91 protein-coding genes and 1 riboswitch are annotated in these 91,443 nt (G+C 68.5%); of the genes, 52 read left to right on the top strand and 39 right to left on the bottom strand.

What is annotated here, in order from left to right:
- The first annotated feature begins 165 nt into the window (after window positions 1-165).
- The 4 genes from ACEN2M_RS13485 (at window position 166) to acs (ending at window position 5,448) form a co-directional block, all read left to right on the top strand.
- Window positions 166-972: an ABC transporter ATP-binding protein gene (locus ACEN2M_RS13485; protein ID WP_441648649.1), complete on the top strand. Its 807-nt coding sequence runs from the start codon at window positions 166-168 to the stop codon at window positions 970-972.
- Window positions 973-1,047: 75 nt separating this feature from the next.
- Window positions 1,048-2,094, top strand: coding sequence for an aliphatic sulfonate ABC transporter substrate-binding protein (locus ACEN2M_RS13480; protein WP_441648643.1), 1,047 nt, complete (start codon window positions 1,048-1,050; stop codon window positions 2,092-2,094).
- A gap of 78 nt (window positions 2,095-2,172) precedes the next feature.
- A complete protein-coding gene (locus ACEN2M_RS13475) occupies window positions 2,173-2,979 on the top strand; it encodes an ABC transporter permease (RefSeq protein WP_441648642.1) in 807 nt (268 codons plus the stop codon).
- Window positions 2,980-3,258: 279 nt separating this feature from the next.
- Window positions 3,259-5,448 (top strand): acetate--CoA ligase, encoded by a 2,190-nt coding sequence (acs, locus tag ACEN2M_RS13470; RefSeq protein WP_441648641.1) that lies wholly within the window; start codon window positions 3,259-3,261, stop codon window positions 5,446-5,448.
- 661 nt (window positions 5,449-6,109) lie between these two features.
- Here the strand turns inward: acs and ACEN2M_RS13465 are convergent.
- The 5 genes from ACEN2M_RS13465 to ACEN2M_RS13445 all read right to left on the bottom strand — a co-directional run bounded on the left by ACEN2M_RS13465 (window position 6,110) and on the right by ACEN2M_RS13445 (window position 12,476).
- On the bottom strand, window positions 6,110-6,946 hold the full coding sequence (locus ACEN2M_RS13465; RefSeq protein ID WP_441648640.1) for a hypothetical protein: 837 nt from the start codon (window positions 6,944-6,946) through the stop codon (window positions 6,110-6,112).
- Complete coding sequence (locus ACEN2M_RS13460; protein ID WP_441648639.1) at window positions 6,943-9,603, bottom strand: DUF4062 domain-containing protein; 2,661 nt, start codon at window positions 9,601-9,603, stop codon at window positions 6,943-6,945. Before ACEN2M_RS13460 ends, ACEN2M_RS13465 begins: the two co-directional genes overlap by 4 nt.
- A 211-nt stretch (window positions 9,604-9,814) precedes the next feature.
- Entirely contained in the window at window positions 9,815-10,552 is a 738-nt protein-coding gene (locus tag ACEN2M_RS13455) for an esterase/lipase family protein (protein WP_441648638.1), read from the bottom strand.
- Window positions 10,549-11,436 carry an alpha/beta fold hydrolase gene (locus tag ACEN2M_RS13450; RefSeq protein ID WP_441648637.1) on the bottom strand — a complete coding sequence of 296 codons (888 nt, stop codon included), beginning with the start codon at window positions 11,434-11,436 and terminating at the stop codon, window positions 10,549-10,551. Before ACEN2M_RS13450 ends, ACEN2M_RS13455 begins: the two co-directional genes overlap by 4 nt.
- Before the next feature lie 35 nt (window positions 11,437-11,471).
- A complete protein-coding gene (locus ACEN2M_RS13445) occupies window positions 11,472-12,476 on the bottom strand; it encodes a diacylglycerol/lipid kinase family protein (RefSeq protein ID WP_441648636.1) in 1,005 nt (334 codons plus the stop codon).
- A 164-nt stretch (window positions 12,477-12,640) separates the two neighbouring features.
- Here ACEN2M_RS13445 and ACEN2M_RS13440 point away from each other — a divergent pair, with 164 nt between their 5' ends.
- The 4 genes from ACEN2M_RS13440 (at window position 12,641) to ACEN2M_RS13425 (ending at window position 16,251) form a co-directional block, all read left to right on the top strand.
- Entirely contained in the window at window positions 12,641-13,240 is a 600-nt protein-coding gene (locus ACEN2M_RS13440) for a signal peptidase II (RefSeq protein WP_441648635.1), read from the top strand.
- Between the two features lie 30 nt (window positions 13,241-13,270).
- Complete coding sequence (locus ACEN2M_RS13435) at window positions 13,271-13,675, top strand: VOC family protein (protein ID WP_441648634.1); 405 nt, start codon at window positions 13,271-13,273, stop codon at window positions 13,673-13,675.
- Between the two features lie 44 nt (window positions 13,676-13,719).
- The gene (locus ACEN2M_RS13430; RefSeq protein WP_441648633.1) at window positions 13,720-14,712 is read left to right on the top strand and encodes an LLM class F420-dependent oxidoreductase; all 993 of its coding nucleotides are present in this window, start codon (window positions 13,720-13,722) and stop codon (window positions 14,710-14,712) included.
- Window positions 14,713-14,991: 279 nt separating this feature from the next.
- Entirely contained in the window at window positions 14,992-16,251 is a 1,260-nt protein-coding gene (locus ACEN2M_RS13425) for a methyltransferase (protein ID WP_441648632.1), read from the top strand.
- A gap of 41 nt (window positions 16,252-16,292) precedes the next feature.
- Here the strand turns inward: ACEN2M_RS13425 and ACEN2M_RS13420 are convergent, their stop codons facing one another.
- Window positions 16,293-16,673, bottom strand: coding sequence for a DUF1622 domain-containing protein (locus ACEN2M_RS13420; protein WP_441648631.1), 381 nt, complete (start codon window positions 16,671-16,673; stop codon window positions 16,293-16,295).
- A gap of 194 nt (window positions 16,674-16,867) precedes the next feature.
- Here ACEN2M_RS13420 and ACEN2M_RS13415 point away from each other — a divergent pair, with 194 nt between their 5' ends.
- Window positions 16,868-18,139, top strand: a complete 1,272-nt coding sequence (locus ACEN2M_RS13415) for an MFS transporter (protein ID WP_441648630.1) — start codon at window positions 16,868-16,870, stop codon at window positions 18,137-18,139.
- Between the two features lie 98 nt (window positions 18,140-18,237).
- On the opposite strand, the gene ACEN2M_RS13410 is transcribed toward ACEN2M_RS13415, so the two are convergent.
- From ACEN2M_RS13410 to ACEN2M_RS13395, 4 genes are all read right to left on the bottom strand, one after another.
- Window positions 18,238-19,278, bottom strand: a complete 1,041-nt coding sequence (locus ACEN2M_RS13410) for a hemolysin family protein (protein WP_441648629.1) — start codon at window positions 19,276-19,278, stop codon at window positions 18,238-18,240.
- Window positions 19,271-20,620 carry a hemolysin family protein gene (locus tag ACEN2M_RS13405; protein ID WP_441648628.1) on the bottom strand — a complete coding sequence of 450 codons (1,350 nt, stop codon included), beginning with the start codon at window positions 20,618-20,620 and terminating at the stop codon, window positions 19,271-19,273. Before ACEN2M_RS13405 ends, ACEN2M_RS13410 begins: the two co-directional genes overlap by 8 nt.
- A 133-nt stretch (window positions 20,621-20,753) precedes the next feature.
- A complete protein-coding gene (locus tag ACEN2M_RS13400) occupies window positions 20,754-21,425 on the bottom strand; it encodes a hypothetical protein (RefSeq protein ID WP_441648627.1) in 672 nt (223 codons plus the stop codon).
- A gap of 43 nt (window positions 21,426-21,468) precedes the next feature.
- A complete protein-coding gene (locus ACEN2M_RS13395; protein WP_441648626.1) occupies window positions 21,469-21,924 on the bottom strand; it encodes a MarR family winged helix-turn-helix transcriptional regulator in 456 nt (151 codons plus the stop codon).
- A gap of 58 nt (window positions 21,925-21,982) precedes the next feature.
- On the opposite strand from ACEN2M_RS13395, the gene ACEN2M_RS13390 reads away from it, so the two are divergent.
- From ACEN2M_RS13390 to ACEN2M_RS13380, 3 genes are all read left to right on the top strand, one after another.
- Complete coding sequence (locus ACEN2M_RS13390) at window positions 21,983-22,348, top strand: VOC family protein (RefSeq protein WP_441648625.1); 366 nt, start codon at window positions 21,983-21,985, stop codon at window positions 22,346-22,348.
- 103 nt (window positions 22,349-22,451) lie between these two features.
- Window positions 22,452-23,255, top strand: a complete 804-nt coding sequence (locus ACEN2M_RS13385) for a sugar phosphate isomerase/epimerase family protein (RefSeq protein ID WP_441648624.1) — start codon at window positions 22,452-22,454, stop codon at window positions 23,253-23,255.
- A complete protein-coding gene (locus tag ACEN2M_RS13380) occupies window positions 23,252-24,358 on the top strand; it encodes a Gfo/Idh/MocA family protein (protein WP_441648623.1) in 1,107 nt (368 codons plus the stop codon). The genes ACEN2M_RS13385 and ACEN2M_RS13380 overlap by 4 nt, the downstream gene beginning before the upstream one ends.
- 5 nt (window positions 24,359-24,363) lie before the next feature.
- Here the strand turns inward: ACEN2M_RS13380 and ACEN2M_RS13375 are convergent, their stop codons facing one another.
- On the bottom strand, window positions 24,364-24,969 hold the full coding sequence (locus ACEN2M_RS13375; RefSeq protein ID WP_441648622.1) for a TetR/AcrR family transcriptional regulator: 606 nt from the start codon (window positions 24,967-24,969) through the stop codon (window positions 24,364-24,366).
- Between the two features lie 57 nt (window positions 24,970-25,026).
- On the opposite strand from ACEN2M_RS13375, the gene ACEN2M_RS13370 reads away from it, so the two are divergent.
- Entirely contained in the window at window positions 25,027-26,112 is a 1,086-nt protein-coding gene (locus tag ACEN2M_RS13370; protein ID WP_441648621.1) for a D-2-hydroxyacid dehydrogenase, read from the top strand.
- Between the two features lie 22 nt (window positions 26,113-26,134).
- Window positions 26,135-26,332 (top strand): hypothetical protein, encoded by a 198-nt coding sequence (locus tag ACEN2M_RS13365; RefSeq protein ID WP_441648620.1) that lies wholly within the window; start codon window positions 26,135-26,137, stop codon window positions 26,330-26,332.
- A 43-nt stretch (window positions 26,333-26,375) separates the two neighbouring features.
- Here the strand turns inward: ACEN2M_RS13365 and ACEN2M_RS13360 are convergent, their stop codons facing one another.
- Window positions 26,376-27,527 carry an ROK family protein gene (locus ACEN2M_RS13360; RefSeq protein WP_441648619.1) on the bottom strand — a complete coding sequence of 384 codons (1,152 nt, stop codon included), beginning with the start codon at window positions 27,525-27,527 and terminating at the stop codon, window positions 26,376-26,378.
- A 237-nt stretch (window positions 27,528-27,764) separates the two neighbouring features.
- Between ACEN2M_RS13360 and ACEN2M_RS13355 the strand changes: the two genes are divergently transcribed.
- From ACEN2M_RS13355 to ald, 14 genes are all read left to right on the top strand, one after another.
- Window positions 27,765-29,894: an alpha-galactosidase gene (locus tag ACEN2M_RS13355; RefSeq protein ID WP_441648618.1), complete on the top strand. Its 2,130-nt coding sequence runs from the start codon at window positions 27,765-27,767 to the stop codon at window positions 29,892-29,894.
- Window positions 29,895-29,928: 34 nt separating this feature from the next.
- Window positions 29,929-31,254, top strand: coding sequence for an ABC transporter substrate-binding protein (locus ACEN2M_RS13350; protein ID WP_441648617.1), 1,326 nt, complete (start codon window positions 29,929-29,931; stop codon window positions 31,252-31,254).
- Window positions 31,255-31,256: 2 nt separating this feature from the next.
- On the top strand, window positions 31,257-32,195 hold the full coding sequence (locus ACEN2M_RS13345) for a carbohydrate ABC transporter permease (RefSeq protein WP_441648616.1): 939 nt from the start codon (window positions 31,257-31,259) through the stop codon (window positions 32,193-32,195).
- Window positions 32,192-33,103 carry a carbohydrate ABC transporter permease gene (locus tag ACEN2M_RS13340; RefSeq protein WP_441648615.1) on the top strand — a complete coding sequence of 304 codons (912 nt, stop codon included), beginning with the start codon at window positions 32,192-32,194 and terminating at the stop codon, window positions 33,101-33,103. The genes ACEN2M_RS13345 and ACEN2M_RS13340 overlap by 4 nt, the downstream gene beginning before the upstream one ends.
- A 102-nt stretch (window positions 33,104-33,205) precedes the next feature.
- Window positions 33,206-33,676, top strand: a complete 471-nt coding sequence (locus ACEN2M_RS13335) for a hypothetical protein (protein WP_441648614.1) — start codon at window positions 33,206-33,208, stop codon at window positions 33,674-33,676.
- 60 nt (window positions 33,677-33,736) lie between these two features.
- A complete protein-coding gene (locus tag ACEN2M_RS13330; protein WP_441648613.1) occupies window positions 33,737-34,561 on the top strand; it encodes a siderophore-interacting protein in 825 nt (274 codons plus the stop codon).
- A 54-nt stretch (window positions 34,562-34,615) separates the two neighbouring features.
- Entirely contained in the window at window positions 34,616-35,041 is a 426-nt protein-coding gene (locus ACEN2M_RS13325; RefSeq protein WP_441648612.1) for a universal stress protein, read from the top strand.
- Window positions 35,042-35,051: 10 nt separating this feature from the next.
- A riboswitch (Fluoride riboswitch) is annotated at window positions 35,052-35,124 on the top strand.
- Window positions 35,125-35,195: 71 nt separating this feature from the next.
- Window positions 35,196-35,906, top strand: coding sequence for a 2,3-bisphosphoglycerate-dependent phosphoglycerate mutase (locus ACEN2M_RS13320; protein WP_441648611.1), 711 nt, complete (start codon window positions 35,196-35,198; stop codon window positions 35,904-35,906).
- Window positions 35,906-36,361 carry a CrcB family protein gene (locus ACEN2M_RS13315; RefSeq protein ID WP_441648610.1) on the top strand — a complete coding sequence of 152 codons (456 nt, stop codon included), beginning with the start codon at window positions 35,906-35,908 and terminating at the stop codon, window positions 36,359-36,361. The genes ACEN2M_RS13320 and ACEN2M_RS13315 overlap by 1 nt, the downstream gene beginning before the upstream one ends.
- Window positions 36,358-36,735 carry a fluoride efflux transporter CrcB gene (crcB, locus tag ACEN2M_RS13310; protein ID WP_441648609.1) on the top strand — a complete coding sequence of 126 codons (378 nt, stop codon included), beginning with the start codon at window positions 36,358-36,360 and terminating at the stop codon, window positions 36,733-36,735. Before ACEN2M_RS13315 ends, crcB begins: the two co-directional genes overlap by 4 nt.
- Window positions 36,736-36,906: 171 nt before the next feature.
- A complete protein-coding gene (locus ACEN2M_RS13305; protein ID WP_441648608.1) occupies window positions 36,907-37,332 on the top strand; it encodes a YciI family protein in 426 nt (141 codons plus the stop codon).
- A 23-nt stretch (window positions 37,333-37,355) separates the two neighbouring features.
- The gene (locus ACEN2M_RS13300; RefSeq protein ID WP_441648607.1) at window positions 37,356-38,591 is read left to right on the top strand and encodes an RNA polymerase sigma factor; all 1,236 of its coding nucleotides are present in this window, start codon (window positions 37,356-37,358) and stop codon (window positions 38,589-38,591) included.
- 88 nt (window positions 38,592-38,679) lie between these two features.
- Window positions 38,680-40,341: a cation:proton antiporter gene (locus ACEN2M_RS13295; RefSeq protein ID WP_441648606.1), complete on the top strand. Its 1,662-nt coding sequence runs from the start codon at window positions 38,680-38,682 to the stop codon at window positions 40,339-40,341.
- A gap of 232 nt (window positions 40,342-40,573) precedes the next feature.
- Entirely contained in the window at window positions 40,574-41,680 is a 1,107-nt protein-coding gene (gene ald, locus ACEN2M_RS13290) for an alanine dehydrogenase (protein ID WP_441648605.1), read from the top strand.
- Between the two features lie 121 nt (window positions 41,681-41,801).
- Here ald and ACEN2M_RS13285 read toward each other — a convergent pair whose 3' ends face one another.
- The gene (locus tag ACEN2M_RS13285; protein WP_441648604.1) at window positions 41,802-42,287 is read right to left on the bottom strand and encodes a hypothetical protein; all 486 of its coding nucleotides are present in this window, start codon (window positions 42,285-42,287) and stop codon (window positions 41,802-41,804) included.
- On the bottom strand, window positions 42,284-42,559 hold the full coding sequence (locus tag ACEN2M_RS13280; RefSeq protein ID WP_441648603.1) for a helix-turn-helix transcriptional regulator: 276 nt from the start codon (window positions 42,557-42,559) through the stop codon (window positions 42,284-42,286). Before ACEN2M_RS13280 ends, ACEN2M_RS13285 begins: the two co-directional genes overlap by 4 nt.
- 43 nt (window positions 42,560-42,602) lie before the next feature.
- On the opposite strand from ACEN2M_RS13280, the gene ACEN2M_RS13275 reads away from it, so the two are divergent.
- The gene (locus ACEN2M_RS13275) at window positions 42,603-43,229 is read left to right on the top strand and encodes a DUF7010 family protein (protein ID WP_441648602.1); all 627 of its coding nucleotides are present in this window, start codon (window positions 42,603-42,605) and stop codon (window positions 43,227-43,229) included.
- Window positions 43,230-43,382: 153 nt separating this feature from the next.
- On the opposite strand, the gene ACEN2M_RS13270 is transcribed toward ACEN2M_RS13275, so the two are convergent.
- The 6 genes from ACEN2M_RS13270 to ACEN2M_RS13245 form a co-directional block, all read right to left on the bottom strand.
- On the bottom strand, window positions 43,383-44,042 hold the full coding sequence (locus tag ACEN2M_RS13270; RefSeq protein WP_441648601.1) for a response regulator: 660 nt from the start codon (window positions 44,040-44,042) through the stop codon (window positions 43,383-43,385).
- Window positions 44,030-45,256 (bottom strand): sensor histidine kinase, encoded by a 1,227-nt coding sequence (locus ACEN2M_RS13265; protein WP_441648600.1) that lies wholly within the window; start codon window positions 45,254-45,256, stop codon window positions 44,030-44,032. The genes ACEN2M_RS13270 and ACEN2M_RS13265 overlap by 13 nt, the downstream gene beginning before the upstream one ends.
- Window positions 45,257-45,520: 264 nt before the next feature.
- Window positions 45,521-46,120: a TetR/AcrR family transcriptional regulator gene (locus tag ACEN2M_RS13260; protein WP_441648599.1), complete on the bottom strand. Its 600-nt coding sequence runs from the start codon at window positions 46,118-46,120 to the stop codon at window positions 45,521-45,523.
- 20 nt (window positions 46,121-46,140) lie between these two features.
- Window positions 46,141-46,731: a sugar O-acetyltransferase gene (locus ACEN2M_RS13255; protein ID WP_441648598.1), complete on the bottom strand. Its 591-nt coding sequence runs from the start codon at window positions 46,729-46,731 to the stop codon at window positions 46,141-46,143.
- Between the two features lie 48 nt (window positions 46,732-46,779).
- A complete protein-coding gene (locus ACEN2M_RS13250) occupies window positions 46,780-47,331 on the bottom strand; it encodes an isochorismatase family protein (protein ID WP_441648597.1) in 552 nt (183 codons plus the stop codon).
- Window positions 47,328-47,687, bottom strand: a complete 360-nt coding sequence (locus tag ACEN2M_RS13245; RefSeq protein WP_441648596.1) for a winged helix-turn-helix transcriptional regulator — start codon at window positions 47,685-47,687, stop codon at window positions 47,328-47,330. The genes ACEN2M_RS13250 and ACEN2M_RS13245 overlap by 4 nt, the downstream gene beginning before the upstream one ends.
- 120 nt (window positions 47,688-47,807) lie before the next feature.
- On the opposite strand from ACEN2M_RS13245, the gene ACEN2M_RS13240 reads away from it, so the two are divergent.
- From ACEN2M_RS13240 to ACEN2M_RS13215, 6 genes are all read left to right on the top strand, one after another.
- The gene (locus ACEN2M_RS13240) at window positions 47,808-48,212 is read left to right on the top strand and encodes a TOBE domain-containing protein (RefSeq protein WP_441648595.1); all 405 of its coding nucleotides are present in this window, start codon (window positions 47,808-47,810) and stop codon (window positions 48,210-48,212) included.
- Window positions 48,213-48,214: 2 nt separating this feature from the next.
- On the top strand, window positions 48,215-49,009 hold the full coding sequence (modA, locus tag ACEN2M_RS13235) for a molybdate ABC transporter substrate-binding protein (RefSeq protein WP_441648594.1): 795 nt from the start codon (window positions 48,215-48,217) through the stop codon (window positions 49,007-49,009).
- A 4-nt stretch (window positions 49,010-49,013) separates the two neighbouring features.
- The gene (locus ACEN2M_RS13230; protein ID WP_441648593.1) at window positions 49,014-49,832 is read left to right on the top strand and encodes an ABC transporter permease; all 819 of its coding nucleotides are present in this window, start codon (window positions 49,014-49,016) and stop codon (window positions 49,830-49,832) included.
- Window positions 49,829-50,914 carry a sulfate/molybdate ABC transporter ATP-binding protein gene (locus ACEN2M_RS13225; protein WP_441648592.1) on the top strand — a complete coding sequence of 362 codons (1,086 nt, stop codon included), beginning with the start codon at window positions 49,829-49,831 and terminating at the stop codon, window positions 50,912-50,914. Before ACEN2M_RS13230 ends, ACEN2M_RS13225 begins: the two co-directional genes overlap by 4 nt.
- A 23-nt stretch (window positions 50,915-50,937) precedes the next feature.
- Window positions 50,938-51,411, top strand: a complete 474-nt coding sequence (locus ACEN2M_RS13220; protein ID WP_441648591.1) for a MepB family protein — start codon at window positions 50,938-50,940, stop codon at window positions 51,409-51,411.
- Window positions 51,412-51,487: 76 nt separating this feature from the next.
- Window positions 51,488-51,928 carry an SRPBCC family protein gene (locus ACEN2M_RS13215; protein WP_441648590.1) on the top strand — a complete coding sequence of 147 codons (441 nt, stop codon included), beginning with the start codon at window positions 51,488-51,490 and terminating at the stop codon, window positions 51,926-51,928.
- Between the two features lie 5 nt (window positions 51,929-51,933).
- On the opposite strand, the gene ACEN2M_RS13210 is transcribed toward ACEN2M_RS13215, so the two are convergent.
- The 3 genes from ACEN2M_RS13210 to ACEN2M_RS13200 form a co-directional block, all read right to left on the bottom strand.
- On the bottom strand, window positions 51,934-52,995 hold the full coding sequence (locus ACEN2M_RS13210) for an EAL domain-containing protein (protein ID WP_441648648.1): 1,062 nt from the start codon (window positions 52,993-52,995) through the stop codon (window positions 51,934-51,936).
- A gap of 35 nt (window positions 52,996-53,030) precedes the next feature.
- Entirely contained in the window at window positions 53,031-53,207 is a 177-nt protein-coding gene (locus ACEN2M_RS13205) for a DUF1059 domain-containing protein (RefSeq protein ID WP_441648589.1), read from the bottom strand.
- Window positions 53,208-53,300: 93 nt separating this feature from the next.
- Window positions 53,301-54,923 (bottom strand): peptide chain release factor 3, encoded by a 1,623-nt coding sequence (locus ACEN2M_RS13200; RefSeq protein ID WP_441648647.1) that lies wholly within the window; start codon window positions 54,921-54,923, stop codon window positions 53,301-53,303.
- Between the two features lie 262 nt (window positions 54,924-55,185).
- On the opposite strand from ACEN2M_RS13200, the gene ACEN2M_RS13195 reads away from it, so the two are divergent.
- A complete protein-coding gene (locus ACEN2M_RS13195; protein WP_441648588.1) occupies window positions 55,186-55,800 on the top strand; it encodes a nucleotidyltransferase domain-containing protein in 615 nt (204 codons plus the stop codon).
- A 637-nt stretch (window positions 55,801-56,437) separates the two neighbouring features.
- Window positions 56,438-57,193: a phosphotransferase gene (locus tag ACEN2M_RS13190; protein ID WP_441648587.1), complete on the top strand. Its 756-nt coding sequence runs from the start codon at window positions 56,438-56,440 to the stop codon at window positions 57,191-57,193.
- Window positions 57,194-57,284: 91 nt separating this feature from the next.
- On the opposite strand, the gene ACEN2M_RS13185 is transcribed toward ACEN2M_RS13190, so the two are convergent.
- The gene (locus tag ACEN2M_RS13185) at window positions 57,285-57,806 is read right to left on the bottom strand and encodes an HXXEE domain-containing protein (RefSeq protein WP_441648646.1); all 522 of its coding nucleotides are present in this window, start codon (window positions 57,804-57,806) and stop codon (window positions 57,285-57,287) included.
- Between the two features lie 175 nt (window positions 57,807-57,981).
- On the opposite strand from ACEN2M_RS13185, the gene ACEN2M_RS13180 reads away from it, so the two are divergent.
- The gene (locus tag ACEN2M_RS13180; protein ID WP_441648586.1) at window positions 57,982-58,338 is read left to right on the top strand and encodes a hypothetical protein; all 357 of its coding nucleotides are present in this window, start codon (window positions 57,982-57,984) and stop codon (window positions 58,336-58,338) included.
- 660 nt (window positions 58,339-58,998) lie between these two features.
- On the opposite strand, the gene ACEN2M_RS13175 is transcribed toward ACEN2M_RS13180, so the two are convergent.
- Window positions 58,999-59,715 carry an alpha/beta fold hydrolase gene (locus ACEN2M_RS13175; protein ID WP_441648645.1) on the bottom strand — a complete coding sequence of 239 codons (717 nt, stop codon included), beginning with the start codon at window positions 59,713-59,715 and terminating at the stop codon, window positions 58,999-59,001.
- Between ACEN2M_RS13175 and ACEN2M_RS13170 the strand changes: the two genes are divergently transcribed.
- The 3 genes from ACEN2M_RS13170 (at window position 59,692) to ACEN2M_RS13160 (ending at window position 61,140) form a co-directional block, all read left to right on the top strand.
- Window positions 59,692-59,856: a hypothetical protein gene (locus tag ACEN2M_RS13170; protein ID WP_441648650.1), complete on the top strand. Its 165-nt coding sequence runs from the start codon at window positions 59,692-59,694 to the stop codon at window positions 59,854-59,856. The genes ACEN2M_RS13175 and ACEN2M_RS13170 overlap by 24 nt on opposite strands.
- A 187-nt stretch (window positions 59,857-60,043) precedes the next feature.
- A complete protein-coding gene (locus ACEN2M_RS13165; protein WP_441648585.1) occupies window positions 60,044-60,466 on the top strand; it encodes a nucleotidyltransferase domain-containing protein in 423 nt (140 codons plus the stop codon).
- Between the two features lie 407 nt (window positions 60,467-60,873).
- Window positions 60,874-61,140, top strand: coding sequence for a hypothetical protein (locus ACEN2M_RS13160; protein ID WP_441647803.1), 267 nt, complete (start codon window positions 60,874-60,876; stop codon window positions 61,138-61,140).
- 391 nt (window positions 61,141-61,531) lie between these two features.
- Here ACEN2M_RS13160 and ACEN2M_RS13155 read toward each other — a convergent pair whose 3' ends face one another.
- A complete protein-coding gene (locus ACEN2M_RS13155; RefSeq protein ID WP_441648584.1) occupies window positions 61,532-62,197 on the bottom strand; it encodes a DUF6226 family protein in 666 nt (221 codons plus the stop codon).
- Between the two features lie 328 nt (window positions 62,198-62,525).
- On the opposite strand from ACEN2M_RS13155, the gene ACEN2M_RS13150 reads away from it, so the two are divergent.
- Window positions 62,526-62,963 carry a hypothetical protein gene (locus ACEN2M_RS13150; protein ID WP_441648583.1) on the top strand — a complete coding sequence of 146 codons (438 nt, stop codon included), beginning with the start codon at window positions 62,526-62,528 and terminating at the stop codon, window positions 62,961-62,963.
- A 1,139-nt stretch (window positions 62,964-64,102) separates the two neighbouring features.
- Here ACEN2M_RS13150 and ACEN2M_RS13145 read toward each other — a convergent pair.
- Window positions 64,103-64,408: a hypothetical protein gene (locus ACEN2M_RS13145; protein WP_441648582.1), complete on the bottom strand. Its 306-nt coding sequence runs from the start codon at window positions 64,406-64,408 to the stop codon at window positions 64,103-64,105.
- Window positions 64,409-64,921: 513 nt separating this feature from the next.
- Here ACEN2M_RS13145 and ACEN2M_RS13140 point away from each other — a divergent pair.
- Together ACEN2M_RS13140 and ACEN2M_RS13135 are read left to right on the top strand one after the other, a co-directional pair.
- Window positions 64,922-65,260 (top strand): PadR family transcriptional regulator, encoded by a 339-nt coding sequence (locus ACEN2M_RS13140; RefSeq protein ID WP_130177348.1) that lies wholly within the window; start codon window positions 64,922-64,924, stop codon window positions 65,258-65,260.
- Window positions 65,257-65,877 (top strand): HAAS signaling domain-containing protein, encoded by a 621-nt coding sequence (locus ACEN2M_RS13135; RefSeq protein ID WP_441648581.1) that lies wholly within the window; start codon window positions 65,257-65,259, stop codon window positions 65,875-65,877. The genes ACEN2M_RS13140 and ACEN2M_RS13135 overlap by 4 nt, the downstream gene beginning before the upstream one ends.
- 325 nt (window positions 65,878-66,202) lie before the next feature.
- On the opposite strand, the gene ACEN2M_RS13130 is transcribed toward ACEN2M_RS13135, so the two are convergent.
- Both ACEN2M_RS13130 and ACEN2M_RS13125 read right to left on the bottom strand, forming a co-directional pair.
- Window positions 66,203-66,973: a DNA alkylation repair protein gene (locus ACEN2M_RS13130; protein WP_441648580.1), complete on the bottom strand. Its 771-nt coding sequence runs from the start codon at window positions 66,971-66,973 to the stop codon at window positions 66,203-66,205.
- Window positions 66,974-66,996: 23 nt separating this feature from the next.
- Entirely contained in the window at window positions 66,997-67,245 is a 249-nt protein-coding gene (locus ACEN2M_RS13125) for a hypothetical protein (protein ID WP_441648579.1), read from the bottom strand.
- Between the two features lie 121 nt (window positions 67,246-67,366).
- Between ACEN2M_RS13125 and ACEN2M_RS13120 the strand changes: the two genes are divergently transcribed.
- Window positions 67,367-67,975 carry a helix-turn-helix domain-containing protein gene (locus ACEN2M_RS13120; RefSeq protein ID WP_441648578.1) on the top strand — a complete coding sequence of 203 codons (609 nt, stop codon included), beginning with the start codon at window positions 67,367-67,369 and terminating at the stop codon, window positions 67,973-67,975.
- Here the strand turns inward: ACEN2M_RS13120 and ACEN2M_RS13115 are convergent.
- The gene (locus ACEN2M_RS13115) at window positions 67,972-68,619 is read right to left on the bottom strand and encodes a nucleoside/nucleotide kinase family protein (RefSeq protein ID WP_441648577.1); all 648 of its coding nucleotides are present in this window, start codon (window positions 68,617-68,619) and stop codon (window positions 67,972-67,974) included. The genes ACEN2M_RS13120 and ACEN2M_RS13115 overlap by 4 nt on opposite strands.
- Window positions 68,620-68,716: 97 nt before the next feature.
- On the opposite strand from ACEN2M_RS13115, the gene ACEN2M_RS13110 reads away from it, so the two are divergent.
- Window positions 68,717-69,391 (top strand): GAP family protein, encoded by a 675-nt coding sequence (locus ACEN2M_RS13110; RefSeq protein WP_441648576.1) that lies wholly within the window; start codon window positions 68,717-68,719, stop codon window positions 69,389-69,391.
- Window positions 69,392-69,399: 8 nt separating this feature from the next.
- Here the strand turns inward: ACEN2M_RS13110 and ACEN2M_RS13105 are convergent, their stop codons facing one another.
- Window positions 69,400-70,401 carry a zinc-dependent alcohol dehydrogenase family protein gene (locus ACEN2M_RS13105; protein ID WP_441648575.1) on the bottom strand — a complete coding sequence of 334 codons (1,002 nt, stop codon included), beginning with the start codon at window positions 70,399-70,401 and terminating at the stop codon, window positions 69,400-69,402.
- A gap of 208 nt (window positions 70,402-70,609) precedes the next feature.
- Here ACEN2M_RS13105 and ACEN2M_RS13100 point away from each other — a divergent pair, with 208 nt between their 5' ends.
- Complete coding sequence (locus tag ACEN2M_RS13100; protein WP_441648574.1) at window positions 70,610-72,001, top strand: DUF6421 family protein; 1,392 nt, start codon at window positions 70,610-70,612, stop codon at window positions 71,999-72,001.
- Window positions 71,994-72,716, top strand: a complete 723-nt coding sequence (locus ACEN2M_RS13095; protein WP_441648573.1) for an SDR family NAD(P)-dependent oxidoreductase — start codon at window positions 71,994-71,996, stop codon at window positions 72,714-72,716. Before ACEN2M_RS13100 ends, ACEN2M_RS13095 begins: the two co-directional genes overlap by 8 nt.
- Window positions 72,717-72,774: 58 nt before the next feature.
- Here ACEN2M_RS13095 and ACEN2M_RS13090 read toward each other — a convergent pair whose 3' ends face one another.
- From ACEN2M_RS13090 to ACEN2M_RS13080, 3 genes are all read right to left on the bottom strand, one after another.
- On the bottom strand, window positions 72,775-75,747 hold the full coding sequence (locus tag ACEN2M_RS13090) for a glycoside hydrolase family 3 C-terminal domain-containing protein (RefSeq protein ID WP_441648572.1): 2,973 nt from the start codon (window positions 75,745-75,747) through the stop codon (window positions 72,775-72,777).
- Window positions 75,748-75,924: 177 nt separating this feature from the next.
- A complete protein-coding gene (locus ACEN2M_RS13085; protein ID WP_441648571.1) occupies window positions 75,925-76,335 on the bottom strand; it encodes a hypothetical protein in 411 nt (136 codons plus the stop codon).
- A gap of 141 nt (window positions 76,336-76,476) precedes the next feature.
- A complete protein-coding gene (locus tag ACEN2M_RS13080; RefSeq protein WP_441648570.1) occupies window positions 76,477-78,870 on the bottom strand; it encodes a glycoside hydrolase family 3 N-terminal domain-containing protein in 2,394 nt (797 codons plus the stop codon).
- A gap of 250 nt (window positions 78,871-79,120) precedes the next feature.
- Here ACEN2M_RS13080 and ACEN2M_RS13075 point away from each other — a divergent pair, with 250 nt between their 5' ends.
- A complete protein-coding gene (locus ACEN2M_RS13075) occupies window positions 79,121-79,834 on the top strand; it encodes a LytR/AlgR family response regulator transcription factor (RefSeq protein WP_441648569.1) in 714 nt (237 codons plus the stop codon).
- Window positions 79,834-81,180 (top strand): ATP-binding protein, encoded by a 1,347-nt coding sequence (locus tag ACEN2M_RS13070; protein ID WP_441648644.1) that lies wholly within the window; start codon window positions 79,834-79,836, stop codon window positions 81,178-81,180. The genes ACEN2M_RS13075 and ACEN2M_RS13070 overlap by 1 nt, the downstream gene beginning before the upstream one ends.
- On the opposite strand, the gene ACEN2M_RS13065 is transcribed toward ACEN2M_RS13070, so the two are convergent.
- From ACEN2M_RS13065 to ACEN2M_RS13045, 5 genes are all read right to left on the bottom strand, one after another.
- Window positions 81,144-82,160, bottom strand: coding sequence for a glycosyltransferase family 2 protein (locus ACEN2M_RS13065; protein ID WP_441648568.1), 1,017 nt, complete (start codon window positions 82,158-82,160; stop codon window positions 81,144-81,146). The two genes, ACEN2M_RS13070 and ACEN2M_RS13065, sit on opposite strands and share 37 nt — an antisense overlap.
- A 7-nt stretch (window positions 82,161-82,167) precedes the next feature.
- Window positions 82,168-82,815, bottom strand: coding sequence for a hypothetical protein (locus tag ACEN2M_RS13060; protein ID WP_441648567.1), 648 nt, complete (start codon window positions 82,813-82,815; stop codon window positions 82,168-82,170).
- A 46-nt stretch (window positions 82,816-82,861) separates the two neighbouring features.
- Window positions 82,862-85,267, bottom strand: a complete 2,406-nt coding sequence (locus tag ACEN2M_RS13055; RefSeq protein WP_441648566.1) for a glycoside hydrolase family 3 C-terminal domain-containing protein — start codon at window positions 85,265-85,267, stop codon at window positions 82,862-82,864.
- 310 nt (window positions 85,268-85,577) lie between these two features.
- Window positions 85,578-88,118, bottom strand: a complete 2,541-nt coding sequence (locus ACEN2M_RS13050) for an MMPL family transporter (protein ID WP_441648565.1) — start codon at window positions 88,116-88,118, stop codon at window positions 85,578-85,580.
- Window positions 88,119-88,213: 95 nt separating this feature from the next.
- Window positions 88,214-88,858: a TetR/AcrR family transcriptional regulator gene (locus tag ACEN2M_RS13045; protein ID WP_441648564.1), complete on the bottom strand. Its 645-nt coding sequence runs from the start codon at window positions 88,856-88,858 to the stop codon at window positions 88,214-88,216.
- Window positions 88,859-88,976: 118 nt separating this feature from the next.
- On the opposite strand from ACEN2M_RS13045, the gene ACEN2M_RS13040 reads away from it, so the two are divergent.
- Window positions 88,977-90,413, top strand: a complete 1,437-nt coding sequence (locus ACEN2M_RS13040; protein ID WP_441648563.1) for a sensor histidine kinase — start codon at window positions 88,977-88,979, stop codon at window positions 90,411-90,413.
- 5 nt (window positions 90,414-90,418) lie between these two features.
- Entirely contained in the window at window positions 90,419-91,159 is a 741-nt protein-coding gene (locus ACEN2M_RS13035; RefSeq protein WP_441648562.1) for a response regulator, read from the top strand.
- Window positions 91,160-91,443 lie beyond the last annotated feature (284 nt).

The following is a 91,443-nucleotide window of genomic DNA, read 5'->3' as shown; positions in this document are numbered from 1 at the left end:
CCCCCCCCCCCCCCCCCCCCCCCCCCCCCCCCCCCCCCTTTTCAATGATACGGCGACCACCGAGATCGACACGAACTTGTGGTCGTCGGCAGCGTAAGGTGTGGAGAAGAGACAGCGGCCGGCCACACCGGCACCGGCACCCGCACCGGCACGTCGACCGGCGCCATCAGTACGACCGCATCCGCCGGCGCCCGCCCGGTGCTGCGCGACGTGTCACTCACGGTGCACCCCGGCGAGGTGCTCGCGATCCTCGGCACCAGCGGTTGCGGCAAATCCACGCTGCTCCGCATCGCCGGCGGGCTGGACTCCCCCAGCGCCGGCTCGGTGCGGATCGACGGCTCCCCCGTCACCGCCTTCGACACCCGCTGCGCCGTGGGCTTCCAGGAGCCGCGCCTGCTGCCCTGGCGCACCGTGGCCGCCAACGTTGCCCTCGGCCTGCCGCGCGGCACCGCCCGCGAGTCCGGCCGCGCCCGGGTGGCCGAGCTGCTCGACCTCGTGGGCCTCACTGCCTTCGCCGGGCACCGGCCCGCCGCGATCTCCGGCGGCATGGCGCAGCGCGCCTCGCTGGCCCGCGCCCTGGCCCGCAACCCCGGCGTGCTGCTTCTCGACGAACCGTTCGGCGCCCTGGATGCCCTCACCCGGATGAAGATGCAGGACCTGCTGCTCGATGTGCACGCCGCCGCCCCCACCACGGTGCTGCTGGTCACCCACGACGTCGACGAGGCGTTGCAACTGGCCGACCGCGTCATCCTGCTCGGCCAGGAGCCGGCCCCGAGCGAGGCCGACGGCTCCAGCCGGCCCGGCGCCACGATCGTGCAGCAGCTCACCGTGCCGGGCAACCGGCCCCGCGACCGCGGCTCGGCGGAACTGGCCGAACTGCGCGGGCGCCTGCTCGCCGGCCTCGGCATCAACCGGCACGGCGATGCCCGCGGGGTCGCCACCGGAACGAGCATCCCGCACTTCCCCTACTGACCAGCCCGACCGCACCACATCCACAGCACGGATGCCCGCCTCACGTCCAGACCCGCACCCAACGAGAGACCTGTCATGAAGAATCGCTTCACAGCCACCGCCCTCATCGCGTCGGCCGCCGCCGCGGCCCTGCTGCTCACCGGCTGCGTCGCCGGTGAGAACCAGCCCGCCGCCGAGGCCGCCGCGAGCACCGACGATGCCGGCATCGTCACCCATGGCGGCACCCTCAACATCGACTTCGCCACATACAACCCGCTCAGCCTGGTGATCAAGGAAAAGGGCTGGCTCGAAGATGCCCTCGCCGACCAGGACATCACGGTGAACTGGGTGCAGTCCGCCGGCTCGAACAAGGCCAACGAGGCCCTGCGGGCCAACGCCATCGACGTCGGCTCCACCGCCGGTTCCGCGGCGCTGCTCGCCCGCTCGAACGACTCGCCCATCCAGGTGATCGACATCTACTCGCAGCCCGAGTGGGCCGCGCTCGTCGTGCCCGAGGGCTCGGACATCACCTCGGTCGAAGACCTCAAGGGCAAGCAGATTGCCGCCACCCAGGGCACCGACCCGTACTTCTTCCTGCTGCAGTCGCTCGAAGAGGCCGGCCTGAGCCTGGACGACGTCACCGTGCAGAACCTGCAGCACGCCGACGGCTGGGCCGCCCTGCAGAACGGCTCGGTCGACGCCTGGGCCGGACTCGACCCGATCATGGCCGGCGCCGAAGCCGCCGGTGCGGAGCTCGCCTACCGCAACGTCGACTTCAACAGCTACGGCTTCCTCAACGCCACCGAGTCCTTCATCGCCGAGAAGCCGGATGTGGCCCAGACCGTCGTCGACGTCTACGAGCACGCCCGCGCCTGGGCCCTGGCGAACGAAGAAGAGACCGCCCAGATCCTCGCCGACGTGGCCGGCCTCGACCTCGCCGTCGCCACCAAGGTCATCACCGAGCGCTCCAACCTCGGTGTCGACAACGTTCCCGGCGACGCCCAGATCGACGTGCTCACCACCATCGGCCCGATCTTCGTCGAGACCGGCGACGTGCTCAACCAGGGCAAGGTCGACGACGCTCTCGACACCATCGTGAACGACACGTTCGCCACGAAGGCCGACCCGACGATCGTCGAGTAACCACCGGATGCCGCGGCGGCCGCACGCCGGCCGTCCCGGCATCCGTCTCATCACATTCACCCGCACGGAAGGCCCCCGATGACCGAGACCCTCGCCCCGAGCACGGCACCAGCCGTGCGCCGGCCGCTGACCTCGCGGCGCGGGGTGCGCATTCTCGGCGGGCTGCTGCTGCCGGTGCTGATCCTCATCGCGTGGCAACTCAGCAGCGTCCTCGGCCTGGTCACCGTCTCCCAGCTGCCGTCACCGGCCATGGTCTGGATCGCCGCAGTCGACCTGTTCGACCGTGGTGAACTCACCCTCTACGTGGCGATCTCCACCCAGCGGGTGCTCATCGGATTCGTCACCGGCGCGGCCCTCGGCCTCGTCGCGGGCGCGCTGGTAGGGCTCTCCCGAGCCGCCGACGTGCTCTTCGCCCCGACCCTCGGCGCCATCCGCGCGGTGCCGTCGTTGGCCTGGGTGCCACTGCTGATCATCTGGCTCAAGTACGGCGAAGAGTCCAAAATCGTCCTGGTCGCCATCGGCGCCTTCTTCCCGGTCTACACAACAGTGGCCTTGGCGCTGCGGCATGTCGACCGTCACCTCGTCGAAGCAGGCCGCGCCTTCGGACTGCGTGGCGTTAAACTCTTCACCGCCGTGCAGCTGCCCGCCGTGGTCCCGTCGGTCATCTCCGGGCTGCGGCTCGCGCTCGCCCAGGCCTGGCTGTTCCTGGTGGCCGCTGAGTTGCTCGGCGCCTCGATGGGACTGGGCTACCTGCTCTCGATCTCGGGCACCAACGGCCGAATCGACCGCATCCTGGTCGCCATCATCCTGCTCGCCCTGCTCGGCAAGCTCACCGACGCCATCCTGGGCGTCTTCGAGAAGTGGGCCATCACCAAGTGGGCCTGACCAACGCTCGCGGCGCAGGTTCGTGCTCGCAGCGCAGGTTCACGCTCGCGGCGCAGGTTCATGCTCGCGGCGCAGGTTGTAGTGCCAGTTAAGGTGCGCCACGAGAAATATGGTGCGCCACGAACAGTAAGGTGCGCCACCAGCGAGCAATCCACACCGACGGGGCTGCCCGCCCCGCAGGTTACGCCGCGTTGCGCCGCCCCCCGCACCGGATGCCCACGCTGCGTAGCGTCGAACATGACCACCAGCCCCATCCCGAATCACCCCCGGAGTGTGCCCATGCCGAACACCGACACCAGCACGGACACCGACACCGCCGTCAGCACCAGCACCAGCACCAGCACCAGCACCCGCACCCGCACCAGCACCAGCACGCACGCCCACGCCGAGACCCACGCCCCGGACACCCACACCCCGGCCACCCGCGCCGCCACCGCCGACTGGACCGACACCAGCGCCACCATCCGCAACCTCTCCACCGAGCACCGCCGCTACCCGGCTCCCGCGGCCTTCGCCGCCCAGGCCAACGTCGACGCCTCCTGGTACGAGAAGGCCGCCGCCGACCCGGTCGCGTTCTGGACCGAGCAGGCCAACCGGCTCGACTGGGCCGAACCCTGGCACACCGACCACAGCTGGCAGCCCACCAGCCCGGATGCCGACGGCGTGCTGAGCGTGCCGCAGGCGGAGTGGTTCGCCGGCGGCAAGCTCAACGTGGCGGTGAACTGCGTCGACCGGCATGTGGCCGCCGGCCGCGGCGACAAGGTCGCGTTCCACTTCGAGGGCGAACCCGGCGACCGGCGCACCCTCACCTACGCCGACCTCGAGAAAGAGGTCGCCCGGGCCGCCAACGCGCTCACCGACCTCGGCATCGTGCAGGGCGACCGGGTGGTCATCTACCTGCCGGTGATCCCCGAGACGATCATCATCACCCTCGCCGTGGCCCGCATCGGCGCCATCCACTCGTTGGTGTTCGGCGGGTTCTCCGCCGAGGCGCTGCGCTTCCGGGTGGAAGACACCGGCGCCAAGCTGCTCGTCACCACCGACGGCCAGTTCCGCCGCGGCAAGGCGGTGCCGGTGAAGGCGGCCGCCGACGAGGCCGTGGCGAACGTGGACTCGATCGAGCACGTGCTGGTGGTGCGCCGCACCGGCGACCTGACCCCGGACATCCCCTGGACCCCCGGCCGCGACGTGTGGTGGCACGACACCGTCGACACGGCATCCGACAGACACGAGCCCGAGTTCTTCGACGCCGAGACGCCGCTGTTCATCATTTACACCTCCGGCACCACCGGCAAGCCCAAGGGCCTGGTGCACACCAGCGGCGGCTACCTCACGCACGCCTCCTGGAGCCACTGGGCGGTTTTCGACGCCAAGGAGGACGACGTGCACTGGTGCACCGCCGACCTCGCCTGGGTCACCGCGCACAGCTACGTGCACTACGGGCCGCTCTCCAACGGCACCACCTCGGTGATCTACGAGGGCACCCCGAACACCCCGCACCCCGGCCGGCACTTCGAGATCATCCAGCGGTACGGCGTCACCACCTATTACACGGCGCCCACGCTCATCCGCACCTTCATGACCTGGTTCCCCACTGGATTGCCCGCCGAACACGACCTGTCCAGCATCCGCCTGCTCGGCTCGGTCGGCGAGGCGATCAACCCGGAGGCCTGGGTATGGTTCCGGGAGAACGTCGGCGCGGGCTCCGCCCCGATCGTGGACACCTGGTGGCAGTCAGAGACCGGCGCCGCCGTGATGGCGCCGCTGCCCGGCGTGAGCACCCTCAAGCCCGGCAGCGCCCTGCGCGCCCTGCCGGGGCTCAGCACCCTGGTGGTGGATGACGCGGGCCAGCCGGTGCCGCACGGCACCGGCGGGTACCTGGTGCTGGCCGGCACCTGGCCGGGCATGGCCCGCACGGTGTGGGGCAACCCGGAGCGCTACCGGGACTCCTACTGGGCGCGCTTTAGTGAGCAGGGCTACTTCTTCTCGGGCGACGGCGCCAAATACGACGACGACGGCGACATCTGGCTGCTCGGCCGGGTAGACGACGTGATCAACGTCTCCGGACACCGGCTCTCCACCATCGAGATCGAGTCGGCGCTGGTGTCGCACCCGGCCGTCGGCGAGTCCGGCGTCGTCGGGGTGGCGGATGCGACCACCGGCGACGGCATCGCCGCGTTCGTGATCCCCGCGGTGGCCCCGGCCACGGATGAACCGGCCGCCTGGCTGGCCCTGGCCGCCGAGCTGGCCCCGCAGCTGCGGGCGCACATCACCCACGAGATCGGCGCGGTGGCCAAGCCGCGCGACGTGTTCCTGGTGCCGGACCTGCCCAAGACCCGCTCGGGCAAGATCATGCGCCGGCTGCTCGGCGACATCGTGGACGGCCGCCCCCTCGGCGATGTCACCTCGCTGCAAGACGACACCGTGCCCGGCCGCATCCAGGCCATCGTGCAGGCCGCCCGCCCCTAACCCGCCCCGCCGGCCCACCCACATCCCCTCCTCCCCTCCTCCCCGAGCCATGACTGGCCCGAATTCGCTAGTGCCCCGACGGCTCCGACTAGCAAAACTGGGCCAGTCCGGGTGACGCAGATCATGACTGGCCCACAATTGCTAGTGCCCGGACAGCTCCGACTAGCAAAACCGGGCCAGTCACGGCACCCAACTTGACTGGCCCACATTCGCTAGTGGCAAGACGGTTTCAACTAGCAAAACCGGGCCAGTCACGGCACCCAACTTGACTGGCCCATATTCGCTAGTGGCAAGACGGTTTCAACTAGCGAAACCGGGCCAGTCCCGGTGACGCAGATCATGACTGGCCCGAAATTGCTAGTGCCGGGACGGCTGGGACTAGCAAAACCGGGCCAGTCATGGCCGGGGACTTCTGGATGTGTGGGGCGAGGTCTGGAGGGCGAGGTCAGGATGCGCGGGGTGCCGAGCGGCACGGGCGGTCAGGCAGCTCGGGCAGCACGGACGATCGGCGACACGGGCGCGCCAGACGGTCAGGCGACACGGGGCGCGCCGCACGGTCAGCTGACACGGGCGCGCCGGAGGGCCAGGCGACACGGGCGCGCCGGACGATCAGGCGACACGGGCGCGCCGGCGGGTCAGGCGACACGGGCGCGCCGGTCGGTCAGGAAACGCGGCGGCGACGCTCGCAGTAGACGTAGAAGGTGACGTAGGCGAGGAACGAGACGCACAGCCCGACCACCACCGGCACGGCGCCCGGCCCGGTGAGGGCATCGCGGCCGATAAACAGGGCCAGCAGGATGAAGGCCAGGCTCACGATCTGCGCCTGGAACACCTCGCGGAAGGCGCTCCAACGCGCATCCCGCACCAGGAACAGGTTCACCATGCCGGGCAGGGTGAGCACCGCCCCGACCACCCGGGCCGTCAGCGGGGTGAGGTCCCAGGCCCAGGACTGCCCGAACTGCACAGGGAAGAGGAACAGCGCCAGCCCGGCGGCGAGCGCGGCCAGGCCCACCGCCACCAGCACCGCCCGCACGCCGCCGGGCAGCAGGTAGTCCCGTTCCTCCGGCCTGCCACTGTCGACACCCCGGTGCAACCACAGCACGGCCGCGGTCAGGAACGGGGTCGTCACGTACAACGTGGCCCAAACCGCGAAGATGAAGGTGCCCTGATGAAACCGGTCCCAGTGCAGAAGCGTGGCCACCAGCAGCAGCGACGCGAACACCAGCACCGCCACGAATCCGCGATGCACCCGGTGCCACCGCGTTTCCCGCGCCACCCTGGCGAAAAACCAGATGCCCCCGATGTAGGCGCAGGCCAGGAACAGGGCGCTGAGCGGCGGGGCGATGGTCCAGGCGAAGAGCACCTCGGTGCGGGTGGGGAAGAGGTAGAGCAGCACGCTGGCCACCACCAGGAACGGCACCAGCAGCACCGCCAGCCATCGGGCGGCGGGGCGCAGCCGGTCGGGGCCCTGCCGGGTGAGGGCCGCCGGGCGGGTCACTCGGTGTCCTTCGACACCGACAGCCGCTCCTCGAACAGGTCAACCGCCCCGCCCTTGGCCGGCGGCAGCGCGTACGACACCGCGGCACGCACATTCAGGCGACGCCCCTCCGCCTCGCCTTTGGCGAACTCCGCCCCCTGCGCGCCGCCCTGCAGCGGACCAACCCAGGCCCGGTGGAACGAGATCGACGGCGCGTTGAACAGCCCGGTCTGTTCCCGCAGCGACAGGGCGGCACCGAACAACCGCCCGGCGCGCACCACATCACCGGTCTGGGCGGCGATCGCCGTCAGCGCCTCCAGCCCGTACGCGACCCCCTCGTTGTGCCCCACGTCCCGCGACCGCACCAGGGCGTCCTCGAACTCGACGGTGGCCGCCGGCACGTCGCCGAGGAACAGATGCGCCCAGCCGCAGTGGTGCAAGGCGATGGTGGCGCCGAGTTGGTCCTTCTGGCGGAGGGTGAACGCGAGGCTCTCCTCGAAGCGGTTGAGGGCTCGGGTCAGTTTCTGCTGCAGTACGGCCGCGAGCCCCAGCGACACCAGCGCCATCGCCTCTCCCCAGCGGTCGCCAGCGCTGCGGAAGAGGTGCAGGCTGGTCTCCAGCACCGACTCGGCCTCCTCCGCGTTGCCGTGTTCCAGTGCCGCCAGAGCCACCGACACCAACGTCAGCGCCTGCGCGCGCGGCAGCCCCTCCTGCGCGAAGAGCTCGGCGCTCTCGGTGAGCGTCTGGGTGATGCCCTCGACAGGGTCCTGCCAGAACCGGATGGCGCCGGTGAAGTACAACGCCCGGGCGCGCGCGGCCGGCGACAGCTCGGCATCCGCGGCCAGAACCTCATCCATCCAGCCGCGCACCTCGCCCAGGTGGCCGCCGATCCACCAGTAGAGGTAGAGCGACCACGCGAAGGCCGTCGCGCTCTCCCACTCGCCCTTGTCGAGGTAGAAGCGCTCGCAGGCGCGCAGGTTTTCCCGGTCGTCGACGAGCCTGGACATCCATTCGCCCTGCTGTTCGCCGTCGAGCAGCCGGTCGGCCGCGGCCGCGACACCCACGTAGTACTCCGCGTGGGCCCGCCGCAGGGCGTCGAGGCTGCCGGAGGCCTCCAATTGCTCCAGCGCGTACTCCCGCACCGTCGCCAGCATTGTGAAGTAGGTCTGCCGGGGCCGCTCCTCCTGCCGCACCAGGCTGCTGTCCACGAGCACGCCGAGCATGCTCAACACGTCGGTGTCGGCGTCATCGTCGGCGGAGCAGACACTCTCCACGGCCTCCAGGGTGAACCCGCCCACGAAGACGCCCAGTTGGGCGAGCAGTTGGCGTTCCTCGTCGCCGAGCAGCTGGGTGCTCCATTCGATGGTGCGGCGGAGGGTTTGCTGGCGGGCCGGCAGGTCTGTCATGCCGCCGGAGAGCAGCGGCAGGCGACGGTCCAGGCGGGCGAGCATCAGGTCGGGCGAGAGCAACCGGATGCGCGCGGCCGCGAGCTCCAGCGCCAGCGGCACCCCGTCCAGCGCGACGCAGATCCGCACAACGGCCTCCACGTTCTCCCCGGTCAACTCGAAATCGGGCCGTACCGCCCTGGACCGCTCCACGAACAGGGTCACCGCCGGCGAGCGCCGGGCCGCGGCGAGGTGCACGGCGCCCGCCCGGTCGTCGCCGTTGGGATGCGGTTGGGCGAGCGGGCCGAGCTCGAAGTTGTGCTCCCCGTTGACGCGCAGCAGGGCGCGGCTGGTGACCAGCACGTTCAGGCTGGGCAGGGCGGCCAGCAGCCGGGCCACCACGGCGCCGGCGGGCAGCACCTGCTCGAAGTTGTCGAGCACGAGCAACACCCGGCGATTACGCAGGGCCATGACGAGCTTGTCCTCCACCGGGCCGTCGCCGGTGTTGCGCACCCCGAGGGTCTGCGCGATCGCGGTGGCCACGTTCGCCGGGTCCTGCACCGGCGCGAGGTCCACGAAGTACACCCCGTCCGGGTACTCCGGAGCCAGGTCTTCGCCCACGTCGATCGCCAGCCGGGTCTTGCCCATTCCGCCGGGGCCGGTCACCGTCACCAGCCGCACGGACTCCCGGGCCAGGGTGCGCTTGAGGCCGGCCACCTCCCGGGACCGGCCGATCAGCTCGGTGACGGGCGACGGAAAGGTGCTCAGCGCCTCGTCGGCCGGGGCATCCTGGTCGGGCGGAGCAGCCGCGGTGCCGGCGGTGAAGCGCTCGGCCAGCAGGATCGCGAGGTCGGCCTCGAGCAGCCCGGTGAGGGCATCCGCGTCGGAGAAGTACTTGAACGACGCGGTGTCGTCGGTTCGGATGCGATCGAGCAACTCGTTCAGCCTGGGCTCCCTCTCACCGTCGGTTTCGCGAATATAGATGAGCTTGGGCAGCGCCCCGGAGAGGTTGAACTCGTCCTCCAGACCGGAGACGGACTCGGTGGGCGCCACCCAGCCGTACCTGTCGCCGTAGATGCCCACGAAGATATTGCTCTGCTCCAGGTACGCCCGGTACAGGTCGCGGGGCGGATGCGGGCGGGCGCCGAGCTCGAACATCACCGGCGCCAGATGCAGCCGTTCCACCGCCACGCGGGCGCTCTTCCGCTCCGGAGCGAGTTCCCGCAGGGTCGAGCTGATGAACACCCGCAGCTTCTGGTCGGGGGTGCGGATAGCCGATGACAGCCCGGTCATGGGTGCCCTCCTGCTCAGGAGACGATCATGGACGAACCGGCCGTCCGCGCGGGAGCTGCTGGTTCCGAAGACGCACTTTGCGCCAAAAATACCCGGATTCGCCCGGTCCCGCGCGCCCCCTCGCTCGCCCCCTCACGCCCGCCATCTCGCGAGAGCGGTGGTGTGGCTGCCACGCTGCGCTGAGGCAGCACCATGGCCGCTTTCGCGGGCTCTAGGGCTCTGGATGCTCGGGCGGGTCGGGGCGAGCGGCGGCGGCGGCGAGCACCTGCCGGAGCGTGTCGGGGTGGCTGAGGATGCGAAAGTGGCCGCCGGTGTTGATCAGCACGTTCTCGGCGCCGGGCAGCAGGCTGCCCTCGGGAATGTGCGGGTCGAAGCGGCCGAAGATCGACACCACCCTGCTGTTCAGCCGTTCGTCGGCGCCGAGGGCCACCAGATACGGGGTGGTGCCCACGAATGCGCGCAGGCTCGGCATGAGCATGTAGCGGGCGTAGCTCGAACCCGAGAACGGGGTGCTGATGGCGATCAGGCGCACGACCCGGCCGCGGGGGTCGAGCTGCGTCATCAGGTATTTGCCGATCAGGCCGCCCTTGCTGTGGGCCACGATCACCACATCGTGCAGGTCACGGCCGCGCAGGTAATCGGCCACGACCTCGGCCGACGGCACGACAGGGCGCCGATTGGTGCCGAGCCTGGGTACCACGTGCACCGGATGCCCCTGCTCGTGCAGGGCGTCGATCAGCGGGCGCATGAACCGCCAGTTCTCGTAGATGCCCGGAATGATCAGCACCGGCGCCAGGTCGCCGGTGCCGAAATCCTCCGGTCGGGCGCTGGACAGCGCGGCCCTGGCCTGCGCGATCACGGCATACCGGTAGTCGAGCAGCCAGGAGCCCGCGTTGCGCAGCCCGCCACGCAGGCGGGGCCACAGCGAACCAGCGGGCTTGCGGGTCATGGCGCGACGGGCTCGGCGGGCCGGAGGGGAGTTGCCGGCAGGCCGGGCGCACCGCCAACGACGGGCAGGACGGGCACGACCGGCAGGCCGAGGGCCGGCACAGTCGGCACCGGCGCAGGGGGCACCGGCGCCAGGAGGTGCGCACGGATCGCCCCCGCCGTGGCCGTGGCCGCGCTGAACTGCACGAGGTGCCGGCCGGGCAGCTCCAGCATCGTCCCCCGCGGCGCCTGCGCCGCGAGGTGCACGCCCCACTCGTGGCGGGACACCGGGTCGTCCGCCCCGCGCAGCACCAGGGTCGGCGCGCGCACGTCCCGCAGCCGCAGGTCGGTGCGATACGACAGCATCGGCCGCAGCGTGGCGAGGTACCAGCGCGGACCGCAACGCAGGTAGTCGCCCAGCACGATCAGGGTGCCGCTGATCGGTTCCTTGAGGGTGTCCCTGGCCAGCGCCAGTCCCTGGCGGAGCGCCGAGTCCCGGGTGGGGTCGGTGACGCCGCCGATCAGCACCAGGTGCCCCACCAGGGCCGGATACCGCACGGCGGTTTCGGTCACGAACTGGGCGCCCATGGAGTGCCCGACGAGCACGACCGGCCGGCCGTTGAGCCGCGGCAGCAGTTCGCCCAGGTAGTCGGCGTATTGCTCGATGGTCACCCCGTTGTCGGGTTTGGGCGAGCGGCCGAAGCCGGGCAGGTCCACCGAGTGAACGGCGCCCGCTTGCGCCAGCTCGCCGTGCAGCCGGTTGAGGTAGCGGTGCGACATGCCGATGCCGTGCACGAGCACGAACACCGGCGCCTCCGCGATGCCGGGGCCCGGGGTGGAGAAGACGTGCACGGTGACGCCGGTCGAGGGCAGTCGCACCTCGCGCATCCGCTCGCCGCGGGGCATGCCGGTAGCGGAATACGCTCCGCGGGGCACCGCCGTCACTCCTGCGGCACCCGCACGCGCAGGCCGCCGGGCAGCACCCGCGCCTTGAAGGCGGTCGCGGCGCCGAAGCCGTCGCCGTCGAGCTCGATCTCCTCGGGGCGGCTGAGCTTGGCCGTGACCTCGCGACCCTTGACGTAGTTGAGGGCCTCGACCTCCTTAGTCATCATGCGCCGGCCCAGCGGGGTGCGGCGCAGCACGCCGTTCTCCCAGAACACCTTCACGATGATCTGAACCCAGTGCACGAATCCCTCCGGGCGCAGCATGAGCATCTCGAACTGGCCGTCGTCGATCACGGCTTCGGGCAGCAGCAGCACGTTGGCGGTGAGGGTGCCGGTGTTGCCCACGATCACGGTGTGCGCCCGCACCGACTTGGTGGGGCCGCCATCGAGGCTGTAGCGCAGGCGCAGCTGGTTGCGGTCGCGCAGGGCGGTGATGATCGCGCCCACGTAGGCGAGCCAGCCGATCTTGGCCTTGAGCTCGTCGTTGGTGCTGGCCAGCATCTTGGCGTCCAGGCCCAGTCCGGCCATCACCAGGAAGGCGTGCTTGCTGATGCTCTCGTCCTCGTGCCGGATCTCGATCCGCCCGATGTCGACCTGGCGGTCGGTGCCGCTGAACGCCGTGTGGATCGAGTGTTCGAGGTTGTCCAGCGAGAGGTTCAGGTTGCGGGCCAGCAGGTTGCCGGTGCCCGACGGCAGCAGCGCCAGGGCCGCGTCACTGCCGTGCACGATCTCGGCCACGGCGCGCACGGTGCCGTCGCCGCCGGCGGCGATCACCACGGTGGCGCCGGCGTCGATCGCGGCCTGGGCGGCGCCCTGGCCCGGGTCTTCCTTGGAGGTTTCGAACCACAGGGTCTCGCCCCAGCCGGCCTGGGCCTCTTCGGCGGCGACGGCCTTCTTGATGGCGTCGAGGTTCACCTTGATGGGGTTGTACACGACGGCGGCCACGCCGGTGCCGGCAGCGGTGTCGCCGGTCGTGGCCTCGGTGTCGGTCGGTGACGACATGCGCGGTCTCCTCAGGCAGGTGAGCGGATGGTCACGCTCGGGTCGGTCCCGCTGCGGCCGGCAGCGTACGGGTGCATCTACGCTACACGGCCCGTCCGGCGGATTGTCAGCGAAGCAGGCGCATTCTTGCGCGGGGCCGGGCCAAAGCCTGAGACCATATTCAGGTGACCTCTGCCACCCCGACCCCGCCGTCGACCTCACCGTCGACTCCCACCCGCCCCTTTCGCGCTTCCCGGCTGGCCTGGCCGGCCTTCGCCATCGCCGTGGTGGTGATCCTGCTCGACCAGGGCAGCAAGTGGTGGGCGGTGTCAGCGCTCGGCGACGGCCAGACGATTCCCCTGATCGGCGACCTGATCCGCTTCGTGCTCGTCTACAACCCTGGCGCCGCGTTCTCGATCGGCTCCGACTTCACCTGGGTGTTCGCGGTGCTCGCCGCCGGCGCCGTGGTCTGGATCACCATGCTCACCTGGCGGGTCGAATCCCGCGGCTGGATGATCGCCCTCGGCCTGCTGCTCGGCGGCGCCACCACGCACCTGGGCGACCGCCTCTTCCGCGAGCCCGGCTTCGCCCGCGGCCACGTGGTGGACTTCATCGGCTACGGCAACCTCTTCATCGGCAACGTCGCCGACATCGCCATCTTCGCCGGGGCGATCATGCTCGCCATCCTCACCGTGATGGGCGTGCACCTGCGCCAACCGGATGCCGAGCCCGCCGCCGCCTCCACCGGCTCCGCCGCACCGGAGGACCAGGGCCCCACGGCCTGAGCCGACCGGCCCGATGCTAGCGTCTGACGTATGGACGCGATGATGCTCGAGGGTGTGACGTTGCTGGCCGACGACGTGGCCGGCATGGCCGACTTCTACGAGCATGCGCTCGGGTTCGAGGTGACGGTGCGGGAGCCTGACTACGTGGCCCTCGGCGGCCCCGTCGGGGTGCGGCTGGCCATCTTCCGGCGCGCGGGTATGGGAGCACACACCCACGACCATCCGTCGTTCACGACACCGCGCAGCGGCCAGGCCGTGGAACTGAACTTCCAGTGCGCCAGCCCGGACCAGGTGCGCACCCGGTTCGCCGAGCTCGTCGAGCACGGAGCGGTGGCCATCGCCGCGCCGATGGAGCGCGACTGGGGGCACCTCACCGGCTTCTTCGCCGACCCAGAGGGCAACATCCACTCGCTGTTCGCGGTCCTGCCCGCCTGACACCGCTTCCGCGGCCGCGCGGCCGCCGCCCCTAGGCTGGGCCCATGCGATTCGGACTCTTCATTCCCCAAGGCTGGCGTCACGACCTCGTCGGCATCGACCCCGCCCAGCAGTGGGCCACCATGAGCGGCCTCGCCGCGCACGCGGATGCCGGCGCCTGGGAATCGATCTGGGTCTACGACCACTTCCACACCGTGCCGGTGCCGAGCGAGGAGGCCACCCACGAGGCGTGGACCCTGATGAGCGCCTTCGCCGCCACCACCACGCGGGTGCGGCTCGGCCAGATGTGCACCTGCATGAGCTACCGCAACCCCGCCCACCTGGCCAAGGTCGCGTCCACGATCGACATCATCTCCGGCGGCCGCGTGGAGATGGGCATCGGCGCGGGCTGGTACGAGCACGAGTGGCGCGCATACGGCTACGGCTTCCCGCGCGCGGGCGAACGCCTGGCCCGCCTCGACGAGGGTGTGCAGATCATGCGGCAGGCCTGGACCACCGGTACCGCCACCCTGGCCGGCGAGCACTATCAAGTGGACGGCGCCATCGTGCGGCCGCTGCCGCTGCAGGATGGCGGCATCCCGATCTGGATCGCCGGCGGCGGCGAGAAGGTGACGCTGCGGATCGCGGCGCAGTACGCGAACTACACCAACTTCGACGGCTCCCCCGGGGGTTTCACGCACAAGAGCGACCTGTTGCGCGAACACTGCGCCACGCTCGGCACCGACTTCGACGCCATCGTGCGCTCGGCCAACTACAACACCGTGATCGGCCGCGACGAGGCCGAGGTGGCCGAGCGGCTGGACGCCATCGAGGCCCGCGTCACTCCGTACCTCGGGGTGGAGGGCGCGGCCGGTTTCATGGCCGAGTACCGCAGCGGCACCGCGCAGGGCGTCGGCACGCCCGAGCAGATCGTGGAGCGCCTGAACGGTATGAAGGCGCGCGGCCTCGGCTACGCGATCCACTACTTCCCCGAGGCGGCCTACGACAGGTCGGGCCTGGAGTTGTTCGAGCGGGAGGTCATGCCGGCGCTGCTCTAGCGCGGCGGCAGCGCCCGCCCCCGCCGCCGCCGCCGGCTCCCGACCGCGACCTGCCCGCAACTGTTGCCCATGCGGACATCTGCACCCGGCGTACCGGGTGCACATGTCCGATTCGGGAACAGTTGCCTTCATCTGGGCTCCTGACGGCCGGAGCGGTGGTCGCGGAGACGGATGCGATAATCGAACGGGCGCGAGAGCTTCCGCCCCGCAGTTCCCGGCCCGCATTCCCGTGTGCACAGCCCGGGCAGACACACTCCCAGCGGCACAAGATCGGACACCATGTCCAGCAATACCCCCGCCGACACCGGCGCCACGGAATCCGGCACGGCAGTCCCCGGCGGCGCATCGGCGGCAGCCGACGGCTCGTCAGCGCCCGCCGCGCACACCGCGCCCGCCGCGCACACCGCGCCCGCCGCGCACACCGCACCCGGCGAGATCCGCTGGCAGACCGGCGAGACCGAGCACACCGCGCGCTGGCACTCTGAGGGCGGCTGGCCCGCGCCGCGCCGCGTGGTGGTCGTCGACGACACCCTCACCGCGGATGCCGCCTACCGGATGGCCAAGTCGGGTACCGGCCTGCTCTGGCAGGGCGATTACCGCAACGCCCGGCAGTTGCTCACGGCGATGGCCCGGCGGGTGGACCGGCACCGCCGCACCCCCACCACCGGCATGGCCGCCGCGTTCGAGGCCGGCCGCGCCGCGGCAGTGCGCCGCGCCCGCCTGCTCGGCCTGGTGCTCGTGGAGCTCGACGCCGAGCACACCCTGCGCCTGCGCCGCGCCCCCGACGTGCGGCAGGCCTGCGACGAGGCCTACGGCCCGGGCGCCGGCCCCGTGGTGCTGTCGCTCCGCGAGCTGCTCGGCGTGATCGGCGCGCACGAGTGGCGCACCAACGGTGTGCCGGTCGCGGCGCTCGGCGACCGCATCCACCCGCACTACGGGGTCTTCTCGCCCGTGCGCGGCGAGTACCTCGACCTGGTGGCCGGCGCACCGCTCGGCAGCCCAAAGGTCGCCTTCGACATCGGCACCGGCACCGGCGTGATCGCCGCCATCCTCGCCCGCCGCGGCGTCGAGCGGGTGCTGGCCACCGACCTGGAACCGCGGGCGCTGGCCTGCGCCCGCGAGAACCTCGAGCGCCTGGGCCTGGCCGGTCAGGTCGAGGTCATCGAGGCCGACCTGTTTCCCGACGGGCGCGCCGATCTGGTGGTCTGCAACCCGCCCTGGCTGCCCTCGTCGGTGGCGACGAGCACCGACGCCGCCGTCTACGACCCGGACAGCCGCATGCTGCGCGGCTTCCTGGCCGGGCTCGCCGCCCACCTCACCGAGGATGGCGAGGGCTGGCTCATCCTGTCCAATCTGGGCGAGCTGCTCGGCCTGCGTTCCCGGGGTGAGCTGCTCGACCTCGTCGACGACGCCGGCCTCACAGTTCTCGCCCGGCTCGACACTCGGCCGACGCACCGGAAGGCCGCCGACGCCACCGACCCGCTGCACGCGGCCCGTGCGGCCGAGGTCACCTCGCTCTGGCGGCTGCGACGCGCCTGACCCAGCACCCCTGGCGTGCACGGTTCGGCCCCGTGAAGCCGTCAGTCCGGGGACTGTGCGGACCCGGTCTTGCCCGCCATCCGCCACCTCGCCCACGGCCAGACGCCGTCCATCTCCACCTCGAGCGAGAAACTCAGCAGCACCCGGATGATCACGATCGCGCCGAGCACCAGCACGCTCTCCACGGTGGGCTCCACCACGATGGTGCGGATGATGTCGGCCACGATCAGCACCTCCAGGCCCAACAGGATGGCCCGCCCGAGCTCCCGCCGCATGGCCTGGTACGCCGTCGGCCGGGTACCCGCGCGCAGCATCCGCGGGATGCCCGCCAGCAGCGCCGTCAGCCCGCCGAACACCATGATGGCCGCGCCGACCACCTCGACCACGCGCACGGCCGCCTCGACCACTGCCTCGAACGTCATCCGTTGGTTCTCCCGCCGTCACCCGTGTTGGCGCGAAGATACTCCCGCCTGACGCTGCACCGGCATCAGGTGAGGTGGAGAATGTGCCGAAATGCCGTCAGCACGGGCCGTTCAGTCGGCGCTTCGGCGAAAACTCCGCAGTCACCTCAGCGGCCGTAGGCTGATCGACACCACCCAGACCAGCAGGGATCCCGATGACCACACCCCGCCGCCCCGCCTCCCCCACCGACGCGAGCGCGCACCCGCGCCTGCAGCGCAAGGTGGTGCGGGTGCTCATCCTCGGCCAGATCCTCGGCGGCATCGGTATGGGCGCCACCCTCTCGCTCGGTGCGTTGCTCGCCGCGCAGCTCTCCGGCTCGAACGCCTGGTCGGGCATGGCCGCCACCATGAGCACCCTGGGCGCCGCCCTGGTGGCCGTGCCACTGGCACGCCTGGCCCAGGCCAGGGGCCGCCGCCGCTCCCTGGCCACCGGGTCGGGCATCGCCGGCGTCGGCGCCGTGCTGGCCGTCACCTCGGTCGCCGTCGACGCCTTCCCGCTACTGCTGGCCGCCCTCATGCTGCTGGGCGCCGGCTCGGCCACCAACCTGCAGGCCCGGTTCGCCGCGACCGACCTGGCCGGCCCCACCTCCCGCGCCCGCGACCTCTCCATCGTCGTCTGGTCGACCACCATCGGCGCTGTCCTCGGGCCCAACCTGTTCGGCCCCGGCGAGGTCGTCGGCGGCCAACTCGGCCTGCCCCCGCTCACCGGCGCCTTCGCCTTCTCCCTGGCCGCGCAGGTCGGCGCCGCCCTGGTCTACACGATCGGGTTGCGGCCAGACCCGCTGCTCACCGCCCTGGCGGTGCGGGAGGCCCGGCCGACGACCACCCGGCAGCACGGCGGCCTGGCCATCGTGCGCACCAACCCGCTGGCCCGCTACGCCGTGGCGGTCATCGCCCTCAGCCACGCCACCATGGTCGCGCTCATGTCGATGGCGCCCGTGCACCTCACCGAGCACGGCGCCTCCCTCACGATCGTTGGCCTCACCATCAGCCTGCACGTGGCCGGCATGTATGCGCTCTCACCGGTGTTCGGCGCGCTGGCCGACAGGGTGGGGCGGATGCCCGTGATCCTGTGCGGTCAGGCCCTGCTGCTGGCCGCACTGGTGCTGTTCTGGCTCGCCGGCGAGAACGCCACGGCCATGACGACAGGCTTGATCCTGCTCGGGCTGGGCTGGTCGGCATCCGTCGTGGCCGCCTCGGCGCTGATCGCCGAGGCGGTCGGGGTGCACGACAGGTCGGCCCTGCAGGGCTTCTCCGACCTCTCGATGAACGCCGCCGGCGCCCTCGGCGGCGCTCTGGCCGGACCGGTGCTGCTGCTGGTGGGCTACTCGGGACTTGGCGTCGCCGCGATGGTGCTGGTGGCCGTGGTCGTGACCTGGTCGCTGCTCGGCCGCCCGACCACCCCCGCCGCCCCAGCTCTCGGCTGAGGCGACGAACGGTAATCAGGAGAACGCACGAATATCAGGATGCTCTGCCCCGATTCCGTCCTTCTCAACTCCCTTTCTCCTGATAACCCTGCGAGGGATCACACGCTGGTGACGTCGTCCACCTCACCGACGAGCTCCTCGATGATGTCTTCGAGGAACAGCACCCCGGTGGGCACGCCGGCGGCGTCGAACGAGCTGGCCACGTGCGAGCCGGTGCGGCGCATCGCGGCGAGGGCGTCTTCCAGGTCGCTGTCGCGGAGCACGCTGGCGAGCTTCCGCACCCGCTTGGCGGGCACCGGCTGCGTGAAGGCGTCGGGGCCGGTGAGGTCCATCACGTCCTTGAGGTGCAGGTAGCCGGTCGGCGTCCCGGCCGCTTCCGCGAGGATGTACCTGGAGAACCCGTGCTCGGCCACGGCCCGCTGCAGGTCCGCCGGCGACGCATGCTCCGGCAGGAATACGATGCCGGACAGCGGCACCTCCACGTCGGAGACCCGCTTGGTGGTGAACTCGAACGCCGCCGAGAGGGTACCGGAGGCATCCATCAGCATGCCCTCGCGGGTGGACTGACGCACGATGCCGGCCACCTCGTCGAGGGTGAACGCGCTGGTGGCTTCGTCTTTGGGAGTCACCCGGAACAGCCGCAGCACGCCGTTGGCCAACCAGTTGAGGCTGAAGATCACCGGCTTGAACACCCGGGCCACGAACACCAGCGGCGGCGCGAGAATGAGGGCGGCCCGGTCGGGCACCGAGAACGAGATGTTCTTGGGCACCATCTCGCCCAGCACCACGTGCAAGAACGTGACCAGCGCCAGGGCAACCGCGAACGCGATCGCGCTGATGGCCGCCGGCGACAGGTCGGTGAGCCCGAGCGGGATCTCGAGCAGGTGGTGGATCGCCGGCTCCGACACGTTGAGGATCACCAGGGAGCACACGGTGATGCCCAGCTGCGAGGTGGCCAGCATCAGGGTGGCGTGTTCCATCGCCCACAACGTGGTCTTGGCGGCCTTGTTGCCCTGTGCCGCCAACGGCTCGATCTGCGAGCGGCGGGCCGAGATCACGGCGAATTCGGCGCCCACGAAGAAGGCGTTCACGGCCAGCAGCACAACGAGCCAGATCAGCCCGGGAATGTACTCACTCATGGGTCAGCCTCCCTTCGATGACGGCGGTGACCGGGTCGAGGTCGGCCGCGGTGTCGGTGGGGGTGAGGCGGATGCGCGACACGCGCGCGCCATCCATCCGCTCGACCCGCAGAATGCCCACGTCGATGGGCACGGTGTCGCCCAGCTCGGGCATGCGGTCGAGCCGGTCGGTCACGAAACCGGCGATGGTCTCGTAGTCGCCGTCGTCGGGCACGGTGACGCCGATGCGCTCGAGCAGTTCGTCGGGGCGGAGGCCCGCGTCGAACACTATCGAGCGGCCGGTGCGCACGATGCCCGCCTTGGCCCTGTCGTGCTCGTCCTCGAGTTCGCCCACGAGTTCCTCCACGAGGTCCTCGAGCGTGACGATTCCGGCGGTGCCGCCGTACTCGTCGGAGACCACGGCGATCTGCAGGCCCTGTTGGCGCAGGGTGCCGAGCAGCCTGTCGACTCCCATCGATTCGGGCACCCGCAGCGCGGGCAGCATCAGCTCGTCGGCGCGCACCAGGGTGCGGCGGCCGAGCGCCACCGCGAAGGCCTGCTTCACGTGCAGCACGCCCAGGATGTCGTCGGTGTCCCGCCCGATCACCGGAAACCGGGAGTAGCCGGTGGCACTGGCCAGCGTCACGATGCTCTCGGCGGTATCGCCGGCGTGCACCGACGCCATCTGCACGCGCGGGGTCATCACATCGGACGCCGAGTGGTCGGAGAAGCGCAGGGTGCGGCCCAGCATGTCGGCGTGGTCGGCGTCGAGCAGGCCCTCCATGGCCGAGCGGCGCACCAGGAAGCCGAGTTCCTCGGCGCTGCGCGCACCGGAGAGCTCCTCCTTGGGTTCGATGCCGACCAGCCGGATGAGGGCGTTGGCGGTGTTGTTGAAGAGCAGGATCACGGGCTTGAACACCGCCGTGAACGCCGCCTGCATCGGCACCACGAACTTGGCCGTCGCCAGCGGCACGGCCAGGGCGAAGTTCTTGGGCACGAGCTCGCCGATCACCATCGAGAACAGGGTGGCCAGCGAGATGCCGATCACCGTGCCGAGCACCGGCACAACACCGTCGGGCACACCGAGGTCGAGCATCGGGCCGCGCAGCAACGCGCTGATGGCCGGCTCGAAGGTGTACCCGGTGAGCAGGGTCGTCAGCGTGATGCCCAGCTGGGCGCTGGAGAGGTGCGTGGAGGTGATCCGCAGCGCCTTGATGGTGGGGCCGAGACGTTTCTCGCCGCGATCCCTGCGCGCCTCGAGCTCATTGCGGTCGAGGGTGACGAGGGCGAATTCGGCGGCGACGAAAACGCCGGTACCGAAGGTCAGAATGAGCCCGAGGCCCACCATGATCCATTCGTTCACGAGGTGGCTCCCTGTGCCCGGAGGTTCAGTGCCCGAAAGGCTTCGGGGCGGGCAGGGAGCATGGGTTTATGCGTGGGAGGGTCATCCATAGTCCGTCGAGTGTAGTCCGCGCATCCTGTGTAAACGCACAGGATCAGGGCGCCAGCCAGCCCGCCATGCGCTTCTGCGCGAGTGTCGTGCCCAGCTCTCCCCGGCTCGCGGGGTTCTTCCAGTAGTAGCTCAGCGCCGCATAAAGCACGGTCGGCGAGGCGCCCAGAATCCCGGTGTTCAGATCGATCGTCGACTCGGCTGTCGAACCGGCGGCGTAGGTGACCCGCAGTACCGGGATGCGTGCCTTGCGGGGATTGTCCGCGTTGGTGAACACGGCCCTGATCGAGGTGACAGCTTCCCACGGAACGTCGATGTTGCCGTCGGCGAGCCGGAACGCGATGCCGGACTCCCCGATGCCTGCCCCGTGCAGGTGCGGCCAACCGGTGCGTTTGCTGTAGGAGAGCACCGACATCACGGCGATCCAGCCGAAGTACACCGCGCCCAGAAACAGGCCGATCAGTGGGATGAGGGTGTAGACGATCTCGGTGCCGGCCAGTTCGATGGTGCCGACGAATCCCCAGACGCAGACGGCGGCGATGGCGGCGCAGGCGGCCACCAGCTTCCACGGCACCGGCCGGAGCTTGGCGAAGTAGGTCCACTGGTCCGGCGGCGGGGTCGCCGACCTGGTGAACGCAAACGCGTTCACGAGCACCAGGGGCTTACGGGAGGCGGATGCGGGCAGCCAGTCCGCCGGCACCTCGTAGGTTGGGGTCACACCTGCGACGCTATCGAGTTCTCGACCCGAGCGGGCAGCGTCTCTAGGGTGACTGACCGCTCCGCAGCGACGTCACACATTTTGCCAGCAGAACACCCAGTTGATCCCGCTCGGCAGGGGCGAGGCCCGACCGCATCAGGTCCTCGACCCCCCGAACCGCTCTGCTGGCCACGGCCAGGCGGCTACGGCCCAGCTCGGTCAGTTCGGTCGGCAGCACCCGGCCTTCCGGGGCATGCTGCGGCCGCGAGACGAAGCCGTCCCGCTCCAGGGCCTGCAGCAGCACGTTCATCGACTGCCGGGTGACGAACGCGCCCCGGGCCAGCTCGGAACTGGACAGGCCGGGGCGCTGCGCGAGCAGCTCGAGGCAGGAGTAGTGCGTGATGCTCATGCCGAGGGGGCGCAGCACCGCCTCCATGGCGAACCGGAGGGCGCTGGCGGCCTCCTTGAGCAGGTAGCCCACCGAGGTCTCCAGGTCGATTCCGACATCCTCTTGACTCATGTCAACATTCTGACATACTCGATTCATGTCAACTTACTGACACCAAAGGAGCATCATCATGACATCATCCGGCCCCGGCTTCATCTCCCTGCAGGTTCGCGACATCGAGCGCTCCGCCGCCTTCTACGAGCACCACCTCGGCTTCACCCGGAAGGCCGGACCACCGCACGCGGTGGTTTTCGACACCAAGCCGGCCGCATTCGCGGTGCGGGCAGCCCTGCCCGGTGTCGACCTGGACTCCGTGCGCCAGCTCGGATTGGGCGTGGGTGTGTGGCTGCACGCACCGGATGCCCAGCTGATCCACGACGCCCTCGTCGCCGCGGGCGTGGAGATCACCGCGCCGCCCATCGATGGTCCGTTCGGGCGCACCTTCACCTTCGCCGATCCCGACGGCTACCAGATCACCCTGCACGACCGGGCCTGACCGGCTTCGGCTCGAGCTCCGGCTCTTGGTTTTAAAACCGAGCAACGTTAGGTTTGTTCCTGCGGCTGAATCTCCATCCGCCATCACTTCCAAAGGAGCAAGTATGTCCAGCACACCATCGGTCCAGCTCTACACCGTGAGGGACGCGGTCTCCGCCGACCTCGCGGGCGCCATCGCACGCGTCGCCGAGGTCGGCTTCACCCAGGTGGAGCCGTACGACTTCGTGCAGCGCGCCGACGAGTTCGAGCGGGCCTTCGCCGCGGCCGGCGTCACCGCGCCGTCCGGCCACGCCCCCGTCATCGACGCCGCCGACCCGGCACGCACCTTCGACGCCGCGGCGCAGCTCGGCATCGGCACCGTCATCGACCCCTTCATCCCGAGTGACCGCTGGCAGACCGCCGACGACGCCGCCCGGATCGCCGACAGGGTCAACGAGCTCCAGCTGGCCGCCGCGGCGGTCGGGCTGCGCTTCGGCTACCACAACCACCAGTGGGAGTTCGCGAACCACGTGGACGGCCGCAGCATCTACGAGCTGTTCGTCGAGCGGCTCTCCCCCGACGTCGCGCTCGAACTCGACACCTACTGGTCGACCGTCGGCGGCGCGGACACCCCGGAGCTGCTGCGCCGCCTGGGCGACCGCGTGCAGTTCCTGCACATCAAGGACGGCCCGATCGCCGGCGCCATCGCCACGACGCTGCCCAGCAACGAGAGCGCCCTGGAGGTTCCGGAGGAACTCACCCAGGCGTTCAAGAACCAGCTTCCGGCCGGCAGCGGCGAGGTCGGCGTGGCCGCCATCCTCCAGGCCGCGCCGCACGCCCTTCGGGTCGTGGAGTTCGACGGCTATGCGGGCGACGTCTTCGAGGGCATCGCCGCATCCTTCGCCTGGCTCATGGAGAACGACAAGTGACCCGCACCGGACGCGTCGGCGTCGGCGTCATCGGCGCCGGCGTCATCAGCGGCACCTACCTGGAGAACATGACGGCTTTCGCCGACCTCGACGTGCTCTTCGTTGCCGACCTCGACCTCGCTCGCGCCCAGGCGCAGGCCGAGGCCTACGGGGTGCCCGCCCACGGCTCCGTCGACGACCTGCTGGCCAGGGACGACATCGAGATCGTCGTGAACCTCACCATCCCGGCCGTGCACACCGAGGTGGGCCGGCGCATCATTGCCGCGGGCAAGCACGTCTGGAGCGAGAAGCCGCTGGCGCTCGATCACGAATCCGGTGCGGCGCTGCTCACCGCGGCGCAGGACGCGGGTCTCCGGGTCGCGTGCGCTCCGGACACCGTGCTGGGCGCGGGCATCCAGACGGCCATGCGGGCGATCGCGCGCGGCGACATCGGCGAGCCGCTGACGGCCACGACGATGTTCCACGTGCCGGGCCCCGACGCCTGGCACCCCAATCCCGAGTTCCTGTTCGCCCTCGGCGCCGGGCCGCTGTTCGACATGGGGCCGTACTACGTCACCACCCTGGTGCACGCGTTCGGCTCGGCCAGCCGGGTCGGCGCGGTGTCGTCGCGCTCCACCGCGACGCGCACCATCGGCAGCGGGCCCCGCGCCGGCGTCGAGTTCCCGGTGCAGGTGCCCACCCACCACGCCGCGGTCATCGCGTTCGAGGGCGGGCAGTCGGCGCAGTCCACCTTCAGCTTCCAGAACGCGCTGCCCCGGATGGGTTTTGTGGAGATCAGCGGAACCGACGGCACCATCGTGCTGCCGGACCCGAACACCTTCGAGGGCGATTCCACCCTCTGGCGGTTCGGCCAGGACGAGCCGGGCATCCTCACGGCTGTCGGCTCCAGGTACGGTCGCGGCACCGGCGTGCTCGATTTGGCCCGGTCGATCCGGGCCGGTGTGCCCGAGCGGGCCAGCGGCCAGGTCGCCGCGCACGTGCTCGATGTGCTTCTCGCCGTCTCCGAGGCCGCCGAGAGCGGCCAGAGCGTGGATGTGGCGTCGAGGGTGGCGAAGCCCACCCCGCTGGCCGAGGACTGGGACCCGGCGGCGGCCACGCTCTAAACGGGTCAGGCCGGGGAACCGCTCGCCTGCGGGCGGTTCCCGGCCTGCGCCAGCGCGATCACGGCGGCCACGTGCTCCCCCATGTCGCGGGTCGGGTCGAACATCCACTGCAATTGCATGCCGTCGCTCACGGCCATCAGCACCGACGCCAGCACCTCCGGGTCCACGGAAGGGTCGAGCCGCCCGGCTGCCTGCATCCGGCCCAGCCCGGCGGCGATGGTGTGCCGCACCCTGGCGTAGCGCTCCCGAAAGTACTCGTGCGCGGGATGCTCAGGGTCGGTCGCCGCGGCGGCCGACAGGTTGGTGAACATCTGCACCAGCCCGGGCACCTCGGCGTTGCGCCCGACCAGGGCCGCGAAGCTGGCGGCCGGGTCTGGATCGTGCGGGTCTTTCGCCGCGTCGATCTCGTCCCTGGTGCGCAGGATGGCCACCCACAGGTCGTCTTTGGACTCGAAGTAGTGCAGCAGACCGGCCTGCGAGAGCCCCACGGCGTCGGCGATGTCCCGCACCGAGGTCTGATGGAAGCCCTGGCGCGCCACGAGCGCCAGGGCGGTCTCGAGGATCTCGGCGCGCTTCGCCACACCTTTCGGGTATCTGCCCAGGGTCGCCATGGTGCAAGGCTAGACCAGCAGGGCAATCAGCCCGTGCCTCCCCAGAAAGGGCGTCGTATGACCGCCACCAGTACCGCACCCGGCACACCTTCGCCCGCCCTGAGAGTCGTTGTGGCGTCGCCGCTGCCCGAGGACATCTGCCGGCTCATCGAGCAGGCCGAACCGCGCATCCACCTGGTGCGGGACCAGACGCTGCTGCCGCCCATGCGACACCCCGCCGACCACCAGGGCGACCCGGCCTTCACGCGCACCGCCGAGCAACAGCTGGCGTTCGAGGCACTCGTCGACTCCGCCGACGTGCTCTACGGCATCCCCGACGTGAACCCCGCCTCTCTCCGCCGCACGGTGCGGGCCAACCCCAAGCTGCGCTGGGTGCAGCTCATGGCCGCCGGCGGCGGCTCCCAGGTGAAGGCGGCCGGCCTCAGCGACGCCGAGCTGGCCCGGGTGGCCTTCACCACGTCGGCCGGGGTGCACGGCGGCCCGCTGGCCGAATTCGCCCTGTTCGGCATCCTGGCCGGCGCCAAGCAGCTGCCCCGGCTGCAGCGCCAGCAGCGGGACCACGACTGGCCCGGCCGCTGGACCCTCGGGCAGGTGCGTGACCAGACCGTGCTCCTGGTGGGCCTGGGCGGGATCGGCCGGGAGATCGCCCGGCTCACCCACGCCCTGGGCATGCACGTGATCGGCACCCGCCGGCCCGGCAGCTCCGGCACGGTCGATCATGTCGACGAATACGTGTCGATCGACGACCTCGCCGAGCACGCCGGCCGCGCCGATGCCATCGTCATCTCCCTGCCCGGCACCGACGCCACCGAGGGACTGGTGGGCGCGGCGGTCTTCGCCGCGGCCAAGCCCGGCGTCACCATCGTGAACGTGGGCCGCGGCACCGTCATCGACGAGGATGCCCTCACGATCGCGCTGCAGAACGGTCAGGTCGGCTTCGCCGCCCTCGACGTCTTCGCCACCGAGCCGTTGCCGGCCGGCAGCGGGCTCTGGGACCTGCCCAACGTGCTCGTCAGCCCGCACACCGCCGCCCTCGACGCCCGCGAGATACGCCGCATTGCCACCCTGTTCGCCGAGAACGCCACCAGCCTCCTCGACGGCGGCCCGCTGCAGAACAAGGTCGACACCATCGAGTTCTACTAGGCCGGCCCACTATGGTGGGCGGATGAACCTCCTTGTGCGACTCACCGCCAGGGGCGCCGCCCTGCTCACCGAGTTGGCCCAGCTGGTCGTCTACATGTGGGGCGGCGGCAACGGCGATCCCGACCGGCTGCGAGCGGCGGATGCGCGGCGCGCCAGGGCCCGCAATACCCCGGCCCGCCCGTCGCGCAGTGCATCGCGCCGCCGTGCGCGCCAGCGCTGAGCGCCGGCGCTGAGCGCCAGCCGGCCGAGGCCGTTGCCGCGGGTCAGCCCACCGTGGTCAGGGTGTCCATGGTGTGTTGGATGGCGACAGCGGCGGCACCCTGCGCCCAGGAGATGAAGCCGCTGGCGTCGAGGAGCACATCCACCTCGGCCGCCTCGGGGTCCCGGTCGGCCAGGATGGCCGCATCCATCTCGGGCCGGCCGATCTCGAGAAAGCCCAGTCCCTCGCCCGCGAGCACCACGTGCTCGACCATCGCGAGATTCGCCACGGCCGCGATGAGCCGGCCCAGGGCCGTGCCGGCCGCGCGCAGCACCGCGAGGGCAACGGGGTGGCCGGTCGCGGCCAGCTCGAGCACCTCGGCGTAGCTGACCGGTGATCCCAGGGCGACTTCCACCTGGGCCCGGATGCTGGGGATGGTGAGCATGGCCGTGGAACAGCCGCGGTGGCCCAGGAAGCAGAGGGGGCCGGTGGGGTCGAGGGGGAAGTGCCCGCCGAGCCCGAGGCCGGCCTCGGAGGTGCTCACCACCTGGTCGTGCATGACGAGTCCGTAGCCCACTCCGGCGCCCACGGTGAGCACGGCGAAGTTGGAGAAGCCCCGGCCCAGACCGAACCAGTGCTCGGCCGCCGCCAGGGCCACGACATCGTTCTCGACCACGACGGGCGCGTCGAACCGCGCCTCCACCGCATCCGCCAAGGCCACTGCCCGCCAGCCCAGGAACGGGGCGCGGTCGACCACGCGGTTGTCGGAGACCTGGCCACCGACGCTGATGCCGATGGCGGAGAATTCCTGCTCGTTCGCGAGCTCATGGGCCAGCTCCACGATCACGGTGACAACGTCGTGCAGCTCGTGGCTGGGAAGCTCACGTTCGGCCCGGCGTCCCTCAGCGGCGCGCAGGTCGGTGGTGACGGCCACAGCCGTGTCGCCGGTGAGCTTGATCCCCAGAAACTGGCGGGCCTCGGCGCGCACGTCGAGTGGCTTGGCGGGGCGGCCCATGCCGCCGTCGAGTTGCTCGGTCACTTCCACGAGCAGGCCGCCATCGAGCAGGGGCCGGGCCAGACGGGTGAGGGTGGCCAGGGAGAGGCCCAGCCGCCCGGCCAGTTCGCTCCGCAGGATCGGCCCGTGGATCAGCACTTCCCTGGCCAACTCGCTGGACGGTGCGCGGTAGCGGCGCTCGGCGGCCTCGAGGGATGACATGGACTTGGCAACTTTCATTCGGTCAGCGCCGACACGGGGCCACCTGGAGCCATCCGGGCGCCGGGTGTTGGTTCGATCAGGATAGCGTTCGGCGGCACCACCCCCTGGGACACCCCGAATCATGCCCAGTTTATTGCACGGTGAACCGAATGCGGGCACGAAATACGCGGTTTGCCGGATGAAACTCGATATTCCCCACTCTTGACAACTGCATTACTTGCACTATAGAAATAACTCATGCACCACGACAGCACCGTCATCCACCTCCGCGCCGGCGGAACCAGCGTCATCGTCGATCTGCACGACGACGGGGTGCCCGAGATCCTGCACTGGGGCGCCGACCAGGGCGACCTCTCCCCGCACGAGCTCTCCGACATCGCCAGGGCCACCCGCGCCCAACGAGTCTCCGGCGGGCTCGACCGGCCGGCCAGGCTCACCGTGCTGCCGCAGGAATCCACCGGCTGGCAGGGCACCCCCGGCCTCACCGGCAGCCGCAGCGGGCAGGTCTTCTCTCCCGCTCTGCGGGCCACGGAAGTCGTGCACACCCCGTCCTCCCTCAGCTTCGACGCCGTTGACGAGACCGCCAGGCTCAGAGTGCACGGCACGCTTGCCCTCGACCCGGCCGGCGTTCTCAGCCACAGCCTCACCGTCACGAACACCGGCGACGACGACTACGACCTGGTCGACCTCTGCGTCACCCTGCCGCTTCCGGCCGGCGCCACCGAGATCCTGGACACCACCGGGCGGCACCTGCGCGAACGCTCCCCCCAACGGCACGCCTTCACCCTGGGCCGGCACCAGCGTGACAGCCGCAAGGGCCGCCCCGGCGCCGACGCCACCCTGCTCCTGTTCGTGGGCACCCCCGGTTTCGGTTTCGAACGCGGGCTGGTGCACGCCGTGCACCTGGCCTTCAGCGGCAACCAGCGCGTGGCCGCCGAGAAGCTCGTCACCGGGCCCGCGTTCCTGCAGGCCGGCGAGCTGCTCGCCGCCGGCGAGATCCGCCTCGCCCCCGGCGCCAGCTACAGCACCCCCACGGTGATCGCCTCCTGGGGCGACGGCCTCACCGAACTCTCCGCGCGCATCCACACCCGGCTGCGCGCCCGCCGGGTGCACCCGCGGAGCCCCCGCCCGGTCACCCTCAACACCTGGGAGGCGGTCTACTTCGACCACGACCTCGGCCGGCTCACCGCGCTGGCGGAGGCCGCCGCCCGCGTCGGCGTCGAACGGTACGTGCTCGATGACGGCTGGTTCCACGGCCGCCGCGACGACACCGCGGGCCTCGGCGACTGGCGGGTCGACGCCGACGTCTGGCCCGACGGCCTCAGCCCGCTGATCGACACGGTCACCGGCCTCGGCATGCAGTTCGGCCTCTGGGTCGAACCCGAGATGGTCAACCCGGACTCCGACCTGGCCCGCGCCCACCCGGACTGGCTGCTGCAGGCCGCCGGCCGGCTGCCCGTGGAGGGCCGCCAGCAGCAGGTGCTCGACCTGTCGCACCCGGATGCCTACGCGTACATTCTCGAAGCGCTCGACGCCCTGCTCGTGGAGTACCCGATCGGCTACCTCAAGTGGGACCACAACCGTGATCTCGTCGACGCCGGCAGCACCCGCACCGGCACCGCCGCGGTGCACAACAACGTCGTGGCCCTCTACGCCCTGCTCGACGAGCTCAAGGCCCGGCACCCTGGCCTGGAGATCGAGAGCTGCGCCTCCGGCGGCGCCCGCGTCGACCTCGGCATCCTCGACCACACCGACCGCATCTGGACCAGCGACTGCATCGACCCGATCGAGCGCCTCACCATCCAGAAGTACACCGGCCTGCTGGTGCCCTACGAGCTGATGGGCGCGCACATCAGCGGCCCCGAGTCGCACTCCACCGGCCGCCGGCACGACCTGTCGATGCGCGCGGGTGTTGCCCTGTTCGGCCACCTGGGCATCGAGTGGGACATCGCGGCGCTCTCCACCACCGACGAGGCCGAGCTGACCGGCTGGATCGACCTCTACAAGGCCAATCGCTCCCTCTTCCACACCGGAACCTCGGTGCACGTCGACCACCCCGACCCCGCCGTGGACATCCGCGGTGTGGTCGCCACCGACCAGGGCAGCGCCGTCTTCGTCTTCAGCCAGGTCGCCACCAGCGCCGCCTACCCGGTCGGCCCGCTGCGCTTCCCCGGCCTGGCCGCCGACACCCGGTACCGGGTGAGCCTGGTCAACCGGGAGTTCACCGGCATCGGCAACGGCCAGTCCCCGTTGGACTGGGCCGAACAGCCCGTCACCCTCACCGGCAAATACCTCGCCACCATCGGCCTGCAGGGGCCGGTGCTCTTCCCCGAACACCTCGCAGTTTTCAGCATCACATCCGTCTAACACCGTTTAGCCGGACCGAGCGCAAGGAGGCGCCATGAAATCCCCCAGCACCAGGCCCCATTCCAGGCCCAAACGGGCCACCGCGATGGTCGTCGCGGCCGCAGCGCTCGTCGCGCTGGGCGGATGCTCCGCCGCCGGCAGCGACGACGTGGTCACACTGAACTTCTTCCAGTTCAAGCCGGAAGCGGTGGGGAACTTCACCGCGATCATCAAGGACTTCGAGGCCGAGAACCCCGGCATCAAGGTCGTCCAGAATTCCGTGCCTGACCCGGACACCGCCATCCGCACCCTGCTGGTGAAAGACAAGGTGCCCGACGTGCTCACCCTCAACGCCAACGGCAACTTCGGCGAACTCGCCAGGGCCTGCATCTTCGCCGACCTCAGCGCCGAACCCATCACGGGGACCGTCAACCCGGCCGTGCAGGACATCGTGCAGTCGCTCGGCACCTGCGGCACCGACGGCGGTAGTGAAGGTGCAGCCGAGGTCAACGCGCTGCCGTTCGCGAGCAACGCGTCCGGCATCCTCTACAACCCGGAGATCTTCGCCGCCAACGGCGTGGAGGTCCCCGAAACCTGGACCGAACTGCTCGCGGCCGCGGACACCTTCCAGGCCAACGGGGTCTCGCCGTTCTTCTGCACGCTCAAGGACTCCTGGACGGCGTCGCCCGCGTTCGTGAACCTGGGCGGCACGCTCATGCCCGACGGGTTCTTCGACGACCTGCGCGCCGAGGGCGGCGACGTCGCCGATGGTGCGGTGTCGTTCAGCAAGGACTTCGCCGAGGCGGCCAACAAGGAGGCGACCCTGTTCTCCTACTGCCAGGACAACTTCGCCAGCCGCGACTACAACGCCGGCAACAAGGCCTTCGCCGACGGCGAATCGGCCATGTACCTGCAGGGCTCGTACGCCATCCCCGCGATCCGGGCCAACAACCCCGACGCGAGCATCGCCTCCTTCCCCTACCCCGTCACCGACGACGCCGACTCCCGCGTCGTGGTCTCCGGCGTCGACGTGGGCATCGCGATCGGGCGGAACACCCCGCACGCCGCCGAGGCGCAGACCTTCGTCGATTACCTGATGTCGCCAGACGTCGTGACGGCATACTCCGAGGCGCAGAGCACCTTCTCTCCCCTCAAGGACGCCACACCCAACAGCGACCCCGCCCTGGCCGGACTCGAACCGTACTTCAGCGACGAGAGAATCATCGGCTTCATCGACCACCAGATCCCCGCGGCGGTACCGCTGGTGAACATGCTGCAGACGCTCGTGATCACCGGGGACTCCGAGGCCTTCCTCAGCGACCTCGACTCCGAGTGGAGCAAGGTCGCCGCCCGCACCACCACGCAGAGACAGGGGAAGTGAGCATGAGCAGCACCCTCACGCGGGCGAAGACGCCCGCCGCAGCATCCACACCGCCGGCCCGCTCGCGGTCCAACATCGCCCGCACCCCGCGCACCTTCTACTGGATGGTGGTGCCGGCCGTCGTGATCTTCTTCGCCCTGCACACCATCCCGGTGCTCAGCGGCATGTTCTTCAGCCTGACCAACTACGCCGGCTACGGCACCTGGGACCTCGTCGGGTTCTCGAACTACATCAACCTGTTCCAGGACGACCGGGTGCTCAACTCCTACGGCTTCACCTTCGGGTTCGCCATCGTGTCCACCATCCTGGTGAACGTGATCGCCCTGGCCATCGCGCTGGGCCTGAACTCCAAGATCAAGTTCCAGGCCGCGTTCCGCGGGGTGTTCTTCATTCCATACGTGCTCGCGATCCTGATCATCGGTTACGTGTTCAACTACCTGTTCGCCAACTCGTTCCCGGCCATCTTCACCGCGCTGGGCCTGCCGGGGCTCTCGGGCAACCTGCTGGCCAGCCCGGACTTCGCCTGGGTGGGCATCGTCATCACCACGGTCTGGCAGGCGGCGGCGTTCAACGTCATCCTCTACCTGGCCGGGCTGCAGACCATCTCCGCCGACCTCTACGAAGCGGCCGCGATCGACGGGGCGTCCGGCTGGCGCCGGTTCCGGTCGATCACCTTCCCGCTGATCGGCGCGTACTTCACCATCAACATGGTGCTCTCGTTCAAGTCGTTCCTGCAGGTCTTCGACCAGATCGTGGCCCTCACCGCCGGCGGACCTGGCACGTCCACCGAATCCATCGCCCTCGTGATCTTCCGCGGCGGCTTCCAAGGCGGTGAGTACGGGTACCAGATGGCCAATGCCGTGGTCTACCTGTTCGTCATCATCATCGTTTCATTTCTGCAGCTGCGCATCCTGCAGCGCCGGGAGGCGAGCTTCTCATGACCGACACCCTCACCCAGACGACCGCACCCGTGCCCGCCGAGCCGGATGCCGGCGCTCGCGCCCCGCGCACCCGCCGGCGCCTCGACGGCGGCAACGGCGGCACCAACTGGTGGCTCACCGCCCTGATCGCGGTGTGCTCGCTCACCGTGCTGATCCCGCTGTACTTCACCGTCGTCACCGCGTTGAAGACGCCGGACCAGCTCGGCGGCACCGGGTTCGAACTGCCCACCAGCATCCGCTGGGAGAACTTCGCGGACGCCTACCAGCTGACGAATTTCCCGCGGGCGCTGATGAACACGGCCCTGATCACGGTCGGCGCGGTGTTCCTCACCCTGCTCACCAACTCGCTGGTGGCCTACGCGATCGCCCGCAACATGCACAAGAAGTTCTTCAAGGGGCTGTACTTCTACTTCCTCGCGGCGATCTTCGTGCCGTTCCCGATCATCATGCTGCCGGTGGTGAAAGAGACCGCCCTGCTGGGCATCGACACCCCGGTGGGCCTGATCCTGCTGTACACGGTCTACGGGCTCTCGTTCAATATCTTCATCTTCGTGGCCTACATCAACTCCATCCCGGTGGAGCTGGAGGAAGCCGCGCGGCTGGACGGCGCAAGCACCTGGATGGTGTTCTGGAAGGTCATCTTCCCGCTGCTCTCGCCGATGAACGCGACCGTCGGCATCCTCACCTGCGTCTGGGCGTGGAACGACTTCCTGCTGCCGCTGGTGGTGCTCTCCGACCCGTCGGCGCAGACCCTGCCGCTGGCGCAGTTCATCTTCCAGGGCCAGTTCAACACCAACTACCCGGTGGCCTTCGCCTCCTACCTGATGGCCCTGGCGCCGTTGCTCGTGGTCTACGTGATCGCCCAGAAGTGGGTGGTGAGCGGGGTCACCCGCGGCTCGGTGAAGTAACCATCCCTTCCCGCACGCCGTCTGCATGGCCCGCATCCCCGCCGGGTGCGGGCCATGCGGCACGTTGTGCCTGACAATGGAGAGACAGGGAATGGGGGCAGCATGTCACGGAAGAAGCGAGCGGAGCAGATCCGGGCGATCGCGGCCCACGTCCTGACCGCACCGGTGCTGCTCGAAGGCGACGCCGACGAGCTCCTCGCCGTGATGCGCTCCGGCGCACGAGGGTCGGGCATCCCGGAGACCGACCGCACGTCAGCGTCGCAGCCGGCACGGGTGGTGGTGCTGGCCATTCAACGTGATGCCCGGCGGTCGTCGTTGGTGAAGGCGGCCTCACTGCTTCGCGAACTGGATGAGCACATTGCACCGGACGCCGTGCGCATCGTCGTGGTGCAGAGCGCCAGGTCCAAGCTCGCGCCGCCGAAACTGCAGCGCCTCGTGGCGGCAGAGGTCATGATTCATGTGGCCCTGGCTCTCTCGAACGTCGTGCCGGGCCAGAAGGAACGCACGTTCCGGCAGCGGTTGGGACTCACCACTCTCGACGCGGCGGGATTCAGGATTCTGCGGTTCGGGTAGCCCGCCGGGATTGTGAAGTGAGGGTTACCTAACTTAGTGTTGGTCGGGATGACTTCTCCCATGACCAGCCCCGCCCGCCCGGCCCGCGCCGCCCGGCCGCAGATCACCCTCCACGTGCTCCGGCGCGAACAGCTGAGCCCGCACCTGGTGCGGATCGTGCTCACCGGCGAGGAATTCGACAGTTTCGTGACCAACGACTCGACCGACAAGTACGTGAAGATCCACTTCGCCAAGCCGGAGCTCGGACTCACCCCGCCGTTCGATCTCGAGGCGCTGCGGCACACCCTCGCCCCCGAAGACCTTCCGGTGACGCGCACCTACACAGTGCGCGAGGTCGACCCCGACGCGCGCACGCTCTCGATCGACTTCGTCGTGCACGGCGCCGAGGGCCTGGCCGGCCCGTGGGCCAACGCGGCCCAGCCCGGTGACCTGCTGGCGTTCTCCGGACCCGGCGGCGGCTATGCTCCCGACGGCGGTGCGGCGTGGCACCTGTTCGCGGGCGACCAGTCCGCCCTGCCGGCCATCGCCTCGGCCCTGGCGGCGCTGCCGGCCACGGCGCGGGGACTGGCTCTCGTGCAGGTGGCCGACCCGAGCGAAATCCTGGAGCTGGCCGCCCCACCGGCGGTCGAGATCCAGTGGCTGTTCGGCGCCGACCCGGCACTCCTGGTCGGGGCGGTGGATGCGGCATCCTGGCTGCCCGGCCGGCCGCAGATCTTCGCGCACGGCGAGCGCTCGGCCATGAAGGGCCTGCGGGAGGTGTTCTCCGCACGCGGCGTGCACCGCTCCGAGCTCTCCCTGTCGGGCTATTGGGCCCTGGGCCGCACCGAAGACAGGTTCCAGGCCGAGAAGCGCGAACCCGTCGGCGTGATCCTGCCCGTTTCGTAACCGGCCCGCATAGGGGCCTACCGCAGGCCGGGGTCTTCTGTCACTCTGGGCGCCATGAGCATCCGAGCGCGCGTGGTGGTGGGCGTTTATCCCGGTCAGGCCGACCGCGTGGTGCTGAAGGCCGCGGTGTTCGCCGCACGATTCGACGCCGAACTGGTGTGCGCCTGGGCGAACCCGAATGCCACCGAGTTCGACCCCTACCTCACCGCCCACCTCACCCGCATCCTGATCGACCAGAACGTCGACTGGAGCACGCGCCAGCTCACCGGCGACCCGGCCAGGGCGCTCGGACAGCTTGCCGAATCCCTGCGAGCGGTGATGGTCGTGGTGGGCACCCGCGACGGCACCGTGCGCGGCAGCCTGCAGGAGTTCTTCGCCGGATCGATCGCGATGCACCTGGCCCACCGGCAGAATCGTCCGGTCGTGGTCATCCCGCTGGCGCCGGTGTCGTTCGACGACCTGCCTGGGCAGGCCGAGTGAGCGGTGTACCCTTTTGCCAGGTGATGGATCCCACCTGAGCACCCGCTCGAACCGCCGACCGCGCTGATGGTTCCTACCGACTTCACATCGCGCCGACGCCGGCCGACGAGACTGGTGGGTGAGCGTGACGAGCAGGCCGGGTGCTGGATCCCTCGTGTTGCTCCGCCACGGCCAGAGCACCGCGAACGCCGCCGGGCTCTTCACCGGCATCCTCGACCCCGCGCTGTCGGCCACGGGCGCCGAGGAGGCGAGGGCCGCCGCCGGTCTGCTCGAAAGCCACGCCCTGGTGCCGGATGCCGTGTTCGTCTCTCCCCTGCAGCGCGCGGCCCAGACCGCCCGCGTCGTCGCCGACACCCTGAGCCTGTCGGCCACCGACGTCAGCGTGGACTGGCGGCTGATCGAACGCAATTACGGTGCGCTCACCGGCCGGCTCAAGGACGACGTGCGCACCGAATTCGGCGAGGCGCAGTTCCTGGCCTGGCGTCGCTCGGTCGACACCGCGCCACCGCCGCTGACCGACGACCAGGTCGAGCGGTTCGGGAACACCGCCCTGTTCTCGGACCTGCCGGCCGAGGCACTCACCCGCACCGAATCGCTCCGCGAGGTGATGGCGCGGGTCACCGGGTTCCACACCGAACGGGTGCTTCCGTTGCTGGCGGCTGACCGGGTGGTACTGGTGGTGGCGCACGGCAACTCCCTGCGCGCCTACTGCGCCGTGCTCGAGCGGCTCGATAAGTCGGCCATCCACCGGCTCAACCTGCCCACCGGGCATCCACTGGTCTACAGCGGCGGCGGCCGACGCTACCTGGATGCCGAACGGGCCGAAGCCGCCGCGCTCGCCCTGACCCTCGACGGCGGCACCTGATGCCCGGCCCGACCGAACGCGCACCGCACCTGCGCTGGCAGTACCTGGCGCTGGTCTTCGCCGGCGGCACCGTGGGCACCGCCGCCCGGCAACTGCTCGCGATCACGGTGCCTCCGGTCGCCGGCGTGGCGGTGGTGATCGTGGGCATCAACGTGGTGGGCGCGTTCCTGCTCGGCCTGCTGCTCGAGACCCTGGCTCGCCGGGGGCCGGACGACGGCCGGCGCCGCACTCTGCGCCTGCTGCTGGGCACCGGGGTGCTCGGCGGTTTCACCACCTACAGCGCCCTGGCCACCGACACCAGCCTGCTGCTGGCCGACGAGCGCCTCGGCACGGCGCTGCTCTACGCCCTGGGCACCCTGATCGTCGGCGCGCTCGCGGCCTGGGCAGGCATTCTCACCGGGGCCGCGCTGCACCGCCGACGCGGCAGCGGTCGCATCGGAGGCGAAGCCGCGTGACCCCGCTGCTCTTTCTCGCGGTGTCGTTGGCCGGAGGCCTCGGTGCCGCGCTGCGCCTGTTCGTGGACGGCGTCGTGCGCGCCAGGGCGACGACAGCCCTGCCGGTGGGCACTCTGCTCATCAACGTGCTCGGCTCGCTGCTGCTCGGCCTGCTCACCGGCCTCACCCTGTCCGCGTGGCTGCCTGAGGCCTGGCACCTGGTGCTCGGCGGCGGCCTGATGGGCGGCTTCACGACCTTCAGCACCGCCAGCGTGGAGACCGTGCGCCTGGCCCAGAACCGGCGCTCCCTGTTGACCCTGGTGAACGGGCTCGGCATGCTCGTGCTCTCGGTGGCGTGCGCCTTCTTCGGCCTCTGGCTGGGCCTTCGCGCGTAGCCCGGCAGTGGCGTCGCGGCCATGGGCGAACTTTTTGCTTGGAACGAGCCGCGGTCTGCTTGAATTTGTTCCACCCGCGATTTCTTTCAGTACAGTGTCGATCCGGGCTGCTCCCGTTCGACGTCTATGTAGAGGGACGCATCCGCTGCCCCACCAGCCAAGGAGAATCCGATGAAGTACATGCTGATCATGCGCTCGACCGACGCGGCCCGCCAGGACTACGAGAAGGCCGACTTCAACGAGATCATCGAGAAGATGGGCGCATACAACGAGGCCCTGCTCAAGGCCGGCGTCATGCTCGCCGGCGACGGCCTGGCCGACTCGATGGCCGACAACTTCGTGGTGGACTTCTCCGCCGACCCGCCCCTCGTGACCGACGGCCCCTACGGCGAGACCCACGAACTCTTCAGCGGCTTCTGGATGATCGAGGTCGCCTCGAAGGAGGAGGCCATCCAGTGGGCCAACCGCTGCCCGCTCGGGCCGGGGTCGAAGCTCGAGGTGCGCAGGGTCACCGAGATGAGCGATTTCGGGGAGTTCGCCGACAACCCGGTGCTGCAGCAGCAGGAGACCTGGCGCGCGGAGAGCGGCCAGGTCTAGCGCGGCCGGGGCGAGGCTGCACGGTGGCCGACACGCGGCGCACCGTCGAAGCGGTCTGGCGCATCGAAGGCGCCCGGATCGTCGCCACGCTCGCCCGGGTGACCCACGACGTGGTGCTGGCCGAGGACCTCGCCCAGGAAGCGGTGCTCGACGCGCTCCGGCAGTGGCCGGAGTCGGGTATCCCGCAGAACCCGGGCGCCTGGCTCACGGCGGTCGCCAAGCGCAAGGCCATCGACACCTGGCGGCGGCAGGAGCGCCTCGACGACAGGTACCAGGCCATCACCCACGACCTGGCGGCGAGCGCGGGCACTGGCCCGGATGCCTGGGAGCCGATCGACGACGACGTGTTGCGCCTGGTCTTCATCGCGTGCCATCCCGTGCTCGCGCGCGAAGCCCAGGTGGCGCTCACGCTGCGGCTGATCGGCGGACTCAGCACCGAGGAGATCGCCCGGCTGTTCCTGCTGCCGGTCGCCACCATCCAGCAGCGCATCGTGCGGGCCAAGAAGACCCTCACCGCCGCGAGGGTGCCGTTCGAGGTGCCCGACCCGAGCGAGTGGCGGGCCCGGCTGGGTTCGGTGCTCGGCGTGATCTACCTGGTCTTCACCGAGGGCTACGCGGCCACCTCCGGTGAGCAGTGGATGCGCCCCGACCTCGCCAATGAGGCGCTCCGGCTCGGCCGGGTGCTGGAGGGCCTCACCCCTCGGGAGCCGGAGGTGCACGCGCTCGTGGCGCTGATGGAGCTGCAGGCGTCACGGTTCGGCGCCAGGGTACGCCCGGACGGCACGCCCATCCTGCTGGCCGACCAGGACCGCGGCCGCTGGGACCGCGCGCAGATCGGCCGCGGACGCGCGGCGCTGGCCAGGGCGGACGCGCTCGGCCGGGGCCGGGGCAGCTACGCGCTGCAGGCCGCGATCGCCGAGTGCCACGCCACCGCCGCGAGCGTCGACGACACCGACTGGGCCCGGATCGTGCTGCTCTACGAGGCCCTCGGTCGCATCGCGCCGAACCCGGTGGTGGAGCTCAACCGGGCGGTGGCGGTGTCGATGGCGACCGGGCCGGCATCCGCCCTGCTCATCGTGGACACGCTCGCCGACGCCGGCGCCCTGCGCGGCTCGGCGCTGCTGCCGAGTGTGCGCGGCGAACTGCTGGCCCGGCTCGGCCGCGCTGAGGAGGCGCGCGCCGCGTTCGTCACGGCGGCCGCCCTCACCGGCAACGAGCGGGAGCGGGACGTGCTGCTGGCCAAGGCCGCCGCGCTCTGAGTGACGCGCCCCGGCCACGGCTTCGGCGGGGAAGAGGCTCAGGGATGCGGAAGACTGGCACGATACCGACCGCAGAAAGTCAGGCACCATGGACGTCCAGTTGCTCCTCGTGATGACCGGCGCGCTGATCATCGCCGCCTTCGCCCACCTCCGCGGGCTGCAGGCCGGCATCGTCACCGTCACCCTGGCGGCAGCCATCTCGTTCATCCCCGGCCTGCCCCGGCTGCAACTCGACCCAGAACTCATCCTCGGAGTCGTGATTCCGCCGCTGCTCTACTCGGCCACCCTCAACTTCTCCTTCTTCGCCTTCGTCAAGAACCTGCGCAGCATTCTCGGCCTCGGCGTGGGCCTGGTGCTCTTCACCACCGCCGTGGTGGGCCTGCTCACCTCGTGGCTCTCCCCCGAACTCGGCCTGGCCGGTGCACTCGTGCTGGCCGCCGTGGTCTCGCCGCCGGACTCGGTCACCACGGTCAGCCACGGCCGGGAGATCGGCCTGCCACGCCGCACGATCTCGATCCTCACCGGCGAAAGCCTCGTCAACGACGCCGCCGCCCTCACCCTGTTCGCCGTGGCGGTGGCCGCCGTCACCGGCGACCGCGAGTTCATCGAGAACCCGTTTCTGCTCTTCGGCTGGGAGGCCGTGATCGGCCTGATCCTCGGCGTGGTCATCGGCCGGGTCGTCATCAGCGTGCGCGCCAAGGTGGGCAACCCCACCATTGAAAGCGGACTCAACCTGCTGGTGCCGTTCCTGGCCTACTTCGCCGCCGAGCAGCTGCACGCCTCCGGCATCATCGCCGTCGTCGCGGCCGGCTTCACCGTGAGCATGTCGCACTTCCACACCCGCTCCAGCCGCACGCCCTCCACGGCCTACCGCACCCGGTTGCAGGAGGCCGCGCTCTGGCCCGTCGTCGACCTCATCCTGGAGGCCTTCGTCTTCGCCTACATGGGTCTGCAGTTCAGGTTCGTGCTCGAGGACCTCGCCGAGTCCAGCACACCCACCTGGTCGACCATCGGCCTGGGCCTGATCGTGCTGGTCGCTGTCGTGCTCTGCCGGTTCGCCTGGGTGTACTTCAGCTACGGGCGGGCCCAGCTCGCCCTGCTCATCTACGCCAAGCGGATGGCGCGCACCCTCGACCCGATGGCCCGGCGGCGGGAACGACGCGGGGGCGCACCGGACCGCACCGGTGGCGGCCGACCGCGGCGGCCCGACACCGCGGACTCCCACGCCGACGGGCGTTCCGACGGGCGGCGCCGAGGCCCCGGCCCGGGCGGCCGGCCGGGCGGGCGGGACGGCAGCCACATCACCGTGCTCACGCCGCCCGAGAACCTGCTCGTCTCCTGGACCGGCATGCGCGGCATCATCACCCTCGCCGCGGCCGGCGGCATTCCGCTCACCATCGCCTCCGGAGCACCGTTCCCCGGCCGCACCATCATCCAGACCGTCGCGTTCATCGTGGCGGTCGGCACCCTGCTCATGCAGGGCTCCACGCTGCCCTGGCTGGCGAAACGGCTCAAGATCGACACCACCGCCGAAGACGCCGAGGTGGAGGAGGGCCGGGCCGCGGGCCGCGCGGTGGCCGCAGCCGCGGTGGTCGGGCGCGACGACAGCACCAGCGGGGAGTACTTCGACCTGCAGCGAGCCGCCCTCACCGACGCCGTCATGGCTCGGCAGATCTTCCCGGGTAGTGCCGGCGACGTGCGCCACGAGATCGACGCCCTGCAGGCCGGGGTGACGCCGCTCCTCGACTAGCGGATGCGCATCCGCCCGGTCGGGGTGGCCGCCGAATAATCTGCGGTCGCCGGCCGAACCACGCGCTCCGCCGGAGGACAAACCGCACCCCGGAAACGAGTTTTTTCGTGATTCTTCGGTGGAAACGTCACTGAAACAGGAAGACAGCACTATTTGCTGCAGGAAACAGTGGATTGTTCGCTGCTGTTCCCCCGTCCATCACCCTTCTCACGTTTCTCATCCAGGAGCCATCATGCGCGTCGGAGTCCCCAGCGAAATCAAGAACAACGAAAACCGCGTGGCCATCACCCCGGCGGGGGTGTCCGAACTCACCCGCCGCGGCCACGAGGTGAGCATCCAGCGCGGCGCCGGCCTCGGCTCCTCGATCACCGACGACGCCTATGCGCTCGCCGGAGCCACCATCCTCGACACCGCCGCCGAGGTGTGGGCGGCCGCCGAACTGCTGCTCAAGGTCAAGGAGCCGATCGCCGCCGAATACGGCTACCTCCGGGCCGACCAGGTGCTCTTCACCTACCTGCACCTGGCCGCCGACCGCGCCCAGACCGACGCGCTGCTCGCCTCCGGCACCACCGCGATCGCCTACGAGACCGTGCAGCTGCCCAACCGCACCCTGCCGCTGCTCTCCCCGATGAGCGAGGTCGCCGGCCGGCTGTCCACCCAGGTGGGCGCCTATCACCTGATGAGCGCCGCCGGCGGTCGGGGCATCCTGCTCGGAGGCGTGCCCGGCACCCCCAAGGCCAAGGTCGTCGTGATCGGCGGCGGCGTGGCCGGTGAGCACGCTGCGGCCAACGCCCTGGGCATGGGCGCCGACGTGACCATCATCGACCTGTCGGTGCCGCGGCTGCGCGAGCTGGAGAACCGGTTCGACAGCCAGGTGCAGACCCGGGTCTCCACCGCCTACGAGATCGCCGCCCAGCTCGCCGACGCCGACCTGGTGATCGGCTCCGTGCTGATCCCCGGCGCCGCCGCGCCCAAGCTGGTGACCGACGAGATGGTCGCCGGCATGAAGAAGGGGTCGGTGCTCGTGGACATCGCCATCGACCAGGGCGGCTGCTTCGAGGGTTCCAGGCCCACCACGCACGACGAACCCACCTTCGCCGTGCACGACTCGGTCTACTACTGCGTGGCCAACATGCCCGGTGCCGTGCCGGAGACCTCTACCCGGGCCCTCACCAACGCCACCCTGCCCTACGTGATCGCCCTCGCCGACAAGGGCTGGCAACTGGCCATCGCCGAGGATGCCGCACTGGCGGCGGGCCTCAACATCCACGCCGGCACCGTCACCAACGCCGGCGTGGCCGCCGCGCTCGGGCTGCCGCTGGCCGCCGCCCGCGGCTGAGCGCCGCCGGCGCCCCGGGAGCCGCGGGGCGCCCCGGGGAGCTAGGCAGGGCAGGCGCCGGTATGCGGGTGGCGCGCCACCCGCCTACCGGCGCGGCGCCCGCGCGTCCCGAAAACGCCCCCTACACCTTCATACGCAACGCGGTCACGAAGGTGGGGATGGTGATGATGAGCTGCCAGGAGATCACCGGGATGATCACCATCACCTGGAACGGCGCGGCCCACCAGGAGCCCTGGGCCACGAGCATCAGCACGACGGTGAGCACGAAGAGCACCGAAAGCACCCGGTACGACAACGCATAGACCAGGCCGCGAATCTGGGCCTGCCGTTCGTCGAGCACGTCGGGCGAGAGCTCCTCCACACCCCGGGTGGAGGCCTTCAGGCCGCCCAGAGTGAACACCATCGCGACGATGAGCACCAGCATGCCGCCGATGAACACCCCCACCGGCACCAGCGCTGCGGTTCCGATGAGCACGGCCTCGGCCACGAGCACCAGGATCAGTCCGGCGGCCAGCATGCGGCGCGCCCTGGGAGTGCGCAACCGCTCCATCGAGGGGTCGTCGAGCCTGGCCGCGCGGCGCTGCTGGTAGGTCGGGGAAGCGCTCATCGGTGATCTCCTTCGGGGTTGTAAAGCTGGTCGGCCATGCTGGTGAACGGCGTGAGCGAGAACACGGCGTCGAGCGGAACCCCGAGTGCCGCAGCGATACGCAGCGCGAGCACCAGGCTCGGGCTGTATTCGCCGCGCTCGAGGTAACCGATGGTTTGGTAGTGCACACCGGCCAGCTCGGCGAGTTCCTTGCGGCTCATGCCGCGTTCGGCACGGAGCACCGGAAGCCGCGTATAAAACTGCGGCGGTGCATCCTGCACTTGCTTCTTCATGTAGTAAATGTACTACATCTCACTGCAAGCGCACAATGTTCACGTGTACGCCCCCAACGGGTGGGCGCGCGCCGTGCACCGCCGCTGGGAGACTGAGCGCGTGCACATCAACGAGGGTCAGGCCGACATCCGGCGCGTCTACCGCGGCGGCCTGGCCGGTCAGCTCGTCTCCGGCGTGCTCTGGCTGGTCGCCGCCGCCGTGGCCACCTGGGGGTCACCGGATGCGGCCATCGCCACTCTGTTCCTCGGCGGAATGCTGATCTTTCCGCTGACGTCGCTCGTGCTGCGCCTCGGCGGCGGCCCGGCGGGGCTGCCGAAGGGGCATCCGCAGAAGGCGCTGGCCACCCAGATCGCCTTCACGGTGCCGCTGGGCATGGTGGTCGCGATCGTGCTCGGAGTGCTCCGGCCCGAGCTGTTCTTTCCCGCCGCCATGGTCATCGTGGGCGCGCACTATCTGCCGTTTGTGCATCTCTACGGCATGCGGCTGTTCGCCGTGCTGGCCGGTGTGCTTTCGGGCGGCGGTGTGGTGCTGCTGTTCTGGCTGCCCGCGCCGATGCCGGCGGGCGCCTGGTTCACCGGGGTCGTTCTGCTGGTCTTCGCGGTGCTGCTGCGCGCCTCGGCGGCCGCGCTGCACCGGCAACGAGAGACGACGCTCAGCCCGCAGCGGTAGCCGGCAGCCGGCAGCCGCACTCTCGCCCGGGCTCGCCGAGTGAGGTTCGCGGGTGAGGCGCCGCCGGGCGGGTGGCGCGCCACCTGCATAGCGGCGCCTCACCCGCACATCGTGCCCGCGACGCATCCACCGGGTCAGACGGCACACCGGTACTCACACGGCGCTGTGTACACAGATGGCGATCTGCACCCGGTTGTCGACGGCGAGTTTGTCGAGGATGCGCCCGACGTGGGTCTTCACGGTGGTGACACTCACGAACTGAGCCACGGCGATCTCCGCGTTGGAGAGCCCCTCGGCGATGGCGACGGCCACGTCCCGCTCACGCGGAGTGAGCCTGTCGAGTCGAGCCACCGCCTCGGAGCGCCGCTGCCGTTCAGGTTGACCGGCGACGGCCCGGATCAGCTGCGTGATCACCGGCTGCGAGAGGGCCGTGCGACCCGCGGCCACCTGGCGCACCGCGTCGATGAGCTCCGCCGGTGGGGTGTCCTTGAGCAGGAATCCACTGGCCCCGAGGCGGAGGGCCGTGAGCACGAGGTCGTCGGTGTCGAAGGTGGTGAGCACGATGATCTTGAGGTCGGGCTGCCGGGCGAGGAGCGCACGGGTGGCTGCCAGACCGTCCAGATGCGGCATCCGGATGTCCATCAGCACCACGTCGGGTTGGCTGTCGGCGACCAGCAGCATCCCGGCCTGCCCATCGGAGGCCTCGCCCACCACGTGCAGCGCGGGGTCGCCCTCGAGGATCAGCCGGAGCCCCGACCGCACGAGTGCTTCGTCATCGACCAGGACCACCCGGATCGGCGTCAGTTCGTCCACGGCAACCAGGCTCCCATTTCGAATCGGCCCTGCTCGGTGCGCTCGGCTGAGAAGTGCCCGCCGGCCAGGCGGGCCCGCTCGCGAAGCCCCGTGAGGCCCAACCCGGAGGAGGGCGCTCCGGCGGCCTGCCGGGGTTCGGAACCGACGAGCGCGTTGTGCAACCGCAGCGTCACGCGCCCGCCCGGCTCCCCACCGATCCACACCGAGACGGGCTGCCCCGGCGCGTGCTTCCGGGCGTTGGTGAGCCCCTCCTGGATGAATCTGAACAGGTGCCGGCTGGTGGCCTCGGTGAGTGCGTCGAGCTCCCCGGCCACCGTGTCGTCGACCTCGAGAACGGCCGGGGTACCCGCGAGCCGGCTCTCGTCGAGCAGGGCGGGCAGATCCAGCAGGGTGGGTTGAGGGTGCGTCTGCTGCTCCCCGTCGGCCTCAGGACCGCGCAGCACACCGAGCACATCGCGCAGCTCGCTGAGGGCCCGGTGGGCGTTTTCCCGCACGATCCCCACGGTCAGCGCACGCTGCGCATCCGGCAGGTCGGGCCGGGACTCGAGCACGCCGGCGTGCAACGCGACCAGGGAGAGCCTGTGGGCGAGCACGTCGTGCATTTCACGAGCGATCCGGGCGCGTTCGCTCAGCTGAGCCTGCTCACGCTGGGCCTGCTGCTCCCGGCGAGCGCCGTCGGCCTGCTCCTGCAGCGACACGAGCAATTGCCGTCGCCCGCCGACATACATGCCGAAGATCGGCAGGATGCAACTGAGTGCGGCAGCCACCCCCACGAGCAGCCACGGTGCCGTCGGTTCCCGTGCGGGCAGCCACAGATCGAAGAGCACGGTCGCCACCACATACATCGCGGTCGTCGCTATCGTCCCGAGCCACCGTCGCCTCGTCGACACCGACACCACGATGAGCGCTGCGGCGCCGGCCGCCAGCGCCGAGCCGGCCGAGAACGCGATGATCAGCAGCAGCACGGGCAGGGGCGCGTGCCGACGCAGGGGGACCAAGCCCACGGCGACGAGACCCAGCACGACGTCCAGCAGCAGGCGGCCGCCCAGCGCGACCGAGCCGGCACCGGTCGGGTCCACAGTCTCGAAGGCCTCACCGTACGAGAACAGAAAGAGTACGATCCCCACGACCAGCGCGAGGCCCATCCGCCACAGGAGTCCCCACCCGGCCGCAGCACGGTGAGGCGGCCTGATCAGGGGAAGTGTGGTGCTCATCGCACCAACCCTAGTTCCGCGATTCGGTGCCGGGCACCTCCGGCCGGATGAGTGCGGCGTCATCCTTTCGGTCGGCGGTACCGGTGCCGAGAGCGGACGCGGGCACCCCGCGACCACCGGGCGACCGCCCAGGGGTGCCCCGGGCGGCCGGTGACGTGCGCGGGTCAGGCGCCGGTATGCGGGTGGCACGCCACCTGCATAGCGGCGCCTGACCCGCATGACGTGGCGCCACCGACCTCGCCCCCCGTCAGCGGGGTGGCAACCCTAACCGGAGACCCCGCCGGCGCTCCCGCCGGTGATCCGGGCCACGGCATCCACCGTCTGGCGGGGGTCGCGAGGCTCGGTGTCCAGGGCCCGGTGGATGGACAGGCCCTCGATGAGGGCATCCAGCTGGGCCGCCGTGTCCGGCGAGAAGTGTCGCTGCAGCGCGGCCCGGCTGCGTCGCATCCACCGGTGGGTGATCTGGCGGTACTCGGGGTTGCGGGCGGCCAGGGCGTAGAGCTCGTGGGTGAGCACGAGTTCGTGTGGCGAAGCCAGGAGGTCATCGTCGATGATGCCGACGACCGCGGCCCTGGCCTCTTCGACGGTGCCCGCCGCGGCCAGCCGGGTCTCGAACACGGCCACAACGCCGTCGGAAAACCGGGTGAACGCCGCCCGCAGCAGTTCGTCCATGCCGGTGAAGTGGTAGGTCATCGAGCCCAGCGGCACATTCGCGCGGGCGGCCACCTTGCGGTGCGAGGTGCCCGCCACGCCGGTCTCAGCGATCAGCTCGAGGCAGGCGTCGATGATGCGGTCGCGCCGCGCGGGATCCGCTCGCCGGGTCGTGGGGGGCGGAGTCGTCGGGGGCGGGGTCGTCGGGGGCACAGTCGGCACTCGCTCGCCCGTCACTGGTCGTCGGGCAGCGCCCGAAGCACGCGGGCCGGGTTGCCGACGGCGATCACGTTCGCCGGCACATCCCTGGTCACCACGGAACCGGCGCCGATCACCGAGTTGTCGCCGATACTCACACCGGGCAGCACGATGACGCCGCCGCCCAGCCAGACGTTGTCACCGAGGGTGATGGGCTGCGCGGCCTCGAGCTTGTCGCGACGGGGCGTCGCGGCCAGCGGATGCGTGGGGGTGAGCAGCTGCACGTTCGGGCCGAGCTGGCAGTCGCGGCCGATGCTGATCATGGCCACGTCGAGGGCGGTGAGGTTGTAATTGATGAAGGTGCCGGCACCGATGGTGATGTGCGAGCCGTAGTCGACGAAAAGCGGCGGCTTGATCACCGCGCCCTCCCCCAGGTCGCCGATCAGGTCGGCCAGGATGGGCCGGGCCGCCGCCGCGTCGACAGTGAACGCGGCCAGGTACTCGTTGGCCAGGCGCACGGCCCGGTGCGCGGCGAGCTCGAGGTCGGGATCGTCGGCGATGTAGAGATCTCCGGCGAGCATCCGCTGCCTGTTGGTGCGATCGTCTCCGGCGAAGTAGTCAGTCATGCGTACGAACGTACACTATATAGGTACGTTCGTACACACGAGTTCCTCTCAGCCGAGCAGCGCAATGATCTCGGCAGCGCTGCCGCTCTGGCCCAGCGCCGGGAAGACGCCGGTGACGGTCGTCTGGTGCGCCTCGGCGCTGCGGTCGGTGATGGCGTCGATGGCCAGTGCCACGTTGTAGCCGCGGTCGTAGGCGGCGCGGGCCGTGGACTCCACGCCGAAGCTCGTGGCGATGCCCGCGAGCACGACCTGGGTGATGCCCCGTTCCGTCAAGATGGCATCGAGCTCGGTGCCCGCGAAGGCGCTCCAGGTGGCCCTGGTCACGGTCACGTCGGTGGGCTGCCGGCCGAGACCGGACACCAGGGCGCTGAACGCGGCCGGGAACTCCCTGGCCCCCGCGCCGTACTCGGTGCGGCCGGCCGGGGTGCCGTCCACATTCGCCAGCACCACGAGCAACCCGCGCTGCCGGAAGGCGGCGAGCAGGTCGGCGGCCCGGCCGACGATCTCCTCGGCCGGGTGCGCGGTGGGGCCGCCGAGGGTGCCGGCCTGCAGGTCGATCACGATGAGGGCGGTCGCGGGGTCGAGCGCGGTGACGGTCACAGTGGTTCTCCTTGGGCTGGCGTGGGTTGGCTGTAGTGATGGGCGAGGATGCCGGGAAGCTGGTCGTGGATGGTGTCGATCAGGTCGTGCACGCTGACCGCGATGGGCCGGCCGAGGTCGGTGAGGGCGTAGTCCACCCGCAGCGCCTCGGTGGGATGCGGCGTGCGCGAGACCAGCCCGTGCCCCTCGAGGCGCTGCAGCGTTTGCACCAGCATGCGGTCCGAGATTCCACGCACCGCCCGGCCCAGCTGCGCGAATCTCAACGGGCCGTCGAGCAGGGCCGCGAGGGTGAGCGCACCCCAGCGTCCGGTGGCGTGTTCGAGCACCTCCCGCGACGTGCCCACCTGGTCGGTCATGGCTACAGGCTAGGTCGATTCATGCACTTACGCAAAGTAAGCATTCCGGAACGCGAGACGAGACGCGGATGCGGCTTGATTCCCCTCCTCACTCCGCGAAATCGGAGATAGACTGGCTCCATGACCCAGATCCGCATCAAAGACGCCGCCGCGTTTCTGAGCGTCAGCGACGACACCGTGCGCCGTTGGATCGACAACGGGGTGCTGCCCAGCTCGAAGGACGCCTCGTCGCGCACCGTCGTCGACGGCCTCGCCCTGGCCCGCCTGGCCCGCAAGAACGCGGTGCTCCCCGACGACCCGTCCGAGATCGGCCGATCCGCGCGCAACCGGTTCGTGGGGCTCGTCACCGACATCGTGATGGACACCGTGATGGCCCAGGTCGAGATCCAGTGCGGCCCGCACCGGGTCGTGTCGCTGATGAGCAGCGAGGCCGTGCGCGAACTCGGCCTGGAACTCGGCTCCGTCGCGATCGCCGTGGTCAAGGCCACCACCGTCATCGTCGAAACACCATCGGGACGGGTCTGAGCGTGGCCCGTGTCTCCCGCCCGCTCGCCCTCGTGGTGACCGCTCTGGCCCTCGCCTTCACCGGATGCGCGCCGGTCGCGACCGCCCCCACCGCCGGCCCCACCGCTGGGGCCACCGCGCTCACGGGCGACATCACGGTCTACGCCGCCGCCTCGCTCACGGCCACCTTCACCGACCTGGCCGAAGCCTTCGAAACCGAGAACCCCGGCACCACCGTGGCGCTGAACTTCGCCGGCTCCTCCGACCTGGTCACCCAGATCATCGAGGGCGCACCGGCCGACGTCTTCGCCTCCGCCGACACCGCCAACATGGCCAGGCTCACCGACGCCGGCCTGGGCGAGGGCGACCCCGTCGACTTCGCCACCAACACCCTCGAGATCGCGGTGCCGCCCGGCAACCCGGCCGGCATCACCGACCTCGCCGGCCTGGCCGGCCCCGGCGTGAAGCTCGTCGTCTGCGCCCCCGAGGTTCCCTGCGGCAGGGCGACGGCGGCCGTCGCCTCCGCCGCCGGCCTCACGCTCACCCCGGTGAGCGAAGAGTCCTCGGTCACCGATGTGCTCGGCAAGGTGACCTCCGGTGAAGCGGATGCCGGCCTCGTCTACGTCACGGATGTCACCGCCGCGGGCGCCGCCGTCGCGGGCGTCGAGTTCGAGGAGTCCGCCGGGGCCGCGAACACCTACCCGATCGTGGCCGTGCGGGATTCGGCATCCGCGACGGTGGCCCAGGCATTTGTGGAGTTCGTCGGCGGCCCAGCCGGCGCACCCGTGCTGCGCGCCGCGGGCTTCGGGGCGCCGTAACCCCATGCAGCCGGCCTCAGCCACCTACACCGGGGTTCCCCGCTGGGTCCTCGCCCTGGCCGCGATCGGCGCGGCCTTCGTGCTGCTGCCCCTTCTGGCGATGGTGCTCCGGGTGAACTGGGCCGAGTTCGTGCCGTTGATCACCTCGGAATCCTCCGTCGCGGCCCTGCTTCTCAGCCTGCGCACCTCGCTCGCGGCCACGGCGCTCTGCGTGATCTTCGGCGTGCCGATGGCCCTGGTGCTGGCGCGCACCGACTTCTGGGGCCAGAAGGTCCTCCGCTCCCTGGTGCTGCTGCCGCTCGTGCTGCCCCCGGTCGTGGGCGGCATCGCGCTGCTCTACACGTTCGGCCGGCGCGGGCTGCTCGGCCAGAGCTTCGAGGTGCTCGGTATCGACATCGCGTTCTCCACCACCGCCGTCGTCATCGCCCAGACCTTCGTGGCCCTGCCGTTCCTGGTGCTCAGCCTGGAGGGCGCCCTGCGCACCGCGGGCAGCCGGTTTGAAGCCGTGGGCGCCACCCTCGGCGCGAGCCCCGGCACGGTGCTCCGCCGCATCACCCTGCCCCTGGTGCTGCCCGCCGTGCTGTCGGGCGCTGTACTGTCGTTCGCCAGAGCGCTCGGCGAGTTCGGCGCCACCCTCACCTTCGCCGGCAGCCTGCAGGGCAGCACCCGCACCCTGCCGCTGGAGATCTACCTGCAGCGGGAGACCGACCCCGACACCGCCGTGGCGCTGTCCCTGGTGCTCGTGATCGTGGCGATCGTGATCGTGAGCCTCGCCCACCGCACCGGCGCGCCCTCGTTCCGGCGAGCGCGGGGGGCCTCGTGACCTTCGCCGCCGACCTCCACGTGGCCCGGCGCGATGTGAGCCTGCGCCTCAGCGTCGCGGCCGGCGAGACCGTGGCCGTCCTGGGCCCCAACGGCGCCGGCAAATCCACCCTGCTGAATGCGATCGCCGGCCTGATCAGGCCAGACACCGGGCACGCCGAGCTGAACGGCACCGTGTTGTTCGACCTCCCCGCTGCCGGCGGCCGGCCGGTGTGGCGACCGCCGCACCGGCGCGGCGTCTCCCTGCTCGCGCAGGAGGCGCTGCTGTTCCCGCACCTGAGTGTGCTCGACAACGTCGCCTTCGGGCCCCGCAGCGCCGGCAGGTCGGCGACCCGCGCCCGCGAGACCGCGAGCCACTGGCTCCGCGAAGTGGATGCCGAACCCCTGGCGGCCCGGCGCCCCGCCGAACTCTCCGGCGGGCAGGCCCAGCGCATCGCGGTGGCGCGGGCCCTCGCATCCGACCCCGGCCTGTTGCTGCTCGACGAACCGCTGGCCGCCCTGGACATCTCGGTGGCGCCGGCGGTGCGGCGGATGCTGCGCCGCGTGCTCGCCGACCGCAGCGCGGTGATCGTGACCCACGATGTGCTCGACGCCTATACCCTCGCCGACCGCGTGTTGATCCTGGAACACGGCCGGGTCGTCGACGAGGGCACCCCGGCCGAGGTCTTCGACCGGCCGCGCAGCGCCTTCGCGGCCGGGCTGGCCGGGCTGAACCTGCTTACCGGCATTCGCCGCGGCAACACGCTGAGCCTGGCGGATGCGGCGGCCGTGCTCGAGAACATCCCCGCGCCACCCGTGGTCGAGGGCGCCCCGTTGTCGCTGGCGGTGCGCCCGGCGGCGGTGTCGGTGTCGGCAGCGCTGCCGACCGATCCGGCCCTCACCAGCGTGCGCGCCGAGCTGATCGACCTCGAACCCCGGGGCGATTTCGTGCGGGCGCGAAGCACTGTGCTGGCCGCTGACGTCAGCCCCAGGGAGGCCGCAGAGCTCGACTCCGCCGTGGGCTTCCCGGTCTGGTTCTCGTTCCCGGCCGGCGCCGCCACGCTCTACCCCACCGCCTCCTCGGACCGGGTCACGCCGTCGTGATCCATCCGGACGTGTGCAGGGCCATGGGCCGGTTCGAATCGCTGGGTGGCACACCGGAGCCCGCGGCCGCCGAGATCGACGCCGAGGTCGACAATGTCGAGTACGGCGCCGCCGTGGCCCGGATCGGCTCTCGGCGACTGCGGCTGCGGGTGGCCAAGGTGACGCCGACCAAGGTCGGCCTATTCGTCGCCGTCTGGCGGCGCTCCGCCACGGGGTCGACCGAGCCGTTCCCCCACGACGATGTCGACCACCTCGTCATCATCACCACCGAGGGGCGGCGCAGCGGGCTGTTCGTGTTCCCGCGCCAGGCACTCACCCGGCACGGCATCGTGTCCGTGGCGGGGCGCGGCGGCAAGCGCGGCTTCAGGGTCTATCCGCCGTGGTCGGCCACCGCCAATGCCCAGGCAATCAGCACCCAGGCCTGGCAGGGCGAGTTTTTCCTCGACACCGACGACGGCGTCGACCTCGACCGGATGCGCACCCTCCTCGGCCCCTGAGCCGGGCCGCCCGCGCCGGCTCGGTGCCGGCGCGCTATTCTCGTGGTGACCTGTGGCGCCGACCGAGGAGGTCGTTATGAGCGTCGGACTGACCATCACCCGCACCATCGCGGCACCGCCAGAGCGGGTGTTCGCGGCCTGGACCCGGCCGGAGGATTTCTCGGTGTGGTTCGGCGGTGCCGCCATCCACGTGCCGCCCGAGACCGTGGTGATGGATGTGCGGGTGGGCGGCCGATGGACCGCCGTGATGCGCGTGCCCGACGGCAGCGCGATCTACTGGCACGGCCGCTACACCGAGGTCGATCCGCCCCGGCGGCTGGCCTTCACCATGGACGACGACCCCGCCGCCGACACCGTCGAACCCGTCGTCGTGACTTTCGCTCCGGCCGCCGGCGGCACCGAGATGCGGCTCACCCAACCGCGTGACGATCTCACCAACGCACAGCTGGCCCAGACCCTGCTCGGTTACAACGCGTTCTTCGACACCATGGAGCTGCTGCTCTCCGGCCGCGACTGACCTGGCTACTGCACCGCGGTGGTGATGAGGCGTTCCAGGCGCACGACGCCGGCGTACCGGCCGGCGTTGTCGGTGACGATCAGCGGGTCATAGCGATGCGTGCTGTCGCGGGTGACCGCCCGCAGCAGGGCATCCCGCACCGGGGTGTCGAGGTTGACCCGCACGGCGTCGGTGACGAGACCGAGGTGGGCGCTCTCGCTGTCGAGAACCGACACCGGGCGACCGCGATGGTCGATGAGCACCACGGTGCGCACCTCGGTGTGATCGGTGAAGATGCTCGCTGCGGTCGCCACCGATTCCACAGCGGGAACGACCTCGAGCAGGTTGCGCACGACGGGCACCGGCTGCGACACCGCCCTGGGTGGCACCGGAGCAGCCAAAACCGGCCACGCCGGCCCGGGTCTGGCGAGGTAGTATCCCTGCGCCAACGGCACCCCGAGAGCGGCGATGGTGTCGTATTCCGCGGCGGTCTCGATGCCCTCTGCCAGCACCCAGGAATCGATGCGGCTGGCGAACGTTCCGATCATCTCCACGAGCGCCCGCTTCGCCTCATCGGTGTCGATGCCCGTGATGAGTTCGCGGTCGAGTTTGATCAGCGCGGGTTTGAGCGCGAGCAGACGGCTGAGGCCGGCGTAGCCCGAGCCGAGGTCGTCGACGGCGATGAGGCCGCCGGCGCCACGGATGGCGTCGAGCTCGGGCTCGAGGTCGACGACCGAGTCGATGACGGATTGTTCGGTGAGCTCCACGAAGATGCCCTGCAGATCGGGATGGTCCCGCCACACGGCCCGGATTGCCTCGTGCCGGAGAATATGGGGCGACACGTTCACGGCGATGAAGCAGTTCGCCGGCACCGAGCCGCGCTCGGCGAGGATGACCCGCAGGCAGCGGGCTTCGATCTCAGCCGACCGGTTCGCGGCGCGGGCCTGGGCAAACAGGTCTTCCACGCCGATCTCGGCCGGCATCTCGAAGCGGGCCAGTCCCTCGAACCCCACCACGATTCCCCTCGCGGTATCCACGATGGGTTGGAACGCGGCGGTCACCCCGGTTCCGGCGCTGACCGCATCCAGCAGGGCGGCCCATCCGGACGGCGAGAGCGGGGTCGTCAGGAGACGGTCACAATCCGGTCCGTGACGCTCTGGGCCAGCTCGGCGCTCACCGAGTCGATGCCATGCACGGCGCTGGCGTGCTGGGCGACCAGAACGAGGATCTCGTCATCGGTGGAACTGACCCAACGTGCCGTGCAACCCGGCACCACATCTCCGCACGCGAAAGACTTCATGACACTCTCCCCCTACTGTCGTCGCCGGCAGGCGACTGCATGATTTCGTCTGCGTCTGAGTGTAGTTCGGTGGCGAGGCGGTTGCGGATTGGACTAGTACCGCACCTCGTCGACCGGCCCGCCACCGGCGAGGTCTTCGAGCAGCAGTTCCGGGTGGTCGCGCACGGTGTTCCGCAACCGCCACGGCGTGCTGAACAGGGCCAGCAGGGTGCCGTCGCTGCGGCGGAGCACCTCCACCTGACGGTCGTGGCCGAGGATCGCGGCGCTCTCCTTGTCGGTGCGGCGAGCCAGCTGGTACGGCAACACATCACTGCGGATGGCGGCGCCGAAGTCGTGCGACATCCGCTCTTCAACCACCTCGAACTGCATCGGTCCCACGGCACCGAGCACCGGGGCCTGGTCGCCGCGGAGGTCGGAGCGCATCACCTGGATGACGCCCTCGTGGTCGAGCTGGTCGATGCCGCGGCGGAACTGCTTGTGCTTGCTGGTGTCGGCCGGGCGCACGGCACGGAAGTGCGCGGGCGCGAACATCGGCAGCGGCGGGAAGGTGACCGCGGGGCTGCCCTCGTGGATCGAATCGCCGACGCGAAGCGCTGAGGCGTTGACCAGGCCCACGATATCGCCGGGCCAGGCCTCCTCGGCCACTTCACGGTCCTTGCCGAACAGCTGCTGGGCATACTTGGTGGCGAATGGGCGGCCGGTGGCGGAGTGGGTGACCACCATGCCGCGGCGGAACTGGCCGGAGCAGACCCGCACGAAGGCGACGTAGTCGCGGTGCGAGGAGTTCATGCCGGACTGCACCTTGAACACGAAACCGGAGAACGGGCTGGTCACCGGGCGGTGGCCGCCCTCGGCGTCCAGGCGGGCCTCGGCGGGCGGTGCGAAGTCCACCAGGGTGTCCAGGATGTGCTGCACACCGAAGTTGAGCACCGCGGCGGAGAACAGCACCGGGGTGGTGATGCCGTCCAGGAACATCTCCTCGTCGTGGTTCTGGCCCTCTTCGGCCAGCAGCTCGGATTCCTCGGCGGCGGTGACCCAGGCGTCACCCTCGGCGGCGGCGGCTTCGTCGGCCGTGGTGCGCTCGGAGTCGGCGCGGGTGGCACCGCCGGCGGTGCGGTTGAAGCGGATGAAGTCGCTGCTGTCGCGCTCGATCACCCCGCGGAAATCCCCCGCGATGCCCACCGGCCAGGTGAGCGGGGTGGGGATCAGGCCCGTGCGGGTGCGGATCTCGTCCATCAGGTCGAGCGCGGCGGAGCCGGGGCGGTCCCACTTGTTGATCACGGTGATGACGGGCAGGCCACGCTGCTTGCAGACCTCGAAGAGCTTCATGGTCTGCACCTCGAGGCCCTTGCTGGCGTCGACGAGCATCACGGCGGCATCCACCGCGGAGAGCACCCGGAAGGTGTCTTCGGAGAAGTCGGCGTGGCCGGGGGTGTCGACGAGATTGATCACGCTGTCGCGGTATTCGAACTGGATGGCGGCGGAGGTGATCGAGATGCCACGCTCCTGCTCCATGGTCATCCAGTCGGAGACGGTGCCGCGGCGGCCGGCCTTGCCGTGCGTGGCGCCGGCGGTGGTGATGGCGTGCGCGTGCAGCAGCAGCGCCTCGGTGAGCGTGGACTTTCCCGCGTCGGGGTGCGAGATGACGGCGAAGGTGCGCCGGCGGATGGCCTGAGCCTCGACCTCTTTCGGGGACACCTCGGTGCCCGGGGTCACGGTTGCTTCAGCCACTGGCGTTTCCTACTTCTATTGGTCTGTCAATGCGTATGCTCGCGCATGCGCTCTTCAAACCTATCCTGCGCGGCTGTGCGACTACTCCCCGGGCGGGAGCAACCGCCAGATCGCCGTCGGCAACGAATCGAACCTTCGGAGTGTGGCGCGGCCGACTGAGCCTCATTGCATTGCAAGGCGATACACCTGTATTGTACACAGATACAAGTGCATTGCAGAGCGATGCAACCCCGGGAGGAGACTGTACGTGGACTTATCTGCCCCACTCGCCTCGTTCCTGAACGGCCTCGACGCGGTGGCCCTGCGAGTTGTTGCCAGGGCAGGTTCAGGGCTCACTGGCCGACAGGTTGCTCGCCTGGCGGGGACTGGAACGCCAGCCAACGTTCGGTTGGCTCTTCTCCGACTCGTCGACATCGGGCTGGTTGTTTCGGTCCCGGCCCCCCACGCAACTATGTATTCTGCCAACCGCTCGCACATCCTCTGGCCAGCTGTCGAGATCGCGATGAACGCACGACAGGAACTGACCAGGCGTGTAAGAGCATTCGCCGGCTCGAAGGCACCTGAGGGTGTTACGGTCGCCCTCTACGGCTCCGTGGCACGAGGTGACTCCACCAAGACGAGCGACGTCGACCTGCTCATCGTCTTTCCCGACGAGGTCGCACTCGATGACCGGGACGAATTCGTCACCGGGCTCCGGGACAACGTGCAGCTGTGGACGGGCAATGATGCTCAGATCTACGACATAACCGAATCGGCCCTGACCGGGCAGAAGGAAGAGGGAGACCCGATAGTTCATAGCTGGGCTGCAGAGGGAATCATCGTCTTCGGGAAGAGCGCCCTGGGAATGAGGAAGGCGCAGTGAACGCGCGGATCAAGCGGATGACGGCGTCAGAGGTGCGAATCCGTGCCGAGCATGCCCGCGACTCTCTCATCACAGCTCAAGCTCGATTCGAACCTGGGGGACCGATGGCGTCGAACAATACGACTGGGCTGAATGCCGTGAACGCCGGCATCGCTACGGCCGATGCCATCTGCGGATCCCAGCTCGGGTACCGATCCAGTGGCCAGGATCATGGACAGGCCATTGGTCTCCTCACCCAAGCACTCCCCGCAAAGAGAACCGCGGCAAGAGACTTGGGCCGGCTCTTGGAAGCGAAGACACTTACCTCATACGGCGCGAGTCACATCACAGAGGCCAGGGCGAGCGAGCTCCTCAAATACGCAACCCGGCTCGTGGCCGAGATGGAAGCCGCCCTCGCGTCCTGACCTCTGGGCTCCCACCATATTTCTCGAGATCCGAGAGATTCATTCGCTGCTCATCCCGTCTCATATCCCATGGGATATGAGACACGGTGGGTTACGACACACGACCCGTGGAAACGCGCTAACCGGCCACCTGGTCGTACTCGGTTGGACGCAAAGTGCGCGGCACGATCTTTGGAGCGCACAGGGACCGCCCCCGATCACGCGCGTGGGCGTGGTCATGGGAGGCTTGCGGCGTGAGCGAAAAATTGGATGGCGGATTCGACGGCGGCGCCCACCTGGTCGACGGAACGGTTCGAAAAGTTCCTGGCGCCTGGACTCCGGCGGTGAACTCCCTGCTGCAGCACTTGGCATCCAGAGGGTTCGTCGGGGCGCCGAGCCCCCTCGGCACGGACTCACAAGGCCGCGCCGTCGTAAGTCATCTCGAGGGTTCGACAGTCGGGAGCATCCGCCCGTGGCCAGCGTGGACGCACAGCGACGAGGCGCTGCGCGACGTGGGCGACTGGCTCAGGCGTTACCACTCGGCGGTCGCAGACTTCGTCCCGCCCCCTGGTTCACGGTGGCGTGAGGGCTTGGCTTGGAAGCCAGGCCACATCATCGGGCACAATGACGCGGCGCCGTACAACGCGGTTTGGGACGAAAAGGGGTTGGTGGGTTTCGTGGACTGGGATATGGCTGGTCCGACCACGCCCGCCGAGGACCTCGCCTGGGTCGCGTTTTCGTGGGTGCCGCTCCACGCGCGGCAGGTCGTCCTGGACGAAGGATTTACTGCGTTCGGAGAACGCCGTGATCGGCTAGAGACGTTTCTAGAGTCCTACGGATGGGGCGGCACGATCAACGATGCGCTTGAGCTCGTCCGCCAACGCATCCAAACACAACTCGGTCTCATCCGCACAGTAGCCGCCAGCGGCGACGAGACATACCAACGAATGCTCGCGTCCGGCGTTGATCGCAACCTTCAAGCCGCGTTGATCGATCTCGATACAGTCTGACGCCTCGTCTGCGGGTCTCGAGGATCAAGGCTGCCATCCTTAGAACGCAATGTTCGGCGTCGCGTATCCCATGGGTTACGAGGCGCTCAGGTTACGAGACAAACGCTGTTGGGTGGTGTCCGTGACAGTCACGATGAAGTTTGGGACCCGGGCGTGCAAGTCTGGCGACGAAATGAGATGCAAGAGCTGCGCTCAACATCAGGGCAGCGCCTCGCGCTGTGTCGCGCGCGGTGAGTGGCGTGCCGCTGCGCCTGAGGGCGGCGCGGGAAATTCGGGCACCGGGAAGCATTACGAATGGTGCGGTAACCAGTCCGGCGGTGTATCGCTTGAGAACAACGGAGGCCAGGACGTGGGTGGCCACATGCGCTTCTAAGCCCGCTGTGGCAGCGCGGTACAGCCGTGACTTGCCGTTGGTCTGTATACCCCGAACGCAAGCACCTCCGACGAGCAAGCCCATTAGAGCAATGGCGGTCACGGACTGGGCCGGAGTTACCAGAATGCGGGAGGACCCCAACCGCGCGGCGATGATCCTTGATGTAGCCGGGAATGTGAACGCTTCCTCTGCATCGTGTATCAGCCACGCAATGAAGAGCGATGCTGCGGAGGTTCGCATGCCAACGGGTGTTCTCTTCACGGGGGAATCGTACTGCGCGACAGGAGCAACCCGAGGACGAACGATTCTGGCTGTCCGAGCCAATCAGCGACGATTCAGACGGTTTCTGGTGCCGCATATCCCATGGGATACGAGGCAGATCGGTTACGAGACAGCGCCTGTTACCCTCGTGGGCATGGTGGACCCTGTGCTGTGGATTGAACATCGCCGTGGCGGCGACGGCGAACTGATCGGATGGATGGCGCCCGACGGCGAGGGATTTGTAGTCGTCGATCTGTTGGGTAGAGCACGCTCGGATGTTGTGGACTGGCTCACTGCCGAAGAAATGCTTGATGAGATTGGGTTGAGCTTTCTCGCCGATCCTTTTGAGCTTCGACTTCCTGATGGGCGATGGCTGCAGGTCCGCATCGCCGAACTCTCCCCCGAGGGGATCCGGGTCACGCGCGACGATTGGGGTGCCAGTGACGTGCAGGACCGCGAATTTAAGCTGCCGTTCCCGATGCCAAAAGAGCTGCGTCCAAGAGCCGACTGACGGTTAATCGCGGAATGGGCGGCGGTTCCCTGCAGAGTGTGGACTCGCGTAGGTCGTTGCGAAGCACTAGGGCGTCGAACCTTCAAACCGCCGCGTCTCCGGGAATGCTCCCACCGTCTCGTATCCCATGGGATACGAGACGCTTCAGGTTTCGAGACACCTTCCACAATGGGTTCGCTGAGCTAGTTCGATAAGGACGTACTAGATGGCTAAGGTCGATACTCTTTCGGCGGCGGCGATGTCGGCAGGTCGGCAGGGGCAGCTCGACCACCCAGGGTCATGGTCGCGATTGAGGACAGTCCCGCGCCGATGCCTCTAGCAAGAGCAGACAAGATCCTCCCCAGCCATCGCCATGCTCCGGCACTGCTATGTGACTTATTCATGCGTTGCCCCTTCTCTGCGACTTCCGCGTCGAGCGCCCGCGCCGTCGCGCCGACGTTGCATCGCATGATTGTCACCCTACGAGGATGACCGGCCCGTATCCAGCAGGTAATGCAGAGGAGCGGCTTCACGTAGCCAAGAAGATGGCGGCCGAATAGAACCCAGTTATGTCTCGTATCCCATGGGTTTTGAAACACTCAGGTTTCGATACACATCGCAAACGGGCGGTTGGTGATTGGCGAATTTGCAGCGCCTACCCGCGCACCCCCTATTAGCCCCTCAGGGCTTGAGGAAACTGTCGATCGCTTCCCGGAATGCTGCCGGCTGTTCAACCCACGGGTAGTGCCCACTGTTCTCGATCACCACGGATGTCCCGGCTGGAAAGAGTCGCGCGAGCGCGGTCACTGGGGCAAGTCCGGTCAGGCAATCCTCGGCCCCGGCCAGTACGAGGACGGGGGCTGCAACCTCACCAAGCCGCGGCGCAAGGTCATCCGGTGGGGCGACGCTGAAGTATGCCTTTGTCGCGGCCAGGCTCCAGCGCCCAATTTGAGCGTGGGCTCGCTCCTTGGCGCCCCATGTCGCGTATCCGGCTGGTGCTGACTCCTGCTGCCACGCGTTGTACCCGTCATCGTTGATCGTTTGCGGCCCCGCAATCAGCGCCGCATGGGCGGGCTCGAAGTTCAAGTCGCCGTGCCGTTTTGCGCTAAGGTCGCCCGCATCCGGGGCCTCATCGACGAGATAAGCGGCGGGAGGCGTGATCAGCACCAATTTGGCAACGCTACTTGTGAACTGCACGGCGTAAGAGATGGCCAATCTCGTACCGGCCGAATGGGCGATCAACACCAAGCGCTGCAGTCCCAGATGAATGCGCAGGCGCTCAATATCATCGGCTTGCGCCCAGAAGGATCCACGCTCTTCCGACTCGGGCATGGGTGTGTGGCCCACACCTCTCAGATGGGGAACGATCAGGCGATGCCGCTCACTGAGCCCGGCCAGGTCACCAAGATAACTGGGGTGACGCGCAGCTCCTCCGGCGAGAAGGACAACCGGTTCGTTTTCGCCACCGCTCCCGTCGCCACTTACGTCATCGTAATGAAGTGGCGACCCGTCGGAGCCTTCGTAGGTTGGCATTACTAGAAGGTACACGGCACTCATGCCGGCACTCTTCGAGATGCCCTGTACTGTCTCGTTTCCCATGGGATACGAGGCGCTCAGGTTACGAGACAGTTCACAGGCGACCAGGGCCGGCCTCTTGTCGCCGTGTACGGTACACACCAGGGGTAACTGAGCTGGCCGAGGGCGGGAACGCGCAATAATCGAGCACGTGACCGTGAGATTGAAAGGGCGACAGAGGGCTGTTCGTGCCGTTATCGCCGATGTCAGGGCGTGGGCTACGGAGCGCGACGATGTGCAGGCCGTAGTGCTGGTCGGTTCATACGCGCGCCATGCGGAGCGCATGGGTAGCGACGTCGATCTGACGGTCCTGACCGACGAGCCGGATCGGCTCGCCAACTCCGGGTGGTTCGAGATCTTACGCCCGGGTGCTCAGTTGGTTCGGGCAATGAACTGGGGTCCCGTCCGAGAGAGAAGGATGCGATTGCGGTCGGGGCTTCAGGTCGAACTGGGCATCGCACCGATCAGCTGGGCTGCTGTGCCTCTCGACGCAGGCACGCGGCGTGTTTTGAGCGACGGTCACCGCGTCATCTACGACACGGGAGTGCTCGCGTCCGCCGTCGCCACCCTCTGACTCTCCTCTTGGTGGCGGCTACAAGAACAAATTTGGAGCGGGCCTGGACTGACTGGGGTGGGTACGTTATCGCGCCGATTCCGGCCAGCTGTACGTGCCAACCAGTGCGATAGCAATCACAGCAATTGGTTGTCGTGGTCCACGCAATGCCAGGTAACTAAGTCTCGTGTCGCATGGGATAAGAGGCACCTGGCTTATGAGAGGAATCGGTCTCTGCCAGCATTCGCGAAGGCAGGCGACACTCTGAGCTCGATCTCGACATGAACAGAACGTGAATGATTCTGAGATGAGGCACCCGGACGCCCCTGAGCGGTGGAGTATGTCTATCGTCGTGATCAGACCTGAGCCACTAGCCGCGTTCGCTAGGGCCGCGTCCCCTCTCACGGCAGGTCTGGAGAAGTCCGCAAATGAAAGCCAAGCGCGCACTGATGATTGGGATTCTCATGGCCGCCCTTTCCCTAGCAGGCTGCGCCACGGGGCCGTCAGATGAAGACCTCAAGAGTGAAGCCGAGTGCCTGGAGGCGATCGGCCTAAGTGATGTGCATATTGTGGACGGCCGCGTCCTGTACACCATTGATCCGTTGGACGCCGATCTCCCCACGTTCAAAGCGGCGATCGCAGCCTGCAAGCCGGGGGCGACCCCGGACTCGGTTTACAAGGCTGTTACGGGGTAGCCGCAGCTGACCACGAAGAGCCTACGCGCACGCAAACCAAGAGGATCGCGGCGCGCTTCTTCACCCTCGTGTATCGGTTCGCGTATCTTGCGCCGCTGAAGTTCCACATCGAGGTGCTTCACCGCGTGGAGCACCTCGTGTGGTCGCAATGTCTCGAAACCCTACCGATACGAGACAGGTGAGGATGCGCGACAAGTCGCCTGCCGCTGGTCTCGTGGATGGGAGAGATCTTCATGTCTCGTAACTCATGGGTTTGTAGACAGCGAGGTTAAGAGACAGGCGATCTGAACTGGGGCGATAGACCCACGACATGTGCCATATCGAGAACTCATCGAGGAAGTTGATTTCGAGGCTGAGATTCGGCGTGACCGAGGCGCCTTGGTTACGAGCGTCAGGGGACGGCGTTGGCATCGTGATGGGAGCGCAATGGCCAGGAGTTCCACTGGCCCGAAGCCGGTATTGCAGTTCGCGCAGCCACCACCCGCTCGGTGGGTAGCTCCTGGGTGCTTGTGCGCCCGGCTTGCATCCCACCGCCCAAATCATCGAGCCGATATTCGATCCAATCGCCCGACCCCGGCGCGAAGGTCTCTGAGTAGCCCCCGGACACCACGGTACGCACGGTCCATTCGAGCTGATCTATCAGTTCCGTGACGTTGTCGTCACAAGCGTCGCAGCCGCACGCGGGGAAATGGAAATCGTGTAGGGAACCCGCGTGGAGAAATACACCAGGAAACCGCGAGAGGACAAAGGTGAGCGGGGCCGCTGCATGCTCCCGTGGCACGATCCTTACTGCTTGAACAACATCTCGCGGCTGGAGAAGAAGGTCGGCAGCGGCGCTCGATGATCTCTCGACGTCAACGTCGAAAGTGCTCCGCAACCACTCGACGAGGGCGAGGGCGACGTCGTGAAGTGGCGCGAAGCGTTCCAGATTACTCAATCGCGAATAGGCGTCTTCGGGTGGGGACTCCCCTCCCCATCGATTGCCGTAATCGATAGGGACGCCCTGCTCGTCGCGATAGATCCCCACTGGGATCGTGGGGCGTCGATACTCACTCATGGTCACACGCTAGTCGTCAGCGTTCTCTTCATCGAGCGATCCCTCCCGGGCGCTCCTCCACCGTCTCGAAACCCATAGGTTGTGAAGCAGCCAGGTTTCGAGACACCTGATTCGCTCTTCGAACCCATGGACTGAATTTGCCGCGGCGCATGCTCCCGTAGAGTGCTGGCATGGTCTCTCGTCCAGCTCGTCGTATGCCTCTGAGTAGTTACTATCCTGGCGCACTGGGGCGACCCGCTAGCGGTGAACACCAACTCTGCACTCAATCACTATTTATCCGGATGTGATGCGGAGTCGATAACGACTATCAGAAGGTGCAGATCGGTCGATGAGCCACCAACAGCGAAGAAGAATACGCACCGATGCTGTGCTGGTGGGCACAGCAACTCTTCTGCTTTCGTGCCTTCTGCTCTATGCGCTGGTGCGGCAGGGATTTGTCATCATGTTGGCCTCGGTGATGATCGCAGTGATTGTGCTGGGGGTGACCTTCGCCCTGTTGATCCGAAATCAAAAACGTCGCCCGTGGGCATACGCTCTTCGGGCACTTGTCGCAGGCGTGGTCGCCATGTTCGCATTCGCCGTCTGCACGACGGCAACTCTGGAAATCACGGCCGCCGCGGCCGGCTACGGGACTTTCGGTTGGTTCTATGGGCTCGCTGCGACATTTGTTGGCGGTTGTTTGGTCGGTGTTCCTCTGATCCCTGGACTGCTGGGATTGGCCGTCGGCGGCCTACTGCGGCCAACGTCAGCAGAACACCAGGACTAAGCGCGGTCCGGTGAACCCCGCGAAGGGCTACTGGCCCAAGCGGCGAGCGGACTTCGGTTGCATCGGATTGGGTTCGTTCAGCGTCTTGCAACCCACGCGTTCCAAGACGCGTAGGTTACGAGACTCTGTGACGGACGACGGTGCTCGCTGGTTCCTTTCCACCGAAGGGGGCCGGCAAGACATGAGGTGGCTGAGCAGCGCCGCGACTGGAGAGCGATTGGCATCCATTCGGGTGCCAGCAGCTCTTCTCACTATTACTTCGGTGCGGCTTCTCGCGAGTGCACGATGCTTGTGCGTATCGCATTGTTTGTGGGTCCCACAGCGTCAGCGAGATAGAGGATCGCAGCTAGTAACGCACCGGTGAAGACGACGAGCACAGCGATGAGTGTCTTGGGGACCACGCCCAGCGACCCATCGACCAGGACGCTTACTGCTCCTAGGGCGCCAAGCCCGTATAGTCCCCAGACAATTCGTCGCATATTGCGACTCTAACCTGCCGTCACAGTGGCCACGCCCGAAGAGCGCTGGAGTGTTGCCGGTGACCCTGCGTCGCTCACAGAGAAGCCCGCAAAAACTGGCGGAGGCCCAGCCGTATGCTGGGCTCCGGAGCCAGCGCCACGTCTCAGATCCCATGGGATACGAGGCAGCTAGGTTGCGAGACACAACACCCTGCTGGCTCGCGTCGACCGTTGTCGTTGTCCTTGCACGGCTGGACACGGGATATGAGGCGCTGAGGTTTCGCAACAGGTTTACCACTTGTCGAGGAAGGCAATGGGCATTCGTCGGCGTTGCCGGAGTGGGCATGCGGTAGCTACCTGGCGGAAGACCCTTTCGCTGGCTCAATACCAATCGTGCTGCGTTCACGGGTGGGCCACACAACGAGCAGATATGCCGCCAACGGCCCCAAGAACAGCGTCAAGAGAAACCAGGTCCAAGCGGATCTGTTGCGCGTGCGCGCATAGCCCCCAGCGAGGATAGCAACGGACAACCACATTGCTCCAACAGCCGATGCATCCCAAGTAGTTGGGAGACAAGTCACCTGCCGCACGTCGCTTGAGCAGGCAAGGCACCGCTCTCGACATGTGATGTCGTGTGCAGCAGCCGCTCGAGGTTTCAACAAGACATATTTGGAGTGCTGCCTACAGTTTGAGGGAAGTCTGGGCTGCCGCATCCCCTGTGCAGCGAATATTCCGCCTGAAGAGGTGACCACGAATCGTCTCCGCGATATAAGCAAAAAGAACGCCTAGACCGACAGAGAGCACTGAGACGAATAGAGCCGCAATGGTCCCAAATGAATCCGTCGCCAACAAGGACTCCCAGGTCTCGGCCGTGACTTCCAGCTGAAGCGTTGCTAGCAGACCTGTTGTCACGAAGTATCCCAGGCCGAGACCGGCGACGCCAGCAAGCGTCCTGACCGTGGCGGCAATCGCCGAAACCTTACTCATGGACCCAATTATGTCGTCAGTAGGAGAGTTGCGCCCCGGCATACTGACGAGCGAGCGGCGGCGCGCCCAGAGAAACCCCCCCCCGAGAGATAACCGAGCTCTTGCCTTTAGTTGGCCGCGTACAGAATCGCTCCTGCCTGAGTTGAGTTGGCCGCACCCTGGGTCTCCCCCCAGAATCAGCACCTTTGGCGCGACGACGGAGCGGGACTGAGCGCCTCGGAGCTGAACCCGTGACGTCAGCACCGGCCGACACTCAGACCTAAGCTTCCGCGCCTAATCATCAAGCACCGTCAGCCAAGGCTTCGGTGTCTCCTATCCCTACGAATGCGAGACAGGTGGAGATGTGCGACAGGTCACGTGCCGCCCGTCACGTTAACAGGCGGCTTCCCGCGTCTCATATCCCATGGGTTACGAGGCGCTGAGAGTTCGAGACACAAAGCGCGCTGGCGACTTTGCCGAGTGTTCCAGCAAAAGCGCTCGCTATACCTTGCATAACCAGGTATCTTGCTATGCATGGACAACTCAGGGAACAAGGTCCTTACAAATCTACGAAAGGGTGTGCTGGAATTCTGCTTACTCGCGCTGCTGCAAGACGGTGAATGGTATGGGCTCGACATTGCCCGCCGCCTGAGTGAGCAGGGTCTTCTGGCGGGGGAAGGGACGGTGTACCCGCTGCTTTCCCGTCTCCGCCGAGCTGGCCTGGTTGCCACTGAATGGAGCGAATCTGACGCTGGCCGTCCACGCCGGTACTACACGCTCACTGATCTCGGCCGAGAGAATTTGCGTGCGTTCTCGGAAGTCTGGGGCCCTTTCCGAACCACCGTCGACGCAATCTTGGAGGCTAAGCCATGAATTCACCAACGCTGCCAACCGCACCGCAGGTCAATCGATACCTGACTCAACTCTCGAAAGAGCTTTCCAGCCTGCCCAAGCAGTACCGTGAGGATGTCCTCGACGGCATTCGGGTTCACATCAATGACGCGCTCGAGCAGGGTGGCCTCGACATCGTCACGGTCCTTGAGCACGTGGGCACACCCCAGGCCGTTGCGGGCCAAGCTCTGGACGATTATTACGAGGAATCGGGTCGCTCTGAACGGCCGGCCTACTCGCCGCTGGGCCGCAAGCTGCAGGTATGCTCGTTCGCCCTGGCGCTTCTCGTTGTGCTCTTAGGTGCGTTCGTTTCGTTGCAACAGGGGCTCACGGTTCAGGTTCTTCTTTCGTCAGTGCCACCGCTGGTGCTCACACTTCTGCCCCTGCTCACGCGGGGAAGACACTGGCTGCTCATTTCAGCGGTCAGCGCCTCGACGCTCACCGCGTTCCTCGTAACGTCCGGAGTGCTGACTCTCGCCTTGGGTAGCTTCTCGTTCCCGCTCACGCTGTTCCTTATCCCCACCACCACCTTGGTCCTGGTTTACATTCCGACGCTCGCGCTGGCAGTGCTCCCACTCTTTATGCGCCCAGATAGGTAGGTGGCGGATGTGCGGCAGGGTGGATCCAGTCACACCCATGGCATCGCGACAGTGGCGTCCGCTACTGACCAGGTCGTGTCAGTTGGGAACTCGAGACCCTCGCCCACGATCGGCCCATCACCAAATGACCCCGGTGTCTCGAAACCCTAGGGTTACAAGACGTCTCATCTCCCTGATCTGCACTTACTCGAAATATCCCGACGCTCGGCACACGCCGAGTCTCATAACTACGTCGCATAACCTGCGGGGCTGCTTGCCGTGTCCATCATTGGTTATGCGACACCCGGGAAGGAGTGTCGAAGCTGAACGTCCTGGAACCGCAATCTCAAGCAACAGGGCAGCGCGGCAGGCCACGGTAGTGCGCACGCACCTCCGAGGCCAGGTGCTCGGTGGCGTAGCTGAGCATGGTGCGCGGCATCCGCCCGGCGTGCTCGTCGAGAAAACCGAGGAGCAACGCCCGGTCCACGCGCGCGCCCACCTCGCGAAGCATCCAGCCCACCGCCTTGTGCATCAGCGGCGCCGGGTCGGCGAGCAGTCGCGCGGCCAGGTCGAGGGTGGTGGAGGCGTCGCCGCGGCGGATGAAGGCCTGCGTAGCGATCACCGCCACGCGGCGCTGCCACAGGATGTCGCTGGCCGCGAGTTCGTAGAGCAGCCCGCGGGGCCGGTCGAAGAGGTACTCGCCGAGGAGCCCGGGCGCCGACGAATCGACGAGGTCCCAGTTGTTCACCCGGCCGGCACGCAGCTGCGCTGAATAGAACTCCACGAGCGCACGGCGCTCCGGCTCGTCGCGGGTGCGTGGGGCACTGGCCCGTGTGAACTGCGCCACCAGGATCAGCAGCCCGGCCAGCCGGTGCTCATGCACCGGGTCGGCCAGGAGGAGCTCGGTCTCGGTCAGCGGCAGGGCGATGAACAGTTTGACGATAGCGCGGGTCTGTGGCACCGTCACCCCGATGAAGACGTCACCCTCGGCGTACTGCCCCGGCTCAGTCTGGAAGTACCGAGCGGCCCCGGCCGCGCGCACCGGGTCGGCCACCGAGGCGAGCGCCGCCCGCACCTCGGCCGCGGTGCCCGCGCTGCGTTTCCCGGCATCCGTCATGGCAGCAGGCTAACGCGGCACGGCTAGCGACGCCCGCGCCGAATCTTTCCGTAGGCGCGCATCAGCTGGGGCACAACCAGGTATACGGCGATGGGCACGACGACGACGGAGAGCACGAAGGCGCGCAGGATCGGATTCCAGTCGGTGGCGAACGGGGCGATCGCGAAGAATCCGAGCGTCACCAACGGGAAGATGGCGATCCAGGTGATCACGGCCCGCACATGCACCGATGGCGGTGCAGCATGTGCACGGGGAGCTGTGGGTACTGACATGGTTCGTGTCCTTTCAGTCGGCGGGTGGCCGAGGATCCCGGCCTTCCCCCACGATGCCCCCGCAACACGCACATCTGAAACAAATGTTGCCGAAACTGGGACGTGCTGCTTGGCTGGTGGCATGAGTAGCACTCCCCGGATCGCTGACGAACTGACCCAGATCGCGCCCCGCCTGCGCCGCGCCCGCGAACGGAAGAACCTGACTCTGGCCGACCTGGCCGCGGCCACCGGAATCTCCAAGAGCACGCTGTCCAGGCTCGAATCCGGGCAGAGGAAGCCCAATCTCGAACTCCTCCTCCCCATCGTGGCCGCGCTGGCGGTGCCGTTCGAGGAGATCGTCAGCCCACCCCGGGTGCAGGACCCGCGAGTCACGCAGAAGCCCACGCGCGCGGCTGGCCGGACGCTCACTCCCCTGTCGCAGCACCGCGGCGAGCCGCAGGCGTTCAAGATCGTCATTCCCGTCACCGACCGGGACCCGGCACCGCGCACCCACACCGGCTACGAGTGGATCTACGTTCTCTCCGGGCGCCTGCGCCTGGTCCTGGGCGAGCACGACGTCGTCCTGGGCGCGGGGGAAGCGGCGGAGTTCGACACCCGGAATCCGCACTGGTTCGGCTCCACCGGCACCGCGTCGGTCGAGATCCTGAGCATGTTCGGCAAGCAGGGCGAACGCATCCACCTGCGCGCTCGCTCCACCGCCCCAGCGCCCATTGGGGCCGCAGACACCTAGCCCGCCGGCGTCGTCCCCGACACCACCAGATCGGCCCGCACCCTGGTTCCCTCGATCAGGATCGCGTTCGCGCCGTCCACCGTGCGCGCCCAGGCGTGCGCGGCCGCCGGGCTGCGTCCGTGCCGGGTGTGCCTGTCCACCAGGCGGCTGAGCCGCTCGTCTGCCCCCGTCTCGCAGAACCAGGCCTCGGCCAACAGTCCGGGAATCCGGTTCCACGGCTCCTGGTCCACCAGCAGGTAGTTGCCCTCCACGATCACGATCTCGGCGCCGGCCGGAATCGCCACCTCCCCCGCGATCCCCTCGTCCACGGTGCGTTCGAAGCTCGGCGCGTAGACCGTGTGGTCCCGCTCGGCGAGCACCCGGTTCAGCAGGCCCACGAATCCCCAGCCGTCGAAGGTGTCGATGGCGCCCTTCCTGTCGTGGATGCCGAGCCGGTCGAGGGTGGCGTTGGCCAAGTGGAAGCCGTCCATCGGCAGGTACACCGTCCGGGAACCATTGTCGATCAGGCGCTCCACGAGCTGCTTCGCCAGGGTGGTCTTGCCCGCTCCCGGGCTGCCGGTGATGCCGATGATGATGCGGCCGTTCTCGCCGAGCAGGCCGACGGCCCGCCGCGCCAGACCGTCCAGGTTCTCTGCTGTGCCCATGTGACAACTATCCAGGTGGATGCGCTCTCCCGCGACCTGCCGGGCGCGCATTCGGCCCCGCCGTGCCACGATTGCGCTGATATCGAGGGGAGACCTGATGAATGCGGTGCTTGAGGCGTTCGGCGCGGTGCTTCCCGTGGCTGTCGCGGTGGCCCTGAGCCCGTTCCCGATCATCGCGGTGGTGCTGGTGCTGCTGTCGCCGGCCGGACGCTCGGCGGGGCTGGCGTTCCTGGCCGGCCGGGTGGTGGGGGTTGCGGCGATCGTGCTGCTCGTGGCCGCGATCTCGGACCTCATCGAACGCTCCGATGAATCGTCACCGGCCGTCGCGGTGTTGCGGATTCTCGTGGGCGCCGCCCTGGTGGTGCTGGCGGTGTGGAAGTGGCGGGGCCGGCCGCGAACCGACGACGACGCGACCCTGCCCGCCTGGATGGGCAGGGTCGAGGGCAGCACACCCGCCGGGGCCGTTCGGCTGGCGTTCCTGCTCTCGGTGGCTAACCCGAAGGAGCTATTGCTCGGTGTGGGAGCGGGCATCACGATCGGCAGCGCTGGCCTGCCGGTGGCCGCGACGCTCACGGTCGCCGCCGGGTACACCGTGATCGCCTGCGCGAGCGTCGCCGCACCGGTGGTCGCCTTCGTCGTGGCGGGCGAGCGCATCCGCGGGCGGTTGGACGACGCCAGGGCGATTCTGGTGCGCCACAACGCCGCGATCATGAGCGTGGTGCTCCTGGTGATCGGTGCGGCTCTCATCGGCGGCGGTCTGGGCGCCCTCTGACCCCGCGCCTACCGGTCGAACGCGATCACGAGCGAGCCGGATGCCCGGCCCGATCGCAGGTCGTCGACCGCCGCAGCCACCTGCCCGAAGCCGTAGGTGGTGACGGTCGGGCGCAAGCGCAGGTGGGCCGCGAGGCGCAGAAACTCCTGACCGTCGGCCCGGGTGTTGCCGGTGACGCTGCGCAGGTCGCGCTCGTGGAACAGGTGCTCTTCATAGCTCAGGGCGGGGATGTCGCTGATGTGGATGCCGGCGACCACGACGGTGCCGCCAGGCTTGGTGGCCGCCAGGGCCACGGGCACCAGGGCGCCGGCGGGCGCGAAGATGATGGCGGCATCGAGGTCGTCGGGCGGCCGCGAGGTTTCGTCGCCCACGAAGCGCAGCGGCATCCGCCGGGCCAGTGCCTGGTTCGCGGCGCCCCTGGTCATCGCAGACACGGATGCCCCGGCGGCCAGCGCCAGCGGCGCCGTGAGGTGGGCGCTCGAGCCGAACCCGTAGAGACCGAGGTGCCCGCCCGGCGGCAGGTTCGCGCGGCGCAGGGCCCGGTAGCCGATGATGCCCGCGCAGAGCAGCGGTGCTGTGCTCACCGGGTCGGTGCCGGCCGGCAACGCATAGGCGAATGCCTCGCGCACGAGAGAGTGCCGGGCGTAGCCGCCGTCGGCGTCGTAACCGGTGAACCGGGCATCCGCGCACAGGTTCTCGCGCCCGGTGAGGCAGTAGCCGCAGGCACCGCAGGTGCTGCGCAGCCAGGCGATGCCCACGAGGTCGCCGGGCCGCAGCCGTCGCGCGTCGGGGCCGGTGCTGAGGATCCGGCCCACCACCTGGTGCCCGGGAACCACGGGTGAGCGGTGCGGCGGGAGCTCGCCGTCGATAACGTGCAGGTCGGTGCGGCAGACCCCGCAGGCCAGGGTCTCCACGAGCAGTTCGTCCCCGACCGGTGCCGGCAGGTCGAGCCGGCCCCGGGCGATGGTGTGGTTTCCGGCGCTCACCCAGGCCTCGGTGCGAGTGTTCATGGTCGCTTCCCTCCCTGCCGCGTGACTGGGGCACACAGTACGCCCCGGCCCGAGCGCCGCAAACACGCGTGCGGTCCACCGAACACGGCGATTCACTGCGACGGCGCGCATGAAAACGCCGTCAACCCCCGGTTACTCTGGTGGCGGCGCACACCGCTGTGCGTCATTCCCGCCGCGCTCGCGGCACTCACGAGGACGGGAGGTTCCCATGTCGAATTACGTTGCAGATGCACTGGTCGGTGAGCCCGAGGTTCTCGAAGACAGCCGCACCCCCGACCTGGTCCACTCGCCCGCCTGGCTGCGGCTCAAATCCGCCGCCACCGCGCTGCAGGCCGTGCAGGCGCAGAACGGCTCGGTCCCCGAGCCGGGCGTGCACCCGGATGCGCGGGCCCGGGTCACCGAGATCACCACCGCCGTCACCGAACTCGCCGGGCACTTCCCGCACGACGCCGATTACCTGACCGCCGTCGTGGTGGACTTCGACCGCTGGGCGGCCGAGGGCTTCGGTGTGCCCGACTTCTACGACTCGCTGATGGCCTTCCAGCCGCAGCAGCACCGGATCAACGGCATCCGTCACCTCGTCGTGTTCCCGATGTACACCCAGAACGGCAGCGCCAACCGGCTGGTCGAGGCCGTGCTGATCGAGGTGCTCTGGCCCGAGTTCGTGGCCGAACTCGAGCTGGAGTACACCAACAAGCTGTTCGTGCCCATCCGTTTTCTGGACTTCACCGCCGGCTACGACACCAACTCGGCGGTGCTGTTTCCCGAGACCGTGGCGATGCGGCAGATCCCCACCTTCACCTGGGGCGCGATCTTCGCCGACCGGGAGGCCGCGAGGTTCCGCACCGTGGTGCGGGCCGCAGCCGAGATCACCCGGCTCGAGTTGCCCGCCGAGGCTGCCGAGCTGCTGGACGACCAGCACCTCACCGAAGAGACCTTCGTGATGTGGGACCTCATCCACGACCGCACCCACATGCGCGGCGACCTGCCGTTCGACCCGTTCATGATCAAGCAGCGGATGCCGTTCTTCCTCTATTCGCTCGAGGAGCTGCGCTGCGACCTCACCGCGTTCCGCGAATCGGTGAAGATCGAACGCGACGACAGCGCGAGCCTCGAGGCCCGCCGGCACGCGAAGCTCGTGCAGTATGCGGTGATCTTCGACCGAATCTTCCGGTTCTCGATCACCGGCACGAGGGTGCGCAACTACGACGGCCTGGGCGGGCAGCTCTTGTTCGCCTGGCTGCACCAGCACCACGTGCTGCATTGGACCGACACGGCGCTCTCCTTCGACTGGGACGCGGTGCCCGATGTGGTGATCGCGCTCGGCGCCCAGATCGACGAGCTCTACTGGGCGTCGATCGACCGGCCGAAGAAGGCGCACTGGCTGGCGGCCTACGAGATGCTCACGCAGACCCTCACGCCCAACCCCGCGTCCACCTGGGCGCGCGGGCTGCCGCTGGAGGTGCTCGCCGGGCCGCCGAAGGGCTACACCGACCTGGTCCTGGACGACGAGTTCCCGCTGTCGATGTTCTTCGAGGCGCTCGACAAGAAGATGAAGCCCGTGATCGAGTCGACCGTGGGCATCACCGCGGATGCCTAGGCTCATCCCGGTCGATCCGCTCTGGCCCGATGAGGGCCAGGTCGCAGGCCCGGTCGGCGGCCCCCGTGTCGCCGGGCAGACCGTGCTCCTCGCCGGGGCCACCAGTGTCGCCGGGGTGGCCGTCGCGGCCGCCCTGGCGGAGGCCGGCGCCCGGGTGCTGGCGGTGGGCTCCAACGCCGAGCGCCTGGAACGGGTGCGGGCGGTGGCGCCTGACACATCCGTTTATACCTGCAACCTGGCCGACTTCGCCGCGGTGACCGCCCTGGCCGCCACGGTGCACGCCGAGCACGGGCCCATCGACGGTCTGGTGCACCTGGTCGGTGGCTGGCGGGGCGGCGGCGGGCTCGACGGTCAGACCGACGAGGACTGGGACTTTCTGCACGAGCGCGTCGTGCAGACCCTGCGCCACACCACCCGGGCGTTCAACGCCGACCTGCTGGCGTCCATGGCCGGCCGGCTGGCCATCGTGTCGTCGGTGTCGGTGACGTCGCCCACCCCCGGCGGCGCCAACTACGCCAGCGCCAAGGCCGCCGCCGAGACCTGGATCCGCGCGGTGGGCCACGGCTTCGCCAAGTCCGGTGACTCCGCCGCAGCGGTGATCTTCGCCGTGCGCGCCCTCGACGGCCTCGAGCGCCGCCTGGCCGCCGAGGTCGTGGCCCTCTGGGATTCCCCCGCCCCTGCGCTCAACAACACCCGCCGCATCCTCGCCCCTTAACGACGACACGGCCCCGCCCTTCGACAGAAGGACGGGGCCGCAGGTCAGGTGCCGCAGGTCAGCCGCGCGGGGCGACGACCTCCGGCACGACAACCCGGACGCGACGCACCCGACGCCAGACCATGAAGCACCCGAAGAGCACCAGGGCCCCGAGGAGCGCCGTGGTCGCGATCTGGATGTACACCCAGACCGGCGGGGTGTAGGCGACCGTTGAGCCGGGAGCGATTCCGTTCATGGCGTTGGAGTTGGCGACGGTGTACAGGATGTTGTGGGTCGCGTTCCGGATGTCATTCGTCGCCTTGGCCGAGCTGGTGTCCGCGAACGACTTCGACGGCTGGAATGTCAGCGTGAGGTCGTTCCCAGCATCAATGCCCTGACTCGGGTTCATGTAGGCGGAGAGATTGAAGTCCGAGATCGCGAAACCCTTGAAGCCCCACTCGTCGCGCAGCACGGTCGTCATGAGCGCTGCCGAGCCGCCGGTCCAGGTGGCGCCGATGCGGTTGAACGAGCTCATGATGCCGCCCGCGCCGATCGTCGTCTCCGAGATGGTCCCGGCGTCGTCGGACACGTACTTGACGTCCATCGAGATGTTCTTCACGGCCATCTCGAACGGCTTCAGGTACACCTCGCGGATGGTCTGCTCGGTCGCCCACGTGGCAATCCCGTTGTTGGCCCGGTTCGTCTCCTGCTCGTTGAGCGCGAAGTGCTTGAGCGTCGTGTACACGCCCTTTTCTGCGGCCCCGTTGGCGACCGATGTCAGCAACGTGCCCGAGAGGAACGGATCCTCCGAGTAGTACTCGAAGTTGCGGCCGCCGAAGGGGGACCGGTGCAGGTTGACCGCCGGCGCGTACCAGCCGTTGATGCCCTTGTGCAGAGCCTCGTTTCCGAGCATCTGGCCCATTGCGGTGCCGAGCTCGACATCCCACGTCTGCGCGATGAGCACCTGAGACGGGTAGGCCACGCCGTTGATCGAGGAGTTGATGAACGAGGAGAAACCCGCCGGGCCGTCCGGTTCGAGCGTCTGGGGTTTGGCGATCGACCCGATGGCGGCCGTCTGGTAGGCGCCGTTGAGCAGCATGTCCGTCATCTCGTCGACCGAGAGGGAGTCGAGCAGCTCGTCCCAGAGCGGGTCGTCCTTCGCCAGGCCGCGCAGGTCGACGAGCGTCTCGTCCGAGTCAGCGCCCGTCGTGGGCTTCTCACCCTCGAACTCGGCCGCCGCGGCCTCGTCGTCCCAGACGTCGAACCCGGCCACGACGGCATCGCTCGCGACGTAGAGGTCGGAGGTCGGCGCGGTCGGGAAGGTGCCGGCGAAGTCAGCGCGGGACATCGAGAGGACCTTGCCGTCCTCCTTGGTGTCGCTGAACTGCGCCGACACGTCGTCGAACTGGTTGGTGACCTCGGTGAGGTCCGTGGACCGGGAGTTGTCTCCGGAGTAGACGACGTCGGAGTCGACGGTGTAGCTGATCGGCTCCGTCCCCGGTGCCGGGGTGTGCGAGTCGGTGCGCAGGCTGAGCGTGTAGTCGCCGGCCTCGAGGACATACGCCTCGTGGTCCAGGTGGTCGTACGACGCCATGTCCTCGACGGCGAGGTCGATCGTGAGGGTCTCGCTCGCGCCGGGCTCGAGCAGCCCGGTCTTGGCGAAGCCGCCCAAGACGACCTCAGCCTTCTCGATGCCGCCGTCGGTGTATGGCGCGGTGTAGTACAGCTCGACGACGTCCTTACCCGCGCCAGCGCCGGTGTTGGTGACCTCGACGGTCACGGACACGGTGCCGTCGACCGCTCCGGCGACCGTCTCCACGGTTTCCCAGGAGAAGTCCGTGTAGCTCAGGCCGTACCCGAAGGGGTACACGACCGACTGGTCGTAGTCGATGAACCCCTCGGCGGCCGCGGTCTCGTAGTACCGGTAGCCGAAGTAGATGCCCTCGGCGTAGTTCACGAACGGCGCATCTGGCGTCGTCACCGCGTTGGAGGTCGACTTCTCGATGGCCGAGACCGGGTAGGACGCCTCGATGTTCTCGTAGACGAATTCGCCGAAGTTCGGGAACGTGGGGTCGGCCGTGAAGTCAGCGGCCCAGAGGTCCGCGGTGCGCCCCGACGGGTTGACGTCGCCGGTGATGACGCGACCGAGTGCGTTGAGTCCCGTCGCTCCCGGCGAGCCCGCCAGCAGGATCGCGTCGACCTCGGGGTCGTTCTGGAGCGTGCCCATCTCGATCGTCGTGGAAGCGTTGACCACGATCACGACGGTGTCGAAGTTCGCCTTCGCCAGGGCGATGAGGTCGTTCTCGTCCTTGTTCAGCTCGAGCTGGTGCTGCCCGTCGACGGCGTTCTCATCCCAGCCCGTCATGTCCTGCGTGAGGTCGCCTCCCTCGCCACCAGGGCGTCCGACATACACGACGGCGGCGTCGGGGAACTGCGCGAACGACGCGGACTGCGCCTCGTACTCGCCGACCGGCAGTTCGCCGATGGTGTAGGAGGACTTCTCGGGGTTGTCCATCTCGATGTGGCCGCGGGGGTTCCCGGCGGCGAACGCCTCGATCGTGGCGAAGACCTGGTCGTTGACCTGGATCCCTGCGTTCTCGAGGCCAGCGCGCGCGGTGACCGCGGAGTTGGTGTCGACCGAGCCGGAGCCGGAGCCGCCGAAGACCGGGTCCGCGGCCGCGCGGCCCAGCATCGTCACCCGCGAGGTCGCGGCGAGGGGCAGCGCGGCGGCCTCGTTCTTCGCGAGCACGATGCCCGCACCGGAGATCTCCTCGACCAGGGCCATCGCAGCCGCGTCGACCTCGTCGATGTCGGCGAAGTCGGACGTGTAGTACTCGGTGTCCCAATCGGCGGACTCGGCTGCGTTGGTGAACTCGTAGGTGCCGGAGCCCAGCTGCGAGGCAACCCACCCGCCACCGACGTTAAGCGCCACGTTCGCGACGACGGTCACCATGGCGACCGTCGCAAGCACCGGGACCCAGATCCACAGGTACTTCCGGTTCGACATCGGCGCCTTGGCGCGGTCGGCGTTCTTCTTTGGTCTGGCGTTCACTGCTTTGCTCCTTAGGTGCGGGTCACCGCGAGGGATCGGGGTCGTTCGCCCCGGCTGCCGTTCAATCGGTTGGGTGGCGCGCACCGTCGTTGGCGCGAACCGCCCGGTGCGTTCCGGTGTTCGAGTGCCCACCCGATTGCAGGGCAGCGCGGCGGGCACCGATCGGGTTCGGAACTGCTATTCGGACACCTCGGCGATAGTGCCGTCCTGGTCGATCTGCCAAGTCTGCCCGGTGGCGGCCGACTCGGCGTCGATCGTGTAGCTCCCGTCATCGATGGTGATGGTCCCCTGCACGCGCTCGGCGGCATCGGAGGCCACGTACGGCACGACGAGCAACCCATACTTCACGGTCGGCACGTCGACATCGCTGGCCAGCATGATCTGGGCCCAGCTGTCATCCTCGGCGAGCGCATCGGCAACCGCCGTGCGGGCGTTCTCGAGGTCATCCGCAACATCGACCTCGGACTGAGCGGTCTCAGAGGAGCCCCCGGTACCGCCGTCGTCGCTGCCACAGGCCGAGAGCCCGAAGACGCCTGTAACGGCGATCAGTAACCCGAGACTCGTTGTCAGTACCCTGTTGTTCTTCATATCTGCTCCTTTGAAGTTCTGGCTGCGGGCCAACCCCACAGCCGGTCATGCGCACCGGGCTAGTCCACTTGTGGTGGCTCAGCCCGGTGCGTGGTGGGGGTGGCCGACGGCGAGCGCCGCCGGCCACCCCCGGGTTCCGCGTCAGTCCGCGATCACACCCGAGTAGTTCAGGCCGAAGCCATAGTCATAGTCATTGCCCATCGAGTCAGTGAAGGGCGTCATGTCCTTCGCAACGTCCTCGAACTGAGCCTCGACAGTGTCCATGTTGAGCGGGAACTGGATCGGCAGGCGGCCCTTGGGCTCGTAAAGCCCCAGCGCCACCTCGATCAGCGCCTCGTCGTTCGTGCCGAAACCGACGACGATCGCGTCGGAGCTGGCCTCGAACTCGGCCGGGATGAGTGCGGTCGTCGCCTTGATGACGGTGATCACCGGGATCTCCTTACCGCTGGCTTCGACCGCGGTGAGGGCACGCTCGAACGCGTCCAGGTCCGCCTCATTCAGCACGTGCGAGGTCTTGCCGAAGTACGAGCGGTTCTGCGTCGAGCCGTCCTCGAGAAGGTCACCCGAGATGGACACCTGACGGACGTTCTCGCCATCCGCCGTGTACGGGCGGTACTGCAGCGAGAGCGGGTAGAACTCACCCGTCGCGGCATCCCGACCGGCGTTTGTGAAGGTGCCGCCGTTGTCCGGGCTATTCATCCCGACGAGCACGAGATCGACGTCGCTGAGGTCGGGAGCGGTGTAGCTCGTGACAACACCCTCGGCATCGGTAACCGCTTCATCGGTGACGACGGTGCCGAAGTACTCCTCGGCGACCTCGAGGGTGAGACCGGGGTACTCGGTGAGCGCCGCCGGGCCGAACATACCGGCAATCCCGAGGTTGTAGGCGCGCGGGATGTAGACGGTCTTGTCGGACCAGTCCGCGGCTTCGGTAGCGGCGATCGTCTCCCCGTCGTTCTTGAGCATGACGACCGAGTCGAGCTGCGCGGCGTAACCGGCGGCAACCTTGTCGTCGCTCGCGAGGACCTTCTGCGACTCCTCGAGCTCGAGGAAGGCGCTCTCGTACAGGCCCGGGTTGAAGAGCATCGTGAGGATGCGGGCACCGGACTCCTGGAAGCGAGTCTCGGCATCCACCTCCAACTCGCCGGCCTCGAACTTCTGCTGCCACAGATCGGCAGCCTCGAGGAGGAACGTCGCGTCGTTCACGCCGCCGAACATGTCGGTACCGGCGTTCAACACGTCGAGGTAGCGCTCAGCGGGGGTCAGTGCTTCGGAGCCCCACGCCATGCCCATCATGGCGCCTTCGTCGGTGGAGCCGCTCATGACGCCCCAGTCCGTGACGACGACGCCGTCGTATCCGTTGTCCTCGCGCAGCACGGCCATGCGGCCGTCGTCGTAGGCGGTACCGACCCGCTCGTCGAACAAAGGCTCACCGTCGGCGTCGAGCGAGATGGAGTAGGCGGTCATGACGGCCGCGGAGTTGAGCGATCCGAGGAACGCCTCGGTGTGCTCCTCGAAGTTGTCGCCCGGGTATACGCCGTATTTGCCCGCCTCGGTGTGGGCCTCTCGGCCGCCCTCGCCGGGACCGTCGCCCGCCCAGTGCTTGATCATGGCGTTGACGGAGTCGGAGCCCCACGCGTCCTCGCCGCCGGAGCCCTGGTAGCCGTTGACGTAGGCCGCGGCGAGCTCGGTGTTCTGGGCGACGTCCTCACCGAACGTGCCTCCCACCCGCGCCCAGCGAGGCTCGGTAGCGAGGTCGATCTGGGGACTCAGCGCCGTGGTGATGCCCAGGGCCCTGTACTCCGCCGACGACATCTCAGCGAACTCCGTCGTGTGCTCTGTGTTGAAGGTCGCCGCGAGGCCCAAGCTGGACGGCCACCGCGAGATGTCCGCGCCTTCCGCGTTGTAGCCGCCGGAGCCCGCGGTCGAGCGCGGGTCGGAACTGAAGTTCACCGGCACGTAGGGCAGGTCCGCGGTCGCCAGCGTCTCGACGTAGGCCTGCATCGAGTTGACCCACGGCACGGTGACGGCCGCGTCGCTCCCCGCTGCATTGAGGACGTTGCGCAAGTTGGACTCCGACAGATAGGTCTTCTGCGCGTCGGTCAGGCCGTCCTCGAGCGAGCGCTCGTGCGAGCTGAAGAGCATCAGACCGGCGATCTGCTCGATTGACATCTGACCGGCAAGGTCTGCGGAGCGCTCGGTCGCGTCGAGCCGCCAGTCCTCCCAGACATCGAGCTTTCCATTGGCGTTCATGTCCTTGAACGCGTAGGTCGAGCCGTCCATTTTCTCCTCCAGCAACGTCATGCCGCTGTCGGAGCCGTACGACAGCGTCGCACCGTCGCCCGGGTTGTCGACGACCATGAACGCTGCACCGCCGTCGGTGACCTCGCGCTCGACGAAGGAGGTGGGCGCGGGATCAGCCGCAGTGCATCCCGCGAGTGCGACGACGGTGAGCCCGGTGACAAACGCTACTCCGGCGATGGGCAGGCGACGCATCGGCCCGCTCCCCCGCAACTTCTTCTGACCAAACTTCATTGCTCTCTCCTCATTGAGTTTCACTGTGTCGGAGCCCGCGACAGTGTGGTCGATGGCGCCTGTGCCGAGTCAAACAGCGGAAGAACACCGGCGGCCGAGCACGGCACAACCTGTCGCTCTGGCCGCACAATCTGTTCGCTCGCACCCGGTCGGGTCCGCGTCACCGGCCCTTTGCTAGTGTGAAGACGCACGTGGACGTCGGACGACGGTGCCTTCACCAGTGCGCTTACTGAACCGGAGCAATGACGCCGTGATCCGCATTGGAGTGGTGGAGGACGATCCACGCAGCATGCAACACGTCCTCGACCACCTGCGCCGCTACGAGGCCGAACACGGTGAATCCTTCGAGGTCCGCACGTATTCAGACGGCCGGGACATCACCGCAAGCTACGTGCCCGACTTCGACATCATCTTCTTCGACGTGGAGATGGAACACGTCGACGGATTCACCGCCGCCAAACACATTCGCGAGGTGGATCCCGAGGTGGTGTTGGTGTTCATCACGAACATGGCCCAGTACGCCATCCGTGGCTATGAGGTGGACGCCCTGAGCTACCTGCTCAAACCGGTACCATACTTCGCCTTCTCCCAGGAATTGAACCGGTCGATCGAGCGGGCGCAGAAACGCGCCAGTGACTCGATCATGCTGTCCGTCGAGGGTGAGCTGCTCCGCGCCGACCTCTCCGGGATCCTCTATTTCGAGAGCATCAAGCACCGGATGGTGGCGCACGCGCTTACCCGCCAGTACAACTTCGTGAGCACCATGAAGGAGATGGAGGCGACGCTGAGCCACAAGCACTTCTTCCGCAGCAACAACGGCTACCTGGTGAACCTGCGCCATGTCACCGGGGTCAAGGCCAGCAGTTGCCTACTCGTGGGCGACCGGGAGCTGCAGATCAGCCGGCCACGCAAGAAGGCCTTCCTCGACGCCCTGACCGACTACGTCGGCGGGCGGGCCGGGTGATGCTGGAGACCCTGCCAGATATCCCCCGCGGCTATACCGGCCTGGCCGAATGGGCGGCCTGCCTGGTCTACATCCTGATTCTGCGAAAGCGCATCTCGATCGTTCCCCTGCTGTTCGCTCTCGCGGGCGGCGCGGCCGCTCTGTATGGCATCCAGGTGTTCGCCGGCACCCTGCCGATCGTGTTCTGGACGCTGGGTATGGTGGTCGCCGTCGCCGGCATGTATGCCCTGCTGTTCGGCTGCGCCCGGCTCTCCGCCAGGGACGCCGGCTATTTCACGGCACGGGCTCTCGTTCTGGCCGAACTGGTGGCCTCCCTGGAGTGGCAACTCGAGTCGTACTTCCTCCCGCCGACGGCGGGAATTGATATGCTCTGGCACGTGCTCGCGCTCCTGGGCGTGTACGGCGCCGCCTTCACCGCGGCCTACGTGCTGGAGGCGCGGCATTTTCCCAAGGACCGCCCGCTGAACGCGACCACCAAGGAGCTCATCAGCGCCGTCGCGATCGCCCTGGCGACCTTCACCATGAGCAATATGAGCTTCGTGAACGCGAACACCCCGTTCAGCGGGCGTCTCGGCGTGGAGATCTTCTACATCCGCACTCTGGTGAACCTCTGTGGTTATGCGGCTCTGTACGCCCAGCAGGAGCAGCGGTTGGAGGCGCAGGGCAAGACCGAACTCGACGCCATGAACGGCATTCTGCGCAGCCAGCACGACCAGACCCTGCTCTCCAAACGCAACATTGACATGGTCAACCGCAAGTACCACGACATGAAGCACCAGATCGGCATCATCCGCGCCGAGAGCAACCCCGAGAAGAAGGCCGCCTACCTCGACGAACTCGAGGGCTCCATCAAGGGCTACGAGGCCCAGAACAAGACCGGCAACGGGGTGCTCGACACCATCCTGACCGCCAAGAGCATGTATTGCACCGAGCACGGCATCACCCTCACCGCCGTCGCCGACGGCACCGTGCTGGACGACCTCGACGCGATGGATATCAGCACGATCTTCGGCAACGCCCTCGACAACGCCATCGAGAGCACGATGACGCTGCTCGACCCAGACCGTCGACTCATCCGGCTGGCACTGTACGCGCAGAACGACCTCGTGCTCATTCGGGTCGAAAACTACTTTGAGGGTGAGCTCAACTTCGAGAACGGCAGCCTGGTGACCCGCAAGGCCGACCGCGACGACCACGGTTACGGCCTGCGCAACATCCGCTACACCGCCGAGCTCTACGGCGGATCGGTGACGGTGCACGCGGAGAACAACTGGTTCGTGTTGCGCGTGCTGATCCCGAAGGCTTCGGCTCAGTTGAAGCCGACCACCCGCCGCATCACCAGGTAGGCGAACACCGAGACGCCGCGGCCGGCCCGACCGGGAAGGTTGAGGATCTGCCCGAACGGACGCCGACGCATCCGCCGGTGCAGCCGGGGCTGCTCCTGGCGCAACACACTCCAGAACTCCTTCTTCTTGGCGAAACTCTCGGCTGTGCCCGACCGGATCAGCATCATCGACGTCACCCCGCAGATGATCGAGAAGTAGTGCAGTAGGTAGGCGTGCAGCTGCGGCGGTACCTCGTCGATGGCTGGCAGGTTCTGCTGCATCAGGCGGTTCACCCGGATCTGCTGGTCGATGCGCCGGATCATGACGGCTTCATTCACCGACTGGCCCTCCCTGCCGATGAAATAGCGGTAGAAGTCCACGTCGAGGTAGAACAGGGTGCGTACGTACGGCAGCGGAACGAAGGCGTAGAGATTGTCGACGTAGAAGGTGTGCTCCGGCAGTCGCAGGCCGCAGTCACGCAACAGCTGGGTGCGATAGATCAGCGCGTGCATCAGGATGTACTGGGTCGGCCGGAACCGGCCCACCTCGTCCCAACCGAACATGCGGCCCCGCGGCAGGGCGCTGCGGTAGCGCACCACGTGCGGGATGCGCCTGCCCGCCTTCTCATAGGCGAAATTACTGAGCATCGCGTCGAGTTCGGTGCCGTCGGCGGCGAAACCGGTCAGGGTGGCCAGAACCTGGGCGTAGGCGGCCGGGTCGACCCAGTCGTCGCTGTCGACGACCTTGATGTGCCGACCCGCGGCCTCGTCGATGCCGGTGTTGATCGCCGAACCGTGGCCGCCGTTGGGCTTGTGGATGGCGCGCACGATGCCCGGAAACCGGGCCTGATACTCGTCGGCGATCGCCCCGGTCTGGTCGGTCGAGCCGTCATCGATCACGAGGATCTCCACATCGGCCCCGCCGACCACCAGGGAATCGAGGCACCGGCGCAGGTAGTCGGCCGAGTTATAGCAGGGCACAACGACGGTCAGAGCCTTCATCTGCCACTCATCGCAGTGCGCTCCCGATCTCGACGTGGGGCGCCGCGCCGGTGGCGCCGTCGTCCAGGTCGGGCTCGCGCTTGAAAATCACCTTGAAGATGGGGAAGAACACCCAGAACGAGATGATCGCGTTAATCAGCATGGTGATCACGTCGGCCAGCGCTTCGCCGCTGGCGCCGAGGCCCCAGGTGGAGATCAGCAGCTCGTAGACCGGCGCCTTGTACAGGCCCTGCAAGGCGGCCGCACCGAAGCTGATCACGATGTACGCAGCGGTGTACCAGCCTGCCGCCACCCACGGGCTGCTGTTGGATTTGAAGGTGATGTTGCGCTGGGCGAAGAAGTTGATCACCTGGGCGATGGCAAGGGTGATCTGCACGGCCAGAAAGTACGCCAGTCCGCCACCGCCCTCGGGCAGGCCGCCGCCGGCGTAGTCGAAGAGGAAGTAGGTGCTGCCGTCAAAGTTCGTGCCGACGGGCAGAACCTGGAAACTCGCGTCGACCAGGGGTGTCATGCCGAAGATCCACTTGATCACCGGCATCATGATGAACTGCAGCACGGTCATACCGGTGCTGAGCACCGTGAAGACGATGAATTGGGCGATGGCGGGATGCTTCTCCACGAATTTGGCCCAGCTGGCCTTGATGCGGGTGATCATCGGAATTCTCTTTCTCTGGATGCGAAAAACTGGGCCGAAGGGCGGTTCAGGCGGTGGCCTGAAGCGCCTTGCGGGTCTGGGAGTTGGCTCGACGGTTGCGCAGGGAGCCGCGGATCAGGGTGCCGGCGCCGCGGAAGAAGTGACCGTTCACGATCAGCAGGATCGACTCGACCATGTCCAGGCTCACGGCGCCGTTGGTCATCTTGGCGATGGCACGGAACGGCATGTTGGTCAGGAAGAGCAGGTTGAGGTCGGGCTTGTGCGCGGCCTCGCTCTTCTTCAGCATCCGGTTGAGGATGCCGAAGGCCAGCCGGGCGAGCGGGCTCGCGGCGTCGCGCATCTGGCAGAGAGCGTCATTGATGCCCAGCGGCCCCGGCGTCCATCGGGCAGGCGGGATCGCCCGCCCCAGCAGGGCGGCGAACTGGGCGTCGGTAACATCCGTGATCAGAGCCGTGTCATATGGGCCGGCCACCGTGGGCGCGACCGGACGGTGGGTGCCCCGCACGCTGAGGGTGTCGGTGAGGCGGATGTCGGCGACGCTCGCTCCCACGTGCACCGTGTAGTCGGCGGTTTCCACCTGCCAGGCATCGCTGGCGACGTCGAAGTGACGGAAGGCCTTGTCGTCCAGCGGGATCGTCACGACCCGCTGCTCGCCCGCGGCCAGCAGCACCTTGACGAAGCCCTTGAGCTCTTTGGCCGGCCGGTGCACGCCGGCGCCGTTGCGACCGATGTAGAGCTGCGCGATCTCGGCTCCGGCAACGGTGCCGGTGTTGGCCACCGTGAAGCTCACGGCGGTGTCGGTGACGCTGAGGCCGCTGTAGCCGAATTCGGTGTAGCTGAGCCCGAAGCCGAACGGGAAGCGCACCGGCACCTGGACGGTGTCGTAGTACCGGTAGCCCACGTAGAGGCCCTCGCGGTATTCAGCGGTGCGTTCGGTGCCGGGGAAGTAGTGGAATGCCGGGGTGTCTTCGTGTCGGATCGGGTAGGTCTCGGCAAGCTTGCCCGACGGGTTGACCGCGCCGGTGATCACGTTCAGCAGCGCGGCGGCACCGGCCTGGCCGGCCAGGTAGCCGTGCACGAGTGCGGTGCAGTCATCCAGCCAGGGGATCTCGACGGCGCTGCCGGCGTTGAGCACCACCACGATGTTCGGGTTGACCGCGCGTAGCCGGCTCAGCAACGCCAGCTGGTTCGGCGCCATCGCCATATCGTTGCGGTCCAGGCCCTCCGACTCGCTGATTTCAGCCAGGCCCAGGTAGAGCAGCACCACATCGGATGCCTGTGCGGCGAGAACCGCCGCCGCCGCGAGGGCCTCATCGTCGGCGCCGTGCCGGTCGAAGCCGCGGGCGAAGTCCACCAGTTCCAGCTCGGTGGCGCCGATCGCCTGCAGGGTGGTGGTGAGCTGGGTGGGGTTCACCAGGGAGGACCCGGCGCCCTGATAGCGCGGCGTTTGGGCGAAATCACCGATCACCGCCACTCGGGTGCCGGGGGCCAGCGGCAGCAGGCCGCCGTCGTTCTTGAGCAGCACAATGCTCTGCTCAGCCGCATGCTGCGCGAGCAGGTGATGGCCGGCGACGTCCAGCGGCGCCACGGGATCCAGCGGGTTGCGGAAGGCGAGCGCCAGGTCGATGACCTCGCGCACCCGGGCATCCAGCTCGGTCTCGGGCAGGGTTCCGTTCTCGACGGCGGCGACCAGCTGCCGCACCGACTCGGGGCCCGGCGAGGGCATCTCGATGGCGCTGCCGGCACGGGCGCCCTCGACGGCGTCGTTGCCCCCGCCCCAGTCGGTGATCACGGCGCCCTCGAAGCCCCACTCGTCGCGGAGCACCTTCTGCAGCAGGAATGCGTTCTCGTTGGCGTAGACGCCGTTCACCAGGTTGTAGCTGGTCATCAAGGCGCGAGGTTCGGCTTCGCGCACCACAATTTCAAAGGCGGTGAGGTAGATCTCCCGCAGGGTGCGCTCGTCGATCACCGCGTCGGTGGTCATGCGGCGCAGCTCCTGGCTGTTCACCGCGAAGTGTTTGGGGGTGGCAGCGACGCCCTGCGACTGGATGCCGCGAACGTAGCCGGCGGCCATCTTTCCGGCCAGGTAGGGGTCTTCGGAGAAATACTCGAAGTTGCGGCCGCAGAGCGGGCTGCGCTTGATGTTGAGGCCGGGCCCGAGGAGCACATCGACGTCGAGGCTCGCGGCCTCCTCGCCAAGGGCTTCGCCGATCTGCTCGGCGATCGCCGGATCCCAGCTGTTGGCCACCGTGGCCGCCGTGGGGAAGCAGGTGGCCTTCTGGGAGGCGTTGATGCCTAGGTGGTCGGAGGAGCCCAGCTGCTTGCGCACGCCGTGCGGGCCGTCAGACATGAACAGGGACGGCACGCCATGGCGCCTGATGGCGCGGCTCTCCCAGACGTTCTTGCCGCTCAGCATCGAAGCTTTTTCCAGCAGGGTCAGGTGTTCGATCATGCTGTACTGCTTCCACTAGAAATCGGCTTCTTCGCCGCGCCGGTACTCATAGAACGTTCTCCTTGAAACACGTCAGTGTGTCGGACTTGGCTGCCTTGGCCCGTCTCGGAGATCCCCAAGACGTCAGTAGTCAAACAGGAGGCGGGGGCGGTGTTGCACCAAGATGCACAGCCTGTCGATTCACCGGCACGAACTGTCGCCGCCGGTGCGTTAGTCGCCTTCGTGCTGGTTGTGCAGCCCGGCTAGGGGAACACAAACGCGGCCCAGCTCCCGTGAGGGGGCTGGGCCGCAAGTTGTGAACGAAAGGTGTTTAGCTCCGCGGGGCGACGACCGGCTCAGTCTCCGGCTCGGTCTCCGTCACCAGGTGAACCGGGTGAGTGCGTTCCAGCGCAGCGCCCTCCACGTCGACGTTGGGCAGGATGCGGTCCAGCCACTTCGGCAGCCACCAGGCCGCGTCACCGAGCAGGTGCATCACGGCCGGGATGATCAGCAGCCGCACCACGAAGGCGTCGAAGAGCACGCCGATGGCCAGGCCGAAGCCGATCGACTGGATCATCACCGAGTTCGAGAAGACGAAGCCGGAGAAGACCGCCGCCATGATCAGGGCCGCCGCGATCACCACGGTGCGGCCGGCGCGCACGCCGCGCTGCACCGCCAACCGGGCCGGGGCGCCGTGCACGAAGGACTCGCGCATGCCGCTCACCAGGAACAGCTGGTAGTCCATCGCCAGCCCGAACAGCACACCGACCACCAGGATCGGCAGGAAGCTCAGGATGGGCCCCGGGTCGTGCACGCCGAAGGCGGCACCCAGCCAGCCCCACTGGAACACCGCCGTGATGGCGCCGAACGACGCGAACAGCGAGAGCACGAAGCCCAGCGTCGCGGTCACCGGCACCAGGATCGAGCGGAACACGATGATCAGGATGATCAACGAGAGCCCCACGACCACGAGCAGGTAGAGCGGCAGGGCGGCAGCGAGTTTCTCGCTGACGTCGATGTTGCCGGATGCGTTGCCCGCGACTCCGAGGGAGGCGACGCCGTCGATGTCGAGGCCGCGCAGGTCGCGCACGAGCTGCTCGGTCGATTCGCTGGTGGGTCCCTCACCCGGGATCACCTGGAAGGCGAGCAGCAGGTCGTCGTCGGAGGCACCGATCGGCGCGACGGCGACCACGTCGTTCTCCGCCTTGAGCGCGGTGCCGATACGCACCTGCTCGGCGATGAGCTCCTCGTCGGTGACCGCGGTGTCGAGGTCGGCGACCACGAGCAGCGGACCGTTGACGCCGGCGCCGAACTTGTCGTCCACGAGCTTGTAGGCCCGGTACGCGCTGGAATCCAGCGGTTCGGAGGAACCGGCGGGAAGCCCCAGCCGCATCGACAGGGCGGGGATGGCCACGATCAGCAGCACGGCGATGCCGGCGATCACGGTGACCACGGCGCGAACCGTGTTCATCGGCTTGGTGGGCACGGCCGTGCGGGCGTGGACCGTGCCGATGTGCGCGCGGGCCTTCTTCCTGAGGATCTTCGTGCCGACCAGCCCCAGCATGGCCGGGGTCAGGGTGATCGCGATGAGGATCGCGACGAACACGCAGACCGCGCCGACGGTGCCCATGAGGCCCAGGAACGGGATGCCGGTGAGGTTCAACGCGAGCAGGGCGATGAGCACTGTGGCGCCGGCGAACACCACGGCGTTGCCGGAGGTGCCGTTGGCCAGGCCGATCGAGTCCTGCAGCGGCACGCCCCGCTGCAGTTGGGTGCGGTGCCGGTTGAGGATGAACAGCGAGTAGTCGATGCCGACCGCGAGACCGAGCATCACACCCAGGACCGGGGTGACCGAGAGCATCTCGACGGTGCCGGAGAGCGCGAGCGACGCGAGAACGCCGACGCCGACACCGACCAGCGCGTTCAGGAGCGGAAGTCCCGCGCCGATCAGCGTGCCGAGCATGACGAAGAGCACGATGGCCGCGATGATGACGCCGCCGACCTCGCCCGGGCCGAGGATCTCGGGAATGCTCGCGGCGATGTCGTTGGAGACCTCGGCCGTGACGCCGTCGATCTCGGAGTCGTTCATCGTCTCGACGACAGCCTCCTTCGACTCGGCGGGAACCAGGTTCAGCGAGCTGTCGAACTGGATGCTCGCGACGGCTGTGGTGCCGTCGGTCGAGACCTGGCGGATCTCGGCGGCCAGCGCGAGCAGCTCTGAACCCTGCTCGAGGGCGGTGCTCTGGGTCTCGAGTTCGGTGCGGCTCGCGTCGAGCGTGGCCTGCTGCTCGGCGATCGCTGCGGAACCCGCGTCGAGCTGGGCCTGCTGCGCGTCGAGCGTCGGCTGGGCGGCGGCGAGTTGTCCGGCCGCCTCGGCCTGGGCGCGGGCGGCGTCGAGCTGGGCCTGTCCGGCTACGATCTGCGCCGTGGCCGCATCGATCTGCGCCTGCCCGGCGTCGATCTGCGTCGTGCCGTCGACGATCTGCTGACGGCCGTCGACGATCTGCTTCGCCTGGCCATCGATCTGCGCCTGGGTGTCGAACGGGTTCGTGGTGGAGACCACGTCGTCGAGGTCGACGGCGTCCGCGAGCAGGGCGCCGATGGCGGTCTTCTGCTCGGCTGTGAACTCGGAGTCGTCCGTGGTGGTGAAGACCACGGTGCCGCGGCCGCCGCTGGCCGCCGGGAACTTCTCGGTGAGCTCATCGCTCACCTTCTGTGTGGCGGTGCCCGGAATGCTGACAGCCGAGGTGAGGGTTCCGCCGAAGAGGGCGAAGGCCCCGCCGGCCAGGCCGAAGATGACCACCCACGCGACGATGATCAGCCAGGCTCGATGGGCGGAGAACCGACCGAGTCGGTAGAGAAGGGATGCCATAGTCCTCAGGTTCTTTCTTGATGATCGGGTGAGCTGAAGTGGGGGTTCTCGCATCGCGTCATCGGGAAGGGAACAGAAGCAGGTGGGGCCGACCGTTATCCGGCAGCAGAATAGCCGTGCCGGATGGCGGTGATGAGACGGTCGAGCATGTCGTTCCAGACCCGCCGGGAGGACGCGTCGAGAGTGCCGCCGGTCTGCACGAGCCAGCGGGTGGCGACGACGGCGACGCCGTTCATCGTCGAGCTCATCAGAACCGCCACCTCGAACGGGTCGATCGCGGGGCTGCGGTCGATGATCTCGCGGGAGAGCTGCTCGGTGGCCCGGCTGAAGACGTCGTTCAGGGCGGAGTGCGACCGGCCGTTATCGCCGTCCGCGGCGAGCACACCGCACAGGTACGCCACCACGGTGGGCAGGTCGATGGCGCTCAGGGCCGTGGTGATCCTGTCGAAGAGGGCCTCGATGCTGCCGTCGCCCTGGGGCATCGCGTTTGTGGCCGCCCGGAACTCATCGACGACGGCGCTGAGCAGCTGCGTGCAGGTCATCATGATGACGTCGTCGAGGGAGGCGAAGTGGTTGAAGACCGTGCGGCGGGACACGTTGGCCCGCTCGGCGAGCTCGTCGACGCTGAAGTGCGGCTTGCCGCGTTCCCGGATGAGCGAATCCGCGGCATCCAGGATCGCCTGACGGTGCCGCGCCTTGAGTTCGGCGCGACGGTCGGGGGCGATGCTCACTGATGTCACTTGATTACACTAAGTGCAAGCACGCACGGAGTGCAACATCCAATCCACCCGCAAACGGGGGCTGAGCCTCCACCCGTGGGCTGAGGCGCGGGGTGGAGCGCGGCGCTAGCGTGGAGGGATGAGTGCTGAGACCCGGTCGCCCGTGGCCGAAGACCCGCTGGCCGACGGATGGCGCCGCCCGCGCGGCGCCCGCAGCGGGTACCGGGTGGACGCCTGGGTGGCACTGGCGCTGGCCGGAGGCACCGCGCTGAGTATCTCGCTCAGCCTGGGCACCGGCCTCATGGGCGACTCGCCGTGGTGGCTCGTGGTGCCGTGGGTGGCCCTGATCGCGCTGCCCCTGGCCGCCCGCCGGCGCTGGCCGGAGGCCGTGGCGCTGCTCGTCTCGGTGGTCTTCGGGGTGTTCGGCTCGCTGGGCGTGGCCGATGGGCTGTTCTCCAACATCTGCCTGTACGTGGCCATCTACTCCGTCGGCGCCTGGAGCCATCACCGCACCATCGCCAGGTGGACGCGCCTGGGCATCATCGCGGGCATGTTCATCTGGCTGTTCTGGACCCTGCTCGAGCACGCCAACCAGACCACCATGATTCCCGAGTTGTCCAGGGAGGGCTTCTTCTCGCCCTACGCCGCCTACGGGCTTCTGCAGGTGCTGATCAACCTGGTCTATTTCTGGGCCGCTTACCATTTCGGTGACACCGCCTGGCACGCCGCCCGCCGGTCCGCAGCGCTCGAGGCCCGCACCGGCGAGCTCGCCGCGGAACGCGAGCGCACCGCCACCCAGGCGGTCACCCTGGAACGGGTGCGGATTGCCCGGGAGCTGCACGATGTGGTGGCCCACCACGTGTCGGTGATGGGGGTGCAGGCCGGTGCCGCGCGGCGCATCCTGGGCACCGACCCTGCCGCGGCCGCCCGGGCCATCTCGGTGATCGAAGAGAGCGCCCGCACCGCCGTGGACGAACTGCACACCATGCTCGGCGCCCTGCGCGCCGACGACAACGATTGCGACGGCGCCCAGCCCGCGCACCAGAGCACGAGCACCCGCGGTGTCGACCAGCTGGCCGAACTGGCCCAGGAGAACACCGACGCCGGCCTCGGCGTTCGCCTGCAGGTGATCGGCGAGCCGCGTCAGGTTCCCGGCACCATCGGCCTCAGCCTCTACCGGATCGCCCAGGAGGCGCTCACCAATACCCGCAAGCACGCCGGTGCCGGCGCCACCGCTGAGCTGCGGCTGCGCTACGAGGCGGATGCCGTGGAGCTGGAGATCACCGACACCGGCCGGGGTGTGCGCCCGCAGCCCGGGGCTCCAGGGGTGTCCACCGGAAGCGGCGGTCTCGGCCAGCGGGGCATGCGCGAGAGGATCGCGGCCGTCGGCGGCACCCTCGAGCTCGCCAACCGGCCCCGTGGTGGCTACCTGGTGCGGGCCCGAGTGCCGTTCGGCCCGGCCCTGCCGACGCTCGGCGCCGGGAGCGGCCCTGCCGCCGGTACCGCCGCCGGCTCATCCTCTAGCCCTGTTGCCGATCACGCCGCCGTCGCCGGCGTGACCGGCGTGAAGAAATGACCACTATGACGCAATCTTCCGCCCCGGCCGCGATTCGGGTGCTCCTGGTCGATGACCAGGCTCTCGTTCGTGCCGGCTTCCGCATCATCCTCGAGTCCGAACCGGGCATCGAGGTGGTCGGTGAGGCCACCGACGGTGCCGCGGCCATCCGGCAGGCGGCCATGTTGCGCCCCGATGTGATCTGCATGGACGTGCAGATGCCCGGCATGGACGGGCTCACCGCCACCCGTGCGATCGTCGCCGACCCGGCCAGTTCCGCTGCCGTTCTGGTGCTCACCACCTTCGATCGTGAGGACTACCTGTTCTCGGCGCTGCAGCACGGCGCCAGCGGGTTCCTGCTCAAGAACGCCACCCCCGAAGACCTCGTCGAGGCGGTGCAGGTGCTCGCTCGCGGTGATGCGCTGCTCTCACCCGAAATCACCCGCCGGGTTATCGAGCGGTTCGCGCGCGACCCGCGGTTGGCGCCGGGCGCGACCGGTGCGGCGGAGGTGGCGCCATTTGCGCAGCCGCCCCTGCCTGAGTCGGCGGCGGTGAGCGAACTCACCGACCGGGAGCGGGAGGTCTTCGGCCTGGTCGCTCTGGGCCTGGCCAACGCCGAAATCGCCCGCCGGCTCTTTCTCGGCGAAGCCACGGTGAAGACCCACGTCTCCAAGGTGCTGCAGAAGCTCGAGTTGCGCGACCGCATCCAGGCCGTCGTGTACGCCTACGAGCACGGCATCGTCGTTCCCGGGGTCAACCAGCACTGAGGGAGCCCGCCGCGTCTTCGCCGGCGACGAGGCCTGCCACTCCTCCACCGGGAGCCATGTCTACGACCTCTCCACAGTTCGCCTTGTCGGCCTTCGGACGTTGGCGGCCCGGTGTTCACTGTCCCCATGGCCCCCTCGAACGCCGCACCTCGCGACAACCCTGATGACCACTCCGACCACCCCGCGGATTCAGCCGCGGATCCCACCGCGGCGGCGATCAGCGCGGTCATCGACCCGCTGATCGAAAACGAGAAGGTGATCGCCGCCGGCTACGCCGAACGCGT

Origin of the sequence: Cryobacterium sp. W22_MBD10_FK3 (assembly GCF_052113745.1) — a bacterium.
GTDB lineage: Bacteria > Actinomycetota > Actinomycetes > Actinomycetales > Microbacteriaceae > Cryobacterium.
This window is presented reverse-complemented; position numbering and strand designations above follow the sequence as displayed.

Excerpts from the sequence above, each read along its gene's own strand:
- ACEN2M_RS13330 (WP_441648613.1), top strand. The coding sequence starts at position 33,737 with ATGACCAGCCCCGCCCGCCCGGCCCGCGCCGCCCGGCCGCAGATCACC.
- ACEN2M_RS13220 (WP_441648591.1), top strand. The coding sequence starts at position 50,938 with ATGGGCCGGTTCGAATCGCTGGGTGGCACACCGGAGCCCGCGGCCGCC.
- ACEN2M_RS13070 (WP_441648644.1), top strand. The coding sequence starts at position 79,834 with ATGCTGGAGACCCTGCCAGATATCCCCCGCGGCTATACCGGCCTGGCC.
- ACEN2M_RS13040 (WP_441648563.1), top strand. The coding sequence starts at position 88,977 with ATGAGTGCTGAGACCCGGTCGCCCGTGGCCGAAGACCCGCTGGCCGAC.
- ACEN2M_RS13065 (WP_441648568.1), bottom strand. The coding sequence starts at position 82,160 with ATGAAGGCTCTGACCGTCGTTGTGCCCTGCTATAACTCGGCCGACTAC.
- ACEN2M_RS13125 (WP_441648579.1), bottom strand. The coding sequence starts at position 67,245 with ATGTCAGTACCCACAGCTCCCCGTGCACATGCTGCACCGCCATCGGTG.
- ACEN2M_RS13435 (WP_441648634.1), top strand. The coding sequence starts at position 13,271 with ATGGACGCGATGATGCTCGAGGGTGTGACGTTGCTGGCCGACGACGTG.
- ACEN2M_RS13120 (WP_441648578.1), top strand. The coding sequence starts at position 67,367 with ATGAGTAGCACTCCCCGGATCGCTGACGAACTGACCCAGATCGCGCCC.
- ACEN2M_RS13150 (WP_441648583.1), top strand. The coding sequence starts at position 62,526 with ATGAGCCACCAACAGCGAAGAAGAATACGCACCGATGCTGTGCTGGTG.
- ACEN2M_RS13410 (WP_441648629.1), bottom strand. The coding sequence starts at position 19,278 with ATGAGTGAGTACATTCCCGGGCTGATCTGGCTCGTTGTGCTGCTGGCC.
- ACEN2M_RS13055 (WP_441648566.1), bottom strand. The coding sequence starts at position 85,267 with ATGATCGAACACCTGACCCTGCTGGAAAAAGCTTCGATGCTGAGCGGC.
- ACEN2M_RS13285 (WP_441648604.1), bottom strand. The coding sequence starts at position 42,287 with ATGAGCGCTTCCCCGACCTACCAGCAGCGCCGCGCGGCCAGGCTCGAC.
- ACEN2M_RS13345 (WP_441648616.1), top strand. The coding sequence starts at position 31,257 with ATGAGCAGCACCCTCACGCGGGCGAAGACGCCCGCCGCAGCATCCACA.
- ACEN2M_RS13385 (WP_441648624.1), top strand. The coding sequence starts at position 22,452 with ATGTCCAGCACACCATCGGTCCAGCTCTACACCGTGAGGGACGCGGTC.
- ACEN2M_RS13375 (WP_441648622.1), bottom strand. The coding sequence starts at position 24,969 with ATGGCGACCCTGGGCAGATACCCGAAAGGTGTGGCGAAGCGCGCCGAG.
- ACEN2M_RS13240 (WP_441648595.1), top strand. The coding sequence starts at position 47,808 with ATGACCCAGATCCGCATCAAAGACGCCGCCGCGTTTCTGAGCGTCAGC.
- ACEN2M_RS13230 (WP_441648593.1), top strand. The coding sequence starts at position 49,014 with ATGCAGCCGGCCTCAGCCACCTACACCGGGGTTCCCCGCTGGGTCCTC.
- ACEN2M_RS13460 (WP_441648639.1), bottom strand. The coding sequence starts at position 9,603 with ATGACCGGGCTGTCATCGGCTATCCGCACCCCCGACCAGAAGCTGCGG.
- ACEN2M_RS13085 (WP_441648571.1), bottom strand. The coding sequence starts at position 76,335 with ATGAAGAACAACAGGGTACTGACAACGAGTCTCGGGTTACTGATCGCC.
- ACEN2M_RS13080 (WP_441648570.1), bottom strand. The coding sequence starts at position 78,870 with ATGAAGTTTGGTCAGAAGAAGTTGCGGGGGAGCGGGCCGATGCGTCGC.
- ACEN2M_RS13430 (WP_441648633.1), top strand. The coding sequence starts at position 13,720 with ATGCGATTCGGACTCTTCATTCCCCAAGGCTGGCGTCACGACCTCGTC.
- ACEN2M_RS13035 (WP_441648562.1), top strand. The coding sequence starts at position 90,419 with ATGACGCAATCTTCCGCCCCGGCCGCGATTCGGGTGCTCCTGGTCGAT.
- ACEN2M_RS13185 (WP_441648646.1), bottom strand. The coding sequence starts at position 57,806 with ATGCGAACCTCCGCAGCATCGCTCTTCATTGCGTGGCTGATACACGAT.
- ACEN2M_RS13170 (WP_441648650.1), top strand. The coding sequence starts at position 59,692 with ATGCCGCTCACTGAGCCCGGCCAGGTCACCAAGATAACTGGGGTGACG.
- ACEN2M_RS13295 (WP_441648606.1), top strand. The coding sequence starts at position 38,680 with ATGGACGTCCAGTTGCTCCTCGTGATGACCGGCGCGCTGATCATCGCC.
- ACEN2M_RS13160 (WP_441647803.1), top strand. The coding sequence starts at position 60,874 with ATGAAAGCCAAGCGCGCACTGATGATTGGGATTCTCATGGCCGCCCTT.
- ACEN2M_RS13390 (WP_441648625.1), top strand. The coding sequence starts at position 21,983 with ATGACATCATCCGGCCCCGGCTTCATCTCCCTGCAGGTTCGCGACATC.
- ACEN2M_RS13060 (WP_441648567.1), bottom strand. The coding sequence starts at position 82,815 with ATGATCACCCGCATCAAGGCCAGCTGGGCCAAATTCGTGGAGAAGCAT.
- ACEN2M_RS13100 (WP_441648574.1), top strand. The coding sequence starts at position 70,610 with ATGTCGAATTACGTTGCAGATGCACTGGTCGGTGAGCCCGAGGTTCTC.
- ACEN2M_RS13135 (WP_441648581.1), top strand. The coding sequence starts at position 65,257 with ATGAATTCACCAACGCTGCCAACCGCACCGCAGGTCAATCGATACCTG.
- ACEN2M_RS13350 (WP_441648617.1), top strand. The coding sequence starts at position 29,929 with ATGAAATCCCCCAGCACCAGGCCCCATTCCAGGCCCAAACGGGCCACC.
- ACEN2M_RS13215 (WP_441648590.1), top strand. The coding sequence starts at position 51,488 with ATGAGCGTCGGACTGACCATCACCCGCACCATCGCGGCACCGCCAGAG.
- ACEN2M_RS13180 (WP_441648586.1), top strand. The coding sequence starts at position 57,982 with ATGGTGGACCCTGTGCTGTGGATTGAACATCGCCGTGGCGGCGACGGC.
- ald (WP_441648605.1), top strand. The coding sequence starts at position 40,574 with ATGCGCGTCGGAGTCCCCAGCGAAATCAAGAACAACGAAAACCGCGTG.
- ACEN2M_RS13475 (WP_441648642.1), top strand. The coding sequence starts at position 2,173 with ATGACCGAGACCCTCGCCCCGAGCACGGCACCAGCCGTGCGCCGGCCG.
- ACEN2M_RS13370 (WP_441648621.1), top strand. The coding sequence starts at position 25,027 with ATGACCGCCACCAGTACCGCACCCGGCACACCTTCGCCCGCCCTGAGA.
- ACEN2M_RS13450 (WP_441648637.1), bottom strand. The coding sequence starts at position 11,436 with ATGCCCCGCGGCGAGCGGATGCGCGAGGTGCGACTGCCCTCGACCGGC.
- ACEN2M_RS13340 (WP_441648615.1), top strand. The coding sequence starts at position 32,192 with ATGACCGACACCCTCACCCAGACGACCGCACCCGTGCCCGCCGAGCCG.
- ACEN2M_RS13145 (WP_441648582.1), bottom strand. The coding sequence starts at position 64,408 with ATGAGTAAGGTTTCGGCGATTGCCGCCACGGTCAGGACGCTTGCTGGC.
- ACEN2M_RS13480 (WP_441648643.1), top strand. The coding sequence starts at position 1,048 with ATGAAGAATCGCTTCACAGCCACCGCCCTCATCGCGTCGGCCGCCGCC.
- ACEN2M_RS13455 (WP_441648638.1), bottom strand. The coding sequence starts at position 10,552 with ATGACCCGCAAGCCCGCTGGTTCGCTGTGGCCCCGCCTGCGTGGCGGG.
- ACEN2M_RS13115 (WP_441648577.1), bottom strand. The coding sequence starts at position 68,619 with ATGGGCACAGCAGAGAACCTGGACGGTCTGGCGCGGCGGGCCGTCGGC.
- ACEN2M_RS13130 (WP_441648580.1), bottom strand. The coding sequence starts at position 66,973 with ATGACGGATGCCGGGAAACGCAGCGCGGGCACCGCGGCCGAGGTGCGG.
- ACEN2M_RS13255 (WP_441648598.1), bottom strand. The coding sequence starts at position 46,731 with ATGACTGACTACTTCGCCGGAGACGATCGCACCAACAGGCAGCGGATG.
- ACEN2M_RS13050 (WP_441648565.1), bottom strand. The coding sequence starts at position 88,118 with ATGGCATCCCTTCTCTACCGACTCGGTCGGTTCTCCGCCCATCGAGCC.
- ACEN2M_RS13280 (WP_441648603.1), bottom strand. The coding sequence starts at position 42,559 with ATGAAGAAGCAAGTGCAGGATGCACCGCCGCAGTTTTATACGCGGCTT.
- ACEN2M_RS13140 (WP_130177348.1), top strand. The coding sequence starts at position 64,922 with ATGGACAACTCAGGGAACAAGGTCCTTACAAATCTACGAAAGGGTGTG.
- ACEN2M_RS13325 (WP_441648612.1), top strand. The coding sequence starts at position 34,616 with ATGAGCATCCGAGCGCGCGTGGTGGTGGGCGTTTATCCCGGTCAGGCC.
- ACEN2M_RS13315 (WP_441648610.1), top strand. The coding sequence starts at position 35,906 with ATGCCCGGCCCGACCGAACGCGCACCGCACCTGCGCTGGCAGTACCTG.
- ACEN2M_RS13415 (WP_441648630.1), top strand. The coding sequence starts at position 16,868 with ATGACCACACCCCGCCGCCCCGCCTCCCCCACCGACGCGAGCGCGCAC.
- ACEN2M_RS13425 (WP_441648632.1), top strand. The coding sequence starts at position 14,992 with ATGTCCAGCAATACCCCCGCCGACACCGGCGCCACGGAATCCGGCACG.
- ACEN2M_RS13445 (WP_441648636.1), bottom strand. The coding sequence starts at position 12,476 with ATGTCGTCACCGACCGACACCGAGGCCACGACCGGCGACACCGCTGCC.
- ACEN2M_RS13335 (WP_441648614.1), top strand. The coding sequence starts at position 33,206 with ATGTCACGGAAGAAGCGAGCGGAGCAGATCCGGGCGATCGCGGCCCAC.
- ACEN2M_RS13095 (WP_441648573.1), top strand. The coding sequence starts at position 71,994 with ATGCCTAGGCTCATCCCGGTCGATCCGCTCTGGCCCGATGAGGGCCAG.
- ACEN2M_RS13420 (WP_441648631.1), bottom strand. The coding sequence starts at position 16,673 with ATGACGTTCGAGGCAGTGGTCGAGGCGGCCGTGCGCGTGGTCGAGGTG.
- ACEN2M_RS13365 (WP_441648620.1), top strand. The coding sequence starts at position 26,135 with ATGAACCTCCTTGTGCGACTCACCGCCAGGGGCGCCGCCCTGCTCACC.
- ACEN2M_RS13110 (WP_441648576.1), top strand. The coding sequence starts at position 68,717 with ATGAATGCGGTGCTTGAGGCGTTCGGCGCGGTGCTTCCCGTGGCTGTC.
- ACEN2M_RS13355 (WP_441648618.1), top strand. The coding sequence starts at position 27,765 with ATGCACCACGACAGCACCGTCATCCACCTCCGCGCCGGCGGAACCAGC.
- ACEN2M_RS13395 (WP_441648626.1), bottom strand. The coding sequence starts at position 21,924 with ATGAGTCAAGAGGATGTCGGAATCGACCTGGAGACCTCGGTGGGCTAC.
- ACEN2M_RS13155 (WP_441648584.1), bottom strand. The coding sequence starts at position 62,197 with ATGAGTGAGTATCGACGCCCCACGATCCCAGTGGGGATCTATCGCGAC.
- ACEN2M_RS13305 (WP_441648608.1), top strand. The coding sequence starts at position 36,907 with ATGAAGTACATGCTGATCATGCGCTCGACCGACGCGGCCCGCCAGGAC.
- acs (WP_441648641.1), top strand. The coding sequence starts at position 3,259 with ATGCCGAACACCGACACCAGCACGGACACCGACACCGCCGTCAGCACC.
- ACEN2M_RS13265 (WP_441648600.1), bottom strand. The coding sequence starts at position 45,256 with ATGAGCACCACACTTCCCCTGATCAGGCCGCCTCACCGTGCTGCGGCC.
- ACEN2M_RS13105 (WP_441648575.1), bottom strand. The coding sequence starts at position 70,401 with ATGAACACTCGCACCGAGGCCTGGGTGAGCGCCGGAAACCACACCATC.
- ACEN2M_RS13245 (WP_441648596.1), bottom strand. The coding sequence starts at position 47,687 with ATGACCGACCAGGTGGGCACGTCGCGGGAGGTGCTCGAACACGCCACC.
- ACEN2M_RS13360 (WP_441648619.1), bottom strand. The coding sequence starts at position 27,527 with ATGTCATCCCTCGAGGCCGCCGAGCGCCGCTACCGCGCACCGTCCAGC.
- ACEN2M_RS13205 (WP_441648589.1), bottom strand. The coding sequence starts at position 53,207 with ATGAAGTCTTTCGCGTGCGGAGATGTGGTGCCGGGTTGCACGGCACGT.